Source organism: Candidatus Neomarinimicrobiota bacterium, assembly GCA_021734025.1.
Classification (GTDB): domain Bacteria; phylum Fidelibacterota; class JAANXI01; order JAANXI01; family JAANXI01; genus JAANXI01.
The window spans coordinates 1-115,343 of the sequence record JAIPJS010000012.1 but is presented as its reverse complement, the minus strand read 5'-3'; the positions used below and the strand labels follow the sequence as shown (position 1 = coordinate 115,343).

Genomic DNA, 115,343 nt, shown 5'->3' with positions numbered 1-115,343 from the left:
CTCTGTTTCGTCGCCAGGAAATAGAATCTATACCGTGCCAGTTCTATACTTTTCTATTTGCCCGTACCAACGACATTACCTTGAACATCCTTCAATTGTCTCCTGTAATTATTACCTTTTCCCGTAAGCAAGGTAAGTGAGGAGGATTAGTATGAGTGAACAACCACCTGATACTCAGGGGGAGAAACAATCCCAAATCAAAAGTACCCACGATTACCAGACGTATCTCATCTGGAAAACCGGTCATATTAATAACGAACGCAAATATTTGGCATGGATTCGCGCCAGTATCGGTCTGTTTACGCTGGGATTCATCGTGGAACGAATTGAACTGTTTCTAAAAAATTCCGCGGCACGGGAAGTGGCCGACCATTTTACCGATCTGCCATTTTCAAACATGGTAATTCCCCTGGTTTTCTTTGCCCTTGGTGGACTAATTATCATCATTGCCACCTTGGAATTCTTCGTAGATCGGCGCCGACTGAACGAAATGGAAGAGGAATCCACACGCAGGCTGGATGTCCTTATCGTCAGCACGCTTATACTTCTGGTCGTGGTTGCCGTCCTGTTCTTGTTGCCTGGATTTTCCGTGTAATTAATTGTAGTTGAGCAGATTACCGGTATTCCTCCGAGGGGGCTCACAATTCCACAGCGAATTTCTCCGGCTTATAGGAGAATAGTAATCTGGTGAGACAGTGCGGATCAAATTCGACGAATACTGTAGAATATTTTAAAAATTTCTGGTTTGTATCCCTGGGTGATTTTCCTAAAATACTGGCTGCTTACAGGTAAAACTATGGAGGTTGACCAGTGTCTCGGATCCTGTCTTTTGTCTGTCTCTTTTTCATACTGTCTTTCCTGTCATTTGTATCAGCGCCGGGGAAAGCCGCCGAAATTTATACCGTTGATGCCAGCCCTGACTCGGGATTTCACTGGCCGTACATGCTGCTGATCCCCGATTCGATCACCTCTCCCGAGGATGGAACGCCCCTGCTTGTGGCACCCAATAATACCGGAAGAACCTCAGACAGTTTTGCCGTTCATTTGGAGGCAGCTAATAAATATATACACATGATCCAACCGGTCGCAAATCAACTGCACATACCGATATTGATGCCTGTATTCCCTAGACCGGGTTCCGAGTGGCGCAGTTATATCCATGCACTGGATCGAGAGACACTCACTGCAAGCAGTGAAAGATTAATCCGGATTGATAAGCAACTTGTGGCAATGATCAAGCATGCCCAAGCTTCGCTGGGAGAGCGGCTTGGCCCGATCAATCCGAAATCCGTATTCCTCGGTTTTTCCGCCTCCGGGATGTTCGTGAACAGGTTCGTCTTTTTACATCCGGACGCCGTGTTGGCTGGTATCATTGGATCGCCGGGAGGCTGGCCGCTGGCGCCCGTCAGTCATTATCAGAAGAAAAAATTGCGATTCCCAATCGGTATTGCTGACCTTGACTCGTTGGTTGGAGAACCGCTCAATATGGAACGTGTTCGGACTCTTCCATTGTACTTTTTTCTCGGCGACAAGGATGAGAACGATTCGGTCGTTTATGAAGATAGTTACGATATCTCCGATCGAAACGTTATCATGGAACTCTTCGGTGCTTCATTAACCAAACGCTGGACCATTGCGGAAGCAATGTACCGGCAAGCCGGATATACGAAGACAGAATTTCACCTATTCAGCGATATCGGGCATACAGTCGCACCGGAAATGCAGCAGGGGATCATGGCATTTATTCTCTCCACGATGAATAATTGAATAACTATACATCCAACGAACATTTTCGGATCTCCCGATGCAATAGTCGAGGCTTTTTGATACCTTGCGGACTGAAAAGATTATCCGCGCCAGCAATTAAAATCTAGAGGAACCTCAGGTATGGTTAATTGGGAGGAGAATGACCACACAAGCGCACTATAAGATGACCGCTACAACCCTCTACGGGTTGGAGGGGATACTCGCAACGGAATTAAAGTCACTCGGAGCGGCCGATATAAAGCAGGAGAACCGGGCAGTGACGTTCCGGGGGGATAAACGCCTGATGTATCGTGCCAACCTGGAGCTGCGGACGGCCCTCAAAGTATTGGTTCCGATCCATTCCTTCACCGCCAGAGATGAAAAAACGCTCTATCATTATATCAGGGAAGTCGACTGGAGCCAGTATTTGGATCTGTCTGACACCCTGGCAGTAGATTCCGTAGTCCATTCCAAGCATTTTACGCACTCCAAATACGTGGCGCTTAAGACCAAGGATGCCATCGTTGACCAATTCAGGAAGAAGACCGGGAAGCGCCCCTCGGTGGATGTGGAAGATCCGTCCCTGCGCATTAATCTGTATATCTCCCATGATGAATGTATCGTATCGCTGGACAGCTCCGGGGATTCTTTGCACCGGCGCGGTTACCGGAGGAGTGGGGATCAGGCGCCATTGAACGAGGTACTAGCTGCCGGAATGATTCAACTCACCGGGTGGGACCGGAACTCCCACTTCATCGATCCTATGTGCGGCGCGGGAACTATTTTATGCGAAGCAGCGATGTATGCACGGAATATTAGCCCGGGGATCTACCGGGAGACCTTCGGATTCCGGAAATGGCCGGATTTCGATGCCTATCTCTGGGAGGAGGTGCGCGCCGAAGCCCGGGCGAAAGTGCGGGAATTCGGATACCTGGTTATCGGTTCGGACCGGTCGGGCAATGCGCTGGATGCGGCCAGAGAAAATATTGTCAGAGCAGAACTGGATGATGATATCCGGTTATCCCGAACGCCGTTCGAAGAACGAACCCCAAGTGTGGATAGCGGTATCCTCGTGATGAATCCTCCCTACGGGGAGCGGATGAAGGTGGAGGACATCAAGGCATTCTACGGGGAAATTGGTGACCAGCTGAAGCAGCACTATCCCGGATTTGATGCCTGGATACTGAGCGGCAATCTGGAGGCAATTAAACATGTGGGATTGCGGCCAGCGGAAAATATTACGCTGTACAACGGCCCTATCGAGTGCCGGTTTCAAAAGTTTCCGATTTATCGCGGAAGTAAATGATAAAATACGTTGCCGCATAAGATTGGCTTCCCGTTTCGATATTGTGTTTCCGGTGCGATATTATCAATCGAGTGGGAAGATAGTGCTATCAGCAAACCGAACGATTATAAGAGCGGTAAATCTTAATAAGATTAGATATAATCTGGTAATTTTTTAAACATCTAGAAAAAACAAGGACTATGGTTCATCTTGACAAATTCAAACCGGGGTCGTACTTTTTCCGGGAACAGGCAGAATCTCTGAGTTGTCAAGGACTACTATCCTGTTTACGTCTCGGATTTATTTGCCAGCAATGTAACGTAGTAAGGAACAGGAGGACATGGGATTATGGCAGAGCGAGAAACTGGCACTGTCAAGTGGTTTAATAACTCGAAGGGTTTTGGTTTTATCGTTCGGGACCAGGGTGGCGACGTATTCGTACACTTCAGCGAAATTCAGGGTGATGGTTTCCGTTCCCTGGAAGAAGGCCAAAAGGTGGAATTTACAGTAACCGAGGGCGAAAAAGGCCCGCAGGCCCAGGAAGTAACACTCGTCTGATTGTATTCACCCCATTTGACGAAAAAAAAGCGGCAGGTTCGTTAGAACCTGCCGCTTTGTATTTTACGCCGAAAAATTTATAGACGGTTGTTGGGATCTACCGTTCTTCATCCCAGTGAATTTCATACGTATAATAACTGATTGTTGCATTCGGTGGCGTGAATACTGAACAGGTAAAACTCGCGGATTCGCCCGGTTCAATGGAGGTATCCGAAAGAACGGCCGTATTAAAGGTATGTGTGGAACCATCGATAAATGCAGAGTCTGTCGCCACCACATTAGCGGATTGATTCGATAGCTGGAATACGATACGGACGAAGTCGGCACGGCGTACACCGGTGTTTTTTACCCGGCCCCGGTACACCCGCTTATCTTCGTGAGTCTCTTCCTCGATAGGACCGTCGAGCTCAATTTTAGCTTTGGGTGGTTCCGCCGGGCGTGTGTCCTTTATTAATTTCCGATCCAGCGTCAGATGACCAATCTGGGTCTGAACAATAATTTCGTCGATGGTCTCCCGCAGAACTTTCCCGCGGACAGTTGTTCCGTTCACGAGTTCTATTTCATGTGTGATTTGAGGAACCGAGAGCACTTTTTGGATTTCTCTCTGGAGGGTGAATGGCGATATATCGCCGCCCGCGTTTCTGACTTGCCGGCGCAGGGTCCGTATTGATCTTTTCAGGCTGTCCACATCCTGTTCCAGTTGATAGAATCGGTCCGAATCACGCCGGTTGGGCTGACCAGTTCGGTCGGTCTGTGCCGGACTACGCACGGTATCCATCTGAGTGTTCTGAGCTTGCGAGATTGTATCAGCAGTGGAAGTTGCCTCCGGCGCGGCAGATTCCTTACCACCACGGAACAACGAACAGGAGGTAAACAGGAGAAAAAATAGTAATACCGGAATAAGGTGACTTTTATTCATTCCGCCACCGTTCCATTTGTGTGGAATGTGCTTCCAGTGTGGCTCGCCGCAGCCGCTCCATTTGTGCGGGGGTACCTTGCTGGTGAATAATGGCATACACCTGTTCATAGAAGAGGTAGTTATCGGGATCCCGCATCAGGCTGATCAGGTTTTCGTATAATGTGGGATCATCGTATTGGCCGATAGCCTCAATCGCCTGACGGCGCACATTAGTTGGTAATTCCTTATTAGCCGTTATTTCCGATAACGCTGGCTTCAACTGTGGATCGGTGAATTTTTGCATAGCCCGGGTCAACGCATCGAGCAACGCAAAATACCGTTCCTGACCTGTGTTATAGGACTCAATAAGTGCGACTAGCAGATCGGCATTTTGCACTTCATTCGAGGCATCCAGGGCAAAATCGCGCATCTGGATTTCCGTCTGAGGGTCCTGCAACATCTGAACGAATAAATTTGCAATTTCCGGATTTTCTTTCTCGGCTAGCATATCTATGGCTTTATTCCGGGTGTGGAGGGACACTGATTTATCCCGGGCAATTCTCATAAGAATAGGTACCACCTGTTCATCGTCAAATTGGCCGAGGGTTTCGGTCATATTTTCTTCGAAACTGACATAGTCCATTTTGGCTGCTTCATACGCATCGATCATCCTGAGGACCATGTCCGGTGTTGCCGTTGCTTTCATGCCATCCAGCAACGCAGTTCGGAGGGCGGCCCATTTGCCCCGGAAGTTATTAAAAGTTGCGAGAAATACCTGGCCGCTCGCAGCGTCGCCGCTCTGCTCTAAAACTCGAGCAGTTTCAATATATAGCGTGAGATTTATCGTCTGTAGATCCTGAAGAACACTGCGCATGGCCTCTCTGGCTGCCGGTGCATCACTATCTGCCAGGGAATTAAGTGCCGCAAGTCGCACCGCCGGGCTTGCCTCATCGGATTGGTACGTTGCGATCAGGGATTGCAGCGACGTTTCATTGCCCTGGGCTGCTTTTTGTTGCAGCTGGGCGACTTCCGGTTTTGAGTCTGCCACCTTAACACTGGAACCACATCTCACCATGAAAATTGACGTAGCGATTACGATACAGTATACAACAGATCGGATTATTTGAGGCCTGAATTTTCTCATGGAAGAATGTGGTGTGTTAAATTTCTCAAAAACATACCTGCATTTGAGTGAATAGTCAAGTGTAAGTCCCTTGCCTGCGGGATTTTCTGGTTAGTCCTTCAACAGATAATTGAGGGTAAATTCATGTCCGTCAAAATACCCGAAGCTGTAAAACCGAAGCCAGTCGCCGAGATTGACAAATGTCTGCCCCTGTTCGGTGTGGATATGGGGATGGTGTAAATGGCCCATGACAACATAGTCGTATCCCTCAGCAAAAACGGTTTTGACGTATTCGTGATAGACCCGGCGCAGCAGATTACGGTTTCGTTCAAGGTCAAATTTATTGTATTTGCGGGAAGTGGAAGAGACGTGTTTGGCCAGCCGAAATCCCCAGTCCGGATGCAGGAGTCGGAACAGGCGAATTGCTAACGGGTGCCGGAGTATTTTCTTGAGAAAACGGTATCCTTTATCGTCAGCCAGGACTCCATCACCGTGACAAATCCAGAGCCGCTTGTCTCCGAATTCCAGTTCCATGGGCTCGGGGTGGATGTAAACGCCAACCTGCTCTTCCCAGAATTCGCCGATCCAATAATCGTGATTTCCGGAGAGATAGTGCACTTCGATACCGGCCCTCACCAGCTCCCGGATTATTTCTATCACCTCAAGGTGATGTCGCGGGATTGCGTATTTGTACTCGAACCAAAAATCATAAAGATCACCGACGATAAACAGTTGGGCTGCGTCATCGAACATCCGCTCGGCTAATCGACGCAGCTGGTGGAGTTTCTCTTGATCCTGTGGGGTGGGATCGACGTGAAAATGTAAATCCGAAATAAAATACAGTGCGTTGGCCATAACTCTCTTATTCTTTCATAATGGCGCGAAATTACAGGTGTGGGTGCACAATGGCAACGGAATTTACCCCATTGGATATACTGCATTATCGCCATTTAGGCACACACCAGAAGAAATTTCCACTCTGAATTCCGGAGCGACAAATCCATCTTTGCAATTACAGTTATTTTTTAACGAAACTCGCTCACGGAGCCGGATGAAAAATACGTTGATCCCCCCGGTTGCCTTCTCTAAAATTGTGGCACACCATTTGGGGACGGAAATTCGGTATTTGCCACCGCACTTTCTTGGATAGTTCGGACGATTCGACACCTTGATTCCACTAAACCCTGTAGAATTGCAGACCGTTTTCGGTTCTCGGAATGGAGTGGGGAACCTTTAAAGGATTAACCTGTTTGAAAATACTATGAAAAAACAAATTTATCTCCATACAATAATTGGTTTAGCAATTACGATCGCCACGTTTTTTGTTTGCACGCCGGCGATGGGCCAGTCATTTGGCCAAAATAAAGTCCAGTACAAAGACTTTGAATGGTCGTTTATCCGCTCGGATAATTTTGAGGTCTACTTCTATCCGGGGCATCGGGATCTGGCAGTATTTACAGCGGAAACCGCCGAAAAGGCGCTTCAGCAGATCAGTAAAGAGCTGGATTGGAAACTTACCGAGCGGATTTCCATTATTGTCTACGCTTCCCACAATGATTTTCAGCAGACGAACGTCACACTCTCCTATCTGCCGGAAGGTGTCGGTGGGTTTACGGAGCTGTTTAAAAACCGGATCGTCGTTCCGTATGAAGGGGACTACGAACAGTTCCGGCATGTTATTCACCATGAGTTGGTCCACGGTGTAATAAATGATTTTCTGTATGGTGGCTCAATTCAGTCCATCGTCAGCGGGCGCGTGACCGTCCAGCTGCCGGGATGGATGTCCGAAGGGTATCCGGAATATTCTTCCATGTATTGGGATACGAAAGCGGATATGATTCTGCGGGATCTGGCAGTTAACGGCCAGCTGCCCCGGGTGCAGCAATTGAACGGCTACCTGTCCTACAAAGGAGGGCAGGCCGTAATGAAGTATATCTCCGATACCTATGGCGAACCGAAAATCGGAGAACTCTTTAACCAGATAAAACGAAAACGCAGCGTCGAAGCCGGCGTGAAAGCCGCACTTGGCGGTGGTTTTGAGGAACTGAGCAAACGCTGGCGGAAATATCTCCGGAAGCAGTACTGGCCGGATATCGAGGGCCGAAAAGACGTGCAGGAAATTTCCCGCCAACTGACCGATCACGAAGAATTGAAAAATTACTATAATATCGCCCCGTCAATCTCCCCTGACGGAGGACGGATTGCGATACTGTCCGATCGGGACGGATATGCCGATATCTATATAATCTCTACCCAGGACGGGGAAGAGATTAAGAAGATTGTCTCCGGCAACCGAACGCCGGACTTTGAGGAACTCAAGTGGCTCCAGTCGGGAATTACGTGGTCACCGGATGGAGAACGCATTGCTTTGACGAGCAAGGCGGGCGACCGGGACGCGCTCCACATAATTAATGTTGAGACAGAAGAGAAAAAATCATATACCCTTCGGGTCCCCAATCTTTTTACGGCGGATTGGTCGCCGGACGGCAAAAAAATGGCGCTGGTTGGCCATGATAACGCCCAGAGCGATATTTATGTATACGACTTACAATCCAAAGAACTCACGAATATTACCAATGATCTCTATTCGGATACTGAACCCAAGTGGAGTCCGGACGGCTCAAAAATAGCGTTCGTTTCCGACCGGAACGGCCGGGCACAGACCCCGAATGAACCGATGGATGAATTTAATTATACGAATAAAGACGTATATGTCTACTCGATCGAGGATCAATCCATTGAGCGAATTACGGATTCCCCGGGAGATGAAAATTATCCTGTCTGGTCCCATACGGATAATAAAGTTGCCTACACCTCTGATGAATCGGGCGTCTATAATATTTACATCCACGATATGGACTCCGGTGAGCAGTATGCGATAACGAACATACTTACCGGGATTCAACAGTTGACCTGGTCCTCGGATGACTCCCGCCTGATATTTTCCGGCTATCGGGAAGGCGGCTGGGATGTGTATACGCTGACGAATCCGCTGGAAATTGAACCGGGTTCCGTTACCCCACCACTTACAAATTTTCGCAAGCGGCAAAATGAAGAAAAAATGCCGCAGATCTTCTCAAAACCGACGGTAAACGCTGCCGATTTGGCTGCCTTCTCCGTGGATGAAGACGAGAAAGGTACCCGGAAAACCGCCCGGGCCGAGGGGCGCGAATATTCCAAATACGTCTTTGCGCCGGGATATGACTGGCAGGCGTCCTCACCGGACTCGGCAGAGGAAGCGGCGTTTCGGGATACCCTTACCTCTAAAAATGACAGCGGTGAATACGTAGAACATGATTATAAAACGCGTTTTACCCTGGATTTGATCAACAGCCAGGCAGCGTATAACACCTTCTTCGGATTTCAGGGCAGCACGGTCTTTATGTTTAGCGATATTCTCGGAAATCACCGGTTTGAACTGGCAACGGATCTGTTCATTGATCTGCAGAACAGCAGTTATTATCTGACCTATTACTACCTCAAGAAACAGACCAATTATGGGTTGACACTGTTCAACTTTCCCAACTTCTTCAGGGATTATTATAGCCCCATAATCTATCGATACCGAAACTATGGTACGGTCGGGAGCGTCTCCAGGCCGTTCTCCAAGTTTACCCGTATCGATTTTGACGCAATGTATTATAACGTGGAAATGCAGACTCTGCAGATTCCGCCGGACCATCCGTTATATCGGAATGAACTTATTCAGACTATCATCCCCTCAGTTTCGTTCGTCTATGACAACTCGATATTTGGGTACACCGGCCCGCACGATGGCACCCGGTTCAATCTCTCATATTCACAAAGCCCCAGGTACAATGAAAATAGCCTGGAGTACCAGACGGTCGAATTTGATTTCCGGAAATATTGGATGATTAACCGGGAATACAGCGCAGCGTTTCGTCTGACTGGCGGCGCTAGCGAAGGGGAAAATGCCCAGCGATTTTTTATGGGTGGGGTGCCGAACTGGTTTAACCGGGATTTCCGTAATGACCTGACAACTTACGTTCAAGATCCGGAAAACATCTACTTCTCCAAATTTATTATGCCGGTTCGGGGGGCCCGTTATTACGAACGAGCCGGCACCCGATACGCACTATTGAATGCTGAATTCCGTTTTCCGTTTATACAGTATTTTATGATGCGATTCCCACTGCCGGTCTTTTTCCAGAATATCCGCGGGAATTTCTTCTGGGATAGCGGAGTCACGTGGTTTAACGATGACCTGAGTTTTATGAAAGTTAATGATCTCGGTCAGCATGTCTTCGATGACCTGGTAGCCGGATACGGCTATGGATTCCGGATAAATATGGGCTATTTCCTGTTAAAAATTGATGTGGCCTGGGCTATTGACAGTTTTCACATCTTTGGAAGCGCGTCATCGCCGAAATACTACTTTTCACTTGGAACGGACTTTTAACGGACCGGTTGATGGGTAGATAGCCGAACTCTCCCGTTGCAGTGAACCGTCAGTTGCGGTATCTTTTAGGCCCATGCGAGCACAAATCCAACGGTTTATTCAATTTATTGGCAGACGGACACTGATAGTTTTTCGTGAGCTGGGGAGTATCGCCCTGCTCATTGCCCGCATTATCGTCAATCTTCCGAATCTCTTTAAAGATTGGGGCCTTTTCATCGATCAGGCAATGCAGATCGGGGTCAGGTCTTTACCATTGGTAACGGTCGTCTCCATCTTTGCCGGTGCGGTTTCAGCCTGGCAGGCGGCCTATCAGCTAGCCGGATTGATGCCGCTGGATTTTCTGGGTTCCGCAGCAGGGAAAGCTGTACTGCTGGAAATGGGCCCGGTGTTAACCGGACTCGTTATTGCCGGGAGAAATGGGGCATCAATCGCGGCCGAAATTGGGACCATGCGTGTATCCGAACAGGTGGACGCACTGGAGAGTATGGCCATTGATCCGGTGCGGTATCTGGCCATGCCACGGGTGTTAGCGGCGACGATCATGCTCCCGATAGTTATTGTGTTTGCAGATGCTATTGCTATGGGGGGCGCTTTTGCAGTGGCAAATTTGGTCTATAACCAGGGAGCCAATGTCTTCTTTGGCGCATTCCGGCAGTATTTTGTAGTCGTGGATATCGTGGTGAGTTTAGTTAAGGGGCTGGTTTTTGGCTTTACCACATCACTGATTGGTGTTCATGTCGGCTTGGCGACCTTTGGCGGTGCGAAAGGTGTTGGGAACGCAGCTATTCGTTCCTTTGTCTATTCTTCAGCGGTCATCCTGATTAATGACTTCCTGATTGCGATGATTATTTTGTGAAAATGCAATGCGATTAATTGGACAGAGACGGAGCAGGCTGGGGCTCAACAGTAGAAATTGACAGAATAATACAAAAAATTATTAAACTTACCTGATGGCAAAAAAACGTACCATAGTATACTCTTGTACAGAATGCGGGGCCCAGTTTCCCAAATGGCAGGGACGATGCACCGAGTGCGGTACCTGGAACTCTTTGGTGGAAGAGACGAAGTCCGATCGGAAGAAGCGATCCGGGCAGGTAAAGACCAAACCGCCGATAAATATTAAAAAGATAAAGTCCAATCCGTTAAACCGGATCCCGACTGGCATAGGCGAATTTAACCGCGTGGTCGGTGGAGGACTCATTCCCGGCAGTGTGGTGTTGCTGGGCGGGCATCCCGGTATCGGCAAGTCGACGATTATGTTGCAGATTCTTGGGGAAGTCGCTGAAGGAACGGAATCCACTGTTTGCTATTTTTCCGGGGAAGAGTCCGAAACCCAGATCGGTGTGAGGGCTGACAGACTCGGAATTGACTCCGATCGGGTTCTCATTAGTAACGAGAATAATGTTGAGGGTATCCTTTCGGTACTGGATGACGAAAAACCTATTGTTGCGGTGGTGGATTCCATTCAGACGGCGTACACGGATGAAGTCGACAGTCTCCCGGGGAACGTGAGCCAGGTGCGGGAGTCGGCCGCGCTCCTCCAGCAGTATGCGAAGGAACAGCATTGTGTGATGGTGCTGGTTGGACATATTACCAAGGAAGGGCGTATCGCCGGACCCAAAATGCTGGAGCACCTCGTTGATACTGTCCTGTACCTGGAAGGGGACAACCATCACTTTTATCGTATCCTGCGTTCGGTGAAGAACCGGTTCGGCGCCACCAACGAGGTGGGCATCTTCGAGATGACCGAGCGCGGCATGCAGCCGGTGGGCAACCCATCGGACATGTTCCTCCAGGAGCGGAACGAACACATTCCCGGATCGGTGGTCGTCCCCAGTATGGAGGGGACCCGCCCATTCTTAGTTGAACTCCAGGCGCTGGCCTCCCAGGCGAATTACGGAACGCCGCAGAAAAACGCTACCGGTGTGGATATCCGCAGGCTTTCGCTCCTCCTCGCTGTACTGGAAAAACGGGTCGGCATGCACATCGGCACCAATGATATTTTCGTGAATCTCGTCGGAGGACTCCAGGTAGAGGAACCGGCGATTGATATGGGAATCATCACTGCTGTGGCGTCCAGTTTCCGGGAAATTCCGGTAGACGGTAAGACACTGCTTATCGGCGAAGTTGGTCTGGGGGGTGAGGTGCGTTCGGTCTCTCACATCGACGCACGAATCCAGGAGGGTAAGCGCATGGGATTCGAACGGGTTATCCTCCCCTGGCATAATAAAAAGGACACTCAGAACTTCTCGGGAATAAAGGTCGAGCGCGTCCGGACAGTGCAGGATGCGTTTGAAATTCTCTGGTAAAAGTTTTGCTCCGAAGGTGTAAAAATTGCCGGCTCATTTCTGCCGGTATGTTGTCAATCGTAAAAAGGAGAATCGTATGAAACCTCGCATTTTGCTTATTCTGTTTGCGCTGTGTGTCGCCGCTCTACCGGCCATCGGCGCGGAAGAAGCACCGTTTGAAACCATGATGTTGGATAACGGGATGGAGATTGTGGTGATCGAGAACCACACCGTGCCACTGGCCACCATCGAAATTGTGGTGAAAAACGGCGCCTACACCGAACCGCCGGAATACGACGGGCTCTCGCATCTGTATGAACATATGTTTTTTAAGGCCAATAAAGGGATACCAAGTCAGGAAGCTTATATGGACAGGGCACGGGAGCTGGGCATGGTGTGGAACGGTACCACCAGCGACGAGCGGGTGAATTACTTTTTTACGCTGTCCAAAGATTCGCTCCGAAGCGGGATGGTCTTCATGAAAAATGCCATCCGGTATCCGCTCTTTCTTGAAGAGGAGATGGCAAAAGAAAATCACGTGGTGGACGGCGAATTTGACCGGAACGAGGCCAGCCCGTTTTTCCAGGTGTATCGTGCGACGAACCAAAAGATGTGGACCAGGTTCTGGAGTCGGAAGAATACTATCGGCGATCGGGAGGTGATTCTGAGCGCCACCCCAGAAAAGATGCGGACCATCCAGCACCGGTATTATGTGCCGAATAACTCGGCGCTCATCGTTTCCGGGGACGTGGAACCGGAGACCGTCTTCGCTATAGCCAAAGAGATGTACGGCGATTGGGAACGCGCAGCGGATCCGTTCGAGGAATATCCCGTCCCGGAGCATCCACCCATCGAGTCCGCCGTTGACACAGTCGTGACGCAGCCGGTGAACGTCTCCATGCTGATGATCGGTTGGCACGGCCCGAAAGCCCTGGATGACGTGAAGTCGACCTTCGCGGCGGACGTGTTTTCCTTCATCCTGGGGCAGCAGACGTCAAAATTCCAGAAGAATATGGTAGACTCCGGCATCGCGCTCCAGGCGGATATCAGCTATTATACGCTGCAACACACCGGTCCGATTACCGCAAATATAGTCTCAGCGCCCGGGAATGTGCTGAAGGCCAAGGAAGCCTTAATGGCTGAAATCGAAAAATTTACTGACCCGGATTATTTCACCGATGAGCAGCTGGAAACGGCGAAAAACCTGCTGGAGGTTGATGCGATTTACAATCGGGAAAAAGCCAGCGAATACGCCCACACCGTATCATTCTGGTGGGCTGTGACCGGACTGGATTATTACCGGGATTATATCGAGAACCTCCGGGCGGTCAGCCGCCAGGATATCGTGAATTACGTCAACACATATATTAAAGGCAAACCGCACGTGGTGGCGGCGCTGGTGAGTCCGGAAACGCAGGAGTCGCTGCAGTTAACCAAAGGGAGTTTAGTCCAATGAAAACGATTCGGTTTCTCACAATTATCGGCATTATCGGAATATTGATTATTGGATGTGGCTCCACCAAAGAACAGACAACCACCACCACTTCCATGGAAGGTGAAATGCAGCAGAAATCGATGGAGGACGGGGCTACCTCTTTTGAAGTGAACGGACTCAAAGTGATAACCAAACGGACGCCGGGGAATCCTGTGATTGCAACGGGATTCTACCTGGACAGTGGGACCCGGTATGAGCCGGTAGACCTCGCCGGTATCGAACGGTTCATGTTCGAAACCGCCACCCGGGGCACTGAGTCCCTTTCCAAAGATGAACTGAATGCCCGGCTGGAATCCATGGGCACGGATATCGGCACAGAAGTCACGTACGATTACAACGGACTGACGATGACATCATTGCAGCGTAATTTTGACGAATCCTGGAGTTTGTACGCAGATATCCTTCTGAATCCCACTTTTCCGGAAGCGGAAGTCGAACTCGTCAGACAACAACAGCTGAACGCCATCAAATCCGAACAGGATGATCCTGACAGTTACCTGCAGAGGATTTCTAACGATCTCTATTACGAAGGCCACCCGTATGCCGTCAGCCTGAACGGCACAACAGAATCTATCGAGGGTTTTTCCAGCGAAGCACTTTCCGAATACCATACGAAGAATGTCGTGAAGTCACGGGGTGTGCTCATTGTAGTGGGAGATATCTCTCCATCGGATGTCCGCGCCAAAGCTGCCGAATTAGCATCTGCGTTAACCGCGGGCACTGGTGAATACTCCACAGAGGAAATAATGAGTTTTGACGCAGGCGTAGCCGATCTGAAAATCATCTCCCGTGATCTCCCGACAAATTATATCCGGGGGCTGTGTATTGCGCCTGCCCCGGGTTCGGATGACTATCCGGCCTTCTTTGCAGCCATGAATATCCTGGACGACAAACTGTTCGAAGAGATCCGAACCAAGCGGAATCTCTCCTACGCGCCGGCATCCGGTATTTCCGTGCGCAAAGAGAATTACGGAATCCTGTATGTCACCACCGTTGCGCCGGACACTACGATTAAGGTGATGTTCGAGACTATCGATGGAATGATCGCGGAACCGCTCCCTGAGAAGGAGCTGACCGACATGATTACGCAGACTATCACCAGGGAACTGATGGGACAGGAGACCGCGGCCGCCCAGCGAAGCGAACTGGCTCGGTATGAGATCGTCGGTGGCGATTGGCGGAAGTCCGAGTCGTATATCAACGAACTAAAGCAGGTGACCCCGGAGGCGGTGCAGGCGAGTATGGCGAAATACGCCCGGAATTTCCACTTTGGCGTGGTCGGCGATTCCACGAAGATTGACCGGGAGTTGTTTACGAGTAAGTAAACTCCAAGTAAACTGTCGCTGATTCCCGCCACGGCGGGTTCGGTGACGGTTTTCTTCCTGATGCAAATCAGATTGAGTCATTCCGACTGAGTCTCACCCCGTCCGACTTAGTTTTGCTTCGCAATCTTCGCCACGGCGAATTGCGAGGCGTTCCTAATGGTGAAGCGGAGTTTTCTGCATCGCCCGACGCCGATCGCTCTCAAGGAAAGGATTACTAAATCGCCAAAGGCAATGCTACCAAACAACGAATACCGGGACCGAACTGTCTCACAGCGATTGCAATTCTGTCCATTTATAGTAAATTAATGGTCAATTATGTAGCGCAAAGGATGTAACTACCTTTACACATTTTGATTCATATATAATGAAATCACATCAAAGTTGATGTTGAGGAGTCAACCGAATTGAAAGGAAACGCTATGCTGAAAAAAACCACTCTCGGAGTGCTGTCACTGATATTTATTCTCTCCGGCGTCGCTTTTGCCCAGCTGGATATCGAGTATGAAAAATACCAACTGGATAATGGGCTGACTGTTATTTTATACGAGGATCATTCGGCGCCCCTTGTAACCGTGAATATCTGGTACTATGTCGGCTCCAAGAACGAAAAACCCGGCAAAACCGGATTCGCCCATCTGTTCGAGCATATGATGTTCCAGGGGTCAAAAAATGTCGGTGACGATATGCATTTTCAGTACATCGAGGAAGCCGGTGGAACCCTGAACGGTTCAACCTCCACAGACCGGACAAATTACTGGGAGGATCTCCCGAACAATTATCTGGAACTGGCACTCTGGCTGGAGTCCGACCGGATGGGATGGCTCTTGCCGGCAATGACTCAGAGCAAGCTGGACAACCAGCGGAATGTAGTCAAAAATGAACGTCGCCAGAATTATGAAAACCGGCCGTATGGGCTTGCGCATGAAGCTATTTTCAAAAACCTGTATCCGGAGGGCCACCCGTATCACTGGATGACCATTGGCTCCATGGAAGATCTGTCCAACGCCTCGCTGGAGGACGTAAAGGAATTCTTCCGCTCCTATTATCATCCGGCCAATGCAAGCTTGGTAGTTGCCGGGGATTTCGAACCCGCAGAAGCGAAGTCATTGGTAAAAAAATATTTTGGGCCCATCGATGCCGGGCCGGAAGTGGAACCACTGAACCCCGGAGAAGCGGATCTTTCGGGAGAGAAACGGATCGTACAGGAGGATCAGGTCCAGTTACCGCGCCTCTACATGGCGTTTCAGACGCCGGCCTTTTTTGAGCCTGGGGATGCTGCTATGGATGTGTTGAGTTCGGCGCTAACCGGTGGTAAAAACAGCAGGCTTTATAAAACACTGGTTTTCGAAAAGCGAATTGCCAAAGATGTGAACGCAGCGCAATGGTCGCGTCTCCTGGAGAGCCAGTATATGATTACCGCCACCGCCACACCGGGCCACTCGCTTGGAGAACTGGAAGACGCTATCTGGGCGGAAATCGAGAAGATCCAACAGGAAGCTATTACTGATCGGGAAGTGGAAAAGGCGGTAAACTCCTATGAAGCATCCTTTATCTATCAATTACAGCGTGTCGGCGGGTTCGGCGGTGTGGCTGACCGGCTTCAGGTATTTAATTTTCACCAGAATGAACCAGGGTTTTTTAATAAGAACCTGGAACGGTACAAAGAGGTGACCCCGGAGGATGTGAAAGCCGTGGCCAACAAATTTCTTAAACCGGATGCGCGGGTCGTGTTAAGCGTCGTTCCGGAAGGAAAACTGGATCTACAGGCATCAGCGGAATAATCCCACCGAAGACTTTGGAGGAAGGCAATTATCATGAAATCGCATATCAAAATCACTACTCTCATCCTGCTTATGTTGGGATTGGCCGGCCTACAGTTCTGTACACCGGAAGCCCGAAATCAGCAGCAGACGAACCAGAAAATGACCGAAACCGAACCGGATACCATCGATCGGACTGCAAGGCCGGAACCGGGCCCGGCTCCGGAAATCAGGTTACCGGAACCGGAAAAGGCCTCTCTGGACAATGGACTGGATATCGTGCTGGTCACCCAGTCCGAAGTTCCGATGGTGATTATGGATCTGGTGATTCACAATGGGTCTGCCGCAGATCCGGTGGACGCTCCCGGACTGGCAGATTTCACCGCTGCCATGCTGGACGAGGGAACTGAGAACCGCACTGCGCTCGATATCTCTGAAGGTATCGACTTTTATGGCGCCAGGCTGAGCACTGGTTCCAACTGGGATTACAGCCATGTGAAACTCACCACCCTGACAAAGCATCTGGATTCAACCATGATGGTGTTTACGGATGTTATTCGAAACAGCACCTTTCCCAAAGAAGATTTTGAGCGCGTACGGGAAGAGCGGTTGAACTCGCTGCTGCAGAAGAAAGATCAGCCGAGCACTATCGCCACGGAAGCATTTTATAAAGTAATCTACACGAAAGGCCATCCGTACGGTACGCCGGACGAGGGCACGGAAGAGTCATTAAACGAATTCACTCCGGAAGATTTGCGTCAGTTCCGGGATGATTACTATCGGCCGAATAACGCCACACTGTTCGTGGCTGGCGATATCACCATGGAGGAACTCCTGCCCAGGGTACGCGCCGCCTTCGGCGATTGGAAACCGGGTGATACGGACTTTCCAACGGTTCCGGAAATTCCGTCGGCAGAATACAGCAATATTTACCTGGTCGATAAAGAAGGCGCACCCCAGTCACAAATTCGTATCGGTCACCCCGGACTGCATCGGGACAATCCGGACTATGCCGCGGTACAGGTGATGAACGAGATTCTCGGGGGCTCTTTCGGCAGTCGGATTAATATGAATCTCCGGGAAGACAAAGGATTCACCTACGGCGCCCGGTCGGCATTTGTGTATCGGCGGGGTGTGGGACCCTTTCTGGCATATGCCGGGGTGAAAACTTCCACTACAGACAGTTCGGTGAAGGAATTTCTAAAAGAAATTCGCACGATTGTGGAGGAACCGGTAAGCGATGAGGAACTCGACAGAGCCAAATCCTCAATGACGCTGAGTTTGGCCAGAGAGACCGAAACCCTGAATCAGATTCTGGATCTCCAGATCGACCAGGTAGTCTACGACTTACCGGAGGATCATCTGAGTGCGTACGTTTCGAAGGTACGGAATATGACCAAAACAGAGGTACAGCAGGCAGCGCGGGAATACCTGCATCCCAACAAGTTGGCTATCGTGGTGGTCGGGGATAAGGATTCCGTCCGATCCGGTCTCGAGAAACTGGACTATGGTGAGGTTCTTGAACTGGACCTCTCTGGAGAGCTGGTGGAGTAGCAGAGGAGTATTACGTACTGCGTATTACGTAATGAGAATCATAGTAAGCCAACCTACATAATACGCAGTACGTAATACTGTTTGCATATACTACCCATATTTTCTAATCATCCATTCATATCCTAGAGTGCAATTCCAATGATCCCCTTCACCCTTGAACAGACAGATACCGAAACCAACGCCCGCGCCGGGACCTTTACCACCGACCATGGGGAAGTAAAAACACCAGTGTTCATGCCGGTGGGAACCAAAGGAACGGTGAAAGCCGTTTCGCCTGAAGAAGTAGAGGCGAGCGGTTCCCGCATTATTCTCGGGAATACGTATCATCTTTATCTGAAGCCAGGGTTGGAGATTCTGGAAAACGCCGGAGGATTGCACCGGTTTATGAATTGGGAGCACTCGCTACTCACCGACAGCGGCGGATTTCAGGTGTTTAGTCTCGCCGATCTAAACGAGATAACCGACGACGGCGTGACCTTTCAGTCACATATTGATGGCTCCCGGCATCACTTCGATCCGGCGCATTCTATGCGCATCCAGCGGGTGCTTGGTAGTGACATCATGATGGCATTCGATGAATGTCCACCGTATCCATCTGATAAGGATTACGCGGAGGTCGCAATGGAGCGAACCCATCGCTGGGCGGAGGAGTGCTTGGAATATGTGGAAAGTAACCCACCGCTGTACGGTCATCATCAGTATCTGTTTGGTATCGTACAGGGAAGTACGTATGAAGGTTTGCGCAAGATCAGCGTAGAAGCTTTGACATCGCTGGGATTCGACGGATACGCCATCGGAGGCGTCGCCGTGGGCGAGCCGAAGGAAGAAGTCCGCCGGATTACCCGGATGACGGCACCGATGCTCCCTGAGAACCAGCCCCGGTATCTCATGGGTGTAGGAAAACCGGAAGATATCCTGGAAAGTATCGCCGCCGGGGTGGATATGTTCGACTGTGTGATCCCGACCCGGAATGCCCGGAACGGCCAGGTCTATACCCCGGACGGCCGGATGACTATCCGGAATGCGACCTTTTCGGATGACCATCGTCCCATTGATGGTGAATGCGACTGCTACACGTGCCAACACTTTTCCCGCGCATATATTCGCCACCTGCTGAATGTAAATGAGATCTTTGGGCACCGTCTGGCAACGTTACACAACCTGCACTTTTTTCTCTCCCTCACCCAGAAGGCGAGAGATGCCATCCTGCAAGGTAATTTCGGTCCCTGGAAAGAGGCGTTTTTGAAGCGGTATCGGGAAGAGGAGGATATGGTTTAGGAAAGATGAAAAGAGAAGATTGAAGCATTGAAATCGCCCAACTTTAACACTATAACACCTTAACACCAAAACACGTTTTTTTCGAACACCCTAACCTTTCGAATAACACCGGAAATTATGTATATTCTTCTTTCCGTTTTGGAATAAACAGGACATGAATATATGACCAAGGAATTTGTAAAAACCGAAGCTGGTAACCCGCCGGAAGACCGGGAAATACCCGGACAATCTACAAACGATTACCAGAGGCGAAAGCAATACAATCGCACCAAGATTTGGTTGGGTCTGGCAAACTTGGCTCTGACGTTGGTGTTTCTGCTTTTACTGGTGTTATCGCCCCTTTCCCGCGTGTTTGCCGGATGGGCGATGAATATTTGGTCAAATCCGTACGGTTCCCTGCTACTGTTTGCTCTTTTTGTCGGTGTCGCAGAAATGATTGTCGGATTTCCGCTTTCATTCTATACCGGGTATAGCCTGGAGCATAAATACAATCTCTCAGAGCAGTCACTGGGAAGTTACTTCTGGGAGAAAGCCAAAGGCATGATGGTCGGCACAGTGATTGGTGTACCGGTGTTACTGTTGTTCTATTACTTCCTCCGTGCTTTCGGCAATGGCTGGTGGCTTCCGACGGCCATTCTCATGTTCGTGCTGACAATTCTGCTGTCCCGCATAGCGCCCAAGGCTATCATGCCGCTGTTTTATGACTTTGACCCGATTGACCGGGAAGAACTTAAACAGCGTATTGCAGAGATGGCTGAGGGTGTTGGGCTATCTGTCGAAGGTATTTTTCAGTTCAACCTGAGCAAGGAGACAAAGAAGGCCAACGCCGCCTTCACCGGTATTGGGAAGGCAAAGCGGGTGATTCTGGGCGATACGCTGCTGGAGAATTTTTCCAACGATGAAATTATGTCTGTCGTGGCGCACGAGTTAGGGCATTTCAAAGAAAAACACATCTGGAAACTCTCTGCCGTCGGGACGGTGTTTACTTTTGCGGGGCTGTACCTGGTAAGCCGTTTATACGCGTATATCGTGTCCGTCAGTAGTTTTGACTCCATAACAAGCCTGGCCGCTTTGCCGCTGATTACGCTGTTCCTCATATTGTTCAATTTCGTGATAGGTCCCGTGCAGAATGCCTTGTCCCGCCATTATGAGCGACAGGCGGATGACTATTCCATTAAACTTTTCGGGAGGCCGAAGATTACCATCCAGTCTCTGGAGAAACTCGCTGAGCAGAACCTGGCTGATCCCGATCCGCATCCTGCCATTGAGTTTCTATTCTATTCTCATCCCTCAATACCGAACCGAGTGCAGCGCATTCGCGAACAGCATTTGAGTTAACGTTGTGATCATTGGTATCGATACCGGCGGAACCTTTACTGATTTTTTCTGGTTCGATCCGGAGACCGGCGGAACACTGCAGGTACTGAAGGAACCGTCAACGCCGGATGAACCTTCGCAGGCAGTTCTCAGCGGGTTAGAGCGCATCGGCTCCAATTTTCCATCAATAGTCCACGGTAGTACAGTGGCAACAAACGCCGTCCTCGAGCGCAATGGCGCGGATGTGGTTTTGCTCACCACCAAAGGGTTTGAAGATGTTACTGAGATCGGGAGGCAAACCCGCAGCGATATATACGATTTCAATGTTGATCGGCCGGAACCGCTCGTGTCCAGGGAGAAAAGAATCGGCATCCCGGAGCGGGTCGACAAAGAAGGGAATGTGCTTACTCCTTTGGAAATCCCGGCGGAGACAATTGCACATCTTAAGGAGCTGAATCCGGAGGCCGTGGCCGTATGCTATCTGTTCGGGTATCTAAATCCGATCCACGAAGAACAGACCCGGGAAAAACTTCGCGAGGCCGGAATTCGGACCTGCTGGTCGCTGTCCTCCGCAGTCAGTCCGGAATACCGGGAATACGAGCGCTTCAGCACCACGGTGATGAATGCGTATGTAACCCCGGTGATGGATAGATACCTCGGAGCGCTGGATGATGAGCTGGAAACTGAACATTTTCGGGTTATGCAGTCAAACGGTGGGAGCATGGAAGCGGAGAAGGCGCGGCAGGAGGCCGTCCAGACGCTGCTTTCGGGGCCGGCAGGGGGTGTGGTTGCGGCCAAGACAATCGCAGACCAGTGCCGTATCGACCACGTTATCTCCTTCGATATGGGCGGGACGTCCACTGACGTATCGTTCCTGCCAGGCGAAATTCTGATGACCAGGGAATCAGAGATCGATGGACTCCCGGTGCAGCTACCGATGATTCAGATTAACACAGTAGGCGCAGGTGGCGGGTCGATTGCGTATCGTGATAATGCCGGTGTGTTACAGGTCGGTCCGAAAAGCGCCGGCGCTGATCCCGGTCCGGTTTGTTACGATCGTGGCGGGACTGACCTCACCGTGACGGATGCCAATTTTCTGTGCGGCAGGCTGCCGGGTGAAGCCGTCTTCGGGGATGCGATCAAATTAAACGGGGCAAAGACAGAACAAGTCGCCAAAGCGCTGTCCGATAAATTTGGCCTGGCTACCGGTGAGCTCGCGGAGTCAATAATATCTCTGGCAAATGCAAGGATGGAACGCGCTATCCGTGTCGTATCAGTAGAACAAGGATATGATCCCGGAGATGCGACGCTGATGCCGTTCGGAGGAGCCGGGCCACTGCACGGGTGTGCCATAGCGGAGTCGTTAGGAATTTCAAAGATATTGATACCAATTCATGCAGGGGTATTCAGCGCTTTCGGTCTGCTGTGGGCAGATGTTGTCCGGGACCGTACGAGAACGATACTCCGCCACAACAGGGATATCGACTGGGAAGCGATTTCAGCTGACCTTGAAACAATGCAAAAAAAAGTTATCTCGGAAATTCGGGAGCAGGGAATCGGTAAAGACAATATAACTGCGGAATGGACTCTGGATATGCGGTACAGAGGGCAGTCGTACGAACTCGCCATCCCGTGGCAGGATAATATGATTGAGGCGTTTCACAGACGGCATGAGGAACGGTATACGTTCCAACACGATGACCGTCCAGTGGAAGTGGTGAATCTCCGGGTTCGGGGAATTGGATCGGTGGACAAGCCGAAGCTGCCAAGGCATTCATTGGAGAAACGAGAAGTTGAGACAGCAGAATTTTCAACCCAGGAGGGAATGATAAACGGCAATAACGCAACGTTACCAATTATTCCCAGGGATGATCTGTGGCCAGGAGCCTCCGGGGATGGACCTTGCGTGATTCCGGAACAGACGTCCACCACGTATGTTGCACCGGAATGGAGTTTTACAGTAGATGAGTACGGGCATCTGCACCTGGAGAAACAATGAGTTCTGATTCGAAGGCAGGCACTGTAGATTTTCCGTTCGGATATGAACTGGAACCGGGGCAATTTATTAAGCGACCGAACCGGTTCCTGGCACACGTGCTGGTGAATGGCAGGGAAGTCAAGGCGCATGTACCCGATCCCGGGCGGCTGAAGGAATTGCTGGTGCCGGATGCCGATGTGATGGTTCGGCACAATCCATCGCCAACCCGAAAGACCGACTGGACGCTGACGCTTGTGAAAAAAGAGGCTGTCTGGGTGTGTATCAACACCACGATTCCGAATGCATTTGTCGGTTATCTGTTGGAAAACCGGCGGCTCCCGGAGTTCAACGAATACCCATCGATAAAGGCGGAGGTCGCTAACGAGAACAGTCGATTTGATTTTCACCTGACGAACGGTTCGCTGGAATACTGGCTGGAGGTGAAGTCGGTGTCACTCGTGCATAACGGCGTTGGCCTCTTCCCGGATGCGCCGACAAAGAGAGGCACCCGCCACCTGAATCATCTAATCGATCTGAAAGAACAAGGCCACAGCGCTGGCGTGCTTTTTATGGTGCAGCGATCCGATGCGGAAAAGTTTGCGCCGAACTGGATTACCGATTCCGATTTTTCGGAGACTTTGGTAAAAGCGCACGACGCAGGAGTAGAAGTTACTGTTTATACATCCGAGGTCTCAAGAGAGGGCATTTCTCTGGGAAGCCGCATCGATTTTGACCTCAATACGAAATATCCATTGCCGGAGATGTAAGCCATGCCCCAACTCGATCCCGTCAGACTGGAAATTTTTCGCAGCCTGTTTTCCTCTGTAGCGGAGGAGATGGGCGCAACGCTTATGCGATCAGCGTCGTCGCCCAATATTAAAGAACGGCGGGACTATTCCTGCGCAATATTTAATGGCAACGGTGAATTGATAGCCCAGGGCGAGCATATGCCTGTTCATCTGGGATCCATGCCGCTCTCCGTGCAGGCCGCCATCGACGAAATGGAGTTTGAACCTGGCGACGTCGTGCTCCTGAACGATCCGTTCCGGGGTGGAACCCATCTGCCGGATCTCACCATGATAATGCCGGTATTCATCGAGGTTTCCGAAGAGCCAACATTTTTTATGGCGAACCGGGCACACCACGCAGATGTGGGTGGGATGTCCCCGGGATCCATGCCGGTTTCCACGGAAATTTATCAGGAAGGACAGATTATTCCACCGGTGAAGTGGCGAGCCGCCGGTGACCTGAACGATGACTTGCAGCGGACCCTGTTGGCCAATGTCCGGACACCCGTCGAGAGAAAGGAGGACCTGGCGGCGCAGGAAGCATCGCTGAAGGTCGGCGCAAAGAGAACGCGCGAGTTAACCAAGCGCTATGGACTCGGTGTGGTTCAAAATTTTATGACCCAGGTCTTGGATTATTCCGATACCCTGATGCGTAAAGAGCTGGAGGAGATACCGGATGGTACTTATATCGCCGAAGATTATTTGGATGATGACGGATCCACCGCGGAACCAGTAAAGATACGGTGTACAATTCGTATCGACGAGGATACGGCAGACGTTGATTTCTCCGGAAGCGCTCCACAGGTGCGAGGCAGCTTGAACGCGGTGAGTGCCATAACTTTTTCGGCTACGGTCTATTGCTTCCGGTGCATGGCAGAAAATGACATCCCGGTGAATGAAGGATGCTTTCGTCCTTTAACGGTAATTGCGCCAAAAGGAACTGTGGTCAACGCAACCAGACCGGCTGCCGTGGCCGGGGGAAACGTGGAGACATCCCAGCGCATTGTTGATGTCGTGCTGAAAGCACTGAGCCGGGCGGTTCCTGAAAGGATTCCGGCCGCCAGTCAGGGGACTATGAATAATGTGGCCATTGGTGGTACGGATAACAACGGAGAACCATTTGGTTATTACGAGACTATTGCCGGGGGGATGGGGGCGCGTCCGAGTAAGGACGGCATCAGTGGAATTCACAATCACATGACCAACACCATGAATACGCCAATTGAGGCGCTGGAGACCAGTTATCCCTTCCGGATAACTGAGTACAGATTCCGGGATTTTACAGGCGGAACCGGAACATATCGCGGCGGAGACGGTATTATTCGGTCACTCCAGGTGCTGTGCGATTGTTCGGTCACGGTCCTTAGTGAGCGACGAATTTTTTCGCCGTACGGGCTTCAGGGTGGGAATACCGGATTTCAGGGATTGAACATATTGACCAGGAAAGATGGCAACATGGAAGGCATGCCCTCTAAATTTAATATACAGCTCCGTGCCGGTGACGTACTCACTATCGAAACGCCGGGTGGTGGCGGATACGGGAAACCGGAACACATTCATGATTAGATATCTGTCCAGAATTGGCGGTGCAATTCTGTTTGGTATTTTGCTGTGGACCTGCGCCAACGAAGCCCCACCGCCCGGTGGTCCGGAGGACGTAGATCCCCCCAGAATTGTCTATACTCATCCTGAGCCGGGCAGCGTTGAAATTGCGAAAAACACTAATATTGTCATTGAATTTTCCGAATATCTGAACCGACGTTCTGTAGAGCCGTCTATTTTTATCTCTCCGTATATTGAACAGGGATTCGAAGTGGATATCTCCCGGCGAACGGTAACTATTGATTTCATCGAACAACTCGCAGACTCCACCACCTACATCGTGACCCTCAGTACGGGGGTAGCAGATCTTCGGGGCAATAAACTGACGGAGAGCTATCAGCTGGCGTTTAGTACCGGGCAAAGTATCGACCAGGGGAGCATCGCCGGAAAAATATATCGCGGAGATATGGAAGATGGCGATGTGAGTATCATCGCATATGAGCATGGCGGAATCCATCCTGATACCCTTATCAAACGCCGGCCGGACTATTTGGCCAACCCGGATGCTGAAGGCCGCTTTTCCTTTTCGAATATGAGCCTGGGCGAATATTTTATTCTGGCGCTGCAGGATAATAACAGTAATTATGCCTATGATCCCGGCGAATGGACGGGAATTCCGCAACAGACATTCTGGGGAGTGGAAGATTCGGCTGCGACCGATGTGCTCAGAATGCAGATGTTTAAGTATCCTGCAGATTCACTGGTGCTGACCAAGGTGGAGCAACAGAACCGCCACCGGATGATCATCGGATTCAACCGGCCACCGAAAAACCCGCCAACTCCGGACAATATCCAATTTATCGCCGCCGATACGACGCATCCTGTGAGTGTTGCTCCGGGCGAATCTAACGGGGAATACCTGGTGGAACATTACGCTACGATACCGGACTCCACTTATCAGCTAATAGTGAAGGGGTTGACGGATGGCTTTGATATCCCGTTTGGAACTAAACGGAATATCAGGGATGTGGAAATTACCACAGAACCGGATACACTACCTCTGTCCGCGCCCCAAATCAGCATTGCGGACAGCAGTGAGAAAATTGTCCAGACAACCTCGCTACGAATTACTTTCCCGCGGGCAGTGCAACCTGTGGAGCCTGATACACTACTCAACATCTCAGGAGTAGCGGCTAGCGAAGTTGACCTGTTCTGGGAGAACGGGCAAACCCTGGTAGCAAAACCGGCATCACTCTGGCCTGCCGAGAGCTGGATCAAGTGGATGCTCAAAGATTCATTAATATATGATTACCGGGATTCCACCTATAGCGATTCTGTGACAACCGGGGTATTTCGGACGGAAACCGGCGGAGAATACGGTCAAATTACGGGGACGATCGCTTTTCCGGATCGCTGGGAGAACGGCCAGGTGTTTGTAAAGGCGAACAGGGCCACAGGGGAGACAGTGGGCACGACAACACCTGACACTTCAGGTCAATTCAGGCTGAATCGGATCCCGGCGGGAGAGTATACACTGGAGAGTTTTTATGATGCCGATTCCTCTGGTGACTATTCCTTTGGTCGGCCAACTCCATTTGTCCCTTCTGAATATTTTGTTATATTTTCGGACAGCATTGCCGTCCGGGTGAGATGGGAGTCCTCCGGATATAATTTGGAATATCCGACTATTCAATAAATGAAAATTGCATTCAAAAAAGTGTCAGCAACCGGGAACGATTTTATTGTGATTGACCACCGGGATAGTCTTCTGGCCGATGAGCGACTGCCGGAGTTTGTCCGGGATGCCTGCTCCCGTCACACCGGCGTCGGCGCCGATGGAGTTCTCCTGTTAGAGAACTCTCTGGAGGCCGACTATCGGATGCGGTATATTAACTCAGATGGCGGTCGCGTTAAAATGTGCGGTAACGGCGCCCGGGCGCTGGGTTGGTTTGCGCGCCACTTCCTACTGTGGGAGGAATCCGGTACCTTTGAGGCAGATGACGGTCTGCATTCAGTTTACCGATCAGATGGGCGCTTTGGAGTAAGTTTGCGTGTAACGGGATCCCCGGAGCGGATAAACTTTTCAAATGATGACGTCGGCTGGATGCTCGATACCGGTGTTCCACATCTGGTGTTTCTTTCCAATGATGTGGAGAAGGCGGAGGTTATTCGGGGCGGCCGGAAATACCGATATCATGAACAATTTGCACCGGAAGGCACGAATGTGGATTTTGTGCAGGTGAACGGGGATGGGGTAACCATGCGAACCTATGAGCGTGGGGTGGAGGATGAGACACTGGCGTGTGGGACCGGAGTGATGGCTGCGGGATTGGTGGCAGCGGAATTACATGATTTGGCGTTCCCAATGCAGGTACAAGTCCCTGGCGGGAAGCTTGAGATCCATCAGGAGGCCGATGAATGGGTATTATGGGGGGAAGTGGAGGAGATATTCACCGGAGAAATGACATTGGGTGGACGAGTAGGTAATTATATCACTAAGGCATATTAATTGGAAACAGTGACGAGGAGAGTGTATGTATAGTGTAATTATGGCAGGTGGTGTCGGGAAGCGATTTTGGCCCCGAAGCCGGAAAGATCGACCAAAACAACTACTCAATATTGTTGACGATGCTTCGATGTTACGCTTAACGGTTGACCGGCTCAATCAGGTGTCAGATTATGACAAGATTTTTATTGTGACTAACCATGAGCAGGCGCCGGCCATCAAGAAAAATATCCCTGAACTTCCGGAAGAAAACCTGTTGCTGGAACCGTTTGGCAAGAATACTGCTCCGGCCATCGCATTAAGTGCTGTCCATATTCTGGATATGGACCCGGACGCAGTAATGGCGGTTTTTCCGGCGGATCATCTTATTATGAAAGAGGATGTGTTTTTTACGGATCTTGAGGAGGCTGAGAAGGCGGTTCGCGATAAAAATTGTCTGGTGACGTTCGGCATCGAACCGACCCGGCCGGCCACCGGATACGGATACATACAGTATGATACCAAGAAAACTCTGGTTGAAGACAAAGTCTATAAGGTGAAGACCTTCGCGGAAAAGCCAAACCTGAATACCGCCCGGCGTTTTTTGCGGAGCGGGGATTTCCTCTGGAATAGCGGTATGTTCGTCTGGAAGGCCAAAACAATTCTCCAACAGATGAAGGCATTTATGCCGGAACTCTATGACAGTGCAGAGACTATAAGTGAATCGCTGGGTTCGGAAGACTATCACCGGGTGGTGGAACGGGAGTGGAAAACCCTGCGCAGTGAATCCATCGACTACGGCATCATGGAGAAAGCCGGCAACGTCTACGTCGTCCGGGGTGAATTTTTCTGGAGTGACCTTGGCTCATGGGCGTCCGTTTATGAATTAGCGGAAAAGGACGACCAGGAGAACGTTATTGATGGCGACGCCATGCTGCTGGATTCCACAGGAAATTATATCTACTCTCCTGATCGGTTTGTGGCGACTGTGGGCCTGGAAGATACCATTATTATTAATACCGAAAATGTGACGTTGGTCGTAGAGCGGAGTAAGGCGGAAGACGTGAAAAATCTAGTTGACGCTCTGCGGAAAAAAGGTCGGGATGAATTCCTATAGGGACGAACCCATATGAAAGAAGAACAGCTATATGACGCAATGGTCGAACTGGCGGAACGCCTGGATATCGAGGTAGTAACCGGCCGGGGTGATTTCAGTGGTGGCTATTGCCGCGTTCGGGAGGATCGACGGATTGTGCTGAATAAACACAGCCTGCTGCCGACGAAACTCAGAGTAATGGCAAGGAATCTGCTTCAGTTTGACCTTTCCAATATGTACATCCTGCCGGCGGTTCGCGAATTTTTAGAAATGGTCCTCGAAGAGGAAGGGGAGCAAATTTTACCGACAGAGGAGGCAGGGGCGGTTGAGGAAGACTGATAATCTGCTATTATGGCTGACAATCCTACTCCTGTACTATGGAGTTTTTTCACTTTTGCATCTCAACCCGTTCGTTCAAAATAATCCAGTCCTGATACTGATCACCATTGTCGTGATCATGAGTACTTTACGGCCACTTCGGCGGTGGGTTCGGGTCGGGATTATCCGGATTTTTAACCCGACGTACTTTGAGCATAATAACCGGATTAAAAGACTCAAGCGCAATCTTCAGATAACCCAGCCATACAATGAAATTGCCGATCAGGTGCTACACGAATTGGAAGAAATATTTGAGGCTCGGATCTTGGCGCTGGCATTGAAAGACAACGACGACTTCGCTATCATAAATTACCGGGCGCCGGAGCCAATTAATCTCGACAACGTCACTATTGATGCGGATTCGGAAATGGTGGCCGAATTGCAGCAGAAAAGACGGATCGTGCGTGTGAGTCGTCAATCACTTAGCTATAACCCGACACCGCAGCGACAGCAGGATTACCGGTTCAAAGATTATAAGTTGTTCAATTTCGCCATTCCGCTCAAGGTCAATGACACCATCATTGGGGCTATTCTCACCAGTAATCTCCAGAACGATTTTATCCGGGACTGGCAGAATGGTCTGCTTGAAGACTTTGCTGAGTATCTTGGCATCGTACTGCGGAATTCCCGCCTGTACAATGAGGTGCACTGGGAGGCGCTCCAAAAGGAAACCCTGTTCGAAATTTCCAAGAAGATTACCTCCACCCTTGATGTCCGGGAGGTGCTGAATCTGGTGATTGACTCACTGAACAAGGTAGTAAATTATTCAGCAGCGGGGATTTTTCTGGTGAAAAAAGGGGGGCATATCGTGCATGAGATGATCCAGCGGGGATACGACGAAGACAAATTAAGCGAAGTTTCCCTGAAGGTCGGCCACGGAATCGTTGGAGCCTGTATCCGGGAAAAGCAACCGATTATCGTCGGAGATGTTTCCGATCATGATCAGTATATCGAAGTCCGGTCCACAACAAAGTCTGAGATGTGCGTTCCTATCTATGATAATAAGCACCGTCACGTGGTTGGTGCCTTCAATATCGAAAGTGACGAGCTAAACGCGTTTTCCCAGAATGATCTGGATCGGTTGACGGCGTTTACCAGTCAGGTCTCCATCGCCATCGATAATGCCCGCCTGTACAAGCAGGTGACGGAGAGCCGCCGGTATGAGCGGGATATTGAGGTTGCCAGGGAAATTCAGAATGCATTCCTGCCCAAAGAATTGCCCGAGCACCCGGCGTATGACTTTGCCGCAATATGTAAACCGTCCCAAAAAGTCGGCGGGGATTTTTATGATGTGCACCAATTTTCCCAGGGCAAAATCGGAGTGGCCATAGGCGATGTGGCTGGCAAAGGGGTGCCGGGCGCCATCCTGATGGCAAACCTGTATGCGGGCTATCGCAGCCGGGTCCGATCTCAGGATTCTATCCATCTTATGGTAAAGCGATTAAATGAGCTTTTGGTGGAGTCAACCAACTCAGAGAAATACACCACCTTCTTTTATGCGGAGCTGGAGACGGAATCGGGAGAGGTAACGTACTGCAATGCAGGCCATAATCCGCCACTGATAGTACATTCGGACGGCAGTTACGAAGAGCTGACCGCCGGAGGTCCGGTGGTTGGCGCGCTTGAAAATTCCGAATACGAAGAAGAGACCGTCACAATGCAGCCGGGCGATTTACTGTTGCTCTATACCGACGGTATCACGGAATCTCAAAATTTGCAGGGGGAATATTATGAGGTGGAACGGCTGCTTGACATTGTGCGCCGACGCAATAAAAATACCTCCGCAGAAGCCATTATGGATATGATCAACCGGGATGTATATAACTTCACCAATGGGGACGATCTCCAGGATGATGTTACAGTGGTGACTGTCCTGGCAACCCAAACAGACTGACCCGGTGAATCCTTTGAAATCCGGCGGTTCAGCGGGAGAAACGGCTTGATTTGGATTGCGAAAAATTGTAGTATAATTACATATTTTTCAAGGGAGTTTGCCACTGATAGATGACTTTTATTCTCAACGAAATCTCAGGCAATCAAAACGGATATATCCGGGAATTTTACGGCAGGCCTGTGTGCCTCATTTTGGCAACTCACCGCGCCGAATATCCTGATGAAATCCATGAATAAATAAAGCCACCGTGATATGCGTGAGCGGGTAGAGCATAGGAGGATATTTTGAAAGAGTATGCATCGAAAGACATTCGGAATGTTGCGCTAATTGGTCATGGTGCCTCCGGCAAGACCATGACCGGGGAATCCATGTTGCGCCGGGCAGGCATGATTAATCGGCTGGGAAGTATTGAAGAAGGGACAACAATTTCGGATCATAACTCTGATGAGATCGATCGTCAGATTTCCATTCATACCTCGCTGCTGCATGCCGAAACTATGGATGTCAAGTTTAATATCCTCGACACTCCGGGCTATTCTGATTTTGTCGGGGAGGTCAAAGGTGCGTTAGCAGTCGTCGATACAGCAGTACTCGTAGTCCATGGAGTCACAGGCGTTGAAATCGGGACGGAAATGACCTGGAGGTTTGCCAAAGAATGGAGCAGGCCACGAGTCCTGTTTGTGAATATGCTCGATAAGGAACATGCCGATTATGATGGAGTGTTGGCGAAACTGCAGGAGCGCTTTGGACGGGAGGTTTTCCCGATTCAATTCCCGATTAACCAGGGACCGGATTTTAATGCAGTCATCGATCTGGTCAAAATGAAAAAATTGTCCTATGCCGCCGACGAAAATACATGTGTTGAAGAACCAATCCCGGACGAATTCCAGGAGAAAGCCGAGGAGATGCACCAGGAATTGATCGAACTCGTCGCAGAGTCCGATGATACATTACTGGAGAAATTTTTTGAAGATGCGATGACAGAGGAAGACCTCAGAGAAGGGTTGCACAAAGCAATCGTTGAGAACACCGTATTTCCGGTACTATGTGGCAGCGCAGTGAATAATATCGGGACGTGGCGACTGCTGGAATTCCTGGCGAAATACACGCCAGCGCCGACAGAGCTTCCTCCCATCGAGGGGACCAAGGATGGTGAAACCGTCGAAGTCACATGTGATTCAGATGAACCGGCGGTGGCATTTGTGTTCAAAACTGTGAGTGAAGAACATGTGGGAGATTTGTCTTACCTCAGGGTATATCGCGGTTCTGTGAAACACGGCGATAATCTGACGAATACCACCAGAAGCGTCAAGGAACGCCTGGGACAGATTTTTATTTTGAACGGGAAAAAGCGGGAAGAAGTGGAACGAGTGTATGCTGGTGATATTCTCGCAGCGGTTAAATTGAAAAACACCCATACCAATGATACACTTACCGAAGAAGGTACCCAGGTTGAACTGCCGAAAATCAAATTTCCTGAGCCGGTGATCCGATCAGCCATACGCACGACAAACAAAGGCGATGAGGATAAGCTGAGTACCGGTCTGTCTACCATGCACGAAGAGGATCCGACCTTCCGTTACGAGGTGGACTCGGAACTGAGTCAGACGATTATCAGTGGTCTTGGCGAGTTACATTTGGAGAATGTCGTCGACCGTATTCGACACCGATTTGATATCGAGGTGGAACTGGAAGAGCCCCGGATTCCGTATCGCGAGACAATCCGAAAAACGGCGGAGAAACGAGGCAAGTTCAAGAAGCAGTCCGGCGGCCGGGGCCAGTATGGTGATGCCCATGTACGCATTGAACCGGTGCCGCGCGGCGAAGGATTCGAATTCGTGGATGCCATTGTTGGTGGCGTTATTCCGACAAAATTTGTTCTTTCTGTGGAAAAAGGAATCCGGGAAGCCATGGAAGAAGGCGTGATTGCCGGTTACAAAGTCGTGGATGTCAGAGCGACAGCCTTCGATGGGTCGCATCATTCGGTGGATTCCAGTGATGTGGCCTTCAAAGTTGCCGGTGCCATGGCATTTCGCGGCGCCTTCAAAGAGGCGAATCCTATTCTTTTGGAGCCGATCTACGATGTAGAAGTCACAGTCCCGGAAGAATATATGGGGGACGTCATGGGCGACATTTCCGGTCGACGTGGCAAGATTCAGGGCATGGATTCCGATGGCCATTTCCAGGTCATTAAGGCCAAGATTCCACTGGCGAACCTGTATAAATATTCCACCACGCTGCGTTCGATCACGGCCGGACGCGGGATGCACCGGCGGAAATTCAGCCATTACGATCCGGTGCCGGCGGAAATCCAGCAGGAGATCGTTGAAAAATCCAACCAGGAAAAAGAAGAAGAATAGTGGACGACTCCCGGGAGACGTTGTGGGCGCCATGGCGAATTGAGTATGTCCTCCAGGAAAAACCAGAGGATTGTATTTTTTGCGCCAAACCGGCGCCCGGAACGGATGATCGGGAGGAGTTGATTCTCGTCCGTGGGGAATACAGTTTCGTGATTATGAACCTGTACCCATACAACAATGCCCATCTCATGATCAGCCCTTACCAGCATACCGCTGATATCGGAGACCTGGACGATACCACACATCTGGAGATGATACACTTCCTTCAGGAATGGATGGAGGTCATCCGGGAGACCATGAATCCGGAAGGATTTAATACCGGCGCGAATTTTGGCAAAGTCGCCGGTGCCGGTGTTGACGATCACTATCATTACCACCTGGTGCCTCGTTGGAGCGGCGATACCAATTTTATGCCGATTCTCGGCCACACGAAAGTATTAGTGGAAGGGTTGGAAGAAACATGGGAAAAGCTGGCTGCCGCCTACGAAGATATGTACGGTAATCGACACAAAACTAATTGACACGGGAAAACGAGCTTTATATCTTTAAAGGCTTTTTGAGAGCAATATTATTCCGGAGTAGCTCAGCGGAAGAGCGGGTGGCTGTTAACCACTAGGTCGGGGGTTCGAATCCCTCCTCCGGAGCTGTTATAGTAACATTATCGTCGGATCTTCCCGTGGCACCTCCGACACCGTATTACCTGTATATTTTATACTCTACCCGAATAGATCGGTATTATACCGGCTCTTCGGATAATCCGGAGACGCGGAACTGGTTTCATTCCCATACCAACCAGGGATGGACCGTCCGTGGTCAACCCTGGGAGCTGGTGTTTACCAAGGCCTTTCCTTCCAAGGCCGAGGCGCAGTGGTGGGAGCGGTGGATCAAGCGCCAGAAGAGTCGACGAATCATTGAAAAAATTCTTCGGGGTGACTTTGTGTGGGAGCGCCGGTAACGGGTGGCTGTTATCCCGCCCCGGCGGGACGGGGGTTCTCCCGCAGGAACTCCTGGAGGAATCCCTCCTCCGGAGCTGTTTTTCATAGTTGATACTTCGACTCCCCATGCTTACCACTTATGCTTTATACGCGGGCAGCGGATCGTCTCTACATTGGCCAGATGTCTATTCTGGAACATTGGTTACAACGCTATACTGCTGGTGAAGTGCGCTCGACCAAAGCCTATTGCCCTGGCAGTTAGTCTATATTGAATCCTTTGCCACTCGCGCAGAAGCGAAGCGACAAGGACGAGAGTTAAAATCTCACCATGGGCGGCACTTTATCCGACCGAAAATACTGAAGTAGCTCAGTGGAAGAGTCCGGCGAGTCGGGAATCTGGGTTATAGCAGGAGGGCGAATTAACTATTCACTGGAAATGCCCAAAGAGTTTTTAATCTTTTGAAGAGAGAGATTTACCCTGAGACCATTGTTCTTTGCGAGTACTTCTCTTCCTCAGCAAAAAACGCATCATGCAGTGTGCGCACCACCGGTTCGATATCTGCTTCATCGATAACGAAGCTGAGGTTGACCTCCGACGCGCCCTGTGAAATCATGTTGATGTGAAAATTTTCTAACTCTTTGAAGATTCTCCCCGGTAACCCTTTATAGGCCCGCATATTTTCGCCGACTAAACAGACAATCGCTTTCCTGTTTTCCATACTGACAGTAGAAAACTTGCTGATTTCATGGATCAGCGGTTGCGGGTCCACGTCTTTTGCGAAGGCGATGGATACACTCACCTCGGAGGTAGATACCAAATCGGCGACTACTTGATGCCTGTCCAGGACTTCAAATACCTTCCGCAGGAAGTCATGCGCCTGAAACATCCGGGTGGAGGTTAAATTCAGCACCTGGATGCCTTCCTTATAGGCAATGGACTTAACGACCTTCTGTTCCTGATGATCCGGGAAGTCACGCCGGATAAGACTCCCATCAGATTCCGGATTCCTGGTATTGTAAATCTGAATCGGGATATCCAGTTCCACCGCAGGGAGTATTGTATCCGGATGCAGTACCCGGGCACCAAAATACGCCAGCTCAGAGGCTTCACGGAAAGTCATTTCCTTGATGACCCGGGCGTGGTCGATAATCGTAGGATCTGCAGTCAGGATGCCGTCCACATCTGACCAAATTTCGATGGTTTCAGCTTCCAGTGCTGCACCAATAATGCTCGCGGTATAATCGGAGCCGCCGCGTCCAAGGGTTGAAATGTCGCCTTCCAGGGTTGATCCGATAAAACCCTGGGCGATCGGGATAGAATAATTTCCGTCATCCTCCGGGAGATTGAATGTGGATTGAATTAGCGGTTCAGATTCCTCCAGAAGCGGCTTAGCCCTGGTATGTTCATCGGTAGTTTTCATGAATTCCCGAGACTCAACCAGATGGGCATCAATACCCTGCGTGTTAACATGACACATCATCAGGAGAGTGGAGAACCGCTCCCCGAACGAGACAATGCGATCAATGGATTTTCGTGAAATATCTCTGAGAAGGGAGACGCCACGCAATAGCTCCCGTAACTCTGCCGTGAAACGGCCGGTTTCTTCTTCGAATTTTTCTTTCCATGGCGAACCAATCTCCAGTTCAGCTGCCATAGATTGATGATAAGTATAAATGGAATCAACCGAAGCCAGAGCCGTTTCGAACTCACCATCTCTGGCAGCCTTAATCGAAGCGAGCAGATTATCGGTTGTGTCGCCACAAGCAGAAAGAACTACGATGGGATGCCGGTTGCGTTTGGAATAGATAATATCAGCGACGTTCCGAATCGCTTGACTGCTGTTAATGGAAGATCCACCAAATTTTAAAACGATCATCGGTTACTCCTACAATAATCCTTTACCACCAGGCTTGTTTAAACTGCTCCAATGCTTCATTGACCTGGTCGAAATCAATGAGAAAGGCGTCATGGCCATTCTCCGAATTTATCTCGTAATATTTTGAATTGGGAATATACTCTGCAAGCTCTTTTTGTTCTTGTGGGGGATACAGAATATCGGAACTGACTCCAATGATAAGGGAAGGAACATTGATCTGCTTGAGCGCAGCAATGTGACCATCCCGGTTTCGACCCACATCGTGTGTATCCATAATTTCTGTAAGTGCGATGTAACAATTGGCGTCAAACCGATTGACGAGTTTATTGCCCTGGTAGTCCAGGTAGCTCTCCACAGTGTAGTAATTTTCTTCGGCTCTTTGAAATTCCCGTCCGAACCGTTTCTGGAAAGAGGCGGAACTCCGGTACGAAACCATGGCAATCTTCCGCGCAAGCGCCAGACCGTTTACTGGTTGATTCTTTGCGTAATGGCCACCATTCCAGTCGGGATCGTCCTTAATTGCATCCCGCTGCATCGCACTGATCCCGATACACCAGGCCGAATGCCGGGCTGAACTCCCGATGGATACGATAGACTGGACGTACTCAGGATAGAGCAATGCCCATTCCAGGCTCAGCATGCCGCCCATCGATCCACCGATGACAGAGCGGAGTGCAGTGACTCCAAGATCATCGAGTAATAATTTGTGTGCGTGAACAGTGTCGCGAATGGTGATTAACGGAAAGGTGGTGGGATCTCTGTTTTCTTGAGAATACGTCAATGGACTGGTGGACCCGTAGGGTGAGCCAAGGTTGTTAATACAGATAATACAGTATTCTTCGGAATCGAGGGGATTACCCGGTCCCAGCGTCGGGTCCCACCATTCGGTCACATCGCTGCTGCCGGTCAACGCGTGTGTGATCAGAATGACGTTGTCGCCAGCATCATTTAGCGTGCCCCAGGTGTGGTAGGCCAGACGCAAAGAAGGGAGCGTTCCCCCATATTCCAGAGGGAACGGCTCTTCTTGCGACCAGATTTGTAGCTTCTCAGACATAGAACCTTAATTTAGCCTCCGATTTGGTCGAATGCTTGTGCAAAATCGGATTTTATGTCATCGATATGTTCGATGCCGACGGAAACCCGGACCAGATCCGGCGTGACACCTGTGTCAGCCTGTTCCTCTTCAGACAGCTGCTGATGGGTGGTGGATGCCGGATGGATCACCAGTGTTTTGGCGTCACCAACGTTTGCGAGATGGCTCGCCAACTCCACTGAATTAATGAACTTTTTCCCTTGCTCAATTCCACCTTTGATGCCAAACGAAAGGACAGCCCCAAAGCCATTCTTCAGATATTTCTGAGCGTTATCGTGCGTCGGATGATCCGGCAATCCGGGATAATTGACCCATGAAACCTTCTCATGGCTCTTCAACCACTTCGCCAGTTCCATGGCGTTGTCCACGTGGCGCTGTACTCTGAGGGAGAGAGTCTCCAATCCCTGGATATGGAGGAAGGAATTAAACGGAGACGGCGCTGCACCGAAATCCCGAAGGCCTTCCACTCGGGCACGTACGGCAAACGCAATATTACCGAATGGGCCTTCGGGACCGAACACATCCCAGAAAACCAAACCATGATAGGCTGGAGATGGCTCGGTAAAGGCCGGAAACTTACCATTGCCCCAGTCGAAGTTCCCTGAATCTACAGCGACGCCCCCGATAGCCGTACCGTGACCACCTATCCACTTGGTAGCTGACTGCACTACGATATCCGCTCCGTATTCAATCGGACGCACCAGGTACCCGGCCGCACCGAATGTATTATCCACGATAAACGGGATATTGTTTTCATGTGCGATCTCCGCCAGCCCTTCGAAGTCCGGAACATAATACCCGGGATTCCCGATACTTTCGGCATACACTGCTTTGGTATTTTCATCGATGGCATCTCGGACCTGATCCAGATCGGTACCGTCGACGAATTTCGTATCGATGCCCAACCGGGGAAGGCTTACTTTAAATTGGTTGTATGTTCCGCCGTAAAGATGGGAGGAGGAAACAATGTTGTCTCCCGCGCCCATAATGGTGGAGATAGCCAGGAATTGTGCAGCCTGTCCGGAGCCGGTGGCCACCGCTGCCGCGCCACCCTCCAGCGCCGCGATCCGTTTCTCGAACACATCATTGGTCGGATTCATTATCCGTGTGTAGATGTTGCCGAACTCTTCCAGCCCGAACAGTCTGGCAGCATGATCGGTATCATCGAAGGTGTAAGAGGTCGTCTGATATATGGGAACCGCCCGGGACTTCGTGGCCGGATCCGGTTCCTGCCCCGCGTGAATCTGCAGGGTTTCGTAATGCTGTTTGTTCTCTGTACTCATGGGATTCTCCCTTGTGTTTGTGTTTGATAAAATAAAAAAGGCTCACCACTTGGTGAGCCTTTGTCATGCAAAATGCTAATTTTGGCGCCTCACCAAATGGTCATACGCAGTCCTTCATCATACACATCATACACAAGTTCGAAACCATTTGGCAATGAGTGTTCATCTGAATTTTTCCAGTTTGAATGAATTTGCTGCTGTCAAAAGCAAGGAAAGGTTAAAAGTATTTTATTTATCAATCAAGTGCTTTTTTAAATTCAAGGTTCCCGTTCATAAATTTTCTGAAAAAGAATGACTCGAATTATTGTAAGGGAACCTCGCCGCGTTAAAGATGTTTTATGTCACTGCCGATATTACCAAGCGGCGGAGGATGTTCGGATACGATCCCGGCTTTCATCGGAAATTTTAGAATTAATCTCCCGGGATAGAGTGAGATAGGAAATATCCAGCATTTTCCGCTTGACTTAGAAAATCTGTTCGGATACCTTTGTGTTCAATTGATGGAGAAAAACGAAGAAGAATTATGAGAGTTCGGCAGAAAAATTCGATGGGACGCACAAGTGAGGCAGTTGCTGCCGCACCGCCCCACCGCGATCTGTTGACTCCACTCTCCATTAGTTCCATTCCTGCAATTAGCATCATTATTCTTTCCGATCTACGAATTAGCAGCCTAATTCTAGGTCTAGTAGTGATTGTAGGAATGATCTCGAGCCTACGAATTAGCAACTAAATACACGGCTCAGAGGTCAATTCCTGCACTCGGGGCAAACCGCTCCGATTTCCCAACCACAAATGAAGTGACAATGAATTGACCTCAGGGCGAAGTGCGATTGCACTACGACGTGGAGGATTTATAGAAATGCAAAAAACTATGACGCATTTGACACAATTTACCAAAGATGATACATCGGTCAGCTGGGATCATGCCGAAATCGCTTTTTCAATAGGAGTGATGCGACTACCCAGCTTTCGCACTATGCTATTTCAAGATCGTGCTGATGCGATATATTCGGAATTTAACACAAGCGAACAACGTAACAATGCGTTGACATACCGTGGAGGTAACAAATGACACCTGACGTCGCGACAATAGAAAAAGAAAAGCAGCAGAACACAAATGGGGCTCGACCAGAGGGAGCCCAAAGTGGTGAAACGAAAGAATTAACCGGAGCGGAAATATTTGTTCGGACACTGGAGGATGTCGGCGTGGATACCGTATTTGGATATCCTGGTGGAGCTGTTCTTCCGATATATGATCATTTATATCAGAAATCCGGTTTCACACATTATTTGATTCGTCACGAGCAGGGTGGCACGCACGCTGCCGACGGGTACGCTCGCGCAACCGGGAAACCAGGTGTCGTACTGGTAACGTCAGGGCCGGGTGGCACGAATACGGTGACCGGTATAGCCACTGCGAATATGGATTCCGTTCCGATGGTAGTCTTTACGGGGCAGGTCCCCTCTGGTATGATCGGGAACGATGCATTTCAGGAGGCGGATATCATTGGAATTACGCGTCCCATCACCAAGCACAGCTATTTGGTGAAAGATGTCAACGAATTAGAAACGGTGATCCACGAAGCATTCCATATTGCAAATTCAGGGCGCCCCGGTCCGGTGGTAGTTGATCTGCCGAAAGACATGGTCAAAACTACCGGGACTTACCGGGGATCAGGTAAGGTGAAAATCCCGGGTTACAAACCAGTAACCCGGGGACACCATAGCCAGATTGCCAAAGCTGCCAAAATGCTGAGCGAGGCAGAACGCCCCCTCATCTATGCTGGTGGCGGTGTCAATCTTGGCGATGCGGCCTCTGAATTAACAGAATTAGTAGAGAAGACCAATATCCCGATAACCACAACTTTGATGGGGCTGGGCGGATTTCCTGAAACACGGTCGCAGTCCCTGGGAATGCTGGGCATGCACGGAACCTGGTACGCCAATATGGCAATCACAGAATGTGACGTGCTGCTGGCTGTCGGTGCGCGATTTGACGATCGGGTGACCGGTCGGCTGGACGGGTTTTCGCAGAAATCCAAGAAAATCCATATCGACATCGATCCATCCTGTATCTCCAAAAATGTAGAAGTCGAAGTGCCAATAGTCGGGAACGTGAAAGAAGTTCTCCCGGAACTGACCCGAATGGCAGACGCTCCGCAGATTGATAACTGGTGGAGCACAATAAATCAATGGAAAGAAGAGCACCCGCTGAAGGTGCCGTATTCGGAGGATGAAATTACGCCCCAGTATATGATCGAAAAGATCTCCGAAGTCACCAGGGGCGAGGCTCTGATGGTGGCTGATGTGGGGCAGCATCAGATGTGGCTGGCCCAGCATTACAAGTTTAACCATCCGCGATCTATGCTGTCATCCGGTGGGCTTGGGACCATGGGATACGGATTCCCGGCAGCCATGGGGGCCGCCATCGGCAAACCGGATCGCACGGTATTCTGTGTGACGGGTGATGGCGGATTTCAGATGACGGCGTTCGAACTGGCTACCGCTGTGCAATATAAAGTGCCGGTAAAGGTGGCTATTCTGAACAATGGTTGGCTCGGGATGGTACGACAATGGCAGGAACTCTTCTATGAAGAACGATATGCGCATACGCATTTGGAGTCGTCGAATCCGGATTTCGTGAAACTTGCTGAGAGCTACGGCGCCGCCGGTTTCCGGGCGAAAACGCCTGCAGAGATGGAAGAAGTACTGGAAAAAGCCATGGAAATCAATGATCGGCCTGTCATTATGGATTTCCATGTGACGAAAGATGAGAACTGCTATCCGATGGTACCGGCAGGTGCGGCGTTGGACGAAATGGTGGAAGGCGAGGAATAATGGAGCAAACGGCAGTGGAAACCTCAACCAAGAAACACACAATCTCCGTATACGTCAAGAATAACTTCAACGCGTTGTCCCGGATCGTCGGGCTGTTCAGCGGTCGCGGGTTCGATATCGATAGTATCAGCTTCGGACAGGGACAGGAACCCGGCATGGCGCGGATCACTATTACCACCCACGGTGACGAGCAGATCATCGAGCAGATTACAAAGCAGCTGCACAAGGTAGTAGACGTGTTGAAGGTACAGGATTTGACGTACGACGCGTTCGTGGAACGCGAACTGGCGTTGATTAAGGTGAACGCACCCAAAGCGAGCCGCTCGGAGATCATGCAGATCGTCAACGTATTTCGGGCCAAGATCATCGATATCAGCCCGGAGAGTATGACGGTGGAAGCCACCGGAAGCCAGGATAAGGTAAACGCTGCGCTTGGCATGCTGAAGCAGTTCGGCATAGTAGAGGTGGCGCGTACTGGTTCGGTGGCATTAAAACGCGAATTCCATGGCCAAACATGATAGTAGTTAATGATAATTATGAAAAGGTGGAGTAGACGGTAGATGAAAACGTATTACGAGAATGACGCAGATCTTGGATTGTTGGATGGAAAAACCGTGGCCGTCCTCGGTTACGGAAGTCAGGGACACGCACACGCGTTGAACTTACATGAGAGCGGTGTTGATGTGGTGGTAGGGCTCCGGAAGGAGAGCTCGTCCTGGCCGAAGGCTGAGGAAGCTGGGTTACAGGTGGCCACGACGGCTGAGGCGGCAAAACAGGGCGATATTATTATGGTATTAATACCGGATCAAACACAAGTTGAGGCATACGAAGCCGATATTCGTCCGAACCTTGAGGACGGAAACGCCCTGGCCTTTGCACACGGATTCAACATTCATTTCAACCAGATTTCTCCGCCCGATAATGTGGACGTATTCATGGTGGCCCCCAAAGGCCCCGGGCATCTTGTCCGACGCGTATACACCCAGGGTGGCGGCGTTCCGTGCCTCGTGGCAGTCCACCAGGACGCATCAGGCAGTGCCAAAGATGTGGCTTTGGCATACACCAAAGGCATTGGCGGAACCAAGGCCGGCGCAATTGAGACGACTTTTGAAGAGGAAACCGAAACAGATCTCTTTGGCGAACAGGCCGTGCTCTGCGGCGGCGTATCCGAACTGGTGAAGGCCGGATTTGAGACGCTGACCAACGCCGGATACCAGCCGGAAATCGCCTACTTCGAGTGCCTGCACGAACTCAAACTGATTGTCGATCTTTTTTACGAAGGCGGCATCGGTGGCATGTACTATTCGGTGAGTGACACGGCTGAATACGGCGGAATGACCCGCGGCCCGAAAGTTATCACCGACGAAACGAAAGAGCATATGCAGCAGATCCTGGAAAATGTGCAGAACGGGAAATTTGCCCGGGACTGGATCCTGGAGAATAAAGCAGGTCGTCCGGTGCTGGAGGCTTCACGGAGAGAACACGAAAACCTGCAGATCGAGCAAGTCGGAAAAAAATTACGTGATTTGATGCAATGGATAAACAAAGACGAAGGATAAATAGAACATGGGTGTAAAACATATAGACGTATTCGATACCACATTGCGGGATGGAACACAGGGCGAAAAGGTTGCCTTTTCCGCTGAGGACAAGGTGCGCATCGCACATCGGTTGGACGATTTCGGTATCGATTACATTGAAGGCGGATGGCCGGGGTCCAATCCTAAGGATATGGAATTCTTCGATCGGGCGAAAAACGAAACTTTCTCCCATGCGAAGATTGTGGCCTTCGGCAGCACCCAGCGGGCCGGACACGGTCCGGAGGACGATAAGAACCTCAAAGCGCTCATCGATGCGGAGACGCCTGTGGTTTGCATCTTTGGGAAATCCTGGATCCTCCATGTAGAGCAGGCTCTGAAGATTAAACCGGAAGAGAACCTTGACCTCATCCGGAATTCGGTGGAATTCCTGAAACAGCACGACAAGGAAGTCATCTACGATGCCGAGCACTTTTTTGATGGGTACAAGGCAAACTCCGAATACGCCATGAAAACGTTGCGTGCAGCGGAATCTGCCGGAGCAGACATCATTGTCTTGTGCGATACCAACGGCGGAACTCTTCCACAGGAGATGACGAAAATCATCAAAGATGTGAAGCGATATACGCAGACCAAATTAGGCATCCATGCCCATAATGATTCCGAGGTGGCGGTGGCAAACAGCGTTGCAGCGGTACAGGCCGGATGTGAGCACGTGCAGGGCACTATCAACGGGTACGGGGAGCGATGTGGAAACGCTAATCTCTGTTCGATTATCCCGAACCTGCAGGTGAAGGGGGATTATCAGTGTGTGCCGGACGAAAACATTAAAGAATTGACATCGGTTTCACATTTCGTAAGTGAGTTGGCGAATCTGACACACCAGGATAACCTCCCGTTTGTCGGGAAGAGTGCATTCGCTCACAAGGGCGGTGTGCATGTGAGCGCTGTGATGAAGGAAGAGCGCACATACGAACACATCGAACCGGAGAGTGTGGGTAATCAGCGGCGAGTGTTGGTTTCCGACCTCTCTGGTAAGAGCAATGTGAAGTATAAAGCGAATGAGCTGGATATCGACCTGTCCGGCAACGGCAAAGATGTGCCGAAGATCGTCCAGAAACTCAAAGAGCTTGAAAACGACGGTTACCAGTTCGAGGCGGCGGAAGCCTCATTCGAACTTCTGGTCAGAAAGATGACCGGCGAGTGGGAAGACGCCGTCGAACTGGAAGGCTTCCGTATTATGACCGAAAAAAATATGAACAACGCCACGCGTTCCGAGGCGACCATTCGTTTGAACGTAAACGGGAAAACCGAGCATACCGCCGCCGAGGGGAACGGGCCGGTCCACGCGCTGGACAGGGCTCTTCGGAAAGCGCTCCACGAATTTTATCCAGAGGTGGACGGGATGCACCTGACGGATTATAAGGTCCGGGTGCTCAACGAAAAGGACGGCACTGGAGCGAAAGTCCGGGTGCTGATCGAGTCCAGCCAGAACGGCAATTCCTGGGGCACCGTAGGCGTGTCGGAAAATATCATCGAGGCCAGCTGGCAGGCGTTGATCGACAGTCTTTCGTATTACTTGACAAAAAATAAAACTCAGAAACAGGAGAGTTCTCATGAAACAGAGGAGGCGGCAGCCCAGCTATTGGGATAGTCATGAACGACTATGGGGCAATCTATCCCAGTTACAGCTCAAGAGACTGCAAATTCAACAGATGACAACTGATTCATAAGAAACTTTTTCGAGGAGAATAAACCAATGGAAAGCCGAGTACACATTTTCGATACCACATTACGAGACGGAGAACAATCGCCGGGATACAGTATGAACCTGGAGGAGAAACTCCAGATGGCTGACCAGCTGGAAAAGTTGCGGGTTGACGTCATTGAAGCCGGCTTTCCAATCGCATCCGATGGTGATTTTATCGCAGTGAAAAAGGTGGCAGAGCGGATCACGGAGTGCAGCGTAGCCGGATTATGCCGGACGAAAAAACAGGATATCGACCGCGCCTGGGAAGCACTGCAGCATGCGAAATATCCCAGGATTCACACATTTATTGCCACCTCGGATATCCATATGAAATACAAGCTCAAAAAGTCCAGAGTAGAGGTGCTGGAGAGCGCCGTTGAGGCCGTAAAATATGCCAAATCATATTGTGACGACGTGGAGTTTTCCGCTGAGGATGCCTCCCGCAGCGATCGGGAATTTCTGTACGAAGTATTTACCGCGGTCATCGATGCCGGCGCCACCGTCATTAATGTGCCGGATACGGTGGGCTATGCCATGCCAACGGAATTTGGTGACCTGATCAAGGGAATCAAGGAGAACGTACCGAATATTGATGATGCCATTCTGAGTGTCCACTGCCACAATGACCTTGGCGTAGCCGTAGCAAACTCCATCATGGCGCTCCAGAATGGGGCTCAACAGGTTGAATGTACCATTAATGGCATTGGAGAGCGCGCCGGAAACGCCTCGCTGGAAGAAATCGTAATGGCAATACGCACCCGGCAGGAAGAATTTGAGCAGGATACCCGGATTCAGACGGAAGAGATCTTCCCGGCCAGCAAGTTACTGGCGGAGATCACCGGCAATGGCGTCCAGCGGAATAAAGCAGTGGTGGGCGATAACGCCTTTGCGCACGAAGCCGGTATCCACCAGGACGGCGTACTGAAGAATCCGATGACCTACGAGATTATGACGCCGCAATCGGTAGGTATCCCGAAGAATAAGTTGGTACTCGGTAAACACTCGGGACGGCATGCACTGAAAATTCGCCTGGGAGAGCTCGGTTTTGACCTGTCCAAGAAACAGGTGGACCAGGTCTACAAGGCGTTTATCAACCTGGCAGACGAAAAGAAAATTGTCAAAGACGATGAATTGAAAGCGCTGGCATCGAATTTCAATGGAAGCGGTAACGGTTCTTCAAATGGCGACGGGACCTATTCAAAAGATTTTTCCAATGAAAAAATTCAGGATTACATGAGCATCTACTAATTCCAAGAAAAGGAAAGACGGTAATAGATCTAATGGGAATGACATTAACAGAGAAGGTTTTGGCGCGGCACAGCGGAAACGAATCCGTGAAGCCGGGAGATAATGTTTGGGTGGATGTGGACGTTTTAATGACGCACGATGTCTGCGGGCCACCTTCGATTGGAATTTTCAAAAAGCAATTCGGCGATAAAGCCCAGGTCTGGGATAAAGAGAAATTGGTGATTATCCCGGATCACTACATATTCACGGAAGACAAGTACGCGAACCGGAACGTGGACATTTTGCGGGATTTCGCGGACGAACAGGATCTGCCGTATTACTATGACGTCGGCACCGATCGGTACAAGGGTGTCTGCCACGTCGCCATGCCGGAAGAAGGTTTTACACGACCCGGCGAAGTGCTGTTCGGCACCGATTCACACACCTGTACAGCCGGAGCCTTCGGCGAGTTTGCCACGGGCATCGGCAACACCGACGCGGCCTTTATCATGGGCACCGGAAAACTCTGGGTGAAAGTACCCGAGACGATGAAGTTTGTCTTCGATGGGGAGATTCCGCCGTACATCATGGCCAAAGATATTATCCTCCAGATCATCGGTGATATCGGTGTGGACGGCGCCACCTACCGCACCATGGAGTTCGCCGGTACCAGCATTGAAGCCATGGATATGGAAGCCCGGATGACGCTGACCAACATGGTCATTGAGGCCGGGGGCAAAAACGGAGTTATCAATCCGGATCAGGTGACATATGATTACGTCAAAGCCCGCACTGATCACGAATTCAACCCGGTGCACAGCGACGAGGATGCTGAGTATCACAGCGTGTACGAATATCGCGCAGACAAGATGCTGCCGATGGTAGCCAAGCCGCACTCGCCGGACAACAAAGCGACTGTGGAAGAAGTGAAAGGCACCGAGTTGACACGGGCTTACATCGGATCGTGTACCGGCGGGAAGTTTTCCGACTTTGTCGCCGCTGCCGAACTCCTGAAGGGCGAACAGGTGAAACTGGATACGTTTATCGTGCCGGCATCCACGGAAGTGGCGGAACGTCTCCGGACGGAGAAGATGAACGGCCAGACCTATATGGAGATCTTTGAAGCCGCCGGAGCGGAAATTGGCGAGGCGTCGTGCGCAGCATGCCTCGGCGGGCCGTCGGATACATTCGGCCGGTTGAACGGGCCGGAGGTTTGTATCTCCACAACGAACCGGAACTTTCCGGGGCGGATGGGATCCAAGGAGTCACAGGTCTACCTGGCGTCGCCGTATACAGTCGCGGCATCAGCACTGACCGGGAAGATCACCGATCCGAGGGAGCATTTTTAGAAAATCAATTAAATCTGTAGAGACGTGCCATGGCATGTCCCTACAGTAAATATTTTAATATTTGAATAAAAACGAACCAGAGAATTTCGGAGCACACAGCAGACATGTCACAAGACAAAATCAAAGGAAAAGCCTTCGTATTGGGCAAAAACATCGATACGGATCAGATTATTCCGGCCAAGCATTTGGTATACAGCCTGGAGGATCCGGAGGAACGTAAATTTTACGGACGGTACGCACTTTCCGGCGTGCCGGATGCGGAATCCGGGCTGCCGCAGGGGAACATCCCGTTTACCGACCCGGAAAAATTCGAGTCGGATTTTCAAATTGTAGTGGCCGGCCCGAACTTCGGATGCGGTTCCTCACGGGAACATGCACCGGAATCGCTCATGATTGCCGGAGCTAAAGCGGTGGTTGCACCAACGTATGCGCGGATCTTTTATCGGAATTCCGTGGACGGCGGATTTATCGTTCCGTTTGAGAGCGTCCGGGACCTGAGTGAAGAAGTCGAGACTTATGATGAATTGGAGATCGACCGCGACAAGAATGAGATGAAGAACCTGACCCAGGGCACGAGTTACGGTCTGAAGCCGCTGGGCAGTGTCGCCGAAATTGTAGAAGCCGGCGGGATCTTTGAATACGCACGGCAGACCGGAATGGTGGAACGGTGATGATGACGAAAAACGTCATAGTGTTGCCCGGCGATGGTGTTGGAACTGAGGTCACGGATGCGGCCGTTCGGGTCATGGAAGCCGTCGGTGAACTGTACGACGTCTCCTTTAATCTGGAACGCTATCACGTGGGCGGCGCCAGTCTGGACGAGTACGATACACCTATCAAGGATGAGGTCATCGAGGCGTGCCAGGAGTCGGATGCAGTCTTATTGGGTGCTGTCGGCGGACCGAAGTGGGACGGTAACACCGGCGATAAACGGCCGGAAGCTGCATTATTAGCGCTCCGGAAAGAATTAGAACTCTTTACGAATCTCCGGCCGGTGAAGGTCTACGATGCATTGGTTGAGTCTTCCTCACTGAAACCGGAAATCGTGCAGGGTGTGGATATCCTTGTCGTGAGAGAGCTGACCGGCGGTATCTATTTCGGTCGCCCCCGATTTACGGAAGATTTACCGGATGACAGACGGGCCGTCGATACCCTGGAATACAAAACTTCTGAGATTACACGGATAGCAAAGGTTGCCTTTGAAGCCGCCGGTTCACGTCGTGGTCGGGTAACATCTGTGGACAAGGCGAACATTTTGGAAACTTCCCGCCTCTGGAGGGATACGGTAGGGACCTTGGCAACGAAATATACGGAAATCGATTTCGAGCATATGCTCGTGGATAATTGCGCGATGCAACTGGTGCGGTATCCAAAACAGTTCGACGTGATACTGACGACGAACATGTTCGGTGACATCCTGAGCGATGAAGCCTCGATGCTCACCGGATCCATTGGAATGTTGCCATCGGCTAGCCTCGGAAACGGGACGGCTATGTATGAGCCGGTACACGGTTCCGCCCCGGACATCGCTGGGAAAGGTGTTGCCAATCCGCTGGCGACGATTGCGTCTGTGGCGATGATGTTCCGGTTTTCCTTCGACCTGGAAGAGGCAGCACAACAAATTGAACAAAGTATTGAGAATGTGCTGAATAACGGTGTGCGTACCGGTGATTTGACCGATACGGACGCTGCCGTCGGTACTGATGAAATGACTGAAGCCATACTAAATGAATTTCAACAACATACAAGTGTAGCAACATGAGAACAGTCGGAAACACTACTAACAAAAGTGGTCTGACACCAAACCATAACCCAGAAGCAGCAGGAGAAGAACCGATGTGGGACACAACTGAGACTGCCGAGAAATCCAACGGCAGCATGACTGCCGAGATGCAGGTGACAAGAACTCAAGACAGTCGATTGGAGAAGGTAGACCTGGATAATCCAGGGTTTGGTGTAACGTTTTCGGATCACATGTTTGAAATGAATTATCTAGACGGCGAATGGCAGACGCCGGAAATCGTGCCATACGGTTCCATAGATGTTGCCCCGGCCATGGCTTCATTGCATTATGGTCAGGCGGTATTCGAGGGAATGAAGGCGTTCTACAGCGAAGATGGCGATGTTCACCTGTTTCGCCCGGAACAACACCATGAGCGGTTCAATGCTTCCTGCCGGAGATTGTGCATTCCGGAGACCGACTACGAGACGTTCATCGAAGCCATAAAAACATTGATCTCGCTGGACTATGAATGGATTCCCAAGACTCATGGTCAGGCATTGTATATCCGGCCGTTCATTTTCGCCACGGATAACTACCTGGCGGTGGCGGTGTCGGAAACCTACAAGTTCCTGATTATTACCTCGCCTGTGGGAGCCTATTACAAAGAAGGTATCAATCCGGTGGGCCTGGTGACCGCGGAAGAATACTCCCGCACTGCCAAGGGCGGAGTCGGTACGGTCAAGACACTGGGGAACTATGCCGCCAGTCTGCTGCCGGCAAAGAAAGCCAAGGAAAAAGGCTTTACCCAGGTGCTCTGGCTCGACGCAGCTGAAAAAAAGTACGTCGAGGAAGTCGGGACTATGAATATATTTTTCAAGATAGACGGCACCTTGGTGACGCCGCCGCTGGAAGGAACAATTCTGCCCGGCGTGACCCGGGATTCGGTTATCCGGATTGCCAGGGAATGGGATACTCCGGTGGAAGAGCGCCAAATCTCCATCGATGAGGTGATGGAACGCTCGGACAACGGGGAACTGGAAGAGGTGTTCGGTACCGGGACGGCCGCTGTGATATCTCCGGTGGGTAAAATTCAGCACAGGGATAAAACCATATCCATCAACGGACATAATATCGGGCCGTTTGCGAAGCGATTGTATGACGAGATTACCGGTATCCAGTACGGGAACGTTGAGGATCGCTTTGGCTGGATTCGCAAAGTCGAGCCCGAAACCTGGTAATATTAATTCGTGAGATGGAAAGTTTAGAACCGTAATGGAATCAAAAAAGGTAGTACTGGCCTACAGCGGAGGACTGGATACCTCAGTCCTCCTCAAATGGCTCGACAACCAGGGCTACGAGGTCATCTGCTTCGTCGGAAACGTGGGACAGCAGGAGGACTTCGACGCCGTCCGGGCAAAGGCGCTGGAAACCGGTGCCTCCAAGGTGTATGTTGAAGATCTGCGACGGGAGTTTGTCACCGAGTTTATCTTTCCGGCACTCCGGGGAAACGCGCGATACGAAGGTCGTTATCTGCTGGGGACATCTCTGGCGCGGCCGCTCCTGGCGAAAGCCCAGATTGAAATCGCCGACAAAGAAGGCGCGCAATACGTCGCTCACGGCGCCACAGGCAAAGGCAACGATCAGGTACGGTTTGAACTCACGTATTACGCACTCAATCCGAAGATTACGGTGATCTCCCCGTGGAAGAATCCGGAATTTCTTGACCAATTCGCAGGTCGTGCAGATCTGCAGGCATACGCAGAAAAATTCGGAATCCCGATTTCGTCCACGAACGGGAAGGTTTACAGCGAAGACGAGAATCTGATGCACATCAGTCACGAGGCGGGCGAGCTGGAAGATCCGCTGTACGAGGCGCCGGAGGGAGTTTACAGCCGGACGAAGTCTCCCAAAGATGCGCCGGACGAGGAGACCAAAGTCGAAATCCAGTTCAGGAACGGCAACCCGGTAAAGGTGACCAATCTGAATGATGATGTCACAAAAGATGACCCGCTGGAGCTGTTTGAGTATTTAAATGACCTGGCCTACGAGAACGGTATCGGCCGGGTGGATATGGTGGAAAACCGGTACATCGGCATTAAGTCCAGAGGAATCTACGAGACTCCCGGCGCCACCATCCTCTGGGAAGCACACCGCGACCTGGAGGGACTGGCCATGGACAAAGAGGTCATGCATCTCCGGGATATGCTGATTCCGAAATTCTCCGAGTTGATCTACAACGGCTACTGGTTTTCGCCGGAGATGGATTTTATCATGAGCGCATTTAACAAAAGCCAGGAGGCGATCGACGGTACGGTGATTGTTTCTCTGTACAAAGGGAATGTCTACGTTACCGGCCGGAAATCTCCGACAGCGCTGTATGACCAGGATATGTCTTCCATGGAAGTGGAGGGCGGATTTGACGCCACCGATTCCAGAGGATTTATCAATATTAGCGCTATCCGGCTGAAGGCACACAACCTGGTGCTGCGGGATGGCCGACCGTATGACTGGCGCATTATCAAGGAAGAGCTGCTCAATGAAACTGTGGAGTCCTGACTCCGATACCGATTCGCGGATCGAAGCGTTTACGGTCGGGGATGACTACGAACTCGATCAGGAGCTAGTCGTCTACGATTGTGAGGCGTCCAAAGCCCACGCAAAGATGTTGGGCGCTATTGGAATTCTCGAGTCTGCCGAAGTCGAGTCCCTGGTTGAGGAACTCGAGAAAATCCAGGCCGAAGCCGAATTCGGTGAATTCGCGATTTCCCCGGAACAAGAAGACTGCCACACGGCCATCGAAGAGCGGCTCACGGAATCGCTGGGAGACACGGGGAAAAAGATTCACACCGGTCGGAGCCGGAACGATCAGGTCGTGACGGCGCTCCGGCTGTATTACCGGAAGCAATTAGATTCCATGGTAAAGGAAATTGACCGGTTCAATGAATCGGCCAACGCATTTGATGAAAGATTCGGCGAAGTGGAGATACCGGGATTCACCCACACAAGAAAAGCAATGCCGTCCTCCATGGGAATGTGGGTTAACGCATTTATTTCCGGAATGGAGGATAACAAAATCCTCCTGGAAAGTACGCTGGAGATGCTGGATCAGTCTCCGCTGGGTGCCGGCGCCGGTTACGGCGTGCCGCTGAACCTTGATAGAGCAATGACTGCGGAGGCGATGGGATTCAGCCGAGTGCAGGAGAATCCGATCGCTACGCAAAACAGTCGCGGAAAATACGAAGCGACGATTTTGCACGGATGCAGTATGATTATGCTGGATTTGAATAAAATGGCATCGGATCTCGTGAACTACAGCGCTCCGGCCTACGGTTTCTTCGAATTGCCGGAAAAGTTATGTACCGGGAGTTCCATTATGCCGCAGAAGAATAATCCGGACGTATTTGAATTAGTGAGAGCTAAGTATCATCAGGTAGCTGGCTGGCAGCAGCAGGCGCAAAATATTGCAGCAAATCTTCAATCCGGATATCACCGGGATTTGCAACTGACAAAGGAACCGGTCATGCGCGGACTCCGGACGACTCTGGAATCTCTGGACATTATGACTTACGCACTGGAAAATCTCGGGGTTAACCGGGATCGGTGTGCAGAATCAATGACTGCGGAATTATATGCAACCGAGCGGGCGTATGAACTCGTGAAACAGGGTGTGCCGTTCCGGGATGCCTACAGAAAAATTTCTGAAGACTATTAGGGGGAACACAATGGCTGTCGGATGCCTTCTGGGGGGAGGGTGCCCGGCAGCCACCTCTAATGAGATGCCGGTTGATTTGGCTGTTTCTTTTTTTATTATCGGGTATATTTAAATAATCCTAACAAAATTTTCTGGCATTCGAATGGGAATCCAAATTACAGAACAGAAGGGATACGTGTGTTATGAGTGACGATATTTTTGCAAAGAAGATTACTGTCCTCGGCGCAGGAAATATCGGGCAGGCCATCGCCCGGGGTTTTGTGCAGTCGGGGAAAGTGGATGCTGATCAGGTAACGCTGACCCGGCGGAATCTCCAGTTCATCGAGGAGTTCGAGGACGAAGGATATCATATCTCCAAGGATAACCGGGAAGCCGTCCGCTCGGCGGATTTGGTGATTATCGCGGTACAGCCGCAGCAGCTTGTCGGGCTGTTAAATCAGATAAAGGACGATATCGATCCGCAAAAGCATATCCTGATGTCAATAGTGACGGCGGTGAGTATTAACGAAATCCTGAAGCACCTGGAGAAGGATGTCCCGGTCGTTCGGGTGATGCCGAATACCGCCATTGAAATTGGCGAATCCATGACGTGTATCGCCGCTCGTCCCGGCAGCGAAGATGCCATCGATGCGACACGTACCCTGTTCGAGCTTATTGGCCAGGTTGTGGTGTTAGACGAAAACCGGATGACGCCGGCAACGGCGCTCGTCGCATGCGGCATTGCTTTTTTCCTTCGGGCGATTCGTGCAGCCTCACAGGGTGGCATCGAAATCGGTTTTCATTCCGAAGAAGCCCTAATCATGGCCGCGCAGACCGCCAAGGGCGCCGCATCGCTGCTCCTGAAGTCGAAGCACCATCCCGAGTCCGAAATCGACAAAGTCACCACGCCCAGAGGTTGCACTATCGGCGGACTCAACCGGATGGAGCACGAAGGATTTAGCTCGGCGATGATTAAGGGAATCCTCACCTCCGCCGATCTGGCCGAGGGGCTGTATGATAATCCCAATGGGGAGGAATAACTCTTTTCTGATCTATTGTCCCCTTTTTCCTTGATGAAAAAGGGGACAGAAAAAATCAAGGAAACTCAGAACTCGCACTCCCTATCCGATAAATGGTCTTACATACTAAATTTTATATCAGAAATTCCGCTCTTATAGTTCCTATTGGGGTGCTCAAACACTGAGTTTCCGGGTAAAACAAAACCATGGCTTGTATATGGCCTTGCAATTAATTTTGATGAAACTTCTGCCGAACAAAAGACAGCCAAAACCGACTGTTTGACCACGGGGAGTTTCGGTTTTGGCCTGGAGTGAGGTGTAGAAGTTTCCAAAATTAATTAATGTCCAAGTGTTCCATACAAGCGCACAGCCTTGATTTTTTGGCCCGCTTTTAGCGTGCAAGTATTCCGCACAAGCGTATCAAGATAAAAGTGGGATAAACCCACATGTTGTGTTGAGGACGAAGCCTAAAATTTCGATATTTATCGGCCTTGAATACTGGTTTGTTCCAACGCTCGGTGAGCGAAAGAAAGTGGGAACCAGCTGTTTGACCGACAGCCAGTAAGCTGGAGGGAGTTCTGGTTCCCACCTGAAGCGAGCCGCCAGCGTTTTCAAACCAGTATTCCAGCCGGATTTTTGCACACTTTTTTTACCTGTCCCGATCCGTCGGGAAAAAAGTGTGGATGAAAAAAACAAAATCCTCTTTATTTGGTGAAGTTTTTACTCGTTGGGGTGAGTCTTAGGACTTAGCCTGAATTATTCATAAATCGAAATAAATGTACGAATTTTAGGCGTGCTAATATCAATATTTTCAGTTGGGTAGAGCCGTTCCATGGAACGGCTCTACTTGGAACATTTCCAATCCTTCCTTTGGTTCAGAAGAGCTCACTGAATATTTGTACTATTTGATTGCCGAAAAAGGTGCTGCTATTTTATGAATTAATCAGGTTAACCTGATTAATTCATAAATTTGGAAATTTATAATTGTCAAAATTCACGTAACTTTATAAAAAATAAGCGGTAGTAGAGACACGCCATGGCGTGTCTCTACTAAAAAAATTCCCGACTATAATACGGCGTAAATTTGGGTCGAAACTACTTCCAGATCTGGAATAGGAGGTTTTAAAGCAATATTTATGAATAATTCAAATTAGAAAAATATTGTTTGAATAAGTCACTTGCACTGTTGAGGACTATATCAGAAATCATTACATTACTATGCTTTCGGAAAACTGAGTGCGGAAGAGAATTGAAATAATTACTGAGCAGAGGAAAATGATATGAATCGACTAACGGAGCTTATTAATTACGGCCAAAGTTACTGGCTAGACAACCTCACCCGCGGAAAGATTAAATCCGGAGAACTGAAAAACCGTGTGGAAGAACAGGGCTTGCGCGGTATCACCTCCAATCCCAGTATTTTTCAGAAGGCGATTACCCAGAGCGACGATTACGATGACCAGATCCGGGAATTGACCGAAGCCGGCAAATCAGTGGATGAAGTGTACGAAGCGGTTGTGGTAAAAGATGTGCAGGACGCGTGTGATGAACTGCGTGGCTTGTACGACGAAACCGATGGGGCTGACGGCTATGTGAGCCTGGAAGTCTCACCGTATCTTGCCCATGATACGGAAGGTACTGCGAATGAGGCTCGGCGTCTGTTCAAAAAGGTTGATCGGCCGAACTGCTTCATCAAGATTCCGGGAACCCCGGCCGGCGTCCCGGCAATCGAAGAAGCACTGTATGAAGGTATTAACGTTAACGTAACGCTGCTGTTCTCCATTCAGAGTTACGAGGATGTGGCGTATGCATATATCAGGGCTATGGAACGGCGCGCAGCGGAAGGCTTGCCGCTGAAATCGGTGGCATCGGTTGCCAGCTTTTTCCTGAGTCGGATGGATGTATTGGTCGATGAACTGTTGGAGCACCGCATCTACGGCACTGATAACACCGAGGAGAAAAAACTTGCCAAAGAATTAATGGGCGAGTCGGCCATTGCAAACGCGAAACTTGCCTATCAGAGTTATAAATGGATTTTTGGATCGGCACGGTGGAAACTCCTGGAAGAGAAGGGTGCGCGAGTACAGCGTCCGTTGTGGGCGAGTACCAGCACCAAGAATCCGGAATATAGCGACGTGCGCTACGTGGATTCACTCATTGGACAAAATACGGTGAATACCCTTCCGGATAAAACCATTGACGCGTTTGCCGACCACGGTACGCTGAAAGAAAATACGGTTGAAGAAGGTATCGAGGAATCGGAAGAAACGCTTATGAATATGTACGAGCTCGATATTGACCTTGATTACGTTACACAGCGCCTGCTGGATGAAGGTATCCAGAAATTCATCAAGCCGTTTGACAATCTGATGGAAACGCTTGAACAGAAGATGAAAGAAGTCGGATAATTACCGATTTCGCCGGGATTCCGTTTATTGGAATCGCACACTTCCGGGATATGAAGATCACGCAGCAGAGGTAGAATTTCCGTAACAACCTCTGCTGTGGAATCTTTCCGGACTCACCAAAATCCCCCCGCTCTAATCTGTATTGGGTCATTTTTACCCTGCGCAGATCATCCCCCCAATTTGTTTTACTGTCTCGCATAACAGTGATGCCGTGGACGCGGTATCGCCGTACATAGATTACAATCAAACCTCAAAAAGAAACCGGAGGATAGGTTTATGCAAGAATGGCGAGGCAGGAACGATGCGCTTGGAACTGTTAACCGTGGGGATGCGGCCGAATCCGGCTTGTGCACCCTGTGTCGGGCAGATTGCAAGGGCAAATGCGAAACGTGGCTCTCCTCAATTATTGGTCGTAAAATCCTGTATCCCAGAGATTTTGGTGACATCACCGCAGGCAGCGCCAACATTTCCCCGAAGGGTGTCGGCTACCATAGTTTGAGAATTCAGGGTTACGTCCACGGCGCGGAGGGGCTTCCGCCCGGGTTACAGAATTCAGCGGACGACTGTATTTTCCCCAATGTCAAAATCGAAACCGAATTCGGCAGAGAGGTCAAAACCAAAAGCCGGGTTCCGATAATGACAGGCGCCCTCGGTTCAACCGAAATCGCCCGGAAGTACTGGGATTCGTTTGCCATTGGAAGCGCACTGGTCGGATTTCCGATTGTAATCGGAGAGAACGTAGTCGGCGTAGACCAGGAAGCCGAACTGGAAGATGGCAGCGTGGTTAACGCACCGGAGCTGGACCGACGTATTCAGACGTATCAGCGGTATATGCATGACGGATACGGGGGGATATTCGTTCAGCTGAACGTAGAAGATACCCGAAACGGCGTGGCCGAATACGTATCCGAGCATTATGGTGATGATGTCATTATCGAACTGAAATGGGGGCAGGGCGCCAAGGATATCGGCGGCGAAATCCAGGTCAGGAGTCTGGACTATGCAAAATTCCTGAAGGAACGAGGGTATGTTGTCGATCCCGATCCCACGTCCGAAACCATCCAAAAAGCGTATAAATCCCGGGCCATCCGCAGCTTTGCGCGGCACAGCCGGTTAGGTGGAACCGACGCGCCCACCACGGATGATCTGAAGCAGCAATTTATGGAACGGGTGGAGTACCTGCGTGGCCTTGGATTCAAACGAATTTCCCTGAAAACCGGCGCATATGATATGCAGGGATTGGCTATGGCGTTGCGGTTTGCCGCCGATGCCAAACTCGACCTGGTCACCATCGATGGCGCTGGCGGTGGAACCGGAATGAGCCCCTGGAATATGATGGAGCACTGGGGAATCCCCTCTGTGCACCTGCATTCGAAGGCCGTCGAATATGCCGATACGCTGGCTGAGCACGGAATCGATGTGCCGGATCTCTCATTCGCAGGCGGTTTTGCCAGGGAAGATCACATCTTTAAGGCGCTGGCGCTGGGTTCACCGTATGCAAAACTGGTCTGCATGGGCCGGGCACCCATGATTCCGGGATTCGTGGGTGCGAATATTCAGGGCGTCTTCGATCCGGAACGGCAGGAAGAACTGAACGGCAACTGGAACAAGCTGCCGTCGACGGTGAATAAATACGGCGAAACCCCGGAACGGATCTTCGCCGGATGGTACGACGTGGAAGACCTTATTGGTCCGGAGGAGATGAAAAATATCCCGCTGGGCGCCGTGGCGATGTGGAACTATGCAGACAAACTGAGCGCCGGACTACAGCAGTTTATGGCTGGCGTGCGGAAGTTTGATATCCATACGCTGAACCGGAAAGACCTGATGTCGGCAAACATGGAAACCGAAGAAGTTACTGGGATTCCGCACATGACAAAGGCTAATAACGAGGAGGCGTTAGATATACTCAAGACCGGATTAAACGGACGGAAATAAGCCGCAATCAAAACGTCCGTTAGTCACAGAAAAAGGCCGCTTCCCGGACAGGAGGCGGCCTTTTCTTCTTAGATTTTTATCACTTATTTATCGGTAACGGCACCCTCGGAAGCGGAGGAGACCAGTTTGGAATATTTCCGGAGGGAGCCGGTTGTTATTTTTGGCGTGGGCGCCGACCACTGTTTTCGGCGTTTTTCCAATTCTTCTTCCGGGACTTCGATATTGATGGCGCGCTCCACGACATCGATGGTCACGGTATCGCCGTCCTGCACCAGCGCAATATTTCCGCCGACCTGGGCTTCGGGTGTTACGTGGCCGATGACGAATCCGTGGCTGCCGCCGGAGAAACGTCCGTCGGTGATGAGCGCGACCTTTTTTCCCAGTCCTGCGCCCATGATTGCCGAGGTGATAGAGAGCATCTCCCGCATTCCCGGGCCGCCTTTGGGGCCCTCGTAGCGGATAATCACCACATCACCTTCGGTGACCACTCCATCCTCGATGGCATGCAGTCCCTCCTCCTCGGAATCAAACACTCTGGCGGTGCCGGAGAAATATTCCCCTTCCTTGCCAGTGATTTTCCCGACGGCGCCGTCTTCTGCGAGATTACCGTACAGAATTTGCAGATGTCCGGATTTTTTGATGGGGTGATCCAGTGAAAAGATGACCTCCTGACCTTCATCCAGCGCAGTAACCTCCTCCAGATTTTCCTCCAGCGTCTTTCCGCTGACGGTCATGCATTCACCGTTAAGGTAGCCTTCACGCAGCAGCATCTTCTGGACGGCAGGAACGCCGCCAACATTGTAAAGATCTTCCATCACGAATTGGCCGCTGGGTTTCAGGTCGCCGACGTACGGCGTCCGGTCGCTGATTTCCTGAAAGTCATCGATGGTCAGATCGACTTCAGCGGCCTGCGCCATGGCCAGGAGATGCAGTACGGCATTGGTTGAGCCGCCCAATGTCATCACAATGGTGATGGCATTCTCGAACGCTTCGCGGGTCATGATATCTTTGGGCTTGATGTCTTCTTCCAGCAGATGACGAATCGCTTCACCCGCACGCTTGCACTCGTTGACCTTGTCTTCGTGTGTGGCGGGAACCGAGGAACTGAACGGCAAACTCATCCCCATGGTTTCGATGGCAGAGGCCATGGTATTTGCCGTATACATCCCGCCACAGGCGCCGGCGCCGGGACAGGCGTGCTTCAGCACGTTGTCCAGTTCATCCTCGTCAATCTCTTTGGAGAGATATTCGCCGTACGCCTCGAATGCCGAGACGATGTCCAGTTTTTTATCGTCGTAGCATCCGGGACGGATCGTGCCGCCGTAAACCATGATGCTCGGCCGATTCACCCGAGCCATGGCCATAAGCGAGCCCGGCATATTTTTATCGCACCCCGCCAGAGAGATATTGGCGTCGTACCACTGGGCCCGCATCACCGTTTCGATGGAATCGGCAATAATATCTCTGGAAGGCAGGGAGTATTTCATCCCTTCCGTTCCCATGGCAATTCCGTCGCTGACGCCGATGGTGTGGAAGGTGAGCCCGACCAAATCGGAATTATTTACGCTGGTTTTCACGTGCTGCGCCAGGTCGTTCAGGTGCATGTTACATGGGTTTCCGTCCCAGCCCATGCTGGCGATTCCGACTTGCGGCTTAGCCATATCCTCTTCCGACAGACCAATACCGTACAGCATCGCCTGGGAGCCGACCTGGGAGCGTTCCTGGGTTAAGCGGGAACTGTACTTGTTTAATTTTTCCGACATAATTTACCTCACTATTTCGATTATATTTTCTACCGGGGGGAGGTTAAAAATTTGATTGGTCAAAGTTAGGATAATTTCCTGTGCAGATCCACGTTTGAACTCGGTTTGTTTGGAGATGGTGTTCGGGGTGGGGGTGTCTCCTAATCGTACTTTTATTCAGATAACCAGGTTTGTTTAAAGGGAAGAAGGTATAGGGTGTAAGGTATAAGGGGAGATTGTAGAGCAAATTGACTAAAAGGGGTCGCTTTGAGCCCAACTTACCGGGGTGGGAAAATGAGTAATTGGTAAAAGAAGAAAAGTGAAAGAAAATAATGTTCGTTGTTTATGGTGAACATGAATTCCGAATGTCTAATATCCAATTTCGAAAGTGAAAAGCTGCCTTTGCTATTTCAAACACAACTCACCCACTTGTTCTCCCTCTCTTCCGAAGAGAGGGAGAGACGTGCTTTAAAGGTTTGGAAAACACTGTTTTGTCCGAGTCGATCGCCAACGGTGCGAAAAGACGACCGACTTCGGGAGTGCTCCCTTGGTTCTGAGACTATTACTCAATAAGTTTGCTCCGAAGATATTGATACATGAAATGGATGAAGCATAAAAATATATCAGTGAAGGATTGACTAACGTTATGAACCAAATTAAAACTGATGAAAAAATCCGGATCGTAGGTATCTGTGGTAGCCTGCGGGATGGAAGCTATACCAAAAAAGTTATGAATGTCGCCCTGGCCGGTGCAGCCGAACTGGGGGACGAGACCGCACTGATCGATCTGCGGGAGTTCGAATTGCCGTTTTGCGACGGCAGTAACACAGAGGCCGCGAAAAAGGGTGATGTCCAGAAATTGCGTGACCAGGTAAAGGATGCTGATGGCGTTATCCTGGGGACGCCTGAGTACCACGGGAGCTTTAGCGGTGTTCTGAAGAATGCATTGGATCTGATGGGATTCGACGAATTCGAGGGGAAAATGCTCGGACTGGTAAGCGTCTCAGCGGGTCAGCTCGGTGGCGTGGATGCCCTGACAAGTTTACGAACTATCGGACGGGCGCTGCACGCCTGGGTGATTCCGGAGCAGGTGTCCATTCCCCGGGTGTATGAAGTATTCGACGAGAACGGCCGAATGACCGATACGGATCTGGAGCGACGCGTCAAAGATGTAGGCCGGCAGGTGGCCCGGTTTTCTTACCTGCACACCTCAGATCGCACCAATGAATTTGTGCGGTACTGGGAGGAGGCGCCGCCGAATCCCGGGGCGCAGGATCGGTGAATTCGACTTCACCCAAAAGAATGAAGATATATTGTTTTAGATCCAATTTGAACTGCTATACGGTCAAATATTGTCATTGTTTCTATCGATATGCCCCCTTTTTCCTTGATAAAAAAGGGGGCAGCCTCATCGAGATCCCTGCGGGAAAAAAATCAAGAAAACTTCGAACTCGCACATATTGGTATGATGGATGGTCTTTCACAATAGTGTTTATGCTATTCAGTAGTCCTAGTGGTATTTATCATGGTGCTCAAACACGAAGTTTTCGGAAAAACCATTAGATTTAGGAAGTTGCTCGAATTATAAAGAGGTCGCTCAATTTACTTTAAGCGCCATCACTCATAAAAATAATTCAAAAACTCCTGCTGCAGGTACTTCTTCAGTGCGGATTCCGGCTCCTCATCCGTAATCGTGTTCAGGTATTCGAACGGCTCCCGGCTTTGGTTTGCTAAAATAGAATGACAGAGCGTACAGTCGTTATCAATGGCATCTCCTGACTCGCTCCGCATGTACGAATTATGGCACCGGAAGCAGCCGGCGTCATCGCTTGGATGGCCGATATGGCTGGGATAACTCCCCCAGATGATGTTCATCTCCGGATGGATGTTGCGCAGCCACGTCTCCTGGAGCACCGATATTGCAGTGTCAATCTCCGCGGATTTCGACCGCGAAATATTCGGATAATTCCGCCGGTAGAATCCACGAAGCCGGGTGGCGATACCCTGCTTTGCTGCTGTAGTATCGTTGTAATTATTAGTGAGAGCGGCCAGTGCTTCCCGCTTGATGTACGGCAAGGACCGCGGAATTTTCCCCAGCCGGATCCGCTCATTGACTGCATTTTCAGGATTTTCGTAGATGTGCGTCGCCCGGTTGTGGCAGTCGATGCAGTCCATCGCCCTGACATTGGCAGTATCTTCGTGAGCGTAGTCATCAACAGAGAGACGGGTATTGCGATACGTTTTGAAGGAGCCATCCGGCTGCTTCACCTCCACGTCGATGATGGTCTCGCGCTCGTCATCGATGGAGGTATACCGCACGGTGTTTTCCTCGGCGATATGCCAGTGGATTCCGGCGTAGGTGGCTTCGGGGCCGCCGTCGATTTTCAGATTTAGTGTGGTGTAAAGTGGGGTAGAAGCGCTGTCCGGCCGGTAGGTGATGTCGGTCTGCAGTCGACTTCCGTAAAACTTGGAAGGCCAGTGACATTTTTCACAGGTTTCCCGGGCCGGTCGCAGCTGGTGCACCGGCGTGGGGATTGGTTTCTCGTACAGGTTGAACGTGGCCGAAACCATCTGCCATGCGCCGTTGAGTTTGGAGTCGATAAGTGCGTCAATCCCTTCGCCAACATGGCATTCTACGCACTTCACCCGGGCGTGCGGTGAATCCTGGTAGGTGGTCCACTCCGGATTCATCACGCTGTGGCACGCCGTGCCACAGAAGACCGGTTTGTCCATGAAGTGAAGGGTCTGCATACTCGCCAGCGCAAGAAAGAGTACGTTGAGGCCCGTTAGGATGCCCACGGTGAGAAACAGCCGCGAACCGGTACGACGCGCCTCGACATCTTCCTGGGGAAACTGTTCGTTGAGCAGTTCCCATGTGGATTTATCCCTGGTGGCTTTGTACTTGTACCACCCAATGGGTATCAGGATTAACCCGACGACGAACAGTGTCGGCAGCAGTAAATAGGTGATGAGCCCGATGTACTGGTTGGTCAGGGACCCGCCGATGCGGGCAATTTCCAGCAGCAGAAACGTGAAAAACGACGAGGTCGTCAGTACGACGCCGATCTTCCCGTACCAATTGACGCCGACGCCGCGGATGAAGTTCAGGTATTTATTCCACATGAGGGCCTCTGCCGGCGGCTATTCGGACTGGAACATCTCGTTGTAAATATTCTGCTGATCCCCGGTGCGGATACTCTCTTTCAGCGATTTGGTGGACTGATTCATCCAGGTATGCATGGGATTTTCCTCCAGCAGGCTGTCGATATAAGCGTCCACTTCGGAATCTTCGTATTCCCTGGCCAGCGGGAGGAATTCAAAGTAAAAGTGCTTGCCCACCTCATAGATGCCGTGCCACCAGGTGTAGTCCGGCGCCATCATGGCGGCGCCCATCCTGGCACGCCGACCTTCGTGGTGCCAGAGCTCCCAGTAGATCCATTCGATCTCGTTTGAGAAACTGGCCGGATTTTCCAGCAACCCCTTGTCCTGGATCATATACATGATTTCCTGAGCGGGTTCGGCGAACTTTTTGTTATAAAGTTTGACCACGGCGTCATACTGATAATAATGTCCGTCGACAAACTCGTTCTCATGGCAGGAACTGCAGACGTCCTTCATACTATCCCGCTTCTTTTTCCAATTATCTTTATGGACAGAGATTTCCGGACGGAGTGTCCATGAGATGCGCTTCCCAACGTCATGGGTCACATTCTGTTCCGTGGTAGCCGACATGTGACAGGTGGCGCAGGTCGGTGCGATATTATAATCCTGACCAACGACCCAGCGATCCGAATCGAGATTCATTTTATCGACATTCGTGAAATACGTATTGCCGTGCTTGGAAGCCTCGTAAATCTCCTTCTGTGGATGATCCGGGCCGAGGTGGCACTTGGAACAGGCCTCGGGCTGGCGCGCCTGCGCCTTGGAAAAGGAGTGGCGCATATGACAGGCGTTACACGAGCCCTTGGAGCCGTCCGGGTTGATTCGGCCGATCCCGGAGTTGGGCCAGTCCTCTTTGGAAAGCATGTTTGGCGAATCGGGATCGACCTCGATCTTGGCGCCGTGGCAGCTTTCGCAGCCGGTGATGGTCACCGGATGTCCGCCGATAACCTGTGCCAGATAGGCATCCTTGGATTCGAGGATTTCGCCGGCGGTTGCGTGATAGGAATTTGCCACTTCCTCGGCTTCTTTCTTATGGCAGGAACCACAATCCTTCGGCGTGACCAGTGTAGCAATAAGCGCTCCCTCGTGCATAAACGCATCCGAATCGCTCTTTTTGGCACCATGACAGCTGATGCAGGTGACGTTCTGCTGTCCATGTGCGGATTCGAACCACTGGTTATACAAGCCTGGCGATTTTTCCTTGTGGCAGGCCATACACTTGCCCGCATCTGCCGGTTCCTGGGCGGCGTTAACCGGATCGATGAAAATTGTACATAGTGCGAATACCAGGGGAATAATGAATAGATTCTTCATAGCGGAAAGCCTCCCGAATTCCGTTAGAATCAATGCCATTTTCATAATTTTTAGGGGTGTTGAGCGCACAGCCTGTTCTCAGAGAGAAGAGGAATGCGTAAGATGAAATGTAAATTACAATGCAGGTAAATAGTAGTGAAAAATCCGAATATGAGTATTTTTTACAGCCAGGAAAAATCGATTCTGAACTCGTTTGGAGTATATTATATTCTCATGGCATTGTTATTGGCAATCATTTATGCGGACCCGGGATTTGTCGTTTTTCCCAGTGAAATAAATAGCCGTTTCGCCCCATCATATTTTGTGCAAACCGAAAAGGAGTAAATGAAATGTTTCATCCGAATTCAGGCTCAGGCAGATATCCCGGCTGGTTATTGCTGGCAATTATCCTGACGGGATATGTTTTTATGGGATGCTCGGCAGAAAAGAGTGGAGAAAAAATGATTAGCGAGGAGTTTGCGAAGCAGGTCGTTCAGGAAATGCAGGACAAATTTGGCGAGCAACAGACTGACCGAATCGAAACCGGTGTGAACCAGGTGCGTATGCTCTGGAAGGAAAAGGATGGCTCCAAGGAAGACTTTCGCGATTTTTGCCTGGAGTATTTTATCGCCGACGAAGAAAATCTGGAAAAAACATTCACCCGGTTCGAGCACACCTTTGAGCAAGTGAACGGGATCTTCACCGAACTTAGCCGGGAACTGAGTTGGCATATCGACGTGAATACCGGTCCCATGCTGCCGGTGGATAATCTCATCGCGAACCTGAGCCCGGCATCACATCTCGAAGAAGATCTCTACGCCAGCAAAATTGCCTTTGCCGTCCTGCTAAACTTCGACCGGCCGACACTGGAGGAAATGCTGGAGCAGGGGCCGGACTGGACACGCCGCCAATGGGCGGAAGCGCGCCTGGCGCAGAATTTCGAAGAACGAGTGCCGGCCGAAGTCTCCCGGAAGATCCACGAAGCGTATGTCAAGGGTGACAGCTACATCAACAGTTACAATATCTATATGGGAAATCTCCTGGATGAAAAGGGTGAGACGCTGTTCCCGAAAGATCTGAAACTCATCTCCCACTGGGGGCTTCGCGATGAGTTGAAATCCCAGTATAAAGAATCGGATGGACTCCCGCGCCAGAAGATGATTTACGAAGTAATGCAACGGATCATCACCCAGGAGATCCCGGAGGATGTCATCAACAATCCGGACGTCCGGTGGGCGGTCTATTCCAATGAAGTGACGGGCAAGGATGCAGATAATTCTCCGGAACCGAATACACGGTACGCCACGTTTTTGAATGCCTTCCATGCCCAGCAGGCGGCTGACCCGTATTATCCGACATATGAAAATTATATCGACCGGAGCTTCGAAAAGTACCGGGAAATTCCGGAAGAGACTGTACGGGAACTCTTTGTAACGTTACTCTCCTCCGAGGAATTCAAGCAAACCGGCAACCTGGTCCGGAAGCGCCTGGGCCGGGACCTGCAGCCGTTCGACATTTGGTACACCGGTTTTCGGACCGGGATGGATTACCCCGAGGAAAAACTTAACGCCATCGTTAGCGAAAAATATGCAACGGTCGGCAACTTTGAGAAAGACATTCCAAACATTCTGGTCGATCTCGGATTCAGCTACGATACGGCGCAATTCCTGAGTTCGAAAATAGAAGTCGATCCGGCAAGAGGAGCGGGACACGCCATGGGCGCAGGCCGGCGTTCTGACGAGGCGCATCTGCGGACACGGGTACCGGAAACCGGGATGAATTATAAGGGGTATAACATCGCCATTCATGAACTGGGTCATAATGTGGAACAGGTCTTTTCGCTGAACCGGATCGATCATACTCTACTGGAAGGCGTGCCGAACACAGCTTTTACCGAGGCGTTCGCGTTTGTGTTCCAGGCCAGAGATCTGGAACTCCTGGGGCTCGACCCGGATAACCCAGAGGCGGAGCAGATGATGGCGCTGAACCAGCTCTGGTCAGTTTGCGAAATCGCCGGGGTATCACTAGTGGATATGGGCGCCTGGAACTGGATGTACGAAAACCCCGATGCGACACCGGAAGAACTGAAGCGGGCGACTATTTCCATCGCAAGGGATATCTGGAACACATACTTCGCGCCGGTTTTTGGTGTGAAAGATTCGCCGATCCTGGCGGTCTATTCCCATATGATCGATTATCCGCTGTACCTGCCGAATTACCCCATCGGCCACATTATCCAGTTCCAGATCGAGAACTATATCGAAGGGAAAAACCTCGCAGAAGAAATGGAGCGGATGTGTACTCTGGGATCCATTACGCCTGACTACTGGATGCAGCAGGCCGTGGGGAACTCTATCTCTGTGGAACCCCTGTTGAAATCGGCAGAGAAAGCATTAAAGGAAATATCCTGACTTCCGTCAGTGGAAAAAGGCGAGTGATCAAATATGGATCCAAGGTAAAAATACGAACGAAATGAAACACTCTCACATCTACGTCTTTTTTCAGTTCCTCTTCATAGGAATTATATTACTTCAGGGACCGGTACTGGCAGACGGATTCATACTTTTATTGCTGGAAGCAGGCGGGATTTTGCTCGGACTTTGGAGCATCTGGGTGATGGGAATTGGCAACTTTAACATCACACCCGAAACGGTGAAGGGTGGACAGATGGTCGCCAGGGGGCCTTACCGGTTAATCCGACATCCCATGTACACTTCGGTGCTATTAACATTGCTTCCGCTTGTGTTAAGTAAACTGACAATCTTCAGGATTCTTTGGTATGTTTTATTGTTGGTGACACTTTGCCTGAAATGCCGGTATGAGGAGAACTTGTTGGAGGACCACTATAGCGGGTACACGGAATACCGAAATCGCACCTGGCGTATTATCCCGTTTCTCTATTGAGTACCGCTGAAATAATTTACTGAGAAATCGGAATGGGGCACCTATCTTGTGGTAGCATTTTGCTAACCTGTCGGGATTGGAATGAAACGAATGACGACCTTTATCGCCACACTTGTCATAATATACCTCGCCTTTGCGGGGTTTTTATATCTGTTTCAGGAACAGTTTGTCTTCCATCCGTCCAGCGCCATACACTCAACTCCTGCCGACGTCGGATTACCGTATGAGGAGGTAACCGTCACAACACAGGACGGAATCGATATCGCGGGCTGGTTTATCCCGCATCCGGATGCGCGGGCTGTCATCCTGTATTTCCACGGAAATGCCAATAACCTGGCGGATCGGGTGGAATATCTAAAACTGCTCCACTCCCTGCGTGTATCAATCTTTGGGATCGATTACCGGGGATACGGCAAAAGCGACGGAAAGCCCGACGCACGCGGTACGTACAAGGATGCCGAAGCGGCGTGGGAGTACCTTGTGAATGACCAAAATATTGCGCCGGAAAACATTGTGATTTACGGGCGATCCCTGGGCGGCGCAATCGCTACCTGGCTGGCAAGACAAAAGAACCCGGGCGCGCTCATTTTAGGTTCGTCATTTACCTCCGCTGGAGATATGGCCCGGAAAATGTTTCCGTTTATGCCGGTAAAACTGCTGGTGCGGGTACCTTACAACACCCTGGAACATCTGAAATATGTCGATAGCCCGGTGCTAGTTTCCCATAGTATTGATGATACCACCGTCCCGTTCGAGCACGGGAAAAGATTATTTGAGGCGGCGAATCCTCCCAAAGAGTTTCTGGAACTCCGTGGACCGCACAATAATGTGGTATTTACCTCGCGCCAACAATATCTCGAAGGCCTCGATTCGTTCCTTTCCAGGTACGCAGCACAGATGATCTCTGAAAAATAGGTCGCATTGTCAGTCTCACAGGCAATCCCTTCATCTTCAAAATTCGAGTTGATTTAGTCGGCGTTTTCGCTCAAATTCCATGCATCTTTCATGGGACCTATGCCTGCTTGCCCATGATGCGTTAGTACAAAGAGATACCCACAAGCCACAAATCAAAGGAATAGATATGACAAGGATTACGAAAGTGATCCTGGGAATAGTATTGATTCTGGTCGTCGTCCTGGCCGGCGGATATATCTATTTCCAGGCATCGTTTCCAAAGGTCGGCTCCCCACTAGAGGTGACGGTGGAAAGTACACCGGAGCTCGTTGACCAAGGGGAATATTTAGCGAATAACGTCGCAGTTTGCATAGATTGTCATTCCCAGCGAAACTTCCGGTACTTTTCCGGACCGATTGTTCCTGGAACGGAGGGACATGGCGGGGATGTGTTCAACGAGGAGATGGGGGTACCGGGCGAAATCTATGCAAAAAATATTACGCCGAAAAGCCTTGGGGCATGGACGGATGGCGAAATTATTCGAACAATAACCACCGGAGTCTCCAGAGATGGAACGGCGCTGTTCCCCATAATGCCATACCGGGCCTATCGGTATATGGCGACGGAGGATGTTCGTGCAATTGTTGCCTACATTCGTAGCCTGGAGCCCGGCGGCGATATCCAGTATCCGGAACGGAGGTTGAATTTTCCGCTAAACCTCCTGGTGAACACGATTCCTCAGGAGGCGGCTCCGAAGACCAAGCCGGAACCACAGGATACCCTGGCCTATGGCGAATATTTAACAAATATTGCTGCCTGCAAGGATTGTCATACCCCATCCGAAAAAGGCAATTTTATAGAGGGTATGGAGTTCGCCGGCGGCATGGAGTTTAAATTCCCGTCAGGTGCGATCGTGCGGTCGATGAATATCACCAGCGACACCGAAACCGGCGTTGGAGACTGGAGTAAGGAACAGTTCATCGCCAAATTCAAGATGTACGAGTCACCTGATGCCCACCGGATGGAGGTGCCGAAAGATGGTATGAACACCGTTATGCCCTGGACGATGTATGCCGGGATGACCGAACAGGATCTGGGGGCGATTTACGAATATCTCCAAACGGTCAAACCCGTGAAAAATGAAGTTTTGCGGTTCTCCGCTGCTTCTCGGTAATCGGTCAATGCGGGGTCGGTAATTCCAAGAAAATCAGAAATGCACGGACCGGGAGGGAGGCATATTGTCGGCAAAAAGTATGCTTTCGCCCGGTCCTGCTTTATTCAGTGAACTCCAAACCCTAAATTATAAAGATTCTAGACAACGAAACGCCCGAACGAGTTATATCGACAGTCGGTTCTATATTGAACAGTAATAATAAAGCAGCCCGTTTTATTCTTATCCTCTTTCTGGGGATGGCTTGTTGGTCAGCAGATCTCAAATCTCAATATCGAGTTGAGATTTCCCAGGATTCTTCTGCAGTGTTCACCTCCCATCAGCCAGTAATTGTGACAGCGACCAGAGGACAGGCGGAGCAACTGGACGTTCCGTATGCGATTAGTAAAATTGATATTGCCGGAGACAGTCGGTTTTCAGATAAATACGCGATGGCGGAGTTGCTTGCGACGGTTCCCGGGGTCACGGCGCAGGACAGGCATAATCGTGCGTTGGGGGAACGGGTGATGATGCGCGGAATCGGAAGTCGGGCCCAGTTCGGTGTAAGAGGGGTGAAGATTTTACTGGATAATATCCCCTTGACCATGCCTGATGGTCAGGCCCAGACCGGCCTGGTTGATCCCTCCGGGATTCAGGAAGTGGAAGTAATTCGCGGGCCGGCAGCTACCCTGTACGGTAACGCTGCAGGGGGTGTAATCCAACTGCGCACAATGGAGAACCCACGTGAAGAAGTCGACCTCAACGGGAAGTATACCCGGAGTTCTTTTGGCACCAATGCATTTACGGGCTCCATCAGTAGTCGCTCCGGGGCGAATTATTATCTCCTGAATGCAAGCAACTCAATCAGCGATGGATACCGAGAGCATTCTGCCGCGAATTACTCACACGTGACAGGATTAGCTCGCTATCAGTTACGTGATAATATGCAGATGACCGGCGTTGTGCATTATTACAATGCACCCTACCTGTTGAATCCTAGTTCGCTGGGAAAAAAAGATGCCATTGAGAATCCAACAATGGCCCGGTACTACATTAAACAGCAAGGTGCCGGGGAAAAAGTTGACCATATCCAGGGAGGCCTTACGTTGAAGTATCAGCTGCCGGATGGTGGAAGTTGGGAAAGCACCGTATACGGTATTCACCGGGACCTGTATAACCCGATACCAGGGCGTATTATTGACCTCAGACGGTTTAGTGGCGGCGTGCGGTCAGTAGTAAACCTCGAGCATCAAATCCTAAACAGAAATATTGGGGTAACCGCTGGTGTGGATGCCTCGGTTCAGCAGGATCACCGGAGAGAATACGAGAATCGCGGGATCGCTGATTCGCTGGTAGGGCAAATAGAACCATCCCGGATAATCGACCAGGTGCGTACGGGATATCAGCTACTGAATCAGTGGGAGTCGGTGCGGAGTCTTGGGCCATTTGTGAAACTGAGAATCCCGGTCCATCAAAAGGTGTCTCTGAATGCCGGCGGACGATGGAATTATTTCCGGTTTCAGGTGGAGGATAATTTTATCCGGGATGGCATGGATGATTCTGATGCCCGGACAATGCAACAATTTAATCCGATGCTCGGAGTTACAGTGCGTCCGACCGGGTCCTGGAATATGTATGGAAATTTTGCGACCGCTTTCCAGACCCCGACCACCAGTGAATTAAGTAATCGACCCACCGGGGAAGGCGGGTTCTCTCAGAGCCTGGAGCCGGAGCTCATCCGGAGCGTTGAAGCCGGTAGCCGGGGATTTTTCCAGAGGATGCCCCTTCGCTGGGACGTTGCTCTATTTCATATGCAGGTCAGAAATATGTTAATCCCCTATCAATCAGATGTTCCGGGTGTGGAAACTGTCTATTTCACCAACGCCGGATCGGCCGTGAATACCGGCGGTGAGCTCCGTGTCCAGTATCAGCCGCATCCGCAGTGGGCCTTCTCAGCTAGCTTCACAAGGCAGGTTTTCCGGTTCACAGATTATCTGACTGAAGTGGCCGATGGAGATTCCACGTCTACCATGCAGTTGGACGGTAACCTGGTTCCGGGTGTGCCGGAAGCAACGCTTTCAGGTGTCATTCGGTATTCTCATCCACTGGGAATTTGGAGTTCGGTGACAAGCAGATACAGCAGTTCCTACTATGCCAACAATTTTAACGGACCCCCCACTGACGGGGCATCTGACGATGCGACCCATCTGAATTCTGCATATATGGCGATAGATTTATCTGTTGGTAGCGAACTGGGTATCGGTAATTACGCAATTGAATTATCCGGACAGATTGGGAATCTCCTGGACGAGCGATACAATAGTTCGGTGGTACCAAACGCATTTGGGGATCGGTATTTTGAACCGGCCCCAGGCAGAACGTGGCGGGCTTCGATCTCTTTCCGATGGAAATGATCGTGTGGTTGAATTCCGCTTGATTTCTCCGAAATTCAGCTGCAATATTCACCTTTCACTATTAAAACTGGACAAATGAAAATAAATGGTATTCAGGATTATCGAATTGACGGATATTTTTAACTAAAGAGGGCGATATGACTTATAAGAATTTGTCACAGAAGATTCTCACCCAGCTACAGGAAGACGGCCGGCAGTCGGTTCGTGAAATTGCAGAGAAACTCGGTGTTTCTGCGACAACGATTGGCAAACGTATTGAACAGCTGGAAGAAGAAAGGGTGTTGCGGGGCATTTCCGCCGACATCGATTACGAAAAACTTGGATATGCCTATCTTTCCATAACCCGATTTAAAATCCGTGGTGACACCTTTCAGGACGTCCTGACCCTGTTGGATAAGTTCCCGCAGCTCACTGATATCTACGAAATTACAGGTGATTACGACATACTTGCTATTGGACACTATAAAGATCGCAACGATATGAACCGGGTCATTAAGGGACTCCAGGAGCATGAAGGAATCCTTGAGACCAATACCTCAATTGTCCTGAATGTTCTCCGGGAAAAGGGTCAGATCCCCCTCGAGTAGAATCAAAGTGTATAACCTTGAATCATGAAAGGTTATACACTTTAACATCTCAATACTGCTCAAATACATATTAATACTTCAAAAAAGTAGACATTCGACAATAAATGTTTTGCATTTTGTTCTGAGTATCCTATATTCCTGACGATGATTGACAGCTATTTTCATTCATAGATTATAAGACAGGTTGGATAGTGGAATCATAAGGAAGTGGCCGGCGCCACGGCCTCAATTTATTTGGAGACTATGAATGGAAATGGTGAAAAAGATCGAAAATCATGAATAAAAACTCTTCGAAAAGGAGAATATGAACATGGCAGACTCTAAGAGTGAACGGACAAAAGTCCTTCAGATGCTCAAGGATGATAACGTAGAATTTGTGGATTTTAAATTTATGGATTTTCCGGGCTTGTGGCAGCATATCACAATTCCGGTGAGTCATATGGACGAAGAAGTGTTTGAAGAGGGAATGGGGTTTGACGGCTCAAGTATTCGCGGCTGGCAGAATATTAACGAGTCCGACATGGTGATGATTCCCGATCCGGCTACGGCGATGATCGATCCATTTACCGAATATAAAACACTGAGTCTCGTGTGTGATATTCATGATCCCATTACCAAAGAGCGGTATACCAGATGTCCGCGCCATATCGCACAGAAAGCCACCTATTATATGCAGTCCACCAAGATTGCCGATACGGCGTATTTTGGTCCGGAAGCGGAGTTCTTTCTGTTCGACGATGTCCGGTTCGACCAGACGGAGAATTCCGGATACTATTTTCTGGATTCCGAGGAAGGGCGCTGGAATTCCGGTAAGGACGAACAGCCGAACCTCGGGTATAAGCCGCGCTACAAAGAGGGATACTTCCCGGTCGCGCCACACGATTCGCTGATGGATATCCGGTCGGAAATGGTGATGATTATGCAGCAGTGCGGTATCGACATCGAAGCCCAGCACCATGAAGTAGCATCCGGTGGTCAGTGCGAAATTGACATGACCTATTCCGATATGGTGGATACGGCCGATAAATTAATGCTGTATAAATATATTGTGAAGAATACGGCGAAGCGGCACAACAAGTCGGCGACGTTTATGCCGAAACCCATCTTTGCGGATAACGGGTCCGGCATGCACGTACACCAGAGTCTCTGGAAAAAAGGTGAGAACCTGTTCGCCGGTACCGGTTACGCAGGACTCAGTGAAGAGGGGCTGTATTACATCGGTGGGATCCTGAAACATGCCCAGGCGTTGATTGCTTTCAGTAACCCGACGACCAATAGCTACAAACGACTGGTTCCCCACTTCGAGGCGCCGGTGCGGCTTGCCTATTCCCAGAGAAACAGAAGCGCAGCCCTGCGGATTCCCATGTACTCCAATTCGCCGAAGGCAAAACGCGTTGAGTTCCGGTGCCCCGATCCCTCCTCCAATCCGTATCTGGCCTTCTCCGCCATGCTCATGGCCGGCCTGGACGGAATCATCAACAAGATTGATCCCGGCGAACCGCTGGATAAAAATATCTATGACATGGCGCCGGAAGAGCTGACCAACGTACCGCAGACGCCGGCCTCGCTGGAGGACGCCCTGCAGGCGCTGGAAGACGATCACGACTTTCTGCTCAAAGGGGACGTGTTCACCGAAGACGTTCTGGAAACCTGGATCAAGTATAAGTTCGATAATGAGGTGACTCCCATGCGCCTCCGGCCTCATCCGCACGAATTCGAACTGTACTACGATCTGTAAACCAAACCCACAACACCACACCACTCCTCCTGAAGAGTGGAGAAGCCCCGGCACATGTGTCGGGGCTTTTTTGGTTTTTAGTGATTCGTAGCGGACGTCCCTGATGGGACTTTCCATCTCTATTTAACTCTTTGATTCCCACCAGTAACCTGGTGAGCTAAAAGCAATTGTCCCTACCGGGACTTAAAAATTCCGTCACCATTTTACAGGAGTGGCAAGCCTCGTAGAGGCGACTGCGGAATAGTCCACCAATTTATTGGTAGGACCGCCCCATGATGTGTAAGGCAAATCCCGTCAGGGACGATGGAACGGATACATGCGTGGTGTTACTCTTCCACTAATTTCCCGCAGTCATATTCCAGCACGACCGCATCGTCCAGCGTCTGCTCGATTAATCCGGCGTAATCGCTGAAAATATCCTGCTCCAGGTGACTCAACTGGTCGTGATTTGTGATGGTTTTGGGGTGCTTACTAAGAATGGAGCAACAATCCTTATACGGCTCCAGAGAAAGCTGATAGGTACCGATCTCCTTTGCCAGTGCGACAATTTCGTGTTTATCGTACGTCAGCACCGGCTGTAAAATCGGAAGATCAACTGCCTGAGCATTCGATACAATGTTTTCCAGCGTCTGCGAGGCAACCTGCGCCAGATTGTCGCCGGTCACCAGCGCCTGGATCTTATTTTGATTCGCCAGTGCTTCCGCGACACGGATCATAAACCGGCGGAACAGCATGAGTTCGTATTCCATGGAATCGCCCATGATCTCGAACTCGAAGTGGGTGTAAGGTACCAGGTACAGTTTTGAGCGAAGGGTATAGTGACTGAGTTCCCGTGCTAATTTACTGACTTTGTAATTTTCCGCCTGATTTTGTTGTACCTGATTTGCTGTAAAATGGATGAAGTCGACCGAGCAGCCGCGCTTGGCGGCGAGAAATGCCGCAGCCGGCGAATCGATGCCGCCGGACAGGAGGGTGAGGACGCGCCCGGTGATCCCGGACGGCAGCCCGCCGATCCCCTGACGTTTATCGGTGTAGACGAAAATGCCTTCCACATAGATGTCGATGTAGTACGCTCGGTCGGGGTTATCCAAATCGACGGATTCCCAGTCCGTCTCTCCAATGATAGAGGCGCCGAACTCTCGGCCGATCTCCGGCGACTTCATCGGAAACCGCTTTTCGCCGCGGGTCACTCTCACAGCAAAATCCGCATCCAGCACAAACGTCTCCGATGCCAGAGTCACTACAGCATCCGTGACCTGTTCCAGTTCCGGGTTATCCGTCAGTAGTTTGATGCTGCGGGCACTAAAGAATCGCGCCGGAGCTAACCAGGCAATTCCGGCGACTTGTTCCAAGCTGTGGAGCAATTCAGTCGGTACCATCTGATTTTTCGGCACCTTGATATACATGTAACTATGCGCTTTTACAATTTTCCAGTCCCGGTCGTGCTGGCGGAGTTTATGGCGCAGATTAGACTTCAGTCTGTTCAGGAAATCCGGCTGATTTTTGCCCTTCAGCGCAATCTCGCCGTAGTGAATTACAATAGTATTCGGTTCAAATTTCATTGATTAATTCGGCGCCCTTCGTCAATTTCACATTCCGGTCATATCACCGGTAAGATTACAAAAAATCGATGCAGGAACAAAGCCCGCGTTCACCAGATCCGGAAAGGATTGTTCCAACGATGTCAAAGAGACTTTTAATCACCGGGATCAGCGGATTCCTGGGGTGGAATATCACGCGGCTGAAACCAAAGGACTGGGAAATCCATGGCGTGTATAACACGCATCATGTCTCTGTGCCCGGTGTGAACACAATCCAGACTGATCTGACTGGTGCGGAAGTGCTGAACGAGTTATTTAGAAAGGTACAGCCGGAGGCGGTGATCCATGCTGCCGCAGTTTCCAGCCCAAATGAATGCGAAAATGATCCGGAGGGAGCCAGGAGGATAAATATCGACGCGTCCATCGCAATTGCTGAATTGTGTCTGGAGAGTTCTATCCCGTTGGTTTTTACGTCCACGGATTTGGTCTTCGACGGCGAGAGTCCGCCGTATGCCGAAAATACGGCGCCCAATCCAATAAACATCTATGGGAAACACAAAGCAGAGGCAGAGCAAGCAATTGCGAGCCAAAATCCGGATGCATTAATCGTCCGGCTTCCGCTCATGTTCGGCGATCCAGGGCCGGCCAGTTCGAACTTTTATCAATACATGCGGAATCAACTGGAGAAAGGAAAGAGTCTAACACTCTTTTCCGATGAACACCGCACCATGCTCAGTGGTATGGCTGCGGCCCGGGGAATATTTCAACTGCTCGGAAAGGCATCAGGTGTTGTACATCTGCCCGGCCCGGAATCGGTTTCACGGTACGAGTTCGGCCGTATACTTGCTGAAGTCTTCGGCTTTCCAGAAGAATTAATTGAGCCTGTGTCACAGCGCAGCACCGATCATGTTGCGGCTCGTCCCGGGGATGTCTCGCTCCAAAGTCACCGCGCACATCAGCTGGGATTTAATCCGCCGCCATTATCAGAACAATTACGCGAGTGCCGGATACTGGAGAGTCTGACCGGATGAGGTTGAAAATCGAACGTCGGTTCCCCTATCACTCAGGATTTTGAAGAACTTCGACAGTTGGGTATTCATCATTCGAAGTTTTCCCCATTCTCCGTTGCGTGGCTTTGGATTGAGCACTATTTTGATATCTGATAAAAATTAGAATTGAACCAAAGGAGTTCCACTATGCCGATGCTGAAACCTGACGTGCCACAGGGAACCGTTCATACTTTTTGGCTGGATTCGCAGGTGCTCCGGGGTAATCCCTGGGGAGATCCAACCCGACGTCGAATCGATGTCTACCTGCCGCCGGGAGTAAACCTGGACTCAGATAAAAAATATCCGGTGCTGTACGATTTGGTTGGGTATACGAGCGGCGGGCCAAAGCACACGGCATATAAAAATTTTGGCGAAAACGTCCCGGAACGGATGAACCGGCTTCTGGCGAATGGCGATACGAAACCGGCCATTATCGTGTTTCCGGATTGCTTTACAAAGCTGGGCGGAAACCAGTATATCAACAGCGCCAGCGTTGGTCCGTGGGCGGATTTCCTGATTCAGGAGGTCATCCCGTTTGTGGAGGAGAGGACGCCGGTATTGGCCGGCAGGGAACACCGCGGGCTTTTTGGAAAATCTTCCGGCGGATATGCGGCCATCGTCCACGGTATGCGCTACGCTGATGTTTGGAATGCCCTCGCCTGCCATTCCGGTGATATGTATTTTGACTTTTGCTATCGGACCGATTTTCCCAATGTGCTGGATACCTTGGCGAAACACGATCGCTCTATTCCGAAGTTCATCGAGTACTTTCATAACGCCGAAAGCGTTTCCGGTGACGATTTTCACGCCCTCATGGCCATCGCAATGGCGGCGACGTACGATCCCAACGAAGAGAATCCCGCCGACATCAGGTTGCCGCTGGATCTGTACACAGGCGAATTCGATGAAGAGCGCTGGGCCCACTGGCTGGAGCACGATCCCATTCACCTGGTAGACGAATTGGGCGATAATTTGCGAGATCTGGATTTGGTATTTATCGATTGTGGGGATGAGGATCAGTATCATATGGTGTACGGCAGCCGAATTCTCCACAACAAGCTGGAACAGATGGAGATTAATCACCTGTACGAGGAGTTCAATGACAATCACAGCAGCATCGACTATCGCATGGATCGATCGATTCCACTGCTGGTGGATGCGCTGACGCCGTTTGAGAGTTGACGACAGTAAACGGCAGTGTTCGGGTGTTCAAGTGTTATAGTTAAGTATTGCGTATTACGTATTGCATAACTGATTCCCAGGAGGAGAAAATACGCAATACGCAGTACGCAATACGCAATACTCTATTGTTTTCTCGCACACTTCTATAGAAATTGTTGGGCTACCATTTCGAAAATCGGTTTACCCGGATTATCATATATATTACAATGAAACACTTTTTTCTCAGCATAATCCTCGGACTCTTTTTACCAGCTCTGGTCACAGCTCAGGGATTCTGGACGTGGAATGAACGCACCCATCCGGAGCTCAACTGGTCGACTTTAGAAACGGATCATTTCTATATCCACTATCACCCAGGATTGCGGAAGATCGCCGGGAAATCCGCCAAAATCGCCGAGCAGACGTATCAGGTTATCATGCCACAGCTCGATCTGGACGACTTCGGCAAGACACACATAACGCTTACCGCCGAGGACGAGATCATGAACGGATACGCCATGCCGTCCGACCAGATCTTCATCTGGGTGAGCCAGAACGACGTGGCGGGCCAGTTCGGTGGTTCGGAAAAGTGGCTGCGGCTGGTGGTGGCGCACGAATTCCAACATGTTGCCATGTTCAATGCCCTCGAAACCTGGCTTGGCGTCTGGAATTTCATCGACGTACCGTCGTGGTTCCTTGAGGGAACGGCGGAGTTTTACACCGAACAGTGGCGGGTGGGCCGGAGCGATTCCCGGATGAAAGTCCACACCTATAAAAACAGTATGCAGAAGCTGGACTCCCACGACGACGGGTACGCCAAGATACTCTATCTGGCGGATAATTACGGCGACAGCACCATTACGAAGATCACCCAATGGCGACATGAGCCGTTCGGTTATTTTAACTTCAAGGAAGCGTTCAAAAGCGCAGTCGGGATCTCCGTCAAGAGGTTCAATGAAGACTGGCGCCGGGCCATGAATACGTATTATTACTCGTACCGGGGACAGAAAGAGAAGGTTGAGGATACGGGGGAATTGATGCCCGCTCCCAAAATCCGCCATGTCAATAGTCTCTCATTTTCCCCGGACAGCGGTAAGATTGCCATTGTCGGAAGAAAAAACGGAAGTATGCAATACCAGACGCTGTACACGGTGACCACCGATTCCACGAAGAAGGTCACCGAACTTCACGCCGGACGCTTCGGGAGCAAGCCGGACTGGACAGCCCAGGGGAAGTTCATAGTCATCGGAGAATACCATCGCGGCGCACACGGCTCGCTAGTGTACGATATTCGCAGGATTCACGCCGAATCCGGAGACGCAGTCTGGCTGACAGCGAATATACGCGCAAACCATCCGGCGGTTTCCAGAGATGGCGAAACCGTTTACTTCATCGCTCATCCGGAAGAGACGACTAATTTGTATGCCATAGATATCGCTGGGAGTAACCTGCGTCAGATCACGGAATTCACCGGGGACGTCCAGCTAAACTATCCGGCGGTTTCCCCGGACGGGGAATGGATTGCGTTCATGTTGCAGGATGAGTCCGGTGACGTGAACATCGCCGTCACCGATACCGCCGGAAATCGCTATCGGAAGATCACAAATGATCCCGAAGAGGATCTGATGCCCGTCTGGACGTCGGATGGCAACCACATTGTATTTACATCCTATCGGAATACGACGCCGAATCTGTCCCGGGTAGGAATCTCCGGAGACAGCAGCATTACACAGATGACAGACGTGACCAGCGGAATTTTCAGCAGCCAGATTTTGCCCGGATCAAATAAAATCGTTGCCGCAACACTCGGCGATGTGGACAGTACCCGTTACGTTCTGGTGAATCCTCAACGGGAGGTTACCAATACCGAGGTCGCAATCCGGGATCGGTACCGGGACTGGCGCAGGTCATCGCCGGACACCACGATTCCGGAAATCGATTATTCCGCCCCGGTACCGGAATCCTGGCAGACTTCCGATTATCGCTTTTGGAAGTACCCGCGTCATCTGGGATCGCTGGGATTACCCACGCCGACCGGACTGGCCGGATTTACCGTTTGGAACGATGCTCTCGGTAAACATCTCGGAATACTCGGCGGCGAATTCGGGTATCCGCCGTACGGAGAGTCGCAATTGATCAACGGACTCTACTTCGTCTATTCCATGGCGGTCTTCCGCCCGTTTCTTGCGTTCGGCGGGATGAAAAACTCGTCATTTATGATACGACCATACGATGAGACCTGGCTAACAGAGGTCCGGGATGGCGGATTTGTTATGGTCGAATTCCCGCTGAATTTTGGCAACAGCCTGTACTCCAATCATACCGTCGCGGCCCAGGCGCAACTGTACGATCGCAAGGCGGAATTATCCGGAGATCCGGAGGGATTCCGTCCTCCGGCGGAAAGCGGCCGGGAAGGCGTTTTTTCTCTGCGATATCGCTGGCTGAACCGCCCGCCGGATCGGCGAAATACAACACTTCCCAGAGAAGGCGTCGGCGTCTCCCTCCGGCAGGATGTTGCCAGCGAGGCCATCTTTGGAGACTTCAGCTATAACAAAACCACAATGGACGCATTCCTGAACCAGCATGTAATTGGGCCGATAACACTGTACGGCAGAATGGTTGTTTCCCGGCTAAGTGGCGATTATCCCGCCCAGGATTCGCTGGGATTTTATGATGATTTCAGTCTCTATCCCATGGGCAACGCATACGTCGGATCCATGCTCGGAACGGTTATCAATACTGATGAGAATTATGCGCTCCGGGGTAGTTCGGAAATCTTGAGTGGGAACCAGCTTTTCATGACGACGCTTGAAATGCGGGTACCGGTGCTCCCGCGGCTTCCGATACAGTTTTTTAACATCTCTGTGGGCTCATCTGTGCTGGCACCGTACCTGGATTATGGACGAATTTGGAAAAGTACCGGAGCCAGCGATATCACGACTGCCGGCGTCGAAATGCGCGCGGCCATAAACTTGAGCGGTATTCCTATTATGCATATCGGTTATGGATTCGGCAACACAATTTCTGCCTGGGAAGAGAACGCAGAATTTAACTATTTTGTCCGATTGGCGCTGGTGAATCCGTTTTAATCCCGAAACATGAAACAGAGGAGTCGACTATTGTGAAGATGCATCGGATAATACTCTGGACGCTGATACTCGCCGGCTTCTCGGTTGCCGCCTACATCATATTTTTCGGTGTACCGTACTACACTGCAGAGTTAACCCTGCGGCCGCGCATGGAACTCCACGATGTTTTACGTCCCAGCGGACGATACGGACACGGGTACGGCATCGCCGGAAGTGCAATGCTGCTGCTTCTGTTCCTCTACTCTGTGCGAAAACGCGTGCGGTGGTTCCCAAAGATTGGCCGGCTGAGCACCTGGCTGAAGTATCATATGTTTCTCGGCGTCATGGGGCCGGTTTTGGTGACGTTCCACACAACCTTCAAGTTCGGCGGCATCGTTTCGGTGAGTTACTGGTCGATGGTCATTGTTATGCTGAGCGGTTTCGTGGGCCGGTATCTCTACTCCAGGATTCCGCGTACCATCTCCGGACATGAGATGAACCTGCAGCAGGTGCAGGAGGAGAACCGCCATCTCGCCGAACAATTGCGCACCGAGTTCGACGTCCCGGCTTCCATCTTTAATAAAATCGCAGAAATCGGATCGGTGAGGCAAACCGGTGACTCTGAATTCCGGACGATACTTCGCGGGTTTTGGGCGGATCTGAAGCGGCCGTTTGAGCTCCGATCGATATTCGCTGAATTAAAGGAAGTTGGAGATATAGGGAGCCAGAAGCGAAAATCACTCAGGAAACTCGCCCGTCGGAGAGCGGCGTTGAACCGGAACCTGTCCATCCTGGAAGTCACCCACCGGTTCTTTCATCATTGGCACGTATTTCACAAGCCGTTTGCCTACGTAATGATATTGATTATGTTTATCCACATCGGTGTGGTGCTCCTGTTCGGATATCAGTGGATATTTTAATTTTCGGTGGTTTTTAATATGTGACATATAGATATTTTACTATACAATTTTATATCCACATCTGACAAGCATACCGGCATATGATTGAGACGCTCATAACCCTCGGTATTATTCTCATTGCGGCAATCCCGCCGATTTGGTATTTCCGCAGAAACCGGAATTTGAAAAAGATCTCGGAGCAGAAGTTCCGGGAGTCCCGGGAAACCGGACGCATGGAACCGGTCTCGCTCCATCCGCTCATCGATCCGAATGTCTGTATCGGAACAGCCGCTTGTGTGCCTGCGTGTCCTGAGGGTGATATCCTCGGTATCATCCGGGGCAGGGGTGAACTGGTGGAGCCGAGCAACTGCATAGGTCATGGCGAGTGTTTCCGCGCCTGTCCGGTGGAGGCGATTTCTCTTGTCTTTGGGACGGAGCGCCGCGGCGTGGACATTCCCCATCTGAAGGAGAATTTCGAGACCAACGTTCCCGGCGTGTACATCGTAGGTGAGCTCGGTGGCATGGGATTGATCCGGAACGCCGTCACCCAGGGCCGGCAAGTCATCGAATATCTGGCACCCGCTTTGAAAAAACAGCAGTATTCCAATGATAGTGTCACTGACGTCGTGGTCGTGGGCGCCGGGCCGGCGGGACTGGCGGCCACTGCGCAGGCCATCGATATGGGGCTGTCGTATACGCTTCTGGATCAGAACGACGTCGGCGGTACTATCTTATCGTATCCCAGACAAAAGATTGTGATGACTCAGCCCATGGAGATGCCCATCTATGGGAAAACAAACTTTCGGGAGATCAGCAAGGAGGAACTGTTGGAATTGTGGTACGATATCATCGATCGGACGGATATGACCGTTCAGGCCAATCAAAAGGTGGAGGATGTCCGCCGGGAGAACGGCCATTTCCGGGTGATAACCCAGCAGGGAAACTTCACCGGGAAAAAGGTGATTTTAGCCATCGGACGCCGCGGAACGCCACGCAAGCTGGGAGTCCCGGGCGAGGACACATCCAAGGTGACGTACCAGCTCCAGGATCCGGAGCAGTATCGCGGGAAAAAATGTCTGGTGGTCGGCGGCGGAGACAGCGCGGTGGAAGCGGCGCTTCAGCTGGCGGATGAGCCGGGAACCGAGGTGACGATCTCGTATCGCAAGGACGCCTTCAGCCGGATTAAGCGACGGAATCTTGAACGAATAAACGACGCAACAGAGAACGGATTAATAAACGTAATCTGGAACTCGAACGTAACAAAAATTCACCCGGATTCGGTCGATATCGAGGCCGAAGGGGACGAAATGTCCATCGGGAACGACTTTGTTTTTATCTTCATTGGGGGGATCATGCCGTCCGGATTCCTGAATACCGTCGGCATAGAGGTGGAGACTAAATTCGGCGAAGCCTGAAACGAACAAGAGCCGGAAACGGCCATTACCATATATGATTGAATATTCTTTCCGTAGGAGATGTCCTCAATAGTACACAGCCGGATGGAGCGTATTTGAGGGCTGCGATTATCGAAGGCTAGCGCCAATTTGAAATATTTAGGATTTTTTGTACTTCTGTGTCTTTTTACATGGCATCTGCCGGGGAGAGGTTACGGGCAGTTCTCGCCGGGTGACTTCGCCACACCCCATGAACATCTCAAAGGCATCAAAAATTGTACGTATTGCCACGTCCTCGGGGAAGGGGAGCGCGCAGTAGACGAAAAGTGTCTGGAGTGTCACACGCCGATAGCTGAGCGCGTCCGGGCTAGTAAGGGATTGCATGCCCGCGTGGACGGAACTTGCGCCGATTGCCATCCTGAACATAACGGGCGGGATTTCGCTCTCATCTACTGGGAAAACGGGAAAGACCAGTTCGATCACGCCCGAACGGGATTTATGCTGGAAGGAGCCCACACCCAACTCCAATGCGATGAATGCCATGCCGCAGCATTACTTTCGGACAGTACGGTGCTGCAGTGGGAGACCGAACACGCTGATCGGTCGCAGACCCAAACATACCTGGGATTGCCGACTACTTGTCTCGGATGTCACGAGGATTACCATCAGAAGCAGCTCGGCGACAAGTGCACCGCGTGCCATACCCAGGAAAAATGGGTACCGGCGGAAAAATTCGATCACGACATTGCCGAATTCCACCTCTCCGGTAAGCACTCAACTGTGAAGTGCATCGAGTGCCACAAAGAAGCGACGTTGACGCCGGGCGTGGAGCCGACCGTCCGGTATACCGGACTGCAGCACGAAGAATGCAGCGCCTGCCATGAAGATGTCCATGATGGGCAGCTCGGCTCAACCTGTTCAAAGTGTCATAAACCGGACAGCTGGCAGACCGGATCGCGGTCACAATTTAATCACGACCTGACATCCTATCCGCTCCGGGGGGAACACCGACCGGTGGACTGTGAAAAGTGCCACCAGCCTGGTCAGCCGAAAAAGCCGCTTGCCCATGAGAATTGTACCGACTGTCATGAGGATTATCACGACGGCCAATTCGCCGACCGGAAGCAGGGAAATCGGTGTGAACCGTGCCACAACGTCGACGGATTTGTCCCGGCAAAATTTACCACGGCCGATCACCGGGAAACGGATTTCCCGCTGACAGGCGCACACGCTGCTCAACCGTGCATCTTCTGTCATGAAGTAGATGACTCCGGAACGGAGCAGTTTCGCTGGGAACCGCTGTTGTGCACCTCCTGCCACAGGGACGAACACGAGGGACAATTTGCGGAGCGGATGCAGGGGAAGGACTGCACCGTTTGCCATCGGGTGACCGCTTGGAGCGAATTGAATTTTACCCATGAAACGACGGATTTCCCGTTGCGGGGCAGGCATCGGAAGGTGGAGTGCGCAGAGTGCCACAAGCCTGAGAATCCGGACGATCCTGCAAGTCCGGTGCAATATACAGGTGTATCACCACAATGCCATGACTGCCACGAGGATATCCACTTCGGCCAATTTGCAGATGGCGCTGGTAATGTAGCAGAATGTGAGCGGTGCCATTCTCCCACTGCGTGGACTGCCGTAAAATTCGATCATAACTCCATGAGCCGGTTTGCCCTGGATGGCAAACACCGGGACGTCCCCTGTGGTGACTGTCATCCCAGCGAAGAATCGCCGGCCGGAAAAACATTCGTGAGATACAAACCGTTAGGGAAATCATGCCAGGATTGCCACACGCTTTCAAATATGTAATTTTGGCGCTGGCTATCAGCGCGTTCTCCGGGTTGTGGCTGTACAATTCTGCGGTGATCGCTGCGCAGGAGGGAAGCACCGAATCCGGCCTCCAATGCAATGAATGTCACTCTGCCTCGGGATGGACGCCCCTGAGCAGCAGCCGGACGTTCTCCCACGCTACAACCGCTTTTCCGCTGGAGGGTCGGCATGCCTCCGTCTCCTGCCGGGAATGCCACACCGGTTCATCCTATGAGGAACTCCACGACTTTCAGTCGGCGGAATCTGAGTGCATGGGCTGTCATATAGACGTTCACGAAGGACAGCTCGGTGCGGACTGCGAATCTTGTCACCGGCCGACCACCTGGATTGCGGCCCGCACCTCATTCAATCACGACGGGACCCGGTTCCCGCTTATCGGCGCGCACAAGGCGGTGGACTGTCAGAGTTGCCATGATCTGTCCGATCCGCTGTCTATCGCCAATGTGCCGCTGGATTGCTACGGATGCCATGAATCCGATTATCAGGTGACGGTCGACCCGGATCACGCCGCTAACGGTTTTCCCACCGATTGTGAAATGTGCCACGATATCAATGCCACCGCCTGGAGGCAATCAAATTTCGATCACGACCTGACAGCATTCCCGCTGGTCGGAACCCACGAACAGGTACTCTGTGCCGATTGTCACGGAGGGAGGGACTTTTCCACCAGCGGCCGCCAGTGCATCAGCTGCCACCAGGAGGAGTATGCGTTAGCCGAAGTGAGCCACCAGAATGCCGAGTTTGGCACCAACTGTACGGAGTGCCATTCGGTTTCCCAGTGGACGGTAGTGACGTGGAATCATCTGGCCAAAACCGAGTATCTTCTGGAGGGAGAGCACGTCTCGGCTTCCTGCCTGGATTGCCATATCGGAAACAACTATGATATCGGTGAGCGGTGTGCGGAATGTCATGATCCGACGGACTATATAGATATCGTCGACCACCAACTGGCCTTCGAAACCTTTGACGAGTGCGAAGATTGCCACCCGGGGCCTGAGGCGTGGAGTCCTTCCACCTGGGATCACAATACCGAGACGGATTTTATGCTTACCGGCTCCCATGTAAGTGAGACGTGCCTGTCCTGCCACGCCGGGAATACCTTTGGGATTCAGTCGACGTGCTATTCGTGTCATCAGACGGAGTACGAATCGACCACCGGGAGCGAATTCGACCATCCGGCGCAGTCGATTCCGGTGAGCTGCGAGACCTGCCACAACACAACGAGTTGGAGCGACGCAACATTTGACCATGACCAAACCGACTTTCCGTTGACCGGAGCGCATACAAGCCTTGCATGCATCAATTGTCACGACGGCACATGGATCGATTATTCCCCGCCGCCGGGCACCACGTGTTACACCTGCCATCAGCAGGATTATGAGGACGAGCCGATACACACGGAACAGGGATTCGGCACCAACTGCCTGGAGTGTCATACCACCTCAACATTTGAAGGTGCCGAATTTGATCACATCGCATATTTTCCGATTTACACCGGCACCCATCAGGGACGTTGGGACAACTGCTCGACATGCCACACTGATCCGGAGGATCGAACCGTATTCACGTGTATCACCGGCGGGTGTCACGATAACGAAACCGAACTGAATCAGGAGCATCAGGAGGAGGGCGTCTCCGGATACACCTACCAGTCCGACGCCTGCTACGCCTGCCATCCCACCGGCGAATCCGACGATTCGTTCGACCACACAGCCACGGGCTTCCCACTGGATGGCCAGCATCTGCCGCTGCAGTGCAATGCATGTCATATCAATAACGATTTCCAAACGCCGTTGAATTCGGAGTGTACTGCCTGCCATACCGATACCTATAACCAAACCTCCAATCCATCCCATAGTGATTCCGGATTCAGCGATCTCTGTGAATCCTGCCATTCCACCGCTGGTTTCCTGCCGGCTGACTGGAGCCACGCAGATGAAACCGGCTTTGCCTTATCCGGAACACACGCATCCCAGGGATGTAACGACTGCCATGCCACGTCCGAATGGTCGGGATACCAGGTGGTAAGCGTCACCTGTGCAACCTGTCACCAGGATGACTACGATGCGACGATTTCTCCCAATCATGCGGATGCCGGATTCAGCATCGCGTGTACCGACTGCCACAGCTCGTTTTCCCAGTGGCCGGGAGCAACGTTTGACCATGATTCACAGTATTTCCCGATCTATTCCGGGGAGCACCGGAACGAATGGACGACCTGCACCGCCGAATGCCACATAGACGAATCCAACTACGCCAACTTCTCGTGCGGGCTGAACGGCATTTGTCATGAACATGACCAGAATGAGATGATAGATGAACACGATGAGGAGCCGGGGTTTGTCTACGATTCAAGGGAATGTTATTCCTGTCATCCCAACGGGACTGAAGACGACGGGGATGACGATATCCGGAATACGCCCAGAAAATTTATTCCAAAACGAAAAATTCCGCGAGCCGATTAATGAGGGCAATAACTGGAGTAATACTAGGGAGTATTTTGATAACAACCGTCGGTATTGCACAAATTACCATAGATCGGTCTTGTTCCGAGTGTCACTCCCCTGAGAGGTGGACGTCCCTGGATGATTCCATGAAGTTTAATCATGCCGAGACAGGATTTCCGCTCCGGCGTTCTCACGCCACCGTATCTTGTCGGGATTGCCACACTGGCAATTCCACGGACACGTTCCACGAGTTCACCGTGCCGGGCATTTTGTGTGAGGACTGCCATCAGGATGTGCATCAGACGAATCTGGGAACCGATTGTTCGCGATGCCATTCTCCATCGGCATGGACTGAAATCGATTCACGGGAAATACACGACGGCACATTGTTCCCGCTGACGGGCGTCCATCTAGCGGTGTATTGTGGCAGTTGTCACTCTTCAGTGCGGGGACAAACGTATTCCGGGACGCCTGTCCGGTGCGAAGAGTGCCACATAGAGGATTACACCCAAACGACTCAACCTTCGCACGAAACCTTCGGATTCCAATCCACCTGCCAGGATTGCCACAATACACTCGGCTGGCGTCCGGCGAATCCCGACCATGCGCGGTTTGGACTGCTTTTACGGGGAAACCACGGCCGCATGGCTTGCCTCGACTGTCATCTGATCTATGAGTTTGCCGATCAGAATTGTTATCAATGTCACCAGGCAGATTACAACCGCGGGCATACTCAGCAAAATTATATCGTTTCGCAGGACTGCTGGTTATGTCACACCACTGGCACCTGGCGGTTCGGGAATCATGATGAACTGTATTTTCCGATTTACAGCGGTGAACATCGGGGCACCTGGGATAACTGTGAGGTGTGCCATGTACAGCTCGGGGATTTTGGCGCGTTTTCCTGCGGTCTGAACGGGATCTGCCATGCACACCGCCAGTCGGAGATGGACAGTGAGCACCGGGGTGAAGCCAGCGGATACCGGTATGAAAGCACCGCCTGCTACAACTGCCATCCGGATGGAAGAGAAGATGATTAAAATGTTACGGTCAGCCCAATGAAAAATATGGTCACGACATTGCTGCTTCTTCTCGGAATTGCCGCGGTTCTCGGTGCACAGGAGAGTGACAGTTCCCGGATAATCACCGGAGAAATCACTTATATCAGTGCGGACCGGATCTATGGAAAGCCGGGAACGGATGCGGGCCTGGAATTGGGCGATTCATTGCATGTGCTCAGAGATGATTCCACAATCGGAACAATCGTCATAACGGCGATCTCCTCTGGTTCGCACTCGGCGCAGATAGCGGAACAATCGATAGCATTCGCTGTGGGCGACGGCTTGCAGATTCGGAAACCTGCTGGAGTCCAATCTGTTGCCCGTTCGTCGCCTGCTGAGCGTGATACCGTTGCATCACCTGAATCCGATTTGGAATCCGTGGCCCCGGAGACAGCGGCGACTGTGCGCAAGGCAGATTCACCACCGTTTCTGCGGTCTTCCGGGAGCGTGACGCTGCGTTATTACGGCATTTACAGTAACAGATCGCTCAGCACCTTCCATCAACCGGCGGCACTTATCCGGTGGCGAGGCGAAGAAATCGGCGGGAGTCCTCTACGGTTTGAATTTTACGGCCGGGCGCAGAAAGATCTGGCCCGTGATCTGTCATCCCGTGACGGGAATCGTCCGCTGCTGAGAGTGTACTCCGCGGGCTTTGTTTACGACAGTCCCGGGAGCGAGGTTGTGTGGCAGGCCGGTCGCGTCTATCCCAGAAAAGTTAGTGGAATAGGGACTATCGATGGGGTGCTCTACGGACGGGAGCAGGGACAATTTTCTTACGGGATTACGGCTGGCTTCCAGCCGGACTACTACTCAAATGGATTGAATACGGAGATTCTCAAGGCCGGAGCATATACCGGATGGAGCAACGAAAAGTACGGAGACTGCGCGTATTCCGCTATCCTCGCGTTTGTCGGACAGTACCGCAACGGGAACGTTGATCGGGAATATTTCACCGTGCGACAGTCGTACACTCCGGTAAGAGCATTACGCCTGAGTTACGTAGGCGACTTTAGCCTGGATCGGAATGATTACAGCAGCCAGATCGGACTCGTTACGCCCTCCAGCTCGTATCTCCGGATCAACTGGAGCCGAATATCCTGGATGCGTGTCTCGGTGCGATATTCATTCCGGAAGAGTATCCGGTTGTTCGCGACCCAGAGTTTACTCCCGGACTCGCTCTACAACTATCAGTCCCGGCAGGGCTTGAACGGCTCACTTTCCTTTACGCTTCCCTGGGACATCAGGCTGCAGGTATCTCAAAATTACCGGACTCATCAGGCGGCCAGGAATCCGGTACTCCAAACCTCCGGAATGGTTTACGCCAGGGATGTGTTCGGCTCAGGTATCAGAGTACGGGCCCGGTACGCGCACGGAAGCAACGACTTCTCTGTAACGGATAATTTTGCAGTAAGTGCAGAGCGCACCGTTTGGAAGGATATTGCCACAGAGGTTGGATATGATCTTTACCAGTATGGGCTGCGCGGTCGTGGTGAAGCCAGAATCAGACACAACGCAAATATCGAAGTTTCAACACAATTCTTGTGGGATACATATCTATTACTCCGCTATGATTCATTTCGTGATTCCGATTTTGTAACCGACCAAATAAGTGCTAGTCTGAGTATGAATTTTTAATTTAGATTCGTACAATATTATTTTAAGGAAACGTTGAAAAGATCCGTAAAAACTGGTGTTATTTCCAGTAAAAATTAACACAGGTTTTTCTATCCTGATTACGCGTTGACATGATGAGTGGTCGGACGTATTTTTCTGCACCAAAAATGGAAGAAAATGGGAAAGATTTTAATTAAACATCGGGCTTGGTTCCTTGGAGCTGCCGGGATACTATTATTGACGGTATTCCTGTTTTTCGACATCTTGTACCGAGTGCCATGGGGGCCACAGACGGGAGAGGATGTCCGAATCAACATTCAGCCGGGAAGTTCATTGAGCAGTATCAGCGATTCACTGTATTCCAATGATGTGATTCCGAGCCGGGATGCTTTTGAATTTGCCGTCCGCCTGCGCGGTCTGGAGACGGATCTCCAGGCGGGCGTGTTTGGCGTAGAGAAGAATGCAAGCTATCGGTCCATTATCTATTCGCTTACACATAATACGCCGGAAATTGTGAACGTTACGATTATTGAAGGGCTCCAGTCGCGTGAAATCGCCAGAATCCTGGAAAAGAAGATTCTGCTAACAGCAGAAGAATTTAACGCGGTCGTGGCGGATTCGGCACTGGCAGCGGATCTGGGGATTCCCGGCCCGACGCTGGAAGGGTTTTTGTTCCCGGAGACGTACAAATTTTTTCTCAACGAGTCAGCGGAATCGGTTGCCCGGAAAATGGTGGAGCACTACCAAGCGGTGGTGCCGGATTCATTTGCCGAACGCGCACGGGAAGCATACGGATGGACCATGTGGGAAGCCGTAACCCTGGCCTCCATTATTGAGGGCGAAGCTGTGTACGACTCGGAGCGTGCGCAGATTTCCAGTGTCTATCACAATCGGCTCCGCCAGGGGATGCGACTCCAGGCCGATCCCACAATTCAGTTTATCATCGAAGACGGCCCGCGCCGTCTCTGGTCACGGGATCTGGAAATTGAGTCCCCATATAATACCTATCGCAATGCCGGTCTTCCGCCGGGGCCTATTAATAATCCCGGATTCGAGTCAATTAAAGCGGCGCTGTATCCTGCGGACACGGATTATCTCTATTTCGTGGCCCGGGGCGACGGCTACCACACGTTTACGCGAACCAACCGGGAACATGTAAACGCGAAACGACGACTTCAGCGACTCCGGCGACAAGTCGGTACACAGTAAATTTCATTACGGAAAGGTACCCTCAGTCTATGCAACTGCTTGAAGAACTGAATGATGTCCAGAGAGAAGCGGTAAAGCAGACAGAGGGGCCGGTGTTGATCTTTGCAGGGGCAGGGAGTGGCAAAACCCGGGTGTTGACATCACGCATCGCGTATTTGGTTGCGGAGAAGAACGTCCCACCGTTCCATATTCTCGGAGTGACCTTTACTAATAAAGCGGCCAGTGAAATGAAGGAACGCATCCAGGAGATTATCGGCCCGGCTGCAGATGACCTTCACATGGGAACCTTTCACTCGATTTGTGCCCGAATGCTCCGGGAAGAGGGGCATCGACTGGGATACAACCGATATTTCGGTATCTACGACGTAGATGACCAGGTACGGCTCATCAAGAAACTGATGGAGCAGTATAATGTGTCCACGGATATGTTCCGCCCCAAGGCGATTCAGGGTACAATCAGCAATGCGAAAAATTCCATGGTTTCGGCGGAAGAATATGCCCAAAAGGCGGGCAGCCTGTACGAGGAAAATGTGGCGGATGTCTACACGGCTTACCAGAAGGAATTGAAGAAAAATAACGCCATGGATTTCGACGATCTGCTTATGAAGCCGTTGGAGTTGTTTGAAAAAGAGCCGGCGGTGCTCTCAAAGTACCGGAAGATGTACCAATACATTTTGGTGGATGAATACCAGGATACCAACAAGGCACAGTTTGAATTCGTACGGCAATTAGCGTGGAATCACAAAAATGTTTGTGTGGTCGGTGACGATGATCAGTCCATTTACCGGTGGCGTGGCGCTGATGTACGGAATATCCTGGAGTTCGAGGAGACCTTTCCGGATTGCCGGGTGTACAAGCTGGAACAGAATTACCGGTCTACTCAGAATATTCTTTCGGCAGCAACGGCAGTGGTGAAGAATAACGATGTCCGGGCGGATAAGGAACTCTGGAGCGCCGGTGAAGAAGGGGAAAAGATTTCCCTGGTTGAAGCAAATAATGAGCGGGAAGAGGCCAAGCAGGTTCTGGACAAAATTCAGCAGGAAGTTTTTTCCAATAAGCGCACATTTAGCGATTTCGTTATTCTCTACCGTACGAATGCCCAGAGCCGTGCCCTGGAGGACATACTCCGTCAGCATGGAATTAAGTATGTACTGGTTGGCGGAACAAAATTCTACGGTCGCAAAGAAATTAAAGATGCGTTGGCTTACATCCGGGTTATCGTAAATCCGGACGATTCGGTGGCCATGCGACGGGTTCTGAATGAGCCGACTCGCGGCATTGGAGCAACAACCGAAGAGCGGTTGGAAAAGTTCGCATTTGACAATGGCATTACCTTCTGGGAGGCGATGCAACGAGCAGAGGAGGTGGAAATTCATTCCGGGCTGACCTCGAAAGTACTGGACTTTGTCGAATTCCTGGAAAAATATATGCAGCTGCAAGAACAGCTCCCGGTGGAAGAACTGGTTTCCGTCATGCTGGAGGAATCCAAGCTGTTGAAGCAGTATAAGGATGATGGCAGCGATGAGGCGTTGGAGCGCCTGGATAATATCTGGGAACTGATTAATGGAGTTTCGGAATACTGTGAACGATCGGAGGAGCCCTCGCTGGAAGGCTTTATGGAGGAAGTTTCTCTCCTGACGGATATCGACCAGTGGAATGAGGACACCAATGCAGTGACACTGATGACGCTCCACAGTGCCAAGGGATTGGAATTCCCGGTAGTGTTTATTACCGGCGTCGAAGACGGTCTGTTTCCACTCTCCCGGTCGGCCGAAGATCCTGAGGAGTTGGCCGAGGAGCGGCGATTGTTCTATGTGGGAATAACCAGGGCACAGGAGCGGGTGTATCTGACGATGGCTAAACAGCGTAACCGATTTGGTGAGCAGATGTTTAGCATGCCGTCCCGGTTCGTAGAAGAGATTCCGGATGAACTACTGGAGCGTGAGATTACGGGGTCCGGAATGGGAACAGGGCGATCCAGCCGGGGTACAAGTACACGTACTCGGACAACGCGAGGAACGTCACTGGGAGACTCAGTGAAAGAACGCAGGAAAAACCAGGGAAAAATCCAGGTCGGAGACACCGTCAAGCACAAGATTTTCGGGCGGGGAAAGATCCTGGATATCTCCGGGGCCGGTGACAATCAGAAACTGGTGGTAAAATTTACAGGGAATGTAAAGAAAAAGCTTCTGGCTAAATACGCAAACCTGACAAAAATTGATGTTTAAAACTAAGATATTCATCGTTGGTCTACTATGTGCAGCACTATTGCCCGCTACGATATTGGCGCAGAATACCCAGGAACAGCGGGCGTACCTCTACGCGAACGAACTGTATGAGGATGGGCTGTACGAGATTGCGCTGGAACAATACCGGCAGTATTTAAATGATTACCCGAGGGGAAGTCACCGCGCGGCCGCTGCACTCCGGATTGGTAAATCGTTGATGGAAATCCAACAATATGACGAATCCCGGCGGGCATTTCAGGAGGTTGACTTAGATCATCCCGGTACGCCGGAAGCTCAAGAGGCGCTCTGGCTGATTGCGGAAACCTTTGAGAAAGAGCAACGCTGGGAGCGGGCGGCAAAAGCGTTTCAACGGCTGTACCTGTATTATCCTGACGGCGATCGTGCCAGTGAAAGTCTGCTCCGTGGCGCGGCAGATGCTCAGCGGGCTTCCAATGATAACCTGACCGAGAGTTTGCTCAATGCCGTCGTGGAAAATTTTTATGATTCGCCGGCGGCCATCGACGCAAGAATTCGTCTGGGGCAGTTGTACCTTGAACAGCGAAAAAGCCGGCTCGCCTGGAATGAACTGGACAAAGCGCTGTATTCGTCTCCCAGTGAAGAACAGCGTGGCCGGATATTGATGTGGCGGGCGAAAGTTGCCGAACGTCTATATGGTGCCTCCAGAGCTTCAGAGATCTATGGACGGATCACAAACGAATTCAGCCGCGATTCACTTGCCGAGCGTGCCACGCTGGAACAGGGACGGCTGGCGTTCCTCCAGCGAAATTATTCTGTGGCGGAAGACCATTTTTCAGACGCTGAGGAGTCCGATCTTCCCTCGGTTGCCGTAGCCGGATTTGAATACCATGGCGATATGGAGTGGGCCCGAGAAAATTACAGCCGCGCCGCGGAACTGTATTCCCAGTCATTAACGAAACAGGGCAATACGGGTGATAACCGTACGATCAGGATTAAGTATGCATTGGCGCTGGAACAGGCAGGGCAGACCGGCGACGCATACGAGCAATTCACCCAGATCCTCAGAGAAAATGCACAGACACTATCCGATGATCGTGTCAACCTGATTCATGATCATCTGGCAGCGGTCGCCGTGGAACAGGAACAGTATCGGGCGGCACTCCGGTCTCTTGAGGCGTTACGCCATGGGGATAAACGAGCAGAGATTCTCCATCGCATCGGTGATTTGTACCAGCGACAACTCTCCGATTCTCAATCGGCAATGGAGGTGTATACGCTCCTCACTGATTCCTTTCCGGATTACACTGGCGTAGACAAGGTATTGTTTTCCCTGGGGAAATCGTACCTGGAAACGGAACAGGTTGCAAAAGCCACAAACGCTTTCAATCGGTTGGTGCAGCAATATCCCTATTCATTCTGGCGTGGTGATGCTGAGAATTATCTCTGGTATATCGAAAAGGCGAACAGTCCCGGGAAGCAAACGAGTTATGAGAGTTTGGCGTCATTGTTCGGAGAACTACTTCTGGACAGGGAGCCCGCGGATCTCAACTTCAAACTGGGAATGATCTATTTCCGGGATCAACGAAACTATCAAACGGCAATTCAGCAATTTACTTCGCTGTTAAAGGAAGATCTCTCTTCGTCCCGGGAGGATTCGGTACGCTTCTATCTCGCCCGGAGTTACGATATTCTCAGTCGGGTTGCGACGTTGGAAGAGCAAGCCGAAGAAAGCGGGGAATACGCCACAAATGCTATTGCTGAATATGAGGCACTCCTGTCAGATGAAGCCGGATCAGGTGGTATTTATTTCACGGCGCAGAAACGTTTAGGAGAATTATACCTTAAGACCGATCCGCAGCGGGCTATAGCGTATTTCGATGATCTGGCTACGGAGAACAATTCCGAAGCGATAATTCTTTCCCAGGCGAAGGCATATCAGGCGACGGGTAACGATTCCGCTGCGTTTCGAATACTGAATAATTATCTGGAATCGAGTCTGGGATCGGAAGAATCTCCTGAGACAATCAGGCTCGCTGCGTCGCTCGCTGAGGAAATTGGCTACCGGGGTCCCGCCCGGAAATACTACGAATGGTATTCGGCGAATTATTCTACATCTCATTATGGCGCTGAAGCATGGTGGGCCTTGTTCCGGTATTCGGTTGCGGATAGCCAGTATGCCGAGGCTCTGCGATATGCTGACCGGATCCGGAGTACTGCATTTTACACACCATACCAACAGATGGTTAACGAGCAGATCGGGACGCTGTATATGCGGACCGGTGAATACCTGAAGGCTGCCGAATGGTACGCGTCGCTCGCAAACTCGGACGGACCTGAAACTAGTCTGTTTATCGGGGATCGTCCCACGGAAAATGTTGAGGCAATTTACCGATCCGCACTGGCGTACGAAGAAGCAGGACAGCAATCAAAAGCAATCGAAATGTACCGGTGGTATACTGAACACGGGGAAAAGGCGGAATTCCTGGCGAACGCCTACGAATTTATTGCACAGCAGACATCCAGGGAAAACAGTTATAACGAAGCCCGTCAGTATTATCAGCAGGCGGCTGCTTCTCTGGGAAATAGTGCGAGCCCCAGGGCGATCCGACTTCGGAAGTCGGCAGCGGATATGTTGTTTGAACTGGGTGATTACGAATCGGCTGCGGAAGAGTACAATCAACTCCTGGATGAAGCTGTAGGTGACTTCCGCAGCGAAATCTGGCAACAGCTCATCATTGCGCAGCTTCGTAACGGGAGTACCCGGCGTGCCAACTCGCTGATTGATGAGTATCGGGAAACCTATGACCTGGATGATGATGCGGAACCGGTGCTGCGCTTTCGTTATGAGACGGCGAAGGCACTAGCGAATGAAAAGGGATTCCAGCAATCCGTACCGATGTTGCAGGACATCCTGGAGCATGATATTTCCACAGATTTTGAAGTGAACGTCCGATATGAGTTAGGCCGACAGTATGTGATCACAAATAATTATGATCAGGCCATCAACATGTTAACCGACCTGACGGTAAACTATCCTGATCATCCTGTTATTGCACAGGTCTATATCACTCTTGGGACTGTGTATTATGATCAGGAGCAGCCGGCGAATGCAATTGAGGCCTACCGGAACGCACTGGATCATGGCGCCACAGGAGAGTTCAAACAGGTGGCAATGAGCAATTTGATGAAATTGTATGAGGAGCGAGGATTATGGGATTCTGCCATCGCCCTGGGCAGGGATTATGTGGCGGAATTCCCGGAAGCCGATAATACGTTTTCCACCAGAATCCAGATCGGGAACTTTCTCATGAATATGCGGGAGTTCGAACGTGCCATTGAACATCTGAGTGCACTCTTGCGTGAGGCCGATGCACAATCAGCCTCGGAAATCCAGTTCTGGATCGGGGAAGCGTATTTTAACCAGGCCAAGTATACTCGCGCAATTATCGAGTACCTGAAGGTGCCGTATCTGAATCCGCCGACGAAACTGGACTGGGCCGCCTCTGCACTCTGGAAGGCAGGAAATGCTTATGAAAAATTACAGAAGCCGAATAAAGCGATTCAGTTGTATGAACGGATTATCCGAGAAAAGGGAGCGGCCAGTAACTTCGGCCGGTTTGCCCGACGACGGATAGATGAACTGGAGGCTCAGCAGGAAGCGGCGCAGTAGGTGCGACTGGGGACAATTAATAAAAGAGATGTAATTTTCCTCAGTAATCGCCTTTTTGTGAGTGAAAATCGTTGACGAAACATTATTTCAGTATTCTTCTCCAATTTTTAATTGACACCTGACCACGGTTCCTCTATATTCAATTGAGATTGAATCTCAATTAGTGAAAGATATGAAAACAGACGAATTATCCACATTCAAAGAGGCGCTGCGGAAAGAAAATCTGAAGATGACGCCCCAGCGCAAACGGATTTTCGCCGCAATAGCGGATTCTGACCAGCACTGGGAGGTTGACGATCTGGTGTATCAGTTCTGGCAGGATGATGAGCGCATTTCCCGGGCCACGATTTATCGCACGCTGGATCTGCTGGTCGATCACGGATTTGTTCGAAAAATCGATTTCGGTGAAGGCCGGAGCCGCTACGAATATGCGGCAGATAAAAAATATCACGACCATATGATATGTGAGGAATGTGGGGAGATTTTCGAATTTACCGACGAGAATTTGCGGAAACACCAGGAACGCCTGTGTGAGATTTTTGATTTCGAACCTTCTAAGCATGTGGTCCAAATTTACGGGCTTTGCAGCGATTGTCGGTCGGGCAGGAATGACGGAGAATAGGGGAATACACATTATATGAGTCACAACCACCACGGGCAGAAGACCGAGGCGTATACTGATACCTCTGATAAAAAAATTGCACTTGTCGGAAATCCGAATGTCGGTAAAAGTGTACTGTTCGGCTATTTGACCGGATCGTATGTAACTGTCTCAAATTATCCCGGAACCACTGTTGAAATCGCCCGGGGAAAATATACGGGTCAAAACGGATTCGGGGCCGGTCCGCCCAAAACCTTGATCGACACACCGGGCATTAATAATCTCGTTCCTTCCAGTGAAGACGAACTCGTTACCCGCAACATTATTCTGAATGAACGCCCGGAGCATATTCTCCAGGTCATTGATACGAAAAACCTCCGCCGCGGACTCCTGATTACCATCCAGCTGGCAGAGATGGGCGTCCCGTTCGCCGTCTGCCTGAATATGCTGGATGAGGCCCGGAGCCGGGGTATCACTGTCGATACGGAGCATCTGAGCCGACTGTTAGGCGTCGACGTGATTGGAACAGTTGCCACCCGAAAACAGGGACTTGACCAGGTTCAGAAGATTCTGACCACTCCCCGGAAGTCGCAATACGGAATACAGTATACGGACCACATTGAGCAGTCGGTACGCCGGATCAGGGAACTGCTTCCGGAGAAGAAGATCGCGAGCCGGATTTCTCCGCGAGCGCTGGCGCTTATGTTGCTTGCAGGAGATGATTCGCTTTTTTCATTTCTTGAAGAGTATATCTCCCAGGATGCCATTAGTGATATTCAGGACATCGTAGCAGAAACTGAAGCTATTTATCCGGAATCGCTCCACAATATTATAACACGGATTCGTCTGGACGAGGCGGAGAAACTGATCCAGCAGGTGATGACCTCTGAGTCTACCAGCGACGAAACTCTTACACAGAAATTCGGCCGCTGGTCCATGCACCCATTCTGGGGATTACCTGTGTTATTAGGTGTATTGTATCTGATGTACCAGTTTGTGGGGGTGTTAGGCGCAGGGACCCTAGTCGACTTTTTGGAAATTCAGGTATTTGGGAAGTATATAAGTCCCTGGGCTTCAACTGCTGTGGAATGGCTGATTCCGCTCCCGTTGATTCAGGATATGCTGGTCGGCGAATATGGCTTGCTCACCATGGCGCTGTCATATTCCGTGGCTATTGTGCTGCCGATTGTGGGAACATTCTTCATCGCATTCGGAATCCTGGAGGATTCGGGTTATCTCCCTCGACTCGCCGTGATGGTCAACAGGATATTCAAAGCCATCGGACTTAATGGAAAAGCAATTCTGCCCATGGTGCTCGGACTTGGTTGTGATACAATGGCCACGTTGACAACGCGGATTCTGGATTCGAAAAAAGAACGCGTAATCGTTACGCTTTTACTGGCGCTTGGGGTGCCGTGCTCGGCGCAGCTTGGTGTGATTCTCGGGATGTTGGGTGGGCTTTCGTTCGGAGCGTCTGTCCTCTGGGCAGGTTTGGTGGTTGGCATCCTGCTTTTAGTGGGATATCTCTCTTCCAAGGTAGTCAAGGGCAAAGGCTCGGATTTTGTGCTGGAACTGCCGCCAATTCGCCGGCCGACTCTGAGTAATATTTTTATCAAAACGCTGGCGCGGATCGAATGGTATCTCCGGGAAGCGGTACCGCTGTTTTTCATCGGGACATTCATCCTGTTCGTATTTGACAAAATCCATCTGCTGGATGTCATCAGGAATGTAGCTTCACCTGTGGTCAGCGGATTTCTCGGCCTGCCGGCGAAAGCCACCGATGCTTTTCTTATCGGTTTTCTCCGACGGGATTTCGGAGCGGCCGGGTTGTTTGACCTGGCGAAACAGGGACTGCTTGATCCCAACCAGGTATTAGTAAGTCTGGTAGCAATTACGCTATTTATGCCGTGTATCGCAAACCTTCTGATGATTGTCAAAGAGCGCGGCGTGAAAACGGCCATTTATATGAGTGCGTTTATTCTGCCGTTTGCCCTGCTGGTCTCTGGCGGATTGCACTGGGTGCTGGTGTGGACAGGAATTACGTTTTAATAAAATAGGGTATATGGAAAGACCTGGATACTTGAAACTATGAACAACAGAGTATGATTAAGATTAGGAATACAAAACATGAACACTCGAACACACAAACACTCTAATACTGGGGTATAATGGATAACACCTGCCCATATTGTGGATACGATTTTGACTCAACGCACGAATTTTGCAATTCGGCCTGTCCGCTGTCCAAGCAGTGCGGGATGATAATGTGCCCGAACTGTCGCTATGAGTACATTCCAGCCGAGTCTAAAACAATCAACTTTTTTAAACGACTCTTTTCCAGGGAAGAACCTTCGGAAAATAAGACGGAGAAGCATGAGCAAACAGAACTCACTCATTGAAGAAGCGTTGGAATACCTCTGGATTACCAGAGAAAGGGGAACGGATTCCCTGGAAGATTTCCGGGAGTTGATGGCAGAGGATAACCAGCCTGTAATTGATACGGAAACGCTGGATACCATGGAATCGGAAGGGTTAATTACCCGGGCGAACGGGAATTTTCAGTTTACGCCGGAAGGCGATACCACCGCTGCAAAAATCATCCGTCGTCATCGTTTGGCCGAGCGCCTGTTTAAGGATGTGCTCAACGTTGATATGAGAGAGACGGAAACGATTGCCTGCGAACTGGAGCACATCCTGAGTGCCGAGGTTACTGAGAGCGTGTGTACTTTTTTGGGCCATCCTCCCCAATGCCCACACGGCCGGCCAATTCCCCAGGGAAAATGCTGTAAGCGGTACCGCAGTGAGGTCAAACCGATTCTGTCCTCCGTCCGTCAACTGGAACTGAGGGCTCCGGCTCGGATTGCATTCATCACACCGGAATTTCATAAACGCTACCAGCGGCTTACATCATTGGGGGTTACGCCCGGGACAGAACTTGTGCTGACGCAGCGACATCCGTCCTTCGTGATTAAAGTCGGCGAAACCGAGATTGCTATCGATGGCGAAATTGCTGACGAAATCTACGTGAAGCGGATCGGGAACCGGGACTAAGATACCGGAGGCCGGAGACGGGAAACCGGAAAAAATTGTTTGTTGTGTGTGATATTGGTTCATTCTAAAGTGCGGTTAAATGGCAGATGATTAACCATTACCTTTTATCTTAGGGATAAAAAGCCCCCGCCTAACACAAACAAATACCGCTAAAGCGGTCACTACCAACAAAATCTGCGCTATGGTTCATCGTAGTTTCTCACTTTGTCAACGGCGAGTCACTTTCTATTTTACAGTTTTTCCCTTCGCCATTTACTATTCACGATTCACATTTTTAATAACTGATTACTGATAACTGAATCGTTTCACCTTTAACTTCTTCGTGGCGAATCACCATTCACTGCTATACTGGAACACCTGAGTACCCGAACACATTGATACTTTATCACTACCCTTACCCTTTAATCACTCCAATTGGTCTAAAGCGCGCGACTTTTGAGGTGATACCGGCATTGTGCATGACTTCCACTACGTCGGCCACATCTTTGTAGGCATGCGGCATTTCTTCGGCGACGGTGCGATTACCGGCTGCCTGGATTTCCACGCCGCGATCCCGGAGCTCCTGGTAGATGTCCTTGCCGCGACTCTGCTTTTTGGACTGGCGGCGACTCATTTGTCGTCCGGCCCCGTGACACGAACTGCCGAATGTATCTTCCATGGCTTTGGATGTCCCGACGCAGACATATGAATACCGCCCCATATCGCCGGGGACGAGCACCGGCTGTCCGATATCCGTGTATTTGCGAGGAACATTAGTGCTTCCCGGACCGAACGCGCGTGTTGCACCTTTCCTGTGGACGCAGAGCTTTTCGGAGTGACCATTGGTCCCGTGATCTTCAAACTTGGCGATGTTATGGCAGATATCGTAGACCAGGTTGAATCCCAGATCTCTGGGAGTGATATTTAATGCGTCCATGAAAGATTGCTCCGCCAGGTGCATGATAACCTGCCGGTTATTAAAGGCGAAATTTGCACCACAGCGCATCGCGCCGAGATACCGTTGACCCGCATCACTCTTAATTGGCGCACAGGCTAACTGTTTATCGGGGATATCGATATTGTACTTGTGTGTGGCATTAATGGTTGTCTTGAGGTGATCGTCGCAAATTTGATGGCCGAATCCTCGGGATCCGGTATGGATGATGACGACGATACTGTCCTTGCGCAAACCGAAAAGGGAAGCGGCCTGCGGATGGTAAATCTCATCAACCTTGCCGATTTCAAGGAAGTGATTCCCCGAGCCGAGAGTTCCAACCTGAGTCTTGCCGCGTTCGAACGCCCGATCGCTCACGGCACCCGGATCTGCGGCCTCAAGACAGCCGTCTTCCTCAATAAATTCAAGATCCTCTTTGTGGCCAAACCCTTCGGAGACAGCCCATTCTGCACCCCGGGTGATGAGCTTCTTAAAGTTCTCTTTGGAAACCTTCCTGATCGCGCCGGAGGAGCCCACACCTGTGGGAACATTATTATATAATTGGGTGACTACATTCCGAATGCGATCTTGTATATCCTCCAACTGAAGTTTGGTCGAAATGAGCCGGACGCCACAATTGATATCGTAACCTACGCCACCGGGTGAAACAACGCCGTCTTCTGCGTCAGTTGCGCAGACCCCTCCAATGGGAAAACCGTAACCCCAGTGAATATCCGGCATGGCCAGAGAATATCTGGCAATCCCGGGGAGGTGGGCCACGTTTTGCACCTGCTGCAGACTCTGATCATTCCGAATATCCTGCATCAGTTTTTCGCTCGCATAAACGCGCCCCGGAACACGCATATTGCCGGTTTTGGGAATTTCCCAGGTATGTTCATCGATTTGGCGGATATCAACGGCCATGGTCTTTCACCTCTTTGAATTGGTTACCTTTAATCTCCTGTTAAACATAGAGGTTATTCCGGGAATTTGTCAACTGTAGGGGGACCGATATCGAGAAGGACCGCTGTTTCTTCTTTCGGAAACCAAACAATCCGGATATTCCTATCAACAGACATTTCCCATAAATTGTCAGTTCCCCTGATTTTTTTTATATGTAAACCGGGCAATTCGGGATTTTGTGCAAATTTCCGCAATGTGGATTCGACTTTTGTTTTTAATTCCGGATTTTTCCTGATGTAGGTTTTCCAACTTCGCTTGAAACGTCCTGTCCGCCTGAAATGATGAAATTGTTGCACAGGTTTCTCAGGCGTTCAGATCGTCGATTAGATCTTCGATGGAAGAAAAATCTTTGTATCGCTCCTTCTGCAAATCATCGAACGATTCCTTGAGAGATGCTCCCATTTTCGCAAACCATTCCGGGACGACTGCACCCTTTTCTATCACAATGCCGCCAGAGGTTTCCTCAAAGATTACTTCGCTGCCTGGCTCGAGATCATATTTTTCTCGCAATTCCTTCGGAATAGTTATTTGTCCCCGATTATTAATTTTTGTGGTATGCATATTGTCCCCGTTGTTTCTACTATTCGGCAACCAATATAGTTGAAAATACTTTTTACATCAATACTGAAATACTGAATTACTGATAAAGTGGTAATTCGTAAAAGAGCCATGAAATAGAACGGCTAAGGCCGTTACTACCAACTTCCTGCAAGACATTGAGGAAACAGGATTTTACGACTTAACTTTAACACATTAACACACGAACACCATAACACTGCTATTGATCAGATATCAAAGATCACCTGTGCTTCGAATCCATTGGCGTCCTGAGTTACTTTCAGGCCGTGGTAGGTTACTGCTTTGACATCCTGGATTCCGTCTTCATCCGAAAATTGAATTGTGAAGCCCGCAATCGTTGCCTTCAGTGACGTATCTGTCATGGATTCGATGGTGAAGTGGTTAAATAAACAGTGGTTTGCTGAGTGGAGGTAGAGCAGTTCGCTCAGCCAATCTTTGAGAAGCAGCTCCCTGTCAGCAGAGTCGATACGGATATTTTCGGTCACCCTGGGCTCTCCGGACGGGAAATCGCCAGAACCAATAATAGAGAACATTCCCTCGGCGGCATGGATAAAAAGTTCTTTTAGGTTGGTTCCATAGATACGGAGACCGGCGTCAGCTGTGTGATCGATCTCCCGGTACTTTTCGGCCATTACGGCAGATCCAGTGAGATATAGGGGAGCTGCTTCAGCACATAATCCCGAACAGTTTTGTGGGTGGATATCTCGATAGTTTCGGAATCAGCGGATTTCACCTGCTTCAGGAGCGGCTGCATCGGTGTACGGCATTCCATGCAACCTGGAGCATCAGCCTGTTTCGGTACCGTTTTCTGACGGAGGCACGATTCACACCGCCACAGCATTTTCTGCCCTGATGTTTTGCCGCGCTTGGCCATCGGTTCGCCCTCGATATCCACGATATCCAGAGAGAAGTCGATGACTGGTGCCGTACTGACGGAGGTGCCCACGCCATAGGCATCGGCGACAGAATTGTATTCGGTAATTGTATATTCATCTAATCCGCCACTGACAAATAGTTTCACATGGTCGAATCCCCGCAGGTCAAGTTCCCACCGGACCTCTTTCATGATTTCCAGAAGATCACCTCGTCGGCTGCTTGGCGTATCCAGGCGGACGCCGAACAGCGCATCTCCCAGAGATTCCGCCACCCGGAGCGTTTCGAATTTCTCGTCGGAGAATGTATCCACCAGGCTGATACGGTTCACTTTTTCATCAATGATTTCGTTAAATGCGTTGGTCGCTTCCACCGTATCGCCCATAATCAGGATGAGCGCATGGGGGATGGTGCCCACGGGATCCTGTCCCAGATATTCCGCGGCGGCAACCGATGCGACCCCATCGCATCCGCCGATGTAGGCGTTTCGTTCGACGACCGGGGCAATCGCCGGATGCATCCGCCTGGCGCCAAAACTGACCATGGGTTTTTCGCCTGCGGCTTTCCGGCAGCGAGCAGCCTTCGTAGCAATGCCGGATGCCTGGCACAGGTAACCGAGAATCGCTGTCTCATATATACCAAAATCAAGGTAATCGCCGGTGAGTGTGAGGACTGGTTCATATTCGTGGAATACGCTGCCTTCCGGGACGGCTTCAATATCTATGGGGAGATCTTTAATAATTTCTGCGGCTTCATTGAGCCCGGCAAATATTGCCCACTCGTATTCCCCGGGGAAGCCTTTGCACACGAATTCTGCTGTGACTGTTTTATGAATGTTTTTTTCTTCAAGAATCTGACGGGTCCGCTCGAAATAGACGTCGGTAACTTTTCCGGCCTTGATCTGATCTTGTGATACAATTGACTTCATGCTAATCCCCCACTCGTTGTTATAGGAAAAAAGTACTTGCCAGACCTATGAATATCAAGATAGATGGCAAGAGGCAGTCTCAGGCTTATTTTTCTCAACCGCCGGAAAATCTTTGGAACAGCAGGAAAAATCATAGGAAACTGCCCCCATCAGGTCCCCGATTACTTCTGTTTATTCCTGAATTCTGACACTAATTTATAGCACTCGCGCTGGTTATTTCTTTACTTAAACAGACAACATTGCAGGAAGACCGGAAATGTTCAGACGAATTGCCCTGTTGTGTATTGGGCTGATGTTCTGCAGCCTGTTATCGGAGCTCATCGCACAGGACCGTGAATTCGAGTTTCGTCGGTATTCCTTTCCTGAATCAATGAGTGGAACTGTCCTGGACATCTTCCAGGATAGTCAGGGGTTCTTATGGTTTGCCTCTGAAGCAGGTCTGTACAGATTCAATGGCCATGATATAAAACAGTACTCCTATAATCCTTCCGATTCCATCTCCCTGTCCACCGGATTAATCCGTGATTTCTTTGAAGATTCCCACGGGAACCTGTGGGTAACCACCAGCCAGAGCGGGCTAAACCGGATTGACCTTGTCACCGACGAGATCACCCATTTCCCATACGATCCCACGGATTCGACTACCCTGGATTTTAAAAGAACACTTCCCGGTACCGGTTAAAGCGCCGAATACGGAGATTGGAAATGCAGCAGCTGCAAAATGAGCGGGAACGGATATCCAGGGAGCTGCACGATCATGTGGGAGCGAAGCGCACCAATATCATTACCGGTCTCGAAATCGCGAACCCAGAGACCCCAACTTGCCAAAATTCGTAGTATATAAGGGTGCATACATATACGGAACAGCCAAAATTTCCTTTGAAGATGGCTATGCATTCGATTTTAAGGAAGAGACTGAGGAATTTTCAGAGCACTATACCGGATACGATACCATTATCCAGGTGCTCAGCAATGAATTGCTCTCCGCCATGGAAAACGGAATCTGAGTAAGGTATTCCGGGTTCTGAGGGTTCGTAAGAGGAAAAAATGTAAAAAAAGCCTGCGGGACGCAACCCGCAGGCTTTTTAAAATTAAGGATGGTTCAGTCAAGGCAAACTAATTCAACGGTGTCCCGATCTCCGCAGTAATCACGGCATCCTTTAAAGTTCCGGACAGGTTGTTGACTAGTTCTTCCGGCGTACCCGTCAATAGTGGAAATGTGCCGTAATGCATCGGAATGACGTGCTGGGGCTTCACTAATTCAACGCTTTTCGCCGCGGCTTTCGGCCCCATGGTGAAGTGATCACCGATACAAGTCAGCATGAGATCCGGTTCATGCAGTTCGCCGACATATTTCATATCGCCAAACAGGTCGGTGTCACCGGTGTGGTACACCGTGAATCCGTTTTCAAAAGTGATAACAAAACCGGCCGGGTCTCCGCCGTCCACGATACTTTCTTCACCTGAAACACCGGAACTATGGACGGCACGCACCATCGTAAACTTGATTCCGTCCACATCAACTGTCCCTCCGATATTCATTCCGATAATTTGGTCTTCCGCTATCCCCTGTCTACCCAGATATTGGGAAATTTCGAAGATAGAAACCACTGTGGCACCGGTGCGCTTTGCAATAGATACCGTGTCTCCGAAGTGATCGAAATGACCGTGGGTGAGTGCTATAATGTCGACATGATCAATATCTTCCGCTGAGATCTGTGCCGAAGGATTTTCATTCAGCCAGGGATCGATCAATACGACCTTTCCCCCGGGGGATTTAAACTGAAATGTCGAATGCCCGAGCCATGTTACCTCAGTATTCTGAAAATTACCCATGTTCGCCTCCTGTCACTTCATCTGCTTGTATTTTCAGTATTAATATCGTCGATGCGTATTTTAACGTATCCATATTTCCAAGTATTAACCTTACCTAAATATGCCGATTAAAGGCGGTTAGAATCAAGGGACATATTGAGTCTGGTGTCCCGAGTCTTCAGTTACGCGTCCTGTTCAGGTTGCCCACACGTTCTCCGCCCTGGTGGACTCCGACCTTCATCTTTAAACGTAATACGCAGTAAGCAATACGAATGCTGTCATTCGAATTTTTTCAAATGCCAGGTAGTCCCAAAAAAGTGATAGAATTCCTTAGACTATATCACATTGATATAAACCATATCACTTTTATATAGATGAAAGATTCATTACATATCACGGTATTCACCACGTTAGGGAGTTTACGGTGCCATTGGGTACGGACCAGTAGTTTTTTATTCCGGGAAGTCGCAAAATCAGCGATTTACGAGGCGCTGGCACTTCATTTGCTTAGAGTACATATGACTTTTGAATACACCATAAATCATGGAATCTGAACAATACAAATTTTTCTAAATCCGAGGTAAGAGGGGCCGGTATGAAAAAGTGGATATTTATCGTTATCGGAATTGTTTTGGTCGTGAGTGTGGTTTTCCTTGCCACCAAAAATGGAAAAAGTGAGCAGGAAACATACAAAACTTTACCGGTCACCCGGGGTACTATTGTAGAGAAGGCACTGGCTGTCGGAACGATTACCTCGGTGAATGAAATTCAGGTCAAATCCAAAATTGCCGGCAATGTTAAACAGATTTACGCCGAGGTCGGCGATGAAATTGAAGAGGGGATGCCACTGGTCAATATCACGCCGGATCCCACCCCCCTGGAATTGACCGAGGCCCGCCGAAATGTAGAAATCGCCGAAGTGGCCTATGAGCAGGCCGAGCGGGGGTATAACCGGCAGAAACAACTACTGGAGAAAAACCTGATTTCTGCCCAGGAATTCGAGGCCCAGAAACTCCATCTGGACGAGGCGAATCTCAGACTGACCCTGAATAAAGAGCGACTCTCGTTGCTGGAAAAGGGTACGTTTCAGTCCGAATCGACGGTAGTTGAGTCCAAGGTAAAGGCGCCAATTACGGGAACCATACTGGAAAAATTTGTCAACGTCGGAGATCCGGTAGTGCCGCTGACATCTTACCAGGCAGGAACCCCGATCTTTACGCTGGCAGATATGAACGAATTAATCTTCCGCGGCACTATCGATGAAATTGACGTCGGGAAGGTGAAGGTTGGCATGCCCGCCGAGATCAAGATAGGAGCGCTGCCGGGGCAAGTTATTGAAGGCACCGTCGACCGTATCTCACCGAAAGCGCGGAAAGAGGAAAACGCGACACTGTTCGATATTGAGATTGTTATCCAGAGTTCTGACTCAACGGAACTGCGTGCAGGGTATTCTGCCAATGCTGATATCATTATCAAGCGCGCGAAAGACGTGCTGCAGATCCCAGAGCGGCTCCTCACATTTGAGGAAGACACCATCTTCACAGAAGTCGAACTGGCAGATGGCACGGTAGAAAATCGCCGCATCGAAATTGGCCTGAGCGATGGAGTCTATGCGGAAGTCACTGACGGTCTGGAAGACAGCACGCTGGTAGTGGAGCGCCCGCCGAAAGTCATAGAATAAAACCGGAGGCCCGGAGACGGTGGACAAAAGACACTCGACGCATGACCATTTTCAACTATAACACCTTAACACAGGCTTGTAGAATGATAAATAAAGAAGGAAGAGACTGGGCTAGGATGAAAACTTTAACACCCGAACACATGAACACTATAACACTGCCGTAAACCATGTTCTGGAAAAACATCCAACAGCTCTTCAGGGATTTACGACACCAGAAGTTACGAACGGTACTCACTCTGTTTGGTATCATCTGGGGTGCGGTGGCAATTATTTTGCTTCTCACGTTTGGTGAGGCGTTTTATGCATTTTCGCTTAAAGCCTCCCACGGGATGGGCGAGGGAATCTGCATTATGTGGGGTGGCAGGACATCCAAGCCGTACCAGGGCTTCAACCGGGGACGATACATTCGTTTCCAGGAATCGGATATCCGGGTAATGCGCCAGCAAATTCCGGAACTTGGTGAAATTAGCCCGGAGTACTCCCGGAATGTGCGGGTTCGCGTCGGGACCGAAGGGTATTCTGCTAACCTGAGCGCGGTCTATCCGGAATTTCAGCAAATGCGGAATATGATTGCCGCCGAAGGTGGACGATTTTTAAACCAACTGGATATGAAACAGCGGCGACGCGTTGTATTTATAGGGGATCAGGTGGAAGAAGACCTCTTTGGGATAGGTGAGGCCCTTGGGGAATCAATCTATATTAATGCGATCCCGTTTCAGGTGATCGGTGTCTTAAAGCCGAAGATCCAAAACTCCAATTATAACGGTGGCGATGATGGACGGATTTTGATTCCGGCATCCACCTATCGCGGAATTTACGGGGATCGGTATTTGTCCAATATGGTATATCGTGCCACAGATGTCCGGTTCACCGAGCAGCTGAAAGACAAGGTGTACCAGGTGTTGGGCAAACGGCACAAATTCGATCCCACCGACCGGGAGGCATTGGCTATTTGGGATACTTCCGGGAATGAAAAATTTTTCAAAACGTTCTTCTCCGGGTTTATCATTTTTCTCGGGATCGTCGGTGGAATGACACTTATTGTAGGTGGTATCGGAGTTTCGAATATTATGAATGTTGTGGTAGAGGAGCGAACCCGGGAAATTGGTATTAAAAAGGCGCTCGGGGCAAAGAAGCGATACGTCCTGGGGCAGTATTTGATGGAGACGCTAGTTATCACCGGGATCGGCGGAGTTATCGGTTACAGCCTTTCCACTGCGATCGTCTTCGCTGGGAATATGTTCCCTATTCAGGAATTTGTAGGGGTGCTGCAAATTTCGCCACTGGTAAGCGCGATAACTATAATTGTCCTCGGTGCTATCGGACTTATCGCCGGCTGGTTTCCGGCGCGCAGAGCCGCGAACCTCGATCCGGTCATCGCCATAAGGAAATAACGTTATGAAACAATGGTATTTGTTCCGGCTGTTCTTTCGCGAAATGGGATCCCAGAAAAAGCGGATCTGGCTGACGGTCTCCGGTATTGCCTGGGGTACGTTGTCTATCATTTTGTTACTCTCATTCGGTGAGGGACTGAAACGGCAGCTTCTGACGGCAAATAAGGGACTCGGGGTGAATATCGTCATCTTGTACGGCGGGCAAACATCGAAAACCTATCAGGGATTGCCCCGGGGACGAAGAATCGGCTTTACCGACGAAGATGTGGAACTCTTGAAAGGGAAGATTCCGGAGATTACAGGGATCAGCGGCGAGTACGATCTCTGGGGGCAGTCGTTTACGTACGGCGAAACGACGCTGACCGAGCGAGCCACAGGCGTATTGCCGCCGTTCGAGTACATGCGAACGCATTATCCGCAGGCAGGGGGACGTTTTATCAATAAAACCGATATCGAACAGCGCCGCCGGGTCGTGTTCCTTGGGAACGAACTGAAAGACCGATTGATGGGCGAAATTGATCCGATTGGGGAAACCATCCACATCAGCGGCACCCCCTTTACGGTCATCGGCGTGATGCAGGAAAAAATGCAGATGAGCATGTACGGGGGCCCGGATGCGTCTAAAGCGTCAATACCCTCAACAACATTGAAAGCGCTGGAAGGCCGAACTTATCTGAGTCGAATCGTTTACCAGGTCAATCGGACCGAACTGGCGCCATTGGTGGAGAAGCGGGTCTACGAAATCCTGGGACGGAAATACCGATTCGATCCGGAAGACTCCAAAGCGCTGGGAATCTGGGATACCATCGAACAGAGCAGCATGATGGGCAATATGCTTACCGGGATCCAGCTGTTCCTGGGATTAATTGGTGCATTAACGCTGCTGATTGCCAGTGTCGGGGTGGCTAATATTATGTATGTCTCTGTGAAAGAGCGTACCAGGGAAATCGGTGTAAAACGCGCACTGGGAGCCAAACGATTCCATGTAAAACAGCAATTCATCCTGGAAGCAGCGCTGATTGCGGTTATTGGTGGGCTTATCGGCGGTGTCTTTGCGTTTATAATTGTGACTATTCTGCAAAACATTCCGTTCGGAGACGGTCCGTTACAACTGCTGGGCAAGCCGACGTTTTCCGTGCCGATATTTTTGTCCACCGCTGTCATTCTCGGAGTGGTTGGACTGGCGGCGGGTTTTTTCCCTGCACAGCGGGCGGCCAAAGTTGATCCCATCGAATCATTGCGCTATGAATAACTGAGGAGCGGAGTTTTTATGATTACCATGGAAGGCATTACGCGGGTCTATGATACCGGCAAGATCCAGGTGGAGGCGTTACGGGGCATCGATTTGACGATAGACGAGGGACAGTTTATCTCCATTATGGGACCGTCCGGGTCCGGCAAGTCCACACTGATGCATTTGATCGGGTGTCTTGATACGCCTACTGCGGGTAAGTATACATTAGACGGAGAGCAGGTGGAAACCCTCTCCGATAACCAGCTGGCAGATATCCGGAACCGAAAGATAGGCTTTGTCTTCCAGAGCTTTAACCTGATGCCGTACGCTTCCGCCTACGAAAATGTTGAACTGCCACTCATTTTTGCAGGGATGTCCACCTCAAAGCGGAAAGAGCGGGTAACCGAGTTGCTGGAACGCGTCCACCTGGCCGACCGAATGGATCATAAACCGGGTGAACTTTCCGGAGGCCAGCAACAGCGCGTGGCCATCGCCAGAGCATTAGTGAATAACCCGCGAATCATCCTGGCCGATGAACCAACTGGAAATCTAGACAGCGCTTCCGGGGAGGAAATTATGAAGATCTTTTCCGAACTCTGGCAGGCGGGCAATACTATTATTATGATCACCCACGATCCGAACATATCAGACTGGTGCAATACAATCGTCCACCTCAAGGATGGATGCATTGAAAATGGCGTTTTGCATCCGGAAGATCAGGTATGAGCGATACCCCGGAATCCAGTGGCACGGTTGAATTCCCCATCGATGGAACGCTTGATCTCCACACATTTCATCCCGGCGATGTAAAAGATCTGATACCGGAATACCTGGAGGAGTGCAGGAAACGCGGAATCTATGATATCCGGATTATCCATGGTAAGGGTACCGGAACGCTTCGACGAATGGTGCATTCAATCCTGGAAAAAAGTCCAATTGTAAAAAGTTATACGTCCGCCCATGAGTCAGAGGGCGGTTGGGGTGCAACCACCGCTCGGCTTTCAAAATCCTGAAATTAATCGGGCAACTGATAGTACATTTTGGTCAATTTCCACCCCTTAGATTTCTTGTATTAATTTTTTATCTTTATATCAAATTAGAAACGCAAACGAAACGGAATACAATTAATGCCGACTCGCGACGACTTACCATATATTCTCCGGCTGATAGATGATGACTCGCCGGTGGTTCGGGAAGTGGTGACGGAGGCGCTGGCGGAATTCGGCTCCTCCCTGGAATACGAATTGGCCAATCTGAACGATCCACCGGACAAGGAACATGTCCGGCAGATCAATGAATTGTTGCAGGATCAAGACGTTAAATTGAAGGTATCCGAAAATCTCTCCGTAGAAGACGACGGTGAAATCGATCCTGTCTTTGAAATCGGACAACTGGTGCATCATAAACGGTATGGTTATCGAGGCGTTATCGTGGAATTCGACCCGACCTGCGAGGCGGATGCCGCCTGGTATTTTTCCAATCAGACTCAGCCGAAATTAGAGCAACCGTGGTATTACGTGCTGGTCCATGATTCTCAGCAGGTAACCTACGCCGCTCAGACCAACTTGGAACCGGACAACTCGGGACTGCCAATTAAACACCCGTTGGTCTCCAAATTCTTCAAGGATTTTCGGGACGGGCACTATCTCCGTAATGACCGTCCATGGCCCAGGCACTAGTGATAATAAATTTTCCCCTCCGTTAATGTAAATCGTTGAAACCTCTGCAAAATCTACATCCTGTCCTTGGGCTAAGCCTGGGAGCTGTTCTCATCAGTTTCTCAGCCGTGTTTGTCAAAGCCATGGATGTAGCGCCAACGCCAGCAGCATTTTATCGCGTTTTCTTCGGCGGCGTGATTCTGTTGACTATACATTTTCGCAATCTTCAGGATATTTGGCGAAATCCCGGATTCCTTAGATCTGTGGCTCTTGCAGGGCTGTTTTTCTCCGCTGACCTTGCATTTTGGCACCAGAGTATTGACTTTATCGGTCCAGGGCTGGCAACCATTCTTGGAAATTTCCAGGTATTTTTCCTCGCGGCATTCGGCGTTTTAATCTACAAAGAACGGATGACACTGCGATTAGCCAGCGCATTTGTACTGGCAATGGGAGGTCTGTTTCTGATCTTTGGTATGGACTGGAGCAGTCTGAGTGGTAATTACAAGATCAGAATACTGCTCGGCGGAGCGACAGCCGTGTGCTATGCGAGTTACGTCCTGGTTTTACGAAAGCTGCAATTCAATACGGCCGGGTATTCACCGGGAGCCATCCTTGCGATAGTGTCTTTGGCGTCTGCCGGTTTTCTGGGCATCGCTACGCTGGTGCAGGGACAATCATTCTCAATTCCGGACGTGGGGAATTTGGGGTATCTGGTGTTATACGCGTTCTTCAGCCAGGTCCTGGGGTGGATAGTTATCTCCAAATCTCTGCCGGAGATAGATGTCTCGCGCGCCGGACTGATATTACTGCTGCAGCCCGGCTTAGCATTCGTGTGGGATATCCTGTTTTTCCACAGATCTACCAGTATGATAGAAGTTGCCGGCGCCCTGATCGCATTGGCGGCAATTTATCTCGGCAGTATAAGAAAACCGAGGGCTGGTGAAAAAGTATCGCCGAAGGCAGAATCGAATATCTAAAGAAAATTCGCGTTGAATTTTGTGGTTTTACTCTATCAAAATTTCTCCTATTTTAGACATTAAAATTTTTCATTCGAACGGCAGAAATAATGAAACAATATTTGGATGTATTAAAAGATGTACTGGAGAACGGGGTGGATCGACCGGACAGGACCGGTACGGGGACCCGGGCCGTTTTTGGGCGGCAGATGCGTTTTGATATGGCCGATGGATTCCCTGCAGTGACAACCAAGAAACTGGCGTTTGACGTGATGAAGGCGGAACTGCTCTGGTTCATCAGTGGAAGCCGGGACATCAAAAAGTTACAGGAGATGGGCTGCCATATCTGGGATGCCAACGTTTCAGCTGACTACTGGACGCCGAAAGCGGAATTTGAAGGTGACGCGGGCCGGATCTACGGTGTGCAGTGGCGGCACTGGCGGAATCCAGGGGGAGAGGAAATCGATCAACTGAAACAGGTGATACGGCAGATTAAGGAAAATCCCACAAGTCGCAGACATATCGTGACAGCGTGGAATCCCGGGGAACTGGATCAGATGGCGCTGCCGCCGTGTCATATCCTGTACCAGTTTTTCGTGGCGGATGGAAAACTCTCTTTGCATATGTTTCAGCGGAGTTGTGATATGTTTCTTGGCGTGCCGTTCAATATCGCATCCTATTCCCTGTTGTTACATATGGTGGCGCAAGTGACGGTTCTGGAGCCCGGCGAATTTGTGCACACACTCTCAGATGCGCATATCTATCATAATCACTTTGACCAGGTAAAAACCCAGCTCGCCAGAACGCCGAAACCGTTACCGACCTTGAGCCTCAACCCCGATATTACGGATATCGACGAATTTTCCATGGATGATATTGCCCTGAAGAATTACGAACATCATCCGGGAATCAAAGCACCGATGGCCGTATGACGGTATCAATTATCGCAGCCATGAGCGACAATGGAGTCATCGGGAAGGGCAACGATCTGCCGTGGCATCTCCCGGCGGACTTGAAATTCTTCAAAAAGACTACCATGGGGAAGCCGATTATTATGGGGCGAAAGACCTTTGAATCCATGGGAAAAAAGCCGCTCCCGGGCCGAAAAAATATTGTAGTTACCCGCCAACAGGACTACGAGGCACCAGGAGCAACGGTCGTCCATTCTCTGGATGCAGCGCTCGATGAAGCGGGTGATGCGGATGAAATCATGGTCGGCGGTGGCTCGTCTATCTACGAGGAAGCCTTGCCGCAAACCGATCGCATGTATCTCACCCTTATTCACGAACATTTCGAAGGTGACACCCGATTTCCGCAGATTGACCCCTCGAAATGGGAGGAAGTTGAGCGGGAGGATTTTGAGGAAAATGGTCACCCCTATGCCTTCAGTTTTGTAACCTATGAGCGTAAATAATCATTCATA

At 50.6% G+C, this 115,343-nt stretch carries 87 protein-coding genes, 1 tRNA gene and 1 pseudogene; 74 read left to right on the top strand and 15 right to left on the bottom strand.

Features of this window, described 5'->3' with window-relative positions; translation table 11 throughout:
• Positions 1-151 precede the first annotated feature (151 nt).
• The 4 genes from K9N57_12910 (at position 152) to K9N57_12895 (ending at position 3,589) form a co-directional block, all read left to right on the top strand.
• The gene (locus K9N57_12910; GenBank protein ID MCF7805084.1) at positions 152-595 is read left to right on the top strand and encodes a DUF202 domain-containing protein; all 444 of its coding nucleotides are present in this window, start codon (positions 152-154) and stop codon (positions 593-595) included.
• A gap of 215 nt (positions 596-810) precedes the next feature.
• Positions 811-1,767, top strand: a complete 957-nt coding sequence (locus K9N57_12905; GenBank protein MCF7805083.1) for a hypothetical protein — start codon at positions 811-813, stop codon at positions 1,765-1,767.
• 163 nt (positions 1,768-1,930) lie between these two features.
• Entirely contained in the window at positions 1,931-3,052 is a 1,122-nt protein-coding gene (locus K9N57_12900) for a class I SAM-dependent RNA methyltransferase (GenBank protein MCF7805082.1), read from the top strand.
• 327 nt (positions 3,053-3,379) lie between these two features.
• Entirely contained in the window at positions 3,380-3,589 is a 210-nt protein-coding gene (locus K9N57_12895) for a cold-shock protein (GenBank protein MCF7805081.1), read from the top strand.
• A 97-nt stretch (positions 3,590-3,686) separates the two neighbouring features.
• Here K9N57_12895 and K9N57_12890 read toward each other — a convergent pair whose 3' ends face one another.
• The 3 genes from K9N57_12890 to K9N57_12880 form a co-directional block, all read right to left on the bottom strand.
• On the bottom strand, positions 3,687-4,508 hold the full coding sequence (locus tag K9N57_12890; protein MCF7805080.1) for a hypothetical protein: 822 nt from the start codon (positions 4,506-4,508) through the stop codon (positions 3,687-3,689).
• Complete coding sequence (locus tag K9N57_12885) at positions 4,501-5,535, bottom strand: hypothetical protein (protein MCF7805079.1); 1,035 nt, start codon at positions 5,533-5,535, stop codon at positions 4,501-4,503. Before K9N57_12885 ends, K9N57_12890 begins: the two co-directional genes overlap by 8 nt.
• 186 nt (positions 5,536-5,721) lie before the next feature.
• Complete coding sequence (locus K9N57_12880) at positions 5,722-6,465, bottom strand: UDP-2,3-diacylglucosamine diphosphatase (GenBank protein ID MCF7805078.1); 744 nt, start codon at positions 6,463-6,465, stop codon at positions 5,722-5,724.
• 406 nt (positions 6,466-6,871) lie between these two features.
• Between K9N57_12880 and K9N57_12875 the strand changes: the two genes are divergently transcribed.
• The 21 genes from K9N57_12875 (at position 6,872) to K9N57_12775 (ending at position 34,523) form a co-directional block, all read left to right on the top strand.
• Entirely contained in the window at positions 6,872-10,030 is a 3,159-nt protein-coding gene (locus K9N57_12875; protein ID MCF7805077.1) for a biopolymer transporter Tol, read from the top strand.
• A gap of 226 nt (positions 10,031-10,256) precedes the next feature.
• Positions 10,257-10,886 carry an ABC transporter permease gene (locus K9N57_12870; protein MCF7805076.1) on the top strand — a complete coding sequence of 210 codons (630 nt, stop codon included), beginning with the start codon at positions 10,257-10,259 and terminating at the stop codon, positions 10,884-10,886.
• Positions 10,887-10,980: 94 nt separating this feature from the next.
• Positions 10,981-12,339, top strand: a complete 1,359-nt coding sequence (gene radA, locus K9N57_12865) for a DNA repair protein RadA (protein ID MCF7805075.1) — start codon at positions 10,981-10,983, stop codon at positions 12,337-12,339.
• A 76-nt stretch (positions 12,340-12,415) separates the two neighbouring features.
• A complete protein-coding gene (locus K9N57_12860) occupies positions 12,416-13,774 on the top strand; it encodes an insulinase family protein (GenBank protein MCF7805074.1) in 1,359 nt (452 codons plus the stop codon).
• Complete coding sequence (locus tag K9N57_12855) at positions 13,771-15,138, top strand: insulinase family protein (GenBank protein MCF7805073.1); 1,368 nt, start codon at positions 13,771-13,773, stop codon at positions 15,136-15,138. Before K9N57_12860 ends, K9N57_12855 begins: the two co-directional genes overlap by 4 nt.
• Before the next feature lie 419 nt (positions 15,139-15,557).
• Positions 15,558-16,919: an insulinase family protein gene (locus K9N57_12850; GenBank protein ID MCF7805072.1), complete on the top strand. Its 1,362-nt coding sequence runs from the start codon at positions 15,558-15,560 to the stop codon at positions 16,917-16,919.
• A 33-nt stretch (positions 16,920-16,952) separates the two neighbouring features.
• Positions 16,953-18,452, top strand: coding sequence for an insulinase family protein (locus tag K9N57_12845; GenBank protein MCF7805071.1), 1,500 nt, complete (start codon positions 16,953-16,955; stop codon positions 18,450-18,452).
• Positions 18,453-18,590: 138 nt separating this feature from the next.
• Complete coding sequence (tgt, locus tag K9N57_12840) at positions 18,591-19,730, top strand: tRNA guanosine(34) transglycosylase Tgt (protein MCF7805070.1); 1,140 nt, start codon at positions 18,591-18,593, stop codon at positions 19,728-19,730.
• 162 nt (positions 19,731-19,892) lie between these two features.
• Positions 19,893-21,068, top strand: a complete 1,176-nt coding sequence (locus K9N57_12835) for a M48 family metallopeptidase (protein MCF7805069.1) — start codon at positions 19,893-19,895, stop codon at positions 21,066-21,068.
• 4 nt (positions 21,069-21,072) lie between these two features.
• Positions 21,073-23,046, top strand: a complete 1,974-nt coding sequence (locus K9N57_12830; protein ID MCF7805068.1) for a hydantoinase/oxoprolinase family protein — start codon at positions 21,073-21,075, stop codon at positions 23,044-23,046.
• Entirely contained in the window at positions 23,043-23,792 is a 750-nt protein-coding gene (gene sfsA / locus K9N57_12825; GenBank protein MCF7805067.1) for a DNA/RNA nuclease SfsA, read from the top strand. Before K9N57_12830 ends, sfsA begins: the two co-directional genes overlap by 4 nt.
• Before the next feature lie 3 nt (positions 23,793-23,795).
• Complete coding sequence (locus K9N57_12820) at positions 23,796-25,379, top strand: hydantoinase B/oxoprolinase family protein (GenBank protein ID MCF7805066.1); 1,584 nt, start codon at positions 23,796-23,798, stop codon at positions 25,377-25,379.
• Positions 25,372-27,051 (top strand): Ig-like domain-containing protein, encoded by a 1,680-nt coding sequence (locus K9N57_12815; GenBank protein ID MCF7805065.1) that lies wholly within the window; start codon positions 25,372-25,374, stop codon positions 27,049-27,051. Before K9N57_12820 ends, K9N57_12815 begins: the two co-directional genes overlap by 8 nt.
• Positions 27,052-27,864 (top strand): diaminopimelate epimerase, encoded by an 813-nt coding sequence (dapF, locus tag K9N57_12810; GenBank protein ID MCF7805064.1) that lies wholly within the window; start codon positions 27,052-27,054, stop codon positions 27,862-27,864.
• Positions 27,865-27,889: 25 nt separating this feature from the next.
• Positions 27,890-28,957: a mannose-1-phosphate guanylyltransferase gene (locus K9N57_12805; protein ID MCF7805063.1), complete on the top strand. Its 1,068-nt coding sequence runs from the start codon at positions 27,890-27,892 to the stop codon at positions 28,955-28,957.
• A 12-nt stretch (positions 28,958-28,969) separates the two neighbouring features.
• Positions 28,970-29,275, top strand: coding sequence for a hypothetical protein (locus K9N57_12800; protein MCF7805062.1), 306 nt, complete (start codon positions 28,970-28,972; stop codon positions 29,273-29,275).
• Positions 29,262-31,208: a SpoIIE family protein phosphatase gene (locus K9N57_12795; GenBank protein MCF7805061.1), complete on the top strand. Its 1,947-nt coding sequence runs from the start codon at positions 29,262-29,264 to the stop codon at positions 31,206-31,208. The genes K9N57_12800 and K9N57_12795 overlap by 14 nt, the downstream gene beginning before the upstream one ends.
• 284 nt (positions 31,209-31,492) lie before the next feature.
• Positions 31,493-33,568, top strand: a complete 2,076-nt coding sequence (gene fusA, locus K9N57_12790; GenBank protein ID MCF7805060.1) for an elongation factor G — start codon at positions 31,493-31,495, stop codon at positions 33,566-33,568.
• Positions 33,568-34,089 carry an HIT domain-containing protein gene (locus K9N57_12785; protein MCF7805059.1) on the top strand — a complete coding sequence of 174 codons (522 nt, stop codon included), beginning with the start codon at positions 33,568-33,570 and terminating at the stop codon, positions 34,087-34,089. The genes fusA and K9N57_12785 overlap by 1 nt, the downstream gene beginning before the upstream one ends.
• Before the next feature lie 51 nt (positions 34,090-34,140).
• Positions 34,141-34,212: transfer RNA gene (locus K9N57_12780), tRNA-Asn, on the top strand.
• Positions 34,213-34,268: 56 nt separating this feature from the next.
• Complete coding sequence (locus K9N57_12775; GenBank protein ID MCF7805058.1) at positions 34,269-34,523, top strand: GIY-YIG nuclease family protein; 255 nt, start codon at positions 34,269-34,271, stop codon at positions 34,521-34,523.
• A gap of 453 nt (positions 34,524-34,976) precedes the next feature.
• On the opposite strand, the gene K9N57_12770 is transcribed toward K9N57_12775, so the two are convergent.
• From K9N57_12770 to K9N57_12760, 3 genes are read right to left on the bottom strand one after another with little or no spacing between them, the layout of a single operon-like run.
• Positions 34,977-36,380 (bottom strand): aspartate kinase, encoded by a 1,404-nt coding sequence (locus K9N57_12770; protein MCF7805057.1) that lies wholly within the window; start codon positions 36,378-36,380, stop codon positions 34,977-34,979.
• Between the two features lie 22 nt (positions 36,381-36,402).
• A complete protein-coding gene (metX, locus tag K9N57_12765) occupies positions 36,403-37,434 on the bottom strand; it encodes a homoserine O-acetyltransferase (protein MCF7805056.1) in 1,032 nt (343 codons plus the stop codon).
• An 11-nt stretch (positions 37,435-37,445) separates the two neighbouring features.
• Positions 37,446-38,756, bottom strand: a complete 1,311-nt coding sequence (locus tag K9N57_12760) for an O-acetylhomoserine aminocarboxypropyltransferase/cysteine synthase (protein MCF7805055.1) — start codon at positions 38,754-38,756, stop codon at positions 37,446-37,448.
• 1,068 nt (positions 38,757-39,824) lie between these two features.
• On the opposite strand from K9N57_12760, the gene ilvB reads away from it, so the two are divergent.
• The 14 genes from ilvB (at position 39,825) to K9N57_12690 (ending at position 58,237) form a co-directional block, all read left to right on the top strand.
• Entirely contained in the window at positions 39,825-41,594 is a 1,770-nt protein-coding gene (gene ilvB, locus K9N57_12755) for a biosynthetic-type acetolactate synthase large subunit (GenBank protein ID MCF7805054.1), read from the top strand.
• Positions 41,594-42,112: an acetolactate synthase small subunit gene (gene ilvN / locus K9N57_12750; protein ID MCF7805053.1), complete on the top strand. Its 519-nt coding sequence runs from the start codon at positions 41,594-41,596 to the stop codon at positions 42,110-42,112. The genes ilvB and ilvN overlap by 1 nt, the downstream gene beginning before the upstream one ends.
• Positions 42,113-42,154: 42 nt before the next feature.
• Positions 42,155-43,153, top strand: coding sequence for a ketol-acid reductoisomerase (gene ilvC / locus K9N57_12745; GenBank protein ID MCF7805052.1), 999 nt, complete (start codon positions 42,155-42,157; stop codon positions 43,151-43,153).
• A gap of 7 nt (positions 43,154-43,160) precedes the next feature.
• Positions 43,161-44,786, top strand: a complete 1,626-nt coding sequence (cimA, locus tag K9N57_12740) for a citramalate synthase (GenBank protein ID MCF7805051.1) — start codon at positions 43,161-43,163, stop codon at positions 44,784-44,786.
• Positions 44,787-44,891: 105 nt separating this feature from the next.
• Positions 44,892-46,130 carry a 2-isopropylmalate synthase gene (locus K9N57_12735; protein MCF7805050.1) on the top strand — a complete coding sequence of 413 codons (1,239 nt, stop codon included), beginning with the start codon at positions 44,892-44,894 and terminating at the stop codon, positions 46,128-46,130.
• A 32-nt stretch (positions 46,131-46,162) separates the two neighbouring features.
• Positions 46,163-47,458, top strand: a complete 1,296-nt coding sequence (locus K9N57_12730) for a 3-isopropylmalate dehydratase large subunit (protein MCF7805049.1) — start codon at positions 46,163-46,165, stop codon at positions 47,456-47,458.
• 104 nt (positions 47,459-47,562) lie between these two features.
• On the top strand, positions 47,563-48,129 hold the full coding sequence (locus K9N57_12725) for a 3-isopropylmalate dehydratase (GenBank protein ID MCF7805048.1): 567 nt from the start codon (positions 47,563-47,565) through the stop codon (positions 48,127-48,129).
• 2 nt (positions 48,130-48,131) lie between these two features.
• Positions 48,132-49,220: a 3-isopropylmalate dehydrogenase gene (leuB, locus tag K9N57_12720; protein ID MCF7805047.1), complete on the top strand. Its 1,089-nt coding sequence runs from the start codon at positions 48,132-48,134 to the stop codon at positions 49,218-49,220.
• 116 nt (positions 49,221-49,336) lie between these two features.
• The gene (locus tag K9N57_12715; protein MCF7805046.1) at positions 49,337-50,419 is read left to right on the top strand and encodes a branched-chain amino acid aminotransferase; all 1,083 of its coding nucleotides are present in this window, start codon (positions 49,337-49,339) and stop codon (positions 50,417-50,419) included.
• 34 nt (positions 50,420-50,453) lie between these two features.
• On the top strand, positions 50,454-51,737 hold the full coding sequence (locus K9N57_12710) for an argininosuccinate synthase (protein ID MCF7805045.1): 1,284 nt from the start codon (positions 50,454-50,456) through the stop codon (positions 51,735-51,737).
• On the top strand, positions 51,718-52,893 hold the full coding sequence (gene argH, locus K9N57_12705) for an argininosuccinate lyase (GenBank protein ID MCF7805044.1): 1,176 nt from the start codon (positions 51,718-51,720) through the stop codon (positions 52,891-52,893). Before K9N57_12710 ends, argH begins: the two co-directional genes overlap by 20 nt.
• A 182-nt stretch (positions 52,894-53,075) precedes the next feature.
• Entirely contained in the window at positions 53,076-53,912 is an 837-nt protein-coding gene (proC, locus tag K9N57_12700; GenBank protein ID MCF7805043.1) for a pyrroline-5-carboxylate reductase, read from the top strand.
• A gap of 1,259 nt (positions 53,913-55,171) precedes the next feature.
• A complete protein-coding gene (tal, locus tag K9N57_12695; protein ID MCF7805042.1) occupies positions 55,172-56,299 on the top strand; it encodes a transaldolase in 1,128 nt (375 codons plus the stop codon).
• A 276-nt stretch (positions 56,300-56,575) separates the two neighbouring features.
• Positions 56,576-58,237, top strand: coding sequence for an FMN-binding glutamate synthase family protein (locus K9N57_12690; GenBank protein MCF7805041.1), 1,662 nt, complete (start codon positions 56,576-56,578; stop codon positions 58,235-58,237).
• Positions 58,238-58,320: 83 nt separating this feature from the next.
• On the opposite strand, the gene ilvD is transcribed toward K9N57_12690, so the two are convergent.
• Positions 58,321-60,000 (bottom strand): dihydroxy-acid dehydratase, encoded by a 1,680-nt coding sequence (gene ilvD, locus K9N57_12685; GenBank protein ID MCF7805040.1) that lies wholly within the window; start codon positions 59,998-60,000, stop codon positions 58,321-58,323.
• Between the two features lie 625 nt (positions 60,001-60,625).
• Between ilvD and K9N57_12680 the strand changes: the two genes are divergently transcribed.
• Positions 60,626-61,261 (top strand): NAD(P)H-dependent oxidoreductase, encoded by a 636-nt coding sequence (locus tag K9N57_12680; GenBank protein ID MCF7805039.1) that lies wholly within the window; start codon positions 60,626-60,628, stop codon positions 61,259-61,261.
• A 335-nt stretch (positions 61,262-61,596) separates the two neighbouring features.
• On the opposite strand, the gene K9N57_12675 is transcribed toward K9N57_12680, so the two are convergent.
• Positions 61,597-63,102, bottom strand: a complete 1,506-nt coding sequence (locus K9N57_12675; GenBank protein MCF7805038.1) for a NapC/NirT family cytochrome c — start codon at positions 63,100-63,102, stop codon at positions 61,597-61,599.
• 18 nt (positions 63,103-63,120) lie between these two features.
• The gene (locus K9N57_12670; protein MCF7805037.1) at positions 63,121-64,455 is read right to left on the bottom strand and encodes a hypothetical protein; all 1,335 of its coding nucleotides are present in this window, start codon (positions 64,453-64,455) and stop codon (positions 63,121-63,123) included.
• A gap of 440 nt (positions 64,456-64,895) precedes the next feature.
• Between K9N57_12670 and K9N57_12665 the strand changes: the two genes are divergently transcribed.
• From K9N57_12665 to glnA, 7 genes are all read left to right on the top strand, one after another.
• Entirely contained in the window at positions 64,896-66,845 is a 1,950-nt protein-coding gene (locus K9N57_12665) for a hypothetical protein (protein ID MCF7805036.1), read from the top strand.
• A gap of 61 nt (positions 66,846-66,906) precedes the next feature.
• Positions 66,907-67,338, top strand: a complete 432-nt coding sequence (locus K9N57_12660; GenBank protein ID MCF7805035.1) for an isoprenylcysteine carboxylmethyltransferase family protein — start codon at positions 66,907-66,909, stop codon at positions 67,336-67,338.
• Positions 67,339-67,419: 81 nt separating this feature from the next.
• The gene (locus tag K9N57_12655; GenBank protein ID MCF7805034.1) at positions 67,420-68,253 is read left to right on the top strand and encodes an alpha/beta fold hydrolase; all 834 of its coding nucleotides are present in this window, start codon (positions 67,420-67,422) and stop codon (positions 68,251-68,253) included.
• 166 nt (positions 68,254-68,419) lie between these two features.
• The gene (locus tag K9N57_12650) at positions 68,420-69,406 is read left to right on the top strand and encodes a c-type cytochrome (GenBank protein ID MCF7805033.1); all 987 of its coding nucleotides are present in this window, start codon (positions 68,420-68,422) and stop codon (positions 69,404-69,406) included.
• A 302-nt stretch (positions 69,407-69,708) separates the two neighbouring features.
• Positions 69,709-71,796 (top strand): TonB-dependent receptor, encoded by a 2,088-nt coding sequence (locus K9N57_12645; GenBank protein ID MCF7805032.1) that lies wholly within the window; start codon positions 69,709-69,711, stop codon positions 71,794-71,796.
• Between the two features lie 137 nt (positions 71,797-71,933).
• Positions 71,934-72,383 carry an Lrp/AsnC family transcriptional regulator gene (locus K9N57_12640; GenBank protein ID MCF7805031.1) on the top strand — a complete coding sequence of 150 codons (450 nt, stop codon included), beginning with the start codon at positions 71,934-71,936 and terminating at the stop codon, positions 72,381-72,383.
• Positions 72,384-72,693: 310 nt separating this feature from the next.
• Positions 72,694-74,121, top strand: coding sequence for a type I glutamate--ammonia ligase (glnA, locus tag K9N57_12635; GenBank protein MCF7805030.1), 1,428 nt, complete (start codon positions 72,694-72,696; stop codon positions 74,119-74,121).
• 326 nt (positions 74,122-74,447) lie between these two features.
• Here glnA and thiI read toward each other — a convergent pair whose 3' ends face one another.
• A complete protein-coding gene (gene thiI, locus K9N57_12630) occupies positions 74,448-75,683 on the bottom strand; it encodes a tRNA 4-thiouridine(8) synthase ThiI (protein ID MCF7805029.1) in 1,236 nt (411 codons plus the stop codon).
• A gap of 119 nt (positions 75,684-75,802) precedes the next feature.
• Here thiI and K9N57_12625 point away from each other — a divergent pair, with 119 nt between their 5' ends.
• The 15 genes from K9N57_12625 to K9N57_12555 all read left to right on the top strand — a co-directional run bounded on the left by K9N57_12625 (position 75,803) and on the right by K9N57_12555 (position 100,926).
• Positions 75,803-76,693, top strand: coding sequence for an SDR family oxidoreductase (locus tag K9N57_12625; GenBank protein MCF7805028.1), 891 nt, complete (start codon positions 75,803-75,805; stop codon positions 76,691-76,693).
• A gap of 171 nt (positions 76,694-76,864) precedes the next feature.
• On the top strand, positions 76,865-77,893 hold the full coding sequence (locus K9N57_12620) for an enterochelin esterase (GenBank protein ID MCF7805027.1): 1,029 nt from the start codon (positions 76,865-76,867) through the stop codon (positions 77,891-77,893).
• Between the two features lie 206 nt (positions 77,894-78,099).
• Complete coding sequence (locus K9N57_12615) at positions 78,100-80,961, top strand: BamA/TamA family outer membrane protein (GenBank protein ID MCF7805026.1); 2,862 nt, start codon at positions 78,100-78,102, stop codon at positions 80,959-80,961.
• A gap of 38 nt (positions 80,962-80,999) precedes the next feature.
• Entirely contained in the window at positions 81,000-81,860 is an 861-nt protein-coding gene (locus tag K9N57_12610) for a hypothetical protein (GenBank protein ID MCF7805025.1), read from the top strand.
• 80 nt (positions 81,861-81,940) lie between these two features.
• Positions 81,941-83,254: an NAD(P)-binding domain-containing protein gene (locus K9N57_12605; GenBank protein ID MCF7805024.1), complete on the top strand. Its 1,314-nt coding sequence runs from the start codon at positions 81,941-81,943 to the stop codon at positions 83,252-83,254.
• A 129-nt stretch (positions 83,255-83,383) separates the two neighbouring features.
• Positions 83,384-85,045 carry a hypothetical protein gene (locus K9N57_12600; protein MCF7805023.1) on the top strand — a complete coding sequence of 554 codons (1,662 nt, stop codon included), beginning with the start codon at positions 83,384-83,386 and terminating at the stop codon, positions 85,043-85,045.
• Positions 85,012-87,531, top strand: a complete 2,520-nt coding sequence (locus tag K9N57_12595) for a hypothetical protein (GenBank protein MCF7805022.1) — start codon at positions 85,012-85,014, stop codon at positions 87,529-87,531. Before K9N57_12600 ends, K9N57_12595 begins: the two co-directional genes overlap by 34 nt.
• A gap of 128 nt (positions 87,532-87,659) precedes the next feature.
• Entirely contained in the window at positions 87,660-88,553 is an 894-nt protein-coding gene (locus K9N57_12590; protein ID MCF7805021.1) for a hypothetical protein, read from the top strand.
• An 18-nt stretch (positions 88,554-88,571) separates the two neighbouring features.
• The gene (locus K9N57_12585; GenBank protein ID MCF7805020.1) at positions 88,572-90,209 is read left to right on the top strand and encodes a hypothetical protein; all 1,638 of its coding nucleotides are present in this window, start codon (positions 88,572-88,574) and stop codon (positions 90,207-90,209) included.
• Between the two features lie 156 nt (positions 90,210-90,365).
• A complete protein-coding gene (mltG, locus tag K9N57_12580) occupies positions 90,366-91,397 on the top strand; it encodes an endolytic transglycosylase MltG (protein MCF7805019.1) in 1,032 nt (343 codons plus the stop codon).
• Between the two features lie 29 nt (positions 91,398-91,426).
• A complete protein-coding gene (gene pcrA, locus K9N57_12575) occupies positions 91,427-93,625 on the top strand; it encodes a DNA helicase PcrA (GenBank protein MCF7805018.1) in 2,199 nt (732 codons plus the stop codon).
• Positions 93,618-97,274: a tetratricopeptide repeat protein gene (locus K9N57_12570; GenBank protein ID MCF7805017.1), complete on the top strand. Its 3,657-nt coding sequence runs from the start codon at positions 93,618-93,620 to the stop codon at positions 97,272-97,274. The genes pcrA and K9N57_12570 overlap by 8 nt, the downstream gene beginning before the upstream one ends.
• A 172-nt stretch (positions 97,275-97,446) precedes the next feature.
• Positions 97,447-97,896 (top strand): transcriptional repressor, encoded by a 450-nt coding sequence (locus K9N57_12565; protein MCF7805016.1) that lies wholly within the window; start codon positions 97,447-97,449, stop codon positions 97,894-97,896.
• 15 nt (positions 97,897-97,911) lie between these two features.
• Complete coding sequence (gene feoB, locus K9N57_12560) at positions 97,912-99,924, top strand: ferrous iron transport protein B (GenBank protein ID MCF7805015.1); 2,013 nt, start codon at positions 97,912-97,914, stop codon at positions 99,922-99,924.
• A 324-nt stretch (positions 99,925-100,248) separates the two neighbouring features.
• Positions 100,249-100,926 (top strand): metal-dependent transcriptional regulator, encoded by a 678-nt coding sequence (locus K9N57_12555; protein MCF7805014.1) that lies wholly within the window; start codon positions 100,249-100,251, stop codon positions 100,924-100,926.
• Between the two features lie 394 nt (positions 100,927-101,320).
• Here K9N57_12555 and K9N57_12550 read toward each other — a convergent pair whose 3' ends face one another.
• From K9N57_12550 to K9N57_12535, 4 genes are all read right to left on the bottom strand, one after another.
• Positions 101,321-102,763 carry an RtcB family protein gene (locus K9N57_12550; GenBank protein MCF7805013.1) on the bottom strand — a complete coding sequence of 481 codons (1,443 nt, stop codon included), beginning with the start codon at positions 102,761-102,763 and terminating at the stop codon, positions 101,321-101,323.
• Positions 102,764-103,105: 342 nt separating this feature from the next.
• Positions 103,106-103,363, bottom strand: a complete 258-nt coding sequence (locus K9N57_12545) for an AbrB/MazE/SpoVT family DNA-binding domain-containing protein (GenBank protein MCF7805012.1) — start codon at positions 103,361-103,363, stop codon at positions 103,106-103,108.
• A gap of 224 nt (positions 103,364-103,587) precedes the next feature.
• Entirely contained in the window at positions 103,588-104,013 is a 426-nt protein-coding gene (locus K9N57_12540) for an archease (protein MCF7805011.1), read from the bottom strand.
• Positions 104,013-105,182, bottom strand: coding sequence for a nicotinate phosphoribosyltransferase (locus K9N57_12535; GenBank protein ID MCF7805010.1), 1,170 nt, complete (start codon positions 105,180-105,182; stop codon positions 104,013-104,015). The genes K9N57_12540 and K9N57_12535 overlap by 1 nt, the downstream gene beginning before the upstream one ends.
• 256 nt (positions 105,183-105,438) lie before the next feature.
• Between K9N57_12535 and K9N57_12530 the strand changes: the two genes are divergently transcribed.
• The 3 genes from K9N57_12530 to K9N57_12520 are packed head-to-tail and all read left to right on the top strand — an operon-like array spanning position 105,439 to position 106,189.
• Entirely contained in the window at positions 105,439-105,864 is a 426-nt protein-coding gene (locus K9N57_12530; GenBank protein ID MCF7805009.1) for a hypothetical protein, read from the top strand.
• 8 nt (positions 105,865-105,872) lie between these two features.
• A complete protein-coding gene (locus K9N57_12525; protein ID MCF7805008.1) occupies positions 105,873-106,019 on the top strand; it encodes a hypothetical protein in 147 nt (48 codons plus the stop codon).
• Positions 106,004-106,189, top strand: a complete 186-nt coding sequence (locus K9N57_12520) for a hypothetical protein (GenBank protein ID MCF7805007.1) — start codon at positions 106,004-106,006, stop codon at positions 106,187-106,189. Before K9N57_12525 ends, K9N57_12520 begins: the two co-directional genes overlap by 16 nt.
• 109 nt (positions 106,190-106,298) lie before the next feature.
• Here the strand turns inward: K9N57_12520 and K9N57_12515 are convergent, their stop codons facing one another.
• Complete coding sequence (locus tag K9N57_12515) at positions 106,299-107,018, bottom strand: metal-dependent hydrolase (GenBank protein MCF7805006.1); 720 nt, start codon at positions 107,016-107,018, stop codon at positions 106,299-106,301.
• Positions 107,019-107,592: 574 nt separating this feature from the next.
• Here K9N57_12515 and K9N57_12510 point away from each other — a divergent pair.
• The 9 genes and pseudogenes from K9N57_12510 to K9N57_12470 all read left to right on the top strand — a co-directional run bounded on the left by K9N57_12510 (position 107,593) and on the right by K9N57_12470 (position 115,334).
• Entirely contained in the window at positions 107,593-108,678 is a 1,086-nt protein-coding gene (locus tag K9N57_12510; protein MCF7805005.1) for an efflux RND transporter periplasmic adaptor subunit, read from the top strand.
• A gap of 167 nt (positions 108,679-108,845) precedes the next feature.
• Positions 108,846-110,072 carry an ABC transporter permease gene (locus K9N57_12505; protein ID MCF7805004.1) on the top strand — a complete coding sequence of 409 codons (1,227 nt, stop codon included), beginning with the start codon at positions 108,846-108,848 and terminating at the stop codon, positions 110,070-110,072.
• Positions 110,073-110,076: 4 nt separating this feature from the next.
• The gene (locus tag K9N57_12500; protein ID MCF7805003.1) at positions 110,077-111,324 is read left to right on the top strand and encodes an ABC transporter permease; all 1,248 of its coding nucleotides are present in this window, start codon (positions 110,077-110,079) and stop codon (positions 111,322-111,324) included.
• Between the two features lie 18 nt (positions 111,325-111,342).
• On the top strand, positions 111,343-112,032 hold the full coding sequence (locus K9N57_12495; GenBank protein MCF7805002.1) for an ABC transporter ATP-binding protein: 690 nt from the start codon (positions 111,343-111,345) through the stop codon (positions 112,030-112,032).
• Positions 112,029-112,319: a Smr/MutS family protein gene (locus K9N57_12490; protein MCF7805001.1), complete on the top strand. Its 291-nt coding sequence runs from the start codon at positions 112,029-112,031 to the stop codon at positions 112,317-112,319. Before K9N57_12495 ends, K9N57_12490 begins: the two co-directional genes overlap by 4 nt.
• 114 nt (positions 112,320-112,433) lie before the next feature.
• Positions 112,434-112,985, top strand: a complete 552-nt coding sequence (hspQ, locus tag K9N57_12485) for a heat shock protein HspQ (GenBank protein ID MCF7805000.1) — start codon at positions 112,434-112,436, stop codon at positions 112,983-112,985.
• Between the two features lie 62 nt (positions 112,986-113,047).
• Positions 113,048-113,941, top strand: a pseudogene (locus K9N57_12480) (DMT family transporter).
• Positions 113,942-114,030: 89 nt separating this feature from the next.
• Complete coding sequence (locus K9N57_12475; protein ID MCF7804999.1) at positions 114,031-114,852, top strand: thymidylate synthase; 822 nt, start codon at positions 114,031-114,033, stop codon at positions 114,850-114,852.
• On the top strand, positions 114,849-115,334 hold the full coding sequence (locus K9N57_12470; GenBank protein MCF7804998.1) for a dihydrofolate reductase: 486 nt from the start codon (positions 114,849-114,851) through the stop codon (positions 115,332-115,334). Before K9N57_12475 ends, K9N57_12470 begins: the two co-directional genes overlap by 4 nt.
• Positions 115,335-115,343: the final 9 nt, after the last annotated feature.

Bases quoted from the DNA above. Each gene is read 5' to 3' on its own strand.
- K9N57_12910 (MCF7805084.1), top strand. From the start codon at position 152: ATGAGTGAACAACCACCTGATACTCAGGGGGAGAAACAATCCCAAATC.
- K9N57_12900 (MCF7805082.1), top strand. From the start codon at position 1,931: ATGACCGCTACAACCCTCTACGGGTTGGAGGGGATACTCGCAACGGAA.
- K9N57_12895 (MCF7805081.1), top strand. From the start codon at position 3,380: ATGGCAGAGCGAGAAACTGGCACTGTCAAGTGGTTTAATAACTCGAAG.
- K9N57_12890 (MCF7805080.1), bottom strand. From the start codon at position 4,508: ATGAATAAAAGTCACCTTATTCCGGTATTACTATTTTTTCTCCTGTTT.
- K9N57_12880 (MCF7805078.1), bottom strand. From the start codon at position 6,465: ATGGCCAACGCACTGTATTTTATTTCGGATTTACATTTTCACGTCGAT.
- K9N57_12875 (MCF7805077.1), top strand. From the start codon at position 6,872: ATGAAAAAACAAATTTATCTCCATACAATAATTGGTTTAGCAATTACG.
- K9N57_12870 (MCF7805076.1), top strand. From the start codon at position 10,257: ATGCAGATCGGGGTCAGGTCTTTACCATTGGTAACGGTCGTCTCCATC.
- radA (MCF7805075.1), top strand. From the start codon at position 10,981: ATGGCAAAAAAACGTACCATAGTATACTCTTGTACAGAATGCGGGGCC.
- K9N57_12860 (MCF7805074.1), top strand. From the start codon at position 12,416: ATGAAACCTCGCATTTTGCTTATTCTGTTTGCGCTGTGTGTCGCCGCT.
- K9N57_12855 (MCF7805073.1), top strand. From the start codon at position 13,771: ATGAAAACGATTCGGTTTCTCACAATTATCGGCATTATCGGAATATTG.
- K9N57_12850 (MCF7805072.1), top strand. From the start codon at position 15,558: ATGCTGAAAAAAACCACTCTCGGAGTGCTGTCACTGATATTTATTCTC.
- K9N57_12845 (MCF7805071.1), top strand. From the start codon at position 16,953: ATGAAATCGCATATCAAAATCACTACTCTCATCCTGCTTATGTTGGGA.
- tgt (MCF7805070.1), top strand. From the start codon at position 18,591: ATGATCCCCTTCACCCTTGAACAGACAGATACCGAAACCAACGCCCGC.
- K9N57_12835 (MCF7805069.1), top strand. From the start codon at position 19,893: ATGACCAAGGAATTTGTAAAAACCGAAGCTGGTAACCCGCCGGAAGAC.
- sfsA (MCF7805067.1), top strand. From the start codon at position 23,043: ATGAGTTCTGATTCGAAGGCAGGCACTGTAGATTTTCCGTTCGGATAT.
- K9N57_12820 (MCF7805066.1), top strand. From the start codon at position 23,796: ATGCCCCAACTCGATCCCGTCAGACTGGAAATTTTTCGCAGCCTGTTT.
- K9N57_12815 (MCF7805065.1), top strand. From the start codon at position 25,372: ATGATTAGATATCTGTCCAGAATTGGCGGTGCAATTCTGTTTGGTATT.
- dapF (MCF7805064.1), top strand. From the start codon at position 27,052: ATGAAAATTGCATTCAAAAAAGTGTCAGCAACCGGGAACGATTTTATT.
- K9N57_12805 (MCF7805063.1), top strand. From the start codon at position 27,890: ATGTATAGTGTAATTATGGCAGGTGGTGTCGGGAAGCGATTTTGGCCC.
- K9N57_12800 (MCF7805062.1), top strand. From the start codon at position 28,970: ATGAAAGAAGAACAGCTATATGACGCAATGGTCGAACTGGCGGAACGC.
- K9N57_12770 (MCF7805057.1), bottom strand. From the start codon at position 36,380: ATGATCGTTTTAAAATTTGGTGGATCTTCCATTAACAGCAGTCAAGCG.
- metX (MCF7805056.1), bottom strand. From the start codon at position 37,434: ATGTCTGAGAAGCTACAAATCTGGTCGCAAGAAGAGCCGTTCCCTCTG.
- K9N57_12760 (MCF7805055.1), bottom strand. From the start codon at position 38,756: ATGAGTACAGAGAACAAACAGCATTACGAAACCCTGCAGATTCACGCG.
- ilvB (MCF7805054.1), top strand. From the start codon at position 39,825: ATGACACCTGACGTCGCGACAATAGAAAAAGAAAAGCAGCAGAACACA.
- ilvN (MCF7805053.1), top strand. From the start codon at position 41,594: ATGGAGCAAACGGCAGTGGAAACCTCAACCAAGAAACACACAATCTCC.
- ilvC (MCF7805052.1), top strand. From the start codon at position 42,155: ATGAAAACGTATTACGAGAATGACGCAGATCTTGGATTGTTGGATGGA.
- cimA (MCF7805051.1), top strand. From the start codon at position 43,161: ATGGGTGTAAAACATATAGACGTATTCGATACCACATTGCGGGATGGA.
- K9N57_12735 (MCF7805050.1), top strand. From the start codon at position 44,892: ATGGAAAGCCGAGTACACATTTTCGATACCACATTACGAGACGGAGAA.
- K9N57_12730 (MCF7805049.1), top strand. From the start codon at position 46,163: ATGGGAATGACATTAACAGAGAAGGTTTTGGCGCGGCACAGCGGAAAC.
- K9N57_12725 (MCF7805048.1), top strand. From the start codon at position 47,563: ATGTCACAAGACAAAATCAAAGGAAAAGCCTTCGTATTGGGCAAAAAC.
- leuB (MCF7805047.1), top strand. From the start codon at position 48,132: ATGACGAAAAACGTCATAGTGTTGCCCGGCGATGGTGTTGGAACTGAG.
- K9N57_12715 (MCF7805046.1), top strand. From the start codon at position 49,337: ATGACTGCCGAGATGCAGGTGACAAGAACTCAAGACAGTCGATTGGAG.
- K9N57_12710 (MCF7805045.1), top strand. From the start codon at position 50,454: ATGGAATCAAAAAAGGTAGTACTGGCCTACAGCGGAGGACTGGATACC.
- argH (MCF7805044.1), top strand. From the start codon at position 51,718: ATGAAACTGTGGAGTCCTGACTCCGATACCGATTCGCGGATCGAAGCG.
- proC (MCF7805043.1), top strand. From the start codon at position 53,076: ATGAGTGACGATATTTTTGCAAAGAAGATTACTGTCCTCGGCGCAGGA.
- tal (MCF7805042.1), top strand. From the start codon at position 55,172: ATGAATCGACTAACGGAGCTTATTAATTACGGCCAAAGTTACTGGCTA.
- K9N57_12690 (MCF7805041.1), top strand. From the start codon at position 56,576: ATGCAAGAATGGCGAGGCAGGAACGATGCGCTTGGAACTGTTAACCGT.
- ilvD (MCF7805040.1), bottom strand. From the start codon at position 60,000: ATGTCGGAAAAATTAAACAAGTACAGTTCCCGCTTAACCCAGGAACGC.
- K9N57_12680 (MCF7805039.1), top strand. From the start codon at position 60,626: ATGAACCAAATTAAAACTGATGAAAAAATCCGGATCGTAGGTATCTGT.
- K9N57_12675 (MCF7805038.1), bottom strand. From the start codon at position 63,102: ATGTGGAATAAATACCTGAACTTCATCCGCGGCGTCGGCGTCAATTGG.
- K9N57_12670 (MCF7805037.1), bottom strand. From the start codon at position 64,455: ATGAAGAATCTATTCATTATTCCCCTGGTATTCGCACTATGTACAATT.
- K9N57_12665 (MCF7805036.1), top strand. From the start codon at position 64,896: ATGATTAGCGAGGAGTTTGCGAAGCAGGTCGTTCAGGAAATGCAGGAC.
- K9N57_12660 (MCF7805035.1), top strand. From the start codon at position 66,907: ATGAAACACTCTCACATCTACGTCTTTTTTCAGTTCCTCTTCATAGGA.
- K9N57_12655 (MCF7805034.1), top strand. From the start codon at position 67,420: ATGAAACGAATGACGACCTTTATCGCCACACTTGTCATAATATACCTC.
- K9N57_12650 (MCF7805033.1), top strand. From the start codon at position 68,420: ATGACAAGGATTACGAAAGTGATCCTGGGAATAGTATTGATTCTGGTC.
- K9N57_12640 (MCF7805031.1), top strand. From the start codon at position 71,934: ATGACTTATAAGAATTTGTCACAGAAGATTCTCACCCAGCTACAGGAA.
- glnA (MCF7805030.1), top strand. From the start codon at position 72,694: ATGGCAGACTCTAAGAGTGAACGGACAAAAGTCCTTCAGATGCTCAAG.
- thiI (MCF7805029.1), bottom strand. From the start codon at position 75,683: ATGAAATTTGAACCGAATACTATTGTAATTCACTACGGCGAGATTGCG.
- K9N57_12625 (MCF7805028.1), top strand. From the start codon at position 75,803: ATGTCAAAGAGACTTTTAATCACCGGGATCAGCGGATTCCTGGGGTGG.
- K9N57_12620 (MCF7805027.1), top strand. From the start codon at position 76,865: ATGCTGAAACCTGACGTGCCACAGGGAACCGTTCATACTTTTTGGCTG.
- K9N57_12615 (MCF7805026.1), top strand. From the start codon at position 78,100: ATGAAACACTTTTTTCTCAGCATAATCCTCGGACTCTTTTTACCAGCT.
- K9N57_12610 (MCF7805025.1), top strand. From the start codon at position 81,000: ATGCATCGGATAATACTCTGGACGCTGATACTCGCCGGCTTCTCGGTT.
- K9N57_12605 (MCF7805024.1), top strand. From the start codon at position 81,941: ATGATTGAGACGCTCATAACCCTCGGTATTATTCTCATTGCGGCAATC.
- K9N57_12595 (MCF7805022.1), top strand. From the start codon at position 85,012: ATGCCAGGATTGCCACACGCTTTCAAATATGTAATTTTGGCGCTGGCT.
- K9N57_12590 (MCF7805021.1), top strand. From the start codon at position 87,660: ATGAAGTTTAATCATGCCGAGACAGGATTTCCGCTCCGGCGTTCTCAC.
- K9N57_12585 (MCF7805020.1), top strand. From the start codon at position 88,572: ATGAAAAATATGGTCACGACATTGCTGCTTCTTCTCGGAATTGCCGCG.
- mltG (MCF7805019.1), top strand. From the start codon at position 90,366: ATGGGAAAGATTTTAATTAAACATCGGGCTTGGTTCCTTGGAGCTGCC.
- pcrA (MCF7805018.1), top strand. From the start codon at position 91,427: ATGCAACTGCTTGAAGAACTGAATGATGTCCAGAGAGAAGCGGTAAAG.
- K9N57_12570 (MCF7805017.1), top strand. From the start codon at position 93,618: ATGTTTAAAACTAAGATATTCATCGTTGGTCTACTATGTGCAGCACTA.
- K9N57_12565 (MCF7805016.1), top strand. From the start codon at position 97,447: ATGAAAACAGACGAATTATCCACATTCAAAGAGGCGCTGCGGAAAGAA.
- feoB (MCF7805015.1), top strand. From the start codon at position 97,912: ATGAGTCACAACCACCACGGGCAGAAGACCGAGGCGTATACTGATACC.
- K9N57_12555 (MCF7805014.1), top strand. From the start codon at position 100,249: ATGAGCAAACAGAACTCACTCATTGAAGAAGCGTTGGAATACCTCTGG.
- K9N57_12550 (MCF7805013.1), bottom strand. From the start codon at position 102,763: ATGGCCGTTGATATCCGCCAAATCGATGAACATACCTGGGAAATTCCC.
- K9N57_12545 (MCF7805012.1), bottom strand. From the start codon at position 103,363: ATGCATACCACAAAAATTAATAATCGGGGACAAATAACTATTCCGAAG.
- K9N57_12540 (MCF7805011.1), bottom strand. From the start codon at position 104,013: ATGGCCGAAAAGTACCGGGAGATCGATCACACAGCTGACGCCGGTCTC.
- K9N57_12535 (MCF7805010.1), bottom strand. From the start codon at position 105,182: ATGAAGTCAATTGTATCACAAGATCAGATCAAGGCCGGAAAAGTTACC.
- K9N57_12530 (MCF7805009.1), top strand. From the start codon at position 105,439: ATGTTCAGACGAATTGCCCTGTTGTGTATTGGGCTGATGTTCTGCAGC.
- K9N57_12515 (MCF7805006.1), bottom strand. From the start codon at position 107,018: ATGGGTAATTTTCAGAATACTGAGGTAACATGGCTCGGGCATTCGACA.
- K9N57_12510 (MCF7805005.1), top strand. From the start codon at position 107,593: ATGAAAAAGTGGATATTTATCGTTATCGGAATTGTTTTGGTCGTGAGT.
- K9N57_12505 (MCF7805004.1), top strand. From the start codon at position 108,846: ATGTTCTGGAAAAACATCCAACAGCTCTTCAGGGATTTACGACACCAG.
- K9N57_12500 (MCF7805003.1), top strand. From the start codon at position 110,077: ATGAAACAATGGTATTTGTTCCGGCTGTTCTTTCGCGAAATGGGATCC.
- K9N57_12495 (MCF7805002.1), top strand. From the start codon at position 111,343: ATGATTACCATGGAAGGCATTACGCGGGTCTATGATACCGGCAAGATC.
- K9N57_12490 (MCF7805001.1), top strand. From the start codon at position 112,029: ATGAGCGATACCCCGGAATCCAGTGGCACGGTTGAATTCCCCATCGAT.
- hspQ (MCF7805000.1), top strand. From the start codon at position 112,434: ATGCCGACTCGCGACGACTTACCATATATTCTCCGGCTGATAGATGAT.
- K9N57_12475 (MCF7804999.1), top strand. From the start codon at position 114,031: ATGAAACAATATTTGGATGTATTAAAAGATGTACTGGAGAACGGGGTG.
- K9N57_12470 (MCF7804998.1), top strand. From the start codon at position 114,849: ATGACGGTATCAATTATCGCAGCCATGAGCGACAATGGAGTCATCGGG.